The 115,343-nt window shown below is 60.9% G+C and carries 100 protein-coding genes and 1 pseudogene (2 of these 101 only partly in view); 25 read left to right on the top strand and 76 right to left on the bottom strand.

The annotated features are described in order from the left end of the window. From tatB to AC1DVV_RS18935, 37 genes are all read right to left on the bottom strand, one after another. Positions 1–419, bottom strand: the 5' portion of a protein-coding gene (gene tatB / locus AC1DVV_RS19115; protein ID WP_457279703.1) for a Sec-independent protein translocase protein TatB. The gene continues 49 nt to the left of window position 1, outside the view; 419 of the gene's 468 nt are visible here — the first part of the coding sequence; it begins with the start codon at positions 417–419; its stop codon lies beyond the left edge, outside the window. A 41-nt stretch (positions 420–460) separates the two neighbouring features. Next, the gene (tatA, locus tag AC1DVV_RS19110) at positions 461–700 is read right to left on the bottom strand and encodes a Sec-independent protein translocase subunit TatA (protein WP_122955331.1); all 240 of its coding nucleotides are present in this window, start codon (positions 698–700) and stop codon (positions 461–463) included. A gap of 175 nt (positions 701–875) precedes the next feature. After that, positions 876–1,235: a histidine triad nucleotide-binding protein gene (locus AC1DVV_RS19105; RefSeq protein ID WP_457279704.1), complete on the bottom strand. Its 360-nt coding sequence runs from the start codon at positions 1,233–1,235 to the stop codon at positions 876–878. 24 nt (positions 1,236–1,259) lie between these two features. Next, on the bottom strand, positions 1,260–1,607 hold the full coding sequence (locus AC1DVV_RS19100) for a DUF4870 family protein (RefSeq protein WP_457279705.1): 348 nt from the start codon (positions 1,605–1,607) through the stop codon (positions 1,260–1,262). Positions 1,608–1,682: 75 nt separating this feature from the next. Further along, positions 1,683–2,066 carry a phosphoribosyl-ATP diphosphatase gene (locus AC1DVV_RS19095; protein WP_457279706.1) on the bottom strand — a complete coding sequence of 128 codons (384 nt, stop codon included), beginning with the start codon at positions 2,064–2,066 and terminating at the stop codon, positions 1,683–1,685. Further along, positions 2,053–2,478: a phosphoribosyl-AMP cyclohydrolase gene (gene hisI, locus AC1DVV_RS19090; protein ID WP_457279707.1), complete on the bottom strand. Its 426-nt coding sequence runs from the start codon at positions 2,476–2,478 to the stop codon at positions 2,053–2,055. The genes AC1DVV_RS19095 and hisI overlap by 14 nt, the downstream gene beginning before the upstream one ends. Before the next feature lie 163 nt (positions 2,479–2,641). Then, positions 2,642–3,442 carry an imidazole glycerol phosphate synthase subunit HisF gene (gene hisF / locus AC1DVV_RS19085; protein WP_477690033.1) on the bottom strand — a complete coding sequence of 267 codons (801 nt, stop codon included), beginning with the start codon at positions 3,440–3,442 and terminating at the stop codon, positions 2,642–2,644. Between the two features lie 133 nt (positions 3,443–3,575). Further along, complete coding sequence (hisA, locus tag AC1DVV_RS19080; protein ID WP_332700223.1) at positions 3,576–4,316, bottom strand: 1-(5-phosphoribosyl)-5-[(5-phosphoribosylamino)methylideneamino]imidazole-4-carboxamide isomerase; 741 nt, start codon at positions 4,314–4,316, stop codon at positions 3,576–3,578. A gap of 94 nt (positions 4,317–4,410) precedes the next feature. Next, positions 4,411–5,100 (bottom strand): imidazole glycerol phosphate synthase subunit HisH, encoded by a 690-nt coding sequence (gene hisH / locus AC1DVV_RS19075; RefSeq protein WP_457279709.1) that lies wholly within the window; start codon positions 5,098–5,100, stop codon positions 4,411–4,413. Between the two features lie 124 nt (positions 5,101–5,224). After that, positions 5,225–5,833 carry an imidazoleglycerol-phosphate dehydratase HisB gene (gene hisB, locus AC1DVV_RS19070; RefSeq protein WP_457279710.1) on the bottom strand — a complete coding sequence of 203 codons (609 nt, stop codon included), beginning with the start codon at positions 5,831–5,833 and terminating at the stop codon, positions 5,225–5,227. Beyond that, on the bottom strand, positions 5,830–6,933 hold the full coding sequence (gene hisC / locus AC1DVV_RS19065; RefSeq protein ID WP_477666057.1) for a histidinol-phosphate transaminase: 1,104 nt from the start codon (positions 6,931–6,933) through the stop codon (positions 5,830–5,832). Before hisC ends, hisB begins: the two co-directional genes overlap by 4 nt. 47 nt (positions 6,934–6,980) lie before the next feature. After that, complete coding sequence (locus tag AC1DVV_RS19060; RefSeq protein WP_477666056.1) at positions 6,981–7,427, bottom strand: hypothetical protein; 447 nt, start codon at positions 7,425–7,427, stop codon at positions 6,981–6,983. Positions 7,428–7,434: 7 nt separating this feature from the next. Then, the gene (hisD, locus tag AC1DVV_RS19055) at positions 7,435–8,811 is read right to left on the bottom strand and encodes a histidinol dehydrogenase (protein WP_477666055.1); all 1,377 of its coding nucleotides are present in this window, start codon (positions 8,809–8,811) and stop codon (positions 7,435–7,437) included. A 4-nt stretch (positions 8,812–8,815) separates the two neighbouring features. Then, positions 8,816–9,469 carry an ATP phosphoribosyltransferase gene (gene hisG, locus AC1DVV_RS19050; protein WP_457279713.1) on the bottom strand — a complete coding sequence of 218 codons (654 nt, stop codon included), beginning with the start codon at positions 9,467–9,469 and terminating at the stop codon, positions 8,816–8,818. Then, the gene (murA, locus tag AC1DVV_RS19045; protein WP_457279714.1) at positions 9,466–10,740 is read right to left on the bottom strand and encodes a UDP-N-acetylglucosamine 1-carboxyvinyltransferase; all 1,275 of its coding nucleotides are present in this window, start codon (positions 10,738–10,740) and stop codon (positions 9,466–9,468) included. The genes hisG and murA overlap by 4 nt, the downstream gene beginning before the upstream one ends. A 4-nt stretch (positions 10,741–10,744) precedes the next feature. Then, positions 10,745–10,990: a BolA family protein gene (locus tag AC1DVV_RS19040; protein WP_457279715.1), complete on the bottom strand. Its 246-nt coding sequence runs from the start codon at positions 10,988–10,990 to the stop codon at positions 10,745–10,747. Positions 10,991–11,125: 135 nt separating this feature from the next. After that, positions 11,126–11,881, bottom strand: a complete 756-nt coding sequence (locus AC1DVV_RS19035) for an ABC transporter permease (RefSeq protein WP_457279716.1) — start codon at positions 11,879–11,881, stop codon at positions 11,126–11,128. Positions 11,882–12,074: 193 nt separating this feature from the next. Beyond that, on the bottom strand, positions 12,075–13,034 hold the full coding sequence (locus AC1DVV_RS19030; protein ID WP_457279717.1) for an ABC transporter ATP-binding protein: 960 nt from the start codon (positions 13,032–13,034) through the stop codon (positions 12,075–12,077). A gap of 86 nt (positions 13,035–13,120) precedes the next feature. After that, positions 13,121–13,390 (bottom strand): STAS domain-containing protein, encoded by a 270-nt coding sequence (locus AC1DVV_RS19025; protein WP_457279718.1) that lies wholly within the window; start codon positions 13,388–13,390, stop codon positions 13,121–13,123. A 14-nt stretch (positions 13,391–13,404) separates the two neighbouring features. Beyond that, positions 13,405–14,046 (bottom strand): MlaC/ttg2D family ABC transporter substrate-binding protein, encoded by a 642-nt coding sequence (locus tag AC1DVV_RS19020; protein ID WP_457279719.1) that lies wholly within the window; start codon positions 14,044–14,046, stop codon positions 13,405–13,407. A 193-nt stretch (positions 14,047–14,239) separates the two neighbouring features. Beyond that, positions 14,240–15,016 carry an MlaA family lipoprotein gene (locus tag AC1DVV_RS19015; RefSeq protein ID WP_457279720.1) on the bottom strand — a complete coding sequence of 259 codons (777 nt, stop codon included), beginning with the start codon at positions 15,014–15,016 and terminating at the stop codon, positions 14,240–14,242. Then, on the bottom strand, positions 15,013–15,519 hold the full coding sequence (gene mlaD / locus AC1DVV_RS19010; RefSeq protein WP_457279721.1) for an outer membrane lipid asymmetry maintenance protein MlaD: 507 nt from the start codon (positions 15,517–15,519) through the stop codon (positions 15,013–15,015). Before mlaD ends, AC1DVV_RS19015 begins: the two co-directional genes overlap by 4 nt. Before the next feature lie 131 nt (positions 15,520–15,650). Beyond that, complete coding sequence (gene mlaE / locus AC1DVV_RS19005; protein ID WP_457279722.1) at positions 15,651–16,445, bottom strand: lipid asymmetry maintenance ABC transporter permease subunit MlaE; 795 nt, start codon at positions 16,443–16,445, stop codon at positions 15,651–15,653. Further along, positions 16,442–17,287, bottom strand: a complete 846-nt coding sequence (locus AC1DVV_RS19000) for an ABC transporter ATP-binding protein (protein WP_457279723.1) — start codon at positions 17,285–17,287, stop codon at positions 16,442–16,444. Before AC1DVV_RS19000 ends, mlaE begins: the two co-directional genes overlap by 4 nt. A gap of 806 nt (positions 17,288–18,093) precedes the next feature. Then, positions 18,094–19,572 (bottom strand): glutamate synthase subunit beta, encoded by a 1,479-nt coding sequence (locus AC1DVV_RS18995; protein WP_477666051.1) that lies wholly within the window; start codon positions 19,570–19,572, stop codon positions 18,094–18,096. A 114-nt stretch (positions 19,573–19,686) separates the two neighbouring features. Then, complete coding sequence (locus AC1DVV_RS18990) at positions 19,687–24,432, bottom strand: glutamate synthase-related protein (RefSeq protein WP_457279725.1); 4,746 nt, start codon at positions 24,430–24,432, stop codon at positions 19,687–19,689. A gap of 238 nt (positions 24,433–24,670) precedes the next feature. Beyond that, complete coding sequence (locus AC1DVV_RS18985; RefSeq protein WP_477666050.1) at positions 24,671–25,381, bottom strand: transposase; 711 nt, start codon at positions 25,379–25,381, stop codon at positions 24,671–24,673. 110 nt (positions 25,382–25,491) lie between these two features. Next, a complete protein-coding gene (locus AC1DVV_RS18980; protein ID WP_457279727.1) occupies positions 25,492–26,640 on the bottom strand; it encodes an ABC transporter substrate-binding protein in 1,149 nt (382 codons plus the stop codon). 192 nt (positions 26,641–26,832) lie between these two features. Next, entirely contained in the window at positions 26,833–28,077 is a 1,245-nt protein-coding gene (locus AC1DVV_RS18975; protein WP_457279728.1) for an MFS transporter, read from the bottom strand. 33 nt (positions 28,078–28,110) lie between these two features. Beyond that, positions 28,111–29,307 carry a deoxyguanosinetriphosphate triphosphohydrolase gene (locus AC1DVV_RS18970; RefSeq protein WP_457279729.1) on the bottom strand — a complete coding sequence of 399 codons (1,197 nt, stop codon included), beginning with the start codon at positions 29,305–29,307 and terminating at the stop codon, positions 28,111–28,113. Positions 29,308–29,406: 99 nt separating this feature from the next. Further along, the gene (gene aroB, locus AC1DVV_RS18965) at positions 29,407–30,522 is read right to left on the bottom strand and encodes a 3-dehydroquinate synthase (RefSeq protein WP_477666049.1); all 1,116 of its coding nucleotides are present in this window, start codon (positions 30,520–30,522) and stop codon (positions 29,407–29,409) included. Between the two features lie 45 nt (positions 30,523–30,567). Further along, complete coding sequence (locus tag AC1DVV_RS18960; protein WP_457279811.1) at positions 30,568–31,104, bottom strand: shikimate kinase; 537 nt, start codon at positions 31,102–31,104, stop codon at positions 30,568–30,570. Between the two features lie 157 nt (positions 31,105–31,261). Beyond that, entirely contained in the window at positions 31,262–33,370 is a 2,109-nt protein-coding gene (locus AC1DVV_RS18955; protein ID WP_457279731.1) for a type IV pilus secretin PilQ, read from the bottom strand. Next, positions 33,367–33,921, bottom strand: coding sequence for a pilus assembly protein PilP (locus AC1DVV_RS18950; RefSeq protein WP_457279732.1), 555 nt, complete (start codon positions 33,919–33,921; stop codon positions 33,367–33,369). Before AC1DVV_RS18950 ends, AC1DVV_RS18955 begins: the two co-directional genes overlap by 4 nt. Continuing rightward, a complete protein-coding gene (locus tag AC1DVV_RS18945) occupies positions 33,918–34,586 on the bottom strand; it encodes a type IV pilus inner membrane component PilO (protein ID WP_457279733.1) in 669 nt (222 codons plus the stop codon). The genes AC1DVV_RS18950 and AC1DVV_RS18945 overlap by 4 nt, the downstream gene beginning before the upstream one ends. 22 nt (positions 34,587–34,608) lie before the next feature. After that, positions 34,609–35,277 (bottom strand): PilN domain-containing protein, encoded by a 669-nt coding sequence (locus tag AC1DVV_RS18940; RefSeq protein ID WP_457279734.1) that lies wholly within the window; start codon positions 35,275–35,277, stop codon positions 34,609–34,611. Continuing rightward, complete coding sequence (locus AC1DVV_RS18935) at positions 35,274–36,353, bottom strand: pilus assembly protein PilM (RefSeq protein ID WP_457279735.1); 1,080 nt, start codon at positions 36,351–36,353, stop codon at positions 35,274–35,276. Before AC1DVV_RS18935 ends, AC1DVV_RS18940 begins: the two co-directional genes overlap by 4 nt. Before the next feature lie 268 nt (positions 36,354–36,621). Between AC1DVV_RS18935 and AC1DVV_RS18930 the strand changes: the two genes are divergently transcribed. After that, positions 36,622–39,033, top strand: coding sequence for a penicillin-binding protein 1A (locus AC1DVV_RS18930; protein ID WP_477666047.1), 2,412 nt, complete (start codon positions 36,622–36,624; stop codon positions 39,031–39,033). An 81-nt stretch (positions 39,034–39,114) separates the two neighbouring features. On the opposite strand, the gene cyaY is transcribed toward AC1DVV_RS18930, so the two are convergent. Continuing rightward, positions 39,115–39,465, bottom strand: coding sequence for an iron donor protein CyaY (gene cyaY / locus AC1DVV_RS18925; protein ID WP_457279737.1), 351 nt, complete (start codon positions 39,463–39,465; stop codon positions 39,115–39,117). A gap of 12 nt (positions 39,466–39,477) precedes the next feature. Here cyaY and lptM point away from each other — a divergent pair, with 12 nt between their 5' ends. Then, the gene (lptM, locus tag AC1DVV_RS18920) at positions 39,478–39,684 is read left to right on the top strand and encodes an LPS translocon maturation chaperone LptM (protein WP_477666046.1); all 207 of its coding nucleotides are present in this window, start codon (positions 39,478–39,480) and stop codon (positions 39,682–39,684) included. Between the two features lie 162 nt (positions 39,685–39,846). Next, complete coding sequence (gene lysA / locus AC1DVV_RS18915) at positions 39,847–41,127, top strand: diaminopimelate decarboxylase (RefSeq protein WP_477702723.1); 1,281 nt, start codon at positions 39,847–39,849, stop codon at positions 41,125–41,127. Between the two features lie 67 nt (positions 41,128–41,194). Here lysA and AC1DVV_RS18910 read toward each other — a convergent pair whose 3' ends face one another. The 5 genes from AC1DVV_RS18910 to AC1DVV_RS18890 form a co-directional block, all read right to left on the bottom strand. After that, complete coding sequence (locus AC1DVV_RS18910; RefSeq protein ID WP_457279740.1) at positions 41,195–41,842, bottom strand: protein-methionine-sulfoxide reductase heme-binding subunit MsrQ; 648 nt, start codon at positions 41,840–41,842, stop codon at positions 41,195–41,197. A 160-nt stretch (positions 41,843–42,002) separates the two neighbouring features. Next, complete coding sequence (msrP, locus tag AC1DVV_RS18905; protein WP_457279741.1) at positions 42,003–43,001, bottom strand: protein-methionine-sulfoxide reductase catalytic subunit MsrP; 999 nt, start codon at positions 42,999–43,001, stop codon at positions 42,003–42,005. A gap of 109 nt (positions 43,002–43,110) precedes the next feature. Next, the gene (gene ccsB / locus AC1DVV_RS18900; RefSeq protein WP_457279742.1) at positions 43,111–44,511 is read right to left on the bottom strand and encodes a c-type cytochrome biogenesis protein CcsB; all 1,401 of its coding nucleotides are present in this window, start codon (positions 44,509–44,511) and stop codon (positions 43,111–43,113) included. Continuing rightward, positions 44,508–46,727 carry a cytochrome c biogenesis protein ResB gene (locus tag AC1DVV_RS18895; protein ID WP_457279743.1) on the bottom strand — a complete coding sequence of 740 codons (2,220 nt, stop codon included), beginning with the start codon at positions 46,725–46,727 and terminating at the stop codon, positions 44,508–44,510. Before AC1DVV_RS18895 ends, ccsB begins: the two co-directional genes overlap by 4 nt. Positions 46,728–46,926: 199 nt before the next feature. Continuing rightward, positions 46,927–47,598, bottom strand: a complete 672-nt coding sequence (locus AC1DVV_RS18890) for a c-type cytochrome (protein ID WP_457279744.1) — start codon at positions 47,596–47,598, stop codon at positions 46,927–46,929. 209 nt (positions 47,599–47,807) lie between these two features. On the opposite strand from AC1DVV_RS18890, the gene yihA reads away from it, so the two are divergent. Both yihA and AC1DVV_RS18880 read left to right on the top strand, forming a co-directional pair. Then, entirely contained in the window at positions 47,808–48,548 is a 741-nt protein-coding gene (gene yihA / locus AC1DVV_RS18885) for a ribosome biogenesis GTP-binding protein YihA/YsxC (protein ID WP_457279745.1), read from the top strand. 87 nt (positions 48,549–48,635) lie between these two features. Continuing rightward, positions 48,636–49,547: an alpha/beta fold hydrolase gene (locus tag AC1DVV_RS18880; RefSeq protein WP_477690042.1), complete on the top strand. Its 912-nt coding sequence runs from the start codon at positions 48,636–48,638 to the stop codon at positions 49,545–49,547. A gap of 87 nt (positions 49,548–49,634) precedes the next feature. Here the strand turns inward: AC1DVV_RS18880 and AC1DVV_RS18875 are convergent, their stop codons facing one another. Beyond that, the gene (locus AC1DVV_RS18875; RefSeq protein ID WP_457279747.1) at positions 49,635–50,531 is read right to left on the bottom strand and encodes a lysophospholipid acyltransferase family protein; all 897 of its coding nucleotides are present in this window, start codon (positions 50,529–50,531) and stop codon (positions 49,635–49,637) included. After that, the gene (locus AC1DVV_RS18870; RefSeq protein ID WP_457279748.1) at positions 50,528–51,388 is read right to left on the bottom strand and encodes a lysophospholipid acyltransferase family protein; all 861 of its coding nucleotides are present in this window, start codon (positions 51,386–51,388) and stop codon (positions 50,528–50,530) included. The genes AC1DVV_RS18875 and AC1DVV_RS18870 overlap by 4 nt, the downstream gene beginning before the upstream one ends. A 176-nt stretch (positions 51,389–51,564) precedes the next feature. On the opposite strand from AC1DVV_RS18870, the gene metK reads away from it, so the two are divergent. Further along, positions 51,565–52,746, top strand: coding sequence for a methionine adenosyltransferase (metK, locus tag AC1DVV_RS18865; protein WP_457279749.1), 1,182 nt, complete (start codon positions 51,565–51,567; stop codon positions 52,744–52,746). A 233-nt stretch (positions 52,747–52,979) separates the two neighbouring features. Here the strand turns inward: metK and AC1DVV_RS18860 are convergent, their stop codons facing one another. The 10 genes and pseudogenes from AC1DVV_RS18860 to AC1DVV_RS18815 all read right to left on the bottom strand — a co-directional run bounded on the left by AC1DVV_RS18860 (position 52,980) and on the right by AC1DVV_RS18815 (position 64,120). Then, the gene (locus AC1DVV_RS18860) at positions 52,980–53,183 is read right to left on the bottom strand and encodes a hypothetical protein (protein ID WP_457279750.1); all 204 of its coding nucleotides are present in this window, start codon (positions 53,181–53,183) and stop codon (positions 52,980–52,982) included. Between the two features lie 25 nt (positions 53,184–53,208). Further along, positions 53,209–53,490: a hypothetical protein gene (locus AC1DVV_RS18855; protein WP_457279751.1), complete on the bottom strand. Its 282-nt coding sequence runs from the start codon at positions 53,488–53,490 to the stop codon at positions 53,209–53,211. A 108-nt stretch (positions 53,491–53,598) separates the two neighbouring features. Further along, positions 53,599–55,092 (bottom strand): hybrid sensor histidine kinase/response regulator, encoded by a 1,494-nt coding sequence (locus tag AC1DVV_RS18850; protein WP_477707236.1) that lies wholly within the window; start codon positions 55,090–55,092, stop codon positions 53,599–53,601. Beyond that, positions 55,093–56,595, bottom strand: coding sequence for an ATPase domain-containing protein (locus tag AC1DVV_RS18845; protein WP_457279753.1), 1,503 nt, complete (start codon positions 56,593–56,595; stop codon positions 55,093–55,095). 61 nt (positions 56,596–56,656) lie between these two features. After that, entirely contained in the window at positions 56,657–57,160 is a 504-nt protein-coding gene (locus AC1DVV_RS18840; protein WP_477690046.1) for a hemagglutinin repeat-containing protein, read from the bottom strand. A gap of 366 nt (positions 57,161–57,526) precedes the next feature. After that, positions 57,527–57,793 carry a hypothetical protein gene (locus AC1DVV_RS18835; protein ID WP_477702832.1) on the bottom strand — a complete coding sequence of 89 codons (267 nt, stop codon included), beginning with the start codon at positions 57,791–57,793 and terminating at the stop codon, positions 57,527–57,529. Continuing rightward, complete coding sequence (locus AC1DVV_RS18830) at positions 57,793–60,714, bottom strand: hemagglutinin repeat-containing protein (RefSeq protein ID WP_477702833.1); 2,922 nt, start codon at positions 60,712–60,714, stop codon at positions 57,793–57,795. The genes AC1DVV_RS18835 and AC1DVV_RS18830 overlap by 1 nt, the downstream gene beginning before the upstream one ends. Before the next feature lie 186 nt (positions 60,715–60,900). Beyond that, positions 60,901–61,053 (bottom strand): annotated as a pseudogene (locus AC1DVV_RS18825) (hemagglutinin repeat-containing protein); the annotation flags it as partial. A gap of 125 nt (positions 61,054–61,178) precedes the next feature. Continuing rightward, a complete protein-coding gene (locus tag AC1DVV_RS18820; protein WP_457279757.1) occupies positions 61,179–61,580 on the bottom strand; it encodes a hypothetical protein in 402 nt (133 codons plus the stop codon). Beyond that, on the bottom strand, positions 61,577–64,120 hold the full coding sequence (locus AC1DVV_RS18815) for a hemagglutinin repeat-containing protein (protein ID WP_477707235.1): 2,544 nt from the start codon (positions 64,118–64,120) through the stop codon (positions 61,577–61,579). Before AC1DVV_RS18815 ends, AC1DVV_RS18820 begins: the two co-directional genes overlap by 4 nt. Before the next feature lie 106 nt (positions 64,121–64,226). On the opposite strand from AC1DVV_RS18815, the gene AC1DVV_RS18810 reads away from it, so the two are divergent. Next, entirely contained in the window at positions 64,227–64,781 is a 555-nt protein-coding gene (locus tag AC1DVV_RS18810; RefSeq protein WP_457282616.1) for an RNA 2'-phosphotransferase, read from the top strand. Between the two features lie 381 nt (positions 64,782–65,162). Here the strand turns inward: AC1DVV_RS18810 and AC1DVV_RS18805 are convergent, their stop codons facing one another. Both AC1DVV_RS18805 and AC1DVV_RS18800 read right to left on the bottom strand, forming a co-directional pair. After that, positions 65,163–72,656, bottom strand: coding sequence for a two-partner secretion domain-containing protein (locus AC1DVV_RS18805; RefSeq protein WP_477707234.1), 7,494 nt, complete (start codon positions 72,654–72,656; stop codon positions 65,163–65,165). Positions 72,657–72,693: 37 nt separating this feature from the next. Next, the gene (locus tag AC1DVV_RS18800) at positions 72,694–74,298 is read right to left on the bottom strand and encodes a ShlB/FhaC/HecB family hemolysin secretion/activation protein (protein WP_457282614.1); all 1,605 of its coding nucleotides are present in this window, start codon (positions 74,296–74,298) and stop codon (positions 72,694–72,696) included. A 572-nt stretch (positions 74,299–74,870) separates the two neighbouring features. Here AC1DVV_RS18800 and AC1DVV_RS18795 point away from each other — a divergent pair. The 3 genes from AC1DVV_RS18795 (at position 74,871) to AC1DVV_RS18785 (ending at position 77,878) form a co-directional block, all read left to right on the top strand. After that, complete coding sequence (locus AC1DVV_RS18795) at positions 74,871–75,161, top strand: co-chaperone GroES (protein ID WP_007872916.1); 291 nt, start codon at positions 74,871–74,873, stop codon at positions 75,159–75,161. A 92-nt stretch (positions 75,162–75,253) separates the two neighbouring features. Beyond that, positions 75,254–76,906: a chaperonin GroEL gene (groL, locus tag AC1DVV_RS18790; RefSeq protein WP_411877453.1), complete on the top strand. Its 1,653-nt coding sequence runs from the start codon at positions 75,254–75,256 to the stop codon at positions 76,904–76,906. 291 nt (positions 76,907–77,197) lie between these two features. After that, on the top strand, positions 77,198–77,878 hold the full coding sequence (locus AC1DVV_RS18785) for an OmpW/AlkL family protein (RefSeq protein ID WP_477667358.1): 681 nt from the start codon (positions 77,198–77,200) through the stop codon (positions 77,876–77,878). An 18-nt stretch (positions 77,879–77,896) separates the two neighbouring features. On the opposite strand, the gene AC1DVV_RS18780 is transcribed toward AC1DVV_RS18785, so the two are convergent. The 12 genes from AC1DVV_RS18780 to tal all read right to left on the bottom strand — a co-directional run bounded on the left by AC1DVV_RS18780 (position 77,897) and on the right by tal (position 90,715). Further along, a complete protein-coding gene (locus tag AC1DVV_RS18780; protein WP_457282612.1) occupies positions 77,897–78,844 on the bottom strand; it encodes an AraC family transcriptional regulator in 948 nt (315 codons plus the stop codon). A gap of 11 nt (positions 78,845–78,855) precedes the next feature. Beyond that, the gene (locus tag AC1DVV_RS18775; protein ID WP_477702550.1) at positions 78,856–79,824 is read right to left on the bottom strand and encodes a carbohydrate kinase family protein; all 969 of its coding nucleotides are present in this window, start codon (positions 79,822–79,824) and stop codon (positions 78,856–78,858) included. Positions 79,825–79,844: 20 nt separating this feature from the next. Continuing rightward, complete coding sequence (locus tag AC1DVV_RS18770) at positions 79,845–80,516, bottom strand: transaldolase family protein (RefSeq protein WP_457282610.1); 672 nt, start codon at positions 80,514–80,516, stop codon at positions 79,845–79,847. A gap of 16 nt (positions 80,517–80,532) precedes the next feature. Next, positions 80,533–81,321: an L-iditol 2-dehydrogenase gene (locus tag AC1DVV_RS18765; protein WP_457282609.1), complete on the bottom strand. Its 789-nt coding sequence runs from the start codon at positions 81,319–81,321 to the stop codon at positions 80,533–80,535. Next, positions 81,318–82,721, bottom strand: coding sequence for a D-arabinitol 4-dehydrogenase (gene dalD / locus AC1DVV_RS18760; protein ID WP_457282623.1), 1,404 nt, complete (start codon positions 82,719–82,721; stop codon positions 81,318–81,320). The genes AC1DVV_RS18765 and dalD overlap by 4 nt, the downstream gene beginning before the upstream one ends. 86 nt (positions 82,722–82,807) lie before the next feature. Next, entirely contained in the window at positions 82,808–83,845 is a 1,038-nt protein-coding gene (locus AC1DVV_RS18755; protein WP_457282608.1) for an ABC transporter ATP-binding protein, read from the bottom strand. Positions 83,846–83,858: 13 nt separating this feature from the next. Continuing rightward, complete coding sequence (locus AC1DVV_RS18750; protein WP_477702551.1) at positions 83,859–84,683, bottom strand: carbohydrate ABC transporter permease; 825 nt, start codon at positions 84,681–84,683, stop codon at positions 83,859–83,861. A 10-nt stretch (positions 84,684–84,693) separates the two neighbouring features. Then, positions 84,694–85,551: a carbohydrate ABC transporter permease gene (locus AC1DVV_RS18745; RefSeq protein ID WP_477702552.1), complete on the bottom strand. Its 858-nt coding sequence runs from the start codon at positions 85,549–85,551 to the stop codon at positions 84,694–84,696. 82 nt (positions 85,552–85,633) lie between these two features. Next, positions 85,634–86,941: an ABC transporter substrate-binding protein gene (locus AC1DVV_RS18740; RefSeq protein WP_477702553.1), complete on the bottom strand. Its 1,308-nt coding sequence runs from the start codon at positions 86,939–86,941 to the stop codon at positions 85,634–85,636. 277 nt (positions 86,942–87,218) lie between these two features. Then, the gene (locus tag AC1DVV_RS18735; protein WP_457282604.1) at positions 87,219–88,079 is read right to left on the bottom strand and encodes a DUF3047 domain-containing protein; all 861 of its coding nucleotides are present in this window, start codon (positions 88,077–88,079) and stop codon (positions 87,219–87,221) included. 90 nt (positions 88,080–88,169) lie between these two features. Continuing rightward, positions 88,170–89,747 carry a glucose-6-phosphate isomerase gene (pgi, locus tag AC1DVV_RS18730; protein ID WP_477702554.1) on the bottom strand — a complete coding sequence of 526 codons (1,578 nt, stop codon included), beginning with the start codon at positions 89,745–89,747 and terminating at the stop codon, positions 88,170–88,172. Between the two features lie 20 nt (positions 89,748–89,767). After that, a complete protein-coding gene (gene tal / locus AC1DVV_RS18725) occupies positions 89,768–90,715 on the bottom strand; it encodes a transaldolase (RefSeq protein WP_457282602.1) in 948 nt (315 codons plus the stop codon). A 141-nt stretch (positions 90,716–90,856) separates the two neighbouring features. Between tal and zwf the strand changes: the two genes are divergently transcribed. Continuing rightward, positions 90,857–92,329, top strand: coding sequence for a glucose-6-phosphate dehydrogenase (gene zwf / locus AC1DVV_RS18720; RefSeq protein ID WP_457282601.1), 1,473 nt, complete (start codon positions 90,857–90,859; stop codon positions 92,327–92,329). A gap of 128 nt (positions 92,330–92,457) precedes the next feature. Next, positions 92,458–93,303, top strand: coding sequence for a MurR/RpiR family transcriptional regulator (locus AC1DVV_RS18715; protein ID WP_457282600.1), 846 nt, complete (start codon positions 92,458–92,460; stop codon positions 93,301–93,303). A 135-nt stretch (positions 93,304–93,438) separates the two neighbouring features. On the opposite strand, the gene AC1DVV_RS18710 is transcribed toward AC1DVV_RS18715, so the two are convergent. From AC1DVV_RS18710 to AC1DVV_RS18695, 4 genes are all read right to left on the bottom strand, one after another. After that, positions 93,439–94,776, bottom strand: a complete 1,338-nt coding sequence (locus AC1DVV_RS18710; RefSeq protein ID WP_457282599.1) for a M20 aminoacylase family protein — start codon at positions 94,774–94,776, stop codon at positions 93,439–93,441. A gap of 33 nt (positions 94,777–94,809) precedes the next feature. Continuing rightward, positions 94,810–95,670, bottom strand: a complete 861-nt coding sequence (locus tag AC1DVV_RS18705) for a DUF3047 domain-containing protein (RefSeq protein ID WP_457282598.1) — start codon at positions 95,668–95,670, stop codon at positions 94,810–94,812. 218 nt (positions 95,671–95,888) lie between these two features. Continuing rightward, positions 95,889–96,989, bottom strand: a complete 1,101-nt coding sequence (locus AC1DVV_RS18700) for a porin (RefSeq protein ID WP_477667368.1) — start codon at positions 96,987–96,989, stop codon at positions 95,889–95,891. A gap of 355 nt (positions 96,990–97,344) precedes the next feature. Further along, positions 97,345–98,406, bottom strand: coding sequence for a porin (locus tag AC1DVV_RS18695; RefSeq protein ID WP_477707233.1), 1,062 nt, complete (start codon positions 98,404–98,406; stop codon positions 97,345–97,347). Positions 98,407–99,167: 761 nt separating this feature from the next. On the opposite strand from AC1DVV_RS18695, the gene AC1DVV_RS18690 reads away from it, so the two are divergent. Further along, positions 99,168–100,457, top strand: a complete 1,290-nt coding sequence (locus AC1DVV_RS18690; protein WP_477707232.1) for a porin — start codon at positions 99,168–99,170, stop codon at positions 100,455–100,457. A gap of 151 nt (positions 100,458–100,608) precedes the next feature. Continuing rightward, on the top strand, positions 100,609–101,238 hold the full coding sequence (coq7, locus tag AC1DVV_RS18685; RefSeq protein WP_457282594.1) for a 2-polyprenyl-3-methyl-6-methoxy-1,4-benzoquinone monooxygenase: 630 nt from the start codon (positions 100,609–100,611) through the stop codon (positions 101,236–101,238). Positions 101,239–101,334: 96 nt separating this feature from the next. Here the strand turns inward: coq7 and AC1DVV_RS18680 are convergent, their stop codons facing one another. Next, positions 101,335–101,793, bottom strand: a complete 459-nt coding sequence (locus tag AC1DVV_RS18680) for an OsmC family protein (protein ID WP_457282593.1) — start codon at positions 101,791–101,793, stop codon at positions 101,335–101,337. Positions 101,794–102,045: 252 nt separating this feature from the next. On the opposite strand from AC1DVV_RS18680, the gene ilvA reads away from it, so the two are divergent. The 8 genes from ilvA (at position 102,046) to AC1DVV_RS18640 (ending at position 111,117) form a co-directional block, all read left to right on the top strand. Then, positions 102,046–103,689, top strand: a complete 1,644-nt coding sequence (ilvA, locus tag AC1DVV_RS18675; RefSeq protein ID WP_477667370.1) for a threonine ammonia-lyase, biosynthetic — start codon at positions 102,046–102,048, stop codon at positions 103,687–103,689. Between the two features lie 38 nt (positions 103,690–103,727). Further along, the gene (locus tag AC1DVV_RS18670; RefSeq protein ID WP_457282591.1) at positions 103,728–103,991 is read left to right on the top strand and encodes a cysteine-rich CWC family protein; all 264 of its coding nucleotides are present in this window, start codon (positions 103,728–103,730) and stop codon (positions 103,989–103,991) included. Further along, positions 103,948–105,009: a nicotinate-nucleotide--dimethylbenzimidazole phosphoribosyltransferase gene (gene cobT / locus AC1DVV_RS18665; protein WP_477689930.1), complete on the top strand. Its 1,062-nt coding sequence runs from the start codon at positions 103,948–103,950 to the stop codon at positions 105,007–105,009. Before AC1DVV_RS18670 ends, cobT begins: the two co-directional genes overlap by 44 nt. A 17-nt stretch (positions 105,010–105,026) precedes the next feature. Next, positions 105,027–105,881 carry an adenosylcobinamide-GDP ribazoletransferase gene (locus AC1DVV_RS18660; protein ID WP_457282589.1) on the top strand — a complete coding sequence of 285 codons (855 nt, stop codon included), beginning with the start codon at positions 105,027–105,029 and terminating at the stop codon, positions 105,879–105,881. A 130-nt stretch (positions 105,882–106,011) separates the two neighbouring features. Then, a complete protein-coding gene (locus AC1DVV_RS18655; protein WP_477689929.1) occupies positions 106,012–106,560 on the top strand; it encodes a histidine phosphatase family protein in 549 nt (182 codons plus the stop codon). Between the two features lie 172 nt (positions 106,561–106,732). Next, positions 106,733–107,701 carry a 5'-nucleotidase gene (locus tag AC1DVV_RS18650; protein ID WP_457282584.1) on the top strand — a complete coding sequence of 323 codons (969 nt, stop codon included), beginning with the start codon at positions 106,733–106,735 and terminating at the stop codon, positions 107,699–107,701. 17 nt (positions 107,702–107,718) lie between these two features. Further along, complete coding sequence (locus tag AC1DVV_RS18645) at positions 107,719–109,509, top strand: ABC transporter ATP-binding protein/permease (protein WP_477667373.1); 1,791 nt, start codon at positions 107,719–107,721, stop codon at positions 109,507–109,509. Then, on the top strand, positions 109,510–111,117 hold the full coding sequence (locus AC1DVV_RS18640; protein ID WP_457282582.1) for an MFS transporter: 1,608 nt from the start codon (positions 109,510–109,512) through the stop codon (positions 111,115–111,117). It begins immediately after the preceding gene. A 180-nt stretch (positions 111,118–111,297) separates the two neighbouring features. Here AC1DVV_RS18640 and queC read toward each other — a convergent pair whose 3' ends face one another. Together queC and AC1DVV_RS18630 are read right to left on the bottom strand one after the other, a co-directional pair. Continuing rightward, positions 111,298–112,038, bottom strand: coding sequence for a 7-cyano-7-deazaguanine synthase QueC (gene queC, locus AC1DVV_RS18635; RefSeq protein ID WP_477667374.1), 741 nt, complete (start codon positions 112,036–112,038; stop codon positions 111,298–111,300). A gap of 15 nt (positions 112,039–112,053) precedes the next feature. Next, positions 112,054–113,232 (bottom strand): fumarylacetoacetate hydrolase family protein, encoded by a 1,179-nt coding sequence (locus tag AC1DVV_RS18630; protein ID WP_477707231.1) that lies wholly within the window; start codon positions 113,230–113,232, stop codon positions 112,054–112,056. Positions 113,233–113,465: 233 nt separating this feature from the next. Between AC1DVV_RS18630 and AC1DVV_RS18625 the strand changes: the two genes are divergently transcribed. The 3 genes from AC1DVV_RS18625 to AC1DVV_RS18615 all read left to right on the top strand — a co-directional run. Further along, a complete protein-coding gene (locus tag AC1DVV_RS18625) occupies positions 113,466–114,233 on the top strand; it encodes a 2-keto-4-pentenoate hydratase (RefSeq protein ID WP_477701645.1) in 768 nt (255 codons plus the stop codon). A gap of 109 nt (positions 114,234–114,342) precedes the next feature. Further along, positions 114,343–115,149 carry an isocitrate lyase/PEP mutase family protein gene (locus AC1DVV_RS18620; RefSeq protein ID WP_477667377.1) on the top strand — a complete coding sequence of 269 codons (807 nt, stop codon included), beginning with the start codon at positions 114,343–114,345 and terminating at the stop codon, positions 115,147–115,149. Positions 115,150–115,320: 171 nt separating this feature from the next. Further along, a protein-coding gene (locus tag AC1DVV_RS18615; protein WP_457282577.1) for a carboxymuconolactone decarboxylase family protein crosses the window boundary here: on the top strand, positions 115,321–115,343 show its beginning. The gene runs 430 nt beyond the window's last position; the window shows 23 of its 453 coding nt (coding positions 1–23); the start codon lies at positions 115,321–115,323; its stop codon lies off the right edge, out of view.

Raw genomic sequence — 115,343 nt, 5'->3', positions numbered from 1 at the left:
CCGGACTGGGCCTTGGTGCGTACGCCCGAACGGGCCTTGTACCACTGGGGCGTCGCGCCCTGCTTGAGCCGCCACTTCTTTTTCGGGTGCCTGTACTCGGGGAAGATTTCCATGCCCGGCAAAGCGCCGGAGGACGACTCTCCCGTGGCCTCGGCCCAGGATTTTTCGAAATCGCTGGCGTTGGTCTGGATGGAGTTCTCGACGTCACGGGCGGCGCCCTCAACGGTTTCCTTCATCTTCTTGAGCTCGTCCAGCTCCATGGAGCGGTTGACCTCGTTTTTGACGTCGGCCACATAACGCTGGGCCTTACCCAGCAACGTACCCACGGTACGCGCCACGCGCGGCAGCTTCTCCGGGCCGATAACGATCAGCGCCACGGCGCCGATGAGCGCCATTTTGGAGATGCCTAGATCAATCACTGCAGAAGGTGTCGCTGGAAGGTTGCGTCAGATGATTGCGCTCAAGACTTCTGCTTGGCTTCAACGTCGATTGTCGTTTTGTCAGCGGCCTGGGCGTTGGTCACGCTGGCGGGCGGCACGGGCACGTCGGCGGGCGTCTGGCTGCCGTCCTTCATGCCGTCTTTAAAACCCTTGACGGCGCCGCCGAGATCGCTGCCCATGTTTTTGAGCTTTTTGGTGCCGAACACCATCACCACGATCAACAGCACGATCAGCCAGTGCCAAATGGAAAATGAACCCATGATTTGCTCCTAATCTGTAAATACAGGTGTAAATGCAACATTGCCGGTTTGGGGCGGTTTGCACGCAATTGCGTTGATTCTAAAGGCCCTGCCTGCCGGAAAACCGATTACACACATTGGCCTACCGGTTTAGTGTGGTTGTGCGCACCAGGGTTCCCTTTGGCTTGTAACCCTTCTAGCCCTTCAGCCATGGACGAGGGCCGCCGATCACGTGAAAGTGCAGGTGATGCACCTCTTGGCCACCCTCGGCGCCGGTATTGGTCACGATCCGGTAGCCGCCCTCCGGATAGGGGTTACAGCCCTGCTCCATCGCCAGTTTGGGGGCCAGCACCATCATGCGCCCCAGCAGGGCGGCGTGTTCGGGGCCGACCTGGGCCATGGACGGAATATGGTCCTTGGGAATGATCAGGAAATGCACGGGCGCCCACGGGTTGATGTCGTGAAAAGCGTACAGCTCGTCGTCTTCGTACACCTTCCGGCTTGGAATGGTGCCCGCAGCGATCTTGCAAAAAATGCAGGTGTCGGAATGGTTCATGGCTTGGGTCGTGGCTGAAAGGGCTTATGTGGGGCGATGGCTGTTAAAACGCATCCAGCCGCGCACGCAGCGGTACAGGTACCAGAGGCAGACAATGCCATAGGCCACCCACCCCGGCACAATCAACAGCCACAGCGGCGACAGAAGCACCAGCCAGGCCAGCGTCCACCAGAAGGTGCGGATCATGTAGTTGTGGTGGTCGATGTAGAGCGCATCGGTTTCATCCGCGCGGCGAATGTAGTTGATGATGACGGCGATCACCGCAAACACACCGCCGCTGAACCAGGCCAGCGTGTGCAGGCCGTACAGCACATGCATGACGGCGCGGTCGTTGGGATTCTTGCCTTCGAATTCGGCCAGGTCGGTTTCCATGCGTTCAGGTTCCAGTCAAAGCGATATCAGGGAGAAGAAAAATCAGCCACGGTGTGGGGCCAGGAAACGCCCGTCTCAGGGCTTTTCGGCCGCATCACGGTGCTGGGCCTTGCGCAAGGCTTTTTCCTCGATGCCGCTGGTGCCTTCGCGGCGCTCCAGCTCGGCAATCACGTCCAGCGGGCTGAGGCCGTAATGCGCCAGCGCAATCAGGCTGTGAAACCACAGATCGGCCACTTCGCCAACCAGCTTGCCCTTGAGCTCTGCCGTGGGCCCGCCGCGGTCGATGTCTTTGGCCGCCATCACGGTTTCCGTGGCTTCTTCGCCGATTTTTTTCAGGAAAGCGTCGGGGCCTTTATGCAGCAGGCGCGCCACATAGCTGGTGTCCGGGTCACCGCCGTTGGCCGCCTTGCGGCTTTCGATGATCTGCGCCAGGCGCTGGAGGGAGTCATTCGTGGTCATGTTTGCCGGAGTCTGTTGATGCTTTTTTATACATGGTTGTCGGGTCTTTCAGGACCGGCTCGGTCACCACCCATTGACCGTCTTTATACACACTGAAAAAGCAGCTGTGGCGGCCCGTGTGGCAAGCTATGCCCGGCGTGTGGCCCAGCTGCGTCACCTTGAGCAGGATCACGTCGTTGTCGCAGTCCAGGCGGATCTCATGCACCGTTTGCTGGTTGCCGGATTCCTCACCCTTGTGCCAGAGCCGCCCGCGCGAGCGGCTGAAATACACCGCCTGACCAAGCTCGGCAGTTTTTTGCAGCGCCTCCCGGTTCATCCAGGCGAACATGAGCACATCGCCGCTGGAGGCTTCTTGTGCAATGACGGGGATCAGGCCCTTGTCGTCCCAGCTGACTTCATCTAACCAGTTCATGGTGTGTATTGTCCAAGATTGCGTTGAACAGCTGTATTACAAGCCGCCAAACCACGGGGGCTCTGTGCTGACGCCAGTTTCGCCGGAAAATGATTCGCTATCAAATCAGGAGCTGCTTGCGCCTGTATTCATTGGGCTACAGGCCAAAACCGCTTAAGAAATGCTACAGACGGACAGGGATGCCGCGTGCCGCCATGTGAGCTTTCGCCTGCTGCACCGTGTATTCACCGTAATGAAAAATGCTGGCGGCCAGCACCGCGTCGGCGCCGCCGGTCTGTATGCCGTCGGCCAGATGCTCCAGGTTGCCGACGCCGCCCGAGGCGATCACCGGCACGCTGATGGCGTCACTCACCGCGCGGGTCAGGGCCAGGTCAAAGCCCGACTTGGTGCCGTCGCGGTCCATGCTGGTCAGCAAAATTTCGCCGGCACCGCGGCGCGCCATCTCGGTGGCCCAGGCCACGGCGTCCAGGCCGGTGTTCTTGCGCCCGCCATGGCTGTAGACGTCCCAGCCCGGGCCGACCGGTTCGCCGGCGGGTGTGAGGCGCTTTTCGTCTTCCGCGCCGCGGCGCTTGGCGTCGATCGCCACCACGATGCACTGCGAGCCGTATTTGGCAGAAGCGTCAGCGATCACCTGCGGGTTGGCGATGGCGGCCGAGTTGAAACTGGTCTTGTCGGCCCCGGAATTGAGAAGGCGACGCACGTCTTCAACGGTGCGCACACCGCCGCCCACGGTGAGTGGAATAAACACCTGCGAAGCCACCGCTTCGATGATCGGCAGGATCAGGTCGCGCCCGTCGCTGGTGGCCGTGATGTCGAGGAAGGTGAGCTCATCCGCGCCCTGCTCGTTGTAGCGCGCGGCGATTTCCACCGGGTCGCCTGCGTCACGCAGCTGGGTGAAGTTGACGCCCTTCACGACACGGCCGCCGGTGACGTCGAGGCAGGGAATGATTCTTTTAGCTAACATGTGGCCCCCACGGTCGCCCACTGCGTGTGGCTTCCTGCCCCCCGAGGGGGCCGCTGCGCCTGCGGCCCGGCAGAGCCGGTTCCGCGGCCCCTGCTTGCTTGGGGCGCAGCGCCGCTATTTATTGCAGCAGTGGTCATCCGTTTAGTTCGTCGGCTCTCGCCTGAGCTTTCTCAAAATCGAGATCACCGCTGTAAATCGAGCGCCCGCAGATCACACCTTCCACGCCCTCTTCCTCGACCTCGCAGAGCTTTTCGATGTCGGCCATGTTCGAAAGGCCGCCGGAGGCGATCACGGGAATCGTCAGCGCCTGGGCGAGCTTGACGGTGGCGTCGATGTTGATGCCGGTCAGCATGCCGTCGCGGCCGATGTCGGTGTAGATGATGGATTCGACGCCGTAGTCCTGGAATTTCTTGCCGAGGTCGATGACCTCATGGCCGGTCATCTTGCTCCAGCCGTCGGTGGCGACCTTGCCGTCCTTGGCGTCCAGGCCGACGATGATGTGGCCGCCGAAGGCCGTGCAGGCGTCTTGCAGAAAACCGGGGTTCTTGACGGCTGCGGTGCCGATGATGACGTAGCGCAGGCCGGCGTCAAGGTAGCGCTCGATGGTGTCCAGGTCACGGATGCCGCCGCCCAGCTGCACGTCGATTTCGCTGCCGACCTCGGCCAGTATCTGCTTGATGGCAGCCTCATTCTTGGGCTTGCCTGCAAAGGCGCCATTCAAATCCACCAGGTGCAGGCGGCGCGCGCCCTTGTCGACCCAGCTGCGCGCCATGGCGGCCGGGTCTTCGCTGAAGATGGTGGATTGATCCATGTCGCCCTGTTTGAGGCGGACGCAGTGACCGTCTTTCAGGTCAATCGCGGGGATAAGTAGCATGTGCGGTTAAAGACGGTAAAACGGTAAAGGACAAAACGGACGCTCAGGGTAACAAAAAGCCGGACGCCCCGGTACCGGGTCTGACCCAAGGTATTCAGGGATTCCAGTGCAGGAAATTGCGGTACAGGGCCAGCCCGTGGTCGGCACTCTTTTCGGGGTGGAACTGGGTGGCAAAAATATTATCGCGTGCAATCGCCGCCGTAAAGCGCGCGCCGTAGTCGGCCTCCCCCGCGATGTGGCGTGCATCCGACGGCCGGGCATAAAAGCTGTGTACAAAATAAAAGTACGCGCCGTCGGGAACTCCAGCCCAGACCGGGTGGGCCCTGGCCGTGCCCGCACCATTTTGGTAAACCTGGTTCCAGCCCATCTGCGGCACCTTGTAACGGCTGCCGTCGGGCTGGATTTTGCCGGCCAGCTCGAATTTGGTGACCTCCCCAGGGATTAATCCGAGGCCGGTGGTACCCACGCCGCCGTCGCCGGGCTGGCCTTCGTCGCTGTGGCTCAGCAGCATCTGCATGCCAACACAAACACCGAACAGCGGCTTGTTGGCCGCAGCGTGCAGCACCGACTCCAGCATGCCGGAATCTGCGAGCTCGCGCATGCAGTCGGCAATGGCGCCCTGGCCAGGCAGCACGATGCGTTCGGCCGACATCACATCTTCGGCCCGGGAGGTGACCAGCACGTCAAAGCCGCTGCCGCCCGCCACATGGCGAACAGCCTGTGACACGGAGTGCAGGTTGCCCATGCCGTAGTCGACCACGGCGACTGTTTTGGGTTTTGCCATTGAAAGTCGAAAGGTAGTTTGCTACGAATTTAATAGCTGCTTGCGCCCGTCACCATTGGTCTGGAGGCAAAAACAGGCATTAAAACAAGGATTGGACGTGTTCCCGGCGTTGAGTGCGAAGGGGTTACAGCGAACCCTTGGTCGATGGAATCACGCCTGCGGCGCGCGGATCGATCTCCAGCGCCATGCGCAGCGCGCGGGCAAATGCCTTGAACACGGTTTCGGCCTGGTGGTGGGCGTTCTCGCCCTTGAGGTTGTCGATGTGCAAGGTCACAAAGGCGTGGTTCACAAAGCCCTGGAAGAATTCGTAGGCGAGCTGGCTGTCGAAGGTGCCGATCATGCCGCTCTTGAAAGGAACATGCATCTCGAGGCCCGGACGGCCCGAAAAATCGACCACCACGCGCGACAGCGCCTCGTCGAGCGGCACATAGGCGTGGCCGTAGCGGCGCAGGCCTTTTTTGTCTCCCACAGCCTTGGCCACGGCCTGGCCCAGCGTGATGCCCACGTCTTCCACCGTGTGGTGGCCGTCAATGTGCAAATCGCCCTTGGCCTGGATGTCGAGGTCGATCAGGCCGTGGCGGGCGATCTGGTCCAGCATGTGGTCGAAAAAGCCTATGCCCGTGGAAAGGCTGGCTTTACCGGTGCCGTCCAGGTTGAGCTTGACGATGATCTGGGTTTCGGCGGTGTTGCGTGAAACCTCGGCAATGCGGGGAGCGTGGGTAGGGGTGGTCATAGGGATTTTTCAAGCGCCGCCAGCATTTGCACGTTCTCGTCCGCGGTGCCGACCGTCAGGCGCAAACAATTGGCCAGCAATGGGTGCATTTTAGAAACGTTTTTGACCAGGACCTTGCGCGATTTCATGCCTTCAAAGGTTTTGGCCGCATCAGGCACCCGCACCAGGATCATGTTGGCGTCGCTTTTCCAGGCTTTGACGCCCCTGGCCGCCATGCCGGCCAGGGCCTGCAGCAACACAGCACGTTGAGCCACCAGCTCCGCGGCCTGGGCGGCGAATTCACCCTGGTGCTCCAGCGCGAACAGCGCGCATTCGTAGTTGAGCACACTGATGTTGTAGGGCGGGCGCACCTTGTCGATCTCGGCAATCAGCGCTTTCGGGCCCATCATGTAGCCGATGCGCACGCCGGCCAGGCCGAACTTGCTCAGGGTGCGCATCAGCAGCACATGGCTGTGCCTGGCGATGCGGTCGATGTAGCTTTTGCTGGAAAACGGCTGGTAGGCCTCGTCCATCACGACCAGGCCACCTTGTTCGCCCACGGCTTCGATGATCTTTTCAATCACCGTGTCGTCCCACAGGTTGGCCGTCGGGTTGTTCGGGTAGGCCAGGTAAATGATGGACGGCTGGTGTTCGGCAATAGCGGCCAGCATGGCGGCTTGGTCGAGCTCAAAGTCGGCCGTCAGCGGCACGCCGATGAATTTGAGGCCCTGCAGCTGCGCGCTCATGGCGTACATCACAAAGCCCGGCAGCGGCGCCAATATGGAGCCCCCTTCCACATCGCAGGCCATGGCCAGCAGCGAGATCAACTCGTCCGAACCGTTGCCCAGCATGATGTCGAAGCCCTCGGGCATCTGCGCATAGTCGGCCAGGGCCTTGCGCAGATCATTCACGCGGCCATCCGGATAGCGGTTCAATGCCAGCGCACCCAGACGCTGGCCCAGATGGGCCTGCAGCGATGCCGGCAGGCGGTGCGGGTTCTCCATGGCATCAAGCTTGACCATGCCGGCCGAGTCCTGGATGGCGTAGGCATGCATGGACTGCACGTCCTGGCGAATCAGTTTTTTGAGCTCGGAGGCCAGTACGGTATCTGACTGTTTCATGATGGGTGAATTGATTCTGTCTGGCGGTATTGTGATTGCCGACTCGCTCAGCAACTGCTTTTCTGCACGAAAGCGGAGCCCGTGGGCATGCTCATGTTGGCCACGTCTTTGCGGTTCAGCAGCTCCCTGAACATGGGATCTACAAAAAGCTTCACGCATTCGCCGGAACGGAAAGTGCCACTCACAGGAAGCGTCAGCGACAAGATGTTTGAAACGGTCACCACAATGGAGCTGACGTCGCGATTGCCCTGCTGCGCACCAATGGCGTTGGCCAGCATAACGCCAGCAGAGCCCCCAGCAAGCGTCGCGCTACTTTGCTGAACCGAACTCAAACCATAGTAGGGCGAGGCAGATACTTCGGAGACCACTCCTGAAAGCTCAATCGCATTGGGAGGTTTCTCTGAGGGTTGCACCACGGACGCGCAGCCCTGCAACCCTGCCAGCGCAATGCAAGCAGCAACGACAAGATTCAGCGATCTGAAAATGCGGGTCATTTACGATTCAATCGGGTTTGGAAAGCCGCATTTCGGCCGCGCGAGCATGCGCCTGCAGGCCCTCGCCATAAGCAAGTTCTGCGGCGATCTTGCCGAGGACTTGCGCACCGGCTTCGCTGACTTCGATCAGGCTGGAGCGCTTCTGGAAGTCGTAGACACCCAGTGGCGAACTGAAGCGCGCCGTGCCGCTGGTGGGCAGCACGTGGTTGGGGCCGGCGCAGTAGTCGCCCAGCGATTCGCTGGTGTAGGCGCCCAGGAAGATCGCGCCGGCGTGTTTGAGCAGAGGCTCCCACTTGTGCGGGTCGTGGCTGGAGACTTCGAGGTGTTCGGGGGCAATGCGATTGCTGATCTCGCAGGCCTCTTCCATGCTGCGGGTGTGGATCAGCGCGCCGCGGCCGGTGAGGGACTTGGCGATGATCTCGGCGCGCGGCATTTCGGGCAGCAGCCGGTCAATCGCAGCCTGCACGGCATCGATATAGGCGGCGTCGGGGCACAGCAGGATGCTTTGGGCCAGCTCATCATGCTCGGCCTGGCTGAACAAGTCCATGGCCACCCAGTCGGCGGGCGTGCTGCCATCGGCCAGCACCAGAATTTCAGACGGGCCGGCAATCATGTCGATGCCCACCGTGCCGAAAACGCGCTTTTTGGCACTGGCCACGTAAGCATTGCCGGGGCCGGTGATCTTGTCGACCTTGGGCACGGTTTGCGTGCCGTAGGCCAGCGCGGCCACGGCCTGCGCGCCGCCGATGGTGAAGGCGCGGGTGACCCCGGCCACATAGGCGGCGGCCAGCACGAGCTCATTGCGCTCGCCTTTGCTCGACGCCGCCTGGTCGCCTGAGCCGCCCGTGGCTACGCTGCCGCGCACAGGCGTTGGCACCACCATAATGATCTCTTGCACACCAGCCACGTGGGCGGGGATGGCGTTCATGAGCAAGCTGGAAGGGTAGGCAGCCTTGCCGCCCGGAACGTAAATGCCCACCCGGTCCAGCGGCGTGACCTTCTGGCCCAGCAGCGTGCCGTCTTCGTCGCGATAACTCCAGCTCTCTCCCGATGCCTTCTTCTGTGCCTCGTGGTACTTGCGCACCCGGGCGGCTGCGGCCTGCAGGGCCTCGCGCTGGGCAGCGGGAATGGCATCAAATGCGGCCTTGAAATCCGCCTGCGTCAGTTCCAGCCCAGCCATCGACGCAGCTGACAGGCCATCAAAGCGCGCCGTGTATTCCAGCACCGCCGCATCGCCGCGCTGCTGCACATCGGCCAGGATGTCGGCCACGCGTTGCTCAATGGCCGCATCGGTGTCGGCAGACCAATGCAGGCGCGCCTTGAATTCAGCCTCAAAATCAGCTGAAACCGTTGACAGACGAGCGGGAGCAGCTATTAATTTCATAGCATCAAGATTTAAGGGAAGGTGCAGAGGTGGCGGCAGAAAAAGCGTTTATCAGCTTGCGGATGGGCTCTTGCTTGAGCTTGAGCGCAGTCTGGTTCACAACGAGGTGCGAGCTGATGTCCATGATGCGTTCGACCTCGACCAGGTGGTTGGCCTTGAGCGTGCTGCCGGTGGAGACGAGGTCGACGATGGCGTCGGCCAGGCCTGTGAGCGGCGCCAACTCCATGCTGCCGTAGAGCTTGATCAGGTCGACGTGCACGCCCTTGGTGGCGAAAAACTCCCGGGCAATCGCCACGTACTTGGTGGCCACTTTCAGGCGCGAGCCCTGGCGCACGGCGGCGGCGTAGTCAAAGCCCTCGCGCACGGCCACACTGATGCGGCATTTGGCGATTTGCAAATCGAGCGGCTGGTACAGGCCCTGGCTGCCGGATTCGATCAGCGTGTCTTTGCCGACCACGCCGAGATCGGCACCGCCGTACTGTACATAGGTGGGCACGTCGGTGGCGCGCACCAGCACCACGCGCAGGCCAGGCTGGTTGGTGTCCAGGATCAGCTTGCGGGATTTTTCCGGGTCGTCCAGCACCTCGATGCCGGCGCTTTTAAGCAGCGGCAGGATGTCGTCGAAGATGCGGCCCTTGGATAAAGCAAGCGTGATCATGCTTTGACTCGCTCTATGTCGGCACCGATTCCGCGCAGCTTGGCTTCCATCTGGTCGTAGCCGCGGTCCAGGTGGTAGATGCGGTCCACCATGGTTTCGCCTTCGGCCACCAGGCCGGCAATCACCAGGCTGGCGGAGGCGCGCAAATCAGTGGCCATCACGGTGGCACCCGACAGCTTTTCAACGCCCTCCATGACCGCGACCTTGCCTTCGATCTGAATCTTCGCGCCCAGGCGCACCATCTCGTTGACGTGCATGAAGCGGTTTTCAAAAATCGTCTCGGTCACCGTACTGCTGCCCTGTGCGATGGCGTTCAGCGCCATGAACTGCGCCTGCATGTCGGTCGGGAAGCCGGGGTATTCAGTCGTGCGGAAGGATTGCGCCTTCATTCGGCCGCTGGCCTGGATGCGGATAAAGCCTTCGCCCGCCGTTACCACGGCGCCGGCTTCGCGCAGCTTGTCGATCACCGCGTCGAGGTGGTCGGCTCGGCCATGCTTCAAAACCACGTCACCACCGGCAGCGGCCACCGCGCACAAAAAGGTGCCGGTTTCAATGCGATCGGCCACCACCTGGTGGGTGCAGCCATGCAGGCGCTCGACACCCTGAATGCGGATGCGGCGCGTGCCGTGGCCTTCAATCTTTGCGCCCATCTTGATGAGCATTTCAGCCAGGTCGCCAATCTCGGGCTCCTGCGCGGCGTTCTCCAGGATGGTTTCGCCTTCTGCCAGGCTGGCCGCCATCAGGAAGTTTTCAGTGCCGGTGACCGTCACCATGTCGGTGGTAATGCTGGTGCCCTTGAGCCGCTTCTGACCAGCCGGCAGCTTGGCGATCATGTAGCCGTGCTCCACGGCAATTTCAGCGCCCATGGCCTGCATACCCTTGATGTGCTGGTCGACCGGCCGCGAACCAATGGCGCAGCCGCCGGGCAGCGACACGGTCGCCTCGCCAAAGCGCGCCAGCAGCGGGCCGAGGGCCAGCACGGAAGCGCGCATGGTTTTGACGAGCTCATAAGGGGCTTCGGGTGAGCTCAGGCCGCCAGCATTGAGCACCACGGTGCTGGGCACGTCCTGGCTGCGTTCGGCCTGCACACCCATGTTGCGCACCAGCTTGAGCATGGTGGCCACATCCTGCAGGCGCGGCACATTCTGCAGCGTCACCGTGTCGGCTGTCAGCAGGGCTGCACACAGTTCCGGGAGCGCGGCATTCTTGGCACCGGAAATTTCGACCGTGCCGGCGAGTGATTTGCCGCCCCTGATGAGTAATTTGTCCATGTTCTTATTGCGTGTTGTTGTTGGCCCATTCGGTGGGCGTATACGTTTTCATCGACAGCGCATGCACTTCGTCGGTCTGCATGCGGCCACCCAGCGTGGCGTACACCTTCTGGTGGCGCTGGATCAAGCGCAGGCCCTCAAAGGCGCTGGAGATGATTGTCGCGTACCAATGGCGGCCGTCGCCCGACAGTTCGATATGTTCGCACGGCAGGCCTGCGGTGATGATGGATTGAAGTTCTTCGCTGGTCATAAGTTTTCTATTGAGGCATGAGACGAGTGTCTTCGCAAGCAGGGGCCGCGGAACTGGCTTTGCCAGGCCGCAGGCGCAGCGCCCCCTCGGGGGGCAGAGAGCGACACGAAGTGCGCGAACGTGGGGGCCATATCTCTAGTGTCTGATTTTGTAGCCTGTGCGCAGCATGTTGACCGCGACACCACTTACGACCAGCAGCGCGGTGGTCACGATACCCAGGCTCAGCCAGGGCGAAACATCGCTGACGCCGAAAAATCCGTAACGGAACCCGTCAATCATGTAGAAAAACGGATTCAGGTGGCTGACCTTTTGCCAGAAAGGCGGCAGCGAGTGAATCGAATAAAACACGCCGCTCAGGAAGGTCATGGGCATGATGACGAAATTCTGGAAGGCCGCCATCTGGTCGAACTTTTCAGACCACAGCCCGGCGATGACGCCCAGCGCGCCCAGCATGGCAGCGCCCAGTACCGCAAACAGCACAATCCACAGCGGCGCCACAAAGGCGGGTTGGCCGAAAAATACGGTGACGGCAAACACGCCGGTACCCACCAGCAGGCCACGCGCGACGGACGAGCCGACGTACGCAAAAAACCAGTGCCAATGCGACAGCGGCGTGAGCAGCACAAACACCAGGCTGCCCATGATCTTGCTCTGGATCAGCGAGGAAGAGCTGTTGGCAAATGCGTTCTGCAACACGCTCATCATCACGAGTCCGGGCACCAGGAAGGCGGTGTAGCTGACCTGGTCGTAAACCTTGACCTGGTCCTGCAGCACGTGGCCAAAGATCAGCATGTAGAGCACGGCGGTCAACACCGGGGCTCCGACCGTCTGGAAACCCACTTTCCAGAAGCGCAGGGTTTCCTTGTAGAGCAGTGTTTGCCAGCCAGTCATTCAAAAGCCCCCACGCTTGTCGCTTCGCGTACTACGCGAGGCCTTGCAGGCCGCGGCTCGCGAGACGCTTCGCCTCTGTCGCCTGTCCAAAGCTGCTCAAGCAGCTTTGGAGCCGCAGGCTCCAGCCCCTCGGGGGCTGTGCTTGCTTGGGGCGGCCCGGCGCGGCGCACGGCCCTTCCCCGGATGAACGCGATCATGTTGCCACTCCCATTAAATTCAGTTCGGTGGCTTCTCCGGCCGGCTTTTTGTTCATTACGTCCAGGAACACATCTTCCAGGTCGGCCTTGCGGATTTCAACGTCTTCCGCGACCAGCCCCGCCTCACGGATGGCCGCGAGGTATTGTTCGATTTCATTGGCGTTGTGCGCCGGGAACTGCACGATGCGCCCGGTGATACGGGCCTGCGCGGCCAGGTGCACCGGCAATTCGCTGTCGATCTTGAAGCGCAACACGTTCGACGAAGCTGCCTTGAGCAGCTCGGAAGTCTGAGCCAGCGCCACCACCCGCCCCTGCTTGAGCATGGCGATGCGGCTGCACAAAGCCTCGGCTTCTTCGAGGTAGTGCGTGGTGAGCAGCACCGTGCTGCCCTGCTTGTTGAGTTTGGCGATGAACTGCCACAGCGTCTGGCGCAGTTCCACATCAACGCCGGCGGTGGGTTCGTCGAGCACGATGACCTGCGGCTTGTGCACCAGCGCCTGCGCCACCAGCACGCGGCGTTTCATGCCGCCGGAGAGCTGGCGCATGTTGGCATTGGCTTTGTCGGCCAGCCCCAGGCTGACCAGCAGTTCGTCGATCCAGTCGTCGTTGCGTTTGATGCCGAAATAGCCGGACTGGATGCGCAGCGCCTCGCGCACGGAGAAAAAGGGGTCGAACACCAGTTCCTGGGGTACGACGCCGAGCTTTCGCCTTGCATTGGCATAGTCGGTGAGCACGTCGCTGCCATGCACCAGGACCCGGCCGCTGCTGGCACGCGAAAGGCCGGCGAGTATGCTGATGAGAGAGGTTTTGCCGGCGCCGTTGGGACCGAGCAGCCCAAAAAACTCACCCTGCCGGATGTCAAAACTGACGTCGTCAAGCGCCCGGACAATGGGGCCTGTTTGGCTTCGCGCAGAGGAATAGGTTTTGGAGACGGACTGAAATGAGATCGCTGGCATTAGCCCATCATTTTAAGGGCTGGCGCCGTTTTATCCCGGCAGGTACCTGAATGCCCTGGGGGCGGCCGGTGCCGCAGCGGTACGGCTCAGGCCGTGGCAGGCACCAGCTCCGCCACGCCATAAAGGCCTGCCAGCTGGCGCAAGCGGACAGGCAAGCCGGTGACCGTGAACCCCTTGCCGGCGGCCAGCGCCTCACGGCGGCATTCAAGCAGGACGGCCAGAGCGGAAGAATCAAACTCGGTGAGTGCGCTCGCATCCACCACCACCCCGCCCGGCTGCGACAACACGGCCTGCTTCAGGCCGTGAGAAAAACCGGCAGCCACCGCATGGGTCAAGGCGGAAGGGAGTGTCAGCATGGCGCAGTTGCCGCTCAGGATTTCTTGGCGCCTGCGCCGGTATTGGACTGGTTGCGCTGAACCAGAGACGCGATCAGGCCATCAACGCCCTTGGCGCTGATTTCCTGGGCGAACTGGGTGCGGTAGGTTTCCACCAGCCAGACGCCCAACACATTGAGGTCATAGATCTTCCAGCCCGTGGCGGTTTTTTCCATGCGGTAGTCCAGCTGGATTGGGTCGCCCCGGCCCAGAACTTCGGTGCGGACGACGACTTCAGTGTCTTCCGGAGCCGCGCGCAGCGGCTTGACATTGACACTCTGGTCGCTGACCTGTGCCAGTGCGCCGGAATAGGTGCGGATCAGCAGGACCTTGAACTCGTCCTGAAGCTTCTTTTGCTGCTCAGGCGTGGCCTGGCGCCAGTTGCGGCCGACGGCAGAGGCCGTCATGCGCGTGAAGTTCACATTGGGCATGATCTTGCTGTCGACGAGCGCGAGCACCCGGGTGAGGTCACCGGCTTTTACAGCCTTGTCCGTCTTGATGTTGTCCAGCACATCGGCCGAAACGCGCTTGATCAGGGCATCGGGTGCCTCATCGGCTGCGCGAACGAACGGTGCGGACCCCATCAGGGCCAGGCTGAGGGCGGCGGTAAATAAATGGCCAAGTGTTCTACGTTTCATGATTTTCCTTCTATGACGAAGCATGCGGTTGCGGAAATTGCTGTACCTCTACGGATACGTCACTGTTGCAACCGATGGTTCGATGGTTATTCTGCGGGATGGTTTCCGGGCTGTGAATGAAGTTTTACGGCAGTCTTGTAAATATTGTTTGCAATCAACAGCCTTTTGACCCCTGTTCACACCCGGCAGGACGCTATTTGGCGGCGGAGGCTGGTGCCGCTGGGGCGGCCGATGTGCCTTCCGGCAAATCGTAACGTTCCTCTTTTTCCACCGAAGTCCCGCCTATCAGGCTACGGCGGCGCTGCAGGTAGATTTCGCGGGTGAAGCTGTATTTGTCGAGTGCGGCCTGGTCCAGGACATCACCGGCCCCGAGCACGTTGGCCCTGGCATTCACCAGGCGCAAAGTCGTCAGGGAATTGCGGGCACGGACATTGTCGATCCGGCTTACCAGGTCGCCCTGGTAATCAACCAGCGAACCTACCGAATCACGCGCGGAAGAAGGGCCCAGCAAAGGCAGCACGAGGTAGGGGCCCGAGCCCACACCCCAAACGCCGAGCGTCTGGCCAAAATCTTCCGAGTGCTTGGGAATCTTCAGATCGCTGGCAACGTCAAAAATGCCGCCCACGCCCCAGATGGTATTGGTCGTGACGCGGAAAAAACTTTCGACAGAAGCCTGGCCTTTACCCTGGAGCAGGTTGTTGACGGTGGACCACACGTCGGAAATGTTGCCGAAGAAATTGGTGACACCGGTGCGCACAGGCGCAGGCGTGATATCCCGGTACGCGGTTGCCACGGGTTTGACGACGGCGCGGTCCACACCATCATTGAAATTGAACATGGTCCGGTTGAACGGCTCCAGCGGATCGGACGGGCTCGCATTGGGGCCGGTTGCACATCCCTGGAGAAGTGCCAGTGCAAGCACTGCCGCAGCCCAGCCGGCCGGTTTTTTCATCGTGATTTCTGCTGTCATTTTTTTTCTGGCGTCCCTGATGGCGGCGCAGACCCTGATCCGGAACTGCTGTCTGCCGCCTTGCTATATAAAAACTGGCTGATCAGATTCTCAAGCACCACGGCAGACTGCGTGTTTTTGACCACGTCCCCTGCGGCAAGATTTTTCTCGTCCCCACCGGCCTCCACGCCGATGTACTGCTCGCCCAGCAATCCGCTGGTCAAAATCTTCAGCGAGCTGTCTTTCGGGAATACGTAACGGCTTTCCATGGCCAGATTGACGCTGGCCTGGTAGGACTTGTCGTCGAAAGTGATATTTTCAACCCGGCCCACTACCACGCCAGCGCTTTTGACCGCGGCTCGCGGCTTGAGGCCACCAATGTTGTCGAATTTCGCCGTCACCTTGTAGGAGGTATCGAAATTCAGGCTGAGCAGATTCGCGGACTTGAGCGCCAGAAACAGGATGGCGGCGCCGCCAATCAACACGAACAAACCCACCCACAGATCATTTTTGGAACGTTGCATCGTTTTCTTTCAGTGGCCTGGTCCGGCGTCTTCGCCATTCCGGGCTGTTTTGTCCTTGCGGGGTTCACCCAAGGCAAACACTGGGAAGCAGGATTTTCTCATGGGGGAATTAAAAATGTATGAAGACGGTTTTAAAGGCTGAACATCGAGGCGGTCAGCAGGAAATCCAGCCCCAGCACGGCCAGCGATGCAACCACCACGGTCCGCGTGGTCGCGCGCGACACGCCCTCAGGCGTCGGCTGGGCCTCGAAACCCTGGTGCAAGGCCACAAAAGTGACGGTGACGCCAAACACAAAACTCTTGATGATGCCGTTACCTACGTCGCGCCAGACATCGACACCGGACTGCATCTGGCTCCAGAAGGAGCCCGCATCAATACCAATCATGACCACGCCCACCAGCCAGCCACCCATGATGCCCACGGCGCTGAACACGGCAGCCAGCAGGGGCATGGCGATGATGCCGCCCCAGAAACGGGGCGCCAGGATGCGCCGCACCGGGTCCACCGCCATCATTTCCATGGCTGAGAGCTGTTCGCCGGCTTTCATCAGGCCGATTTCGGCCGTCAACGCCGTGCCGGCGCGGCCGGCAAACAGCAAAGCAGTGACCACAGGCCCGAGTTCGCGCACGAGGCTGAGCGCCACCAGCAAGCCCAGCGCTTCTGCCGAGCCATAGCGCTGCAGCGTGTAGTAGCCCTGCAGGCCCAGCACAAAACCGACAAACAGGCCCGACACGGCAATGATGGCCAGCGAGTAGTTGCCCAAAAAGAAAATCTGGTCGCGCACCAGGCCAAAGCGGGCCAGGGCGGGGCCGGTGAGGGCCACCAGCCGGGACATCAACCGCGCGGCGTAGCCCAGTTCGGCCAGCTGGCTGCGCACGGAAAAACCGAGGCCGGAAATCAGGGCGACAGGGCTATAGCGGCTCATGCGCGCTTCCCTGATTTGGCCGCCGGGTTGCCGAAATCGGCATCCACAGTGGGGCCCGGATAGTGGAATTTCACGGGGCCTTCGCTTTCCGCATTGACGAACTGGTGCACCAGCGGATCGGTGGAGCGACGCACCTCGTCAGGTGTGCCCTGCGCCGCAATGCCGCCATTGGCCAGGATGATGACCTTGTCGGCAATGCGGAAGGTTTCTTCCAGATCATGCGACACCACCACGCTGGTAATGCCCAGCGTATCGTTGAGCTGGCGTATGAGCTGCGCGGCGGTACCGAGCGAGATCGGATCGAGCCCCGAGAACGGTTCGTCGTACATGATGAGTTCCGGGTCCAGCACAATGGCCCGCGCCAGCGCGACCCGCCGGGCCATGCCGCCCGAAATTTCGCTGGGCAGCAGGTCCCGCGCGCCGCGCAGGCCCACCGCATTGAGTTTCATCAGCACGATATCGCGGATCAGGGCCTCACCCAATTCGGTGTGCTCGCGCAAGGGAAACGCCACATTGTCGAAAACACTCAGATCGGTGAACAACGCACCGAACTGGAACAGCATGCCCATGCGGCGGCGAGCGGCATAGAGTTCCGCCTGGGCCAGCTTGCCGACGTCCTTGCCGTCGAACAGCACAGCGCCGCTGACAGCCTTTTGCTGCCCGCCGATGAGGCGCAGGACGGTGGTTTTGCCGCCTCCTGAAGCGCCCATCAGCGCGGTAACCTTGCCGCGAGGCACGGACAGCGTGACCTTGTCCAGGATGACGCGATCACCGGCAGAGCCGGGATAGGAAAACGTCACATCCTTGAACTCAACCAATGATGATGCGGAAATGTCGGGCATTGAAGGAGAAAAGACAGGCCAGCAGGCGTGTTGGCTTGGGTAAGTAATACCGAATGATACGGGGTTTGCCCTTATACAGTCCCTGAACGGAAACCAAAAACCTTGGGCTGTGCGGCCTAAAGCAGCGCGGGTAGCCCAAAAAGGCTGCCGCTTTATCGGGCAGATAGTGGCCGCAAGCCGCGACTATCCAGCGCAAGCAGCTATTTTTTTGATAGCGTCCGGGTTTTTCGGTGTTATTTGCCAACCAGGCAGATGTGCGCAAAGCGCAACGGACCGTCACGCCAATTGGGTGATTTCTGGAGGTTTGGCACCATTTCACGCAATCCGGGCACCAGCTTGGGCCTCTCAATCGCCCCTTTTTGGCGATTTATAAACGCCGGGCGCGGCGCTTAGCGACGCAGGTCGCTGAAGCCCATCAGGAACTCGTCGACCGCGCGCGCGGCCTGGCGGGGCCTACGCACCCCAAGCACGAGCTTGGGGTTTATTTAACCGCCCCTTGGGGCGATTTGTGAAGGCCGGGCGCAGCGCTTAGCGGGGTAAGTCGCTAAAGCCCATCAGGAACTCGTCCACCGCACGCGCGGCCTGGCGGCCTACGCGCACCCCAAGCGCGAGCTTGGGGTTTATTTAACCGCCCCTTGGGGCGATTTGCGAAGGCCGCGTGCGGCGATTAACGCGGCAAGTCGCTAAAGCCCATCAGGAACTCGTCGACCGCACGCGCGGCCTGGCGGCCTACGCGCACCCCAAGCGCGAGCTTGGGGTTTACTTAACCGCCCCTTGGGGCGATTTGCGAAGGCCGGGCGCGGCGATTAACGCGGCAAGTCGCTAAAGCCCATCAGGAACTCGTCGACCGCGCGCGCGGCCTGACGGCCTTCGCGAATCGCCCATACCACCAGGCTCTGGCCACGGCGGATGTCGCCGGCGGCAAACACCTTGGGCACATTCGTGGCATAGCCGCCGGTGAAGTCGGTATGGGCCTTGGCATTGCCACGGTTGTCTTTTTCGATGCCGAACGCATCCAGAACCGACGCCACCGGCGAGATAAAGCCCATGGCCAGCAGCACCAGGTCGGCCTTGAGGGTTTGCTCGGAGCCTGGCACTTCCACCATCTTGCCGTCTTTCCATTCGACACGAACGGTCTTCAGGCCCGTGACTTTGCCTTTTTCGCCGATCAGTTCCTTGGTGGAGATGGCGAACTCGCGCTCGCAGCCTTCTTCGTGGCTGGAAGATGTACGCAGCTTGATCGGCCAGTAAGGCCAGGTCATGGGGCGGTTTTCTTCCTCGGGCGGCTGGGGCATCAGTTCAAACTGGGTGACGCTGACCGCGCCGTGGCGGTTGCTGGTGCCCACGCAGTCGGAACCGGTGTCGCCGCCGCCAATCACGATGACGTGCTTGCCGTCGGCGCGCAGCTGGCCTTTGACCTTGTCACCGGCGTTGATCTTGTTTTGCTGGGGCAAAAATTCCATCGCGAAATGAACGCCGTCGAGGTCGCGGCCGGGCACGGGCAGGTCGCGCGACTGCTCGGCGCCGCCCGTGAGGATCACGGCATCGAAGTCTTTTTGCAGCTGCTCGGGGGTGATGCTTTCTTTGGCCCAGTTGGTGACTTTGGAATCCTTGCCCAACGGGTCTTTGATGCTGCCCACCATCACGCCGGTGCGGAAGTTCACGCCTTCGGCCTTCATTTGCTCGACGCGGCGATCGATATGGACCTTTTCCATCTTGAAGTCAGGGATGCCGTAGCGCAGCAGGCCACCGATACGGTCGTTCTTCTCGAACAGCGTCACCTCATGGCCGGCGCGCGCCAACTGCTGCGCGGCGGCCATGCCGGCGGGACCGGAGCCGACCACGGCAACCTTCTTGCCGGTCTTGTGCTTGGGCATCACAGGCTTGACCCAGCCTTCGGACCAGGCGCGGTCGATGATGGCGTGCTCGATGGACTTGATGCCGACGGCGTCGTCATTCACGTTCAGCGTGCAGGCGGCTTCGCAGGGTGCCGGGCAGATGCGACCGGTGAACTCGGGGAAGTTGTTGGTGCTGTGCAGCGTGTCGATGGCGTTTTTCCAGTCGGCGCGAAACACCATGTCGTTGAAGTCTGGAATGATGTTGTTGACGGGGCAGCCGCTGTTGCAAAACGGCGTGCCGCAGTCCATACAGCGCGCGGCCTGCTTGTTGGCCTGCGCGTCGTCCAGCCCGATGACAAATTCCTTGTAGTTCTTCAGGCGCTCCGGCACGGGCTTGTAGCCCTCTTCGATGCGCTCGTATTCCATGAAGCCGGTGATTTTTCCCATGATGCGTCCTGTGCAATTCTTTTAAGCGTTTTAGGCCGCCAGCCCTTTAAGGATGAGCGCAAGCAGCTATAAATTTAATAGCAAACGTAAGGTGGCGTGAGAGCTTCAGCAGCCTTACTTGGCCGCCACCGCTTCCTGGTTGGTGGCGACCTGGACCCGTGTGGTTTCGGTCGCGGCTTCCAGGCGGCGTTCCTTGCGCTCAATCAGCGCCTTCTTGTATTCGTTCGGGAAGACCTTCACAAACTTCAGGCGTGACTCGCTCCAGTTGTCGAGCAACTCGCGCGCGCGCTTGCTGCCGGTCCAGCGGTTGTGGTCTTGCAAGAGGCGCTTGAGCAATTCCTCATCGCTTTGTTCGGCATGCCAGTCGGCCTTGTCATGGGTGTGCTGCTCGGCCGTGGTGACGATGCGGTCCATCGACACCATGGAAGTGTTGCAACGCGTGGCGAACAAACCATCTTCGTCATACACATAAGCCACGCCGCCGCTCATGCCGGCGGCGAAGTTGCGGCCGGTCTTGCCCAGCACCGCGACGGTGCCGCCCGTCATGTATTCGCAACCGTGGTCACCCGTGCCTTCAACAACCGCCGTGGCGCCCGAGAGCCGCACGGCAAAACGTTCACCGGCCACGCCGCTGAAGAAGGCTTCGCCGGTGGTCGCGCCGTACAGCACGGTGTTGCCGACGATGGTGTTCTTCACCGCGTCGCCGCGGAAGTCGATACTCGGGCGCACGACGATACGGCCGCCCGACAGGCCCTTGCCGGTGTAGTCGTTGGCGTCGCCGATCAGGTACATGGTGATGCCCTTGGCCAGGAAGGCGCCAAAGGACTGGCCGCCCGTGCCTTCGAGCTGGATGCGCAGCGTGTCGTCGGGCAGGCCTTGCGGATGGTGGCGTGTCAGCTCGCCCGACAGCATGGCGCCGACGGTGCGGTTGACGTTGCGCGCCACTTCGATGAATTGGACTTTTTCGCCCTTTTCAATTGCGGCTTTGGATTTTTCGATCAGACGCACGTCCAGCGCTTTTTCGAGCGCGTGGTCTTGTTCCATCACGTGCATGCGTGGCACGTCGGCCGGCACATTCGGCTGGTAGAACAGACGGGCGAAATCAAGACCGCTGGCCTTCCAGTGCTCAATGCCTTTTTGCGTGTCGAGCAGGTCGGCGCGGCCGATCAGGTCATCAAACTTGCGCACGCCGAGTTGCGCCATCAGCTGGCGTGCTTCTTCGGCGACGAAGAAGAAGTAATTGACCACATGCTCGGGCTTGCCGCTGAATTTCTGGCGCAGCACAGGGTCTTGCGTAGCCACGCCGACCGGGCAGGTGTTGAGGTGGCACTTGCGCATCATGATGCAACCCTCAACCACCAGCGGCGCGGTGGCAAAACCGAATTCGTCAGCGCCCAGCAACGCGCCGATGATGACGTCGCGGCCGGTTTTCATCTGGCCGTCGGCCTGCACACGGATGCGGCCGCGCAGGCGGTTGAGCACCAGGGTCTGCTGCGTTTCGGCCAGGCCAATTTCCCAGGGCGAGCCGGCATGCTTGATGGACGACCAGGGCGAAGCACCCGTGCCGCCGTCGTGGCCGGCAATCACCACGTGGTCGGACTTGGCCTTGGCCACGCCCGCTGCAATGGTTCCTACGCCGACCTCACTCACCAGCTTGACGCTGATGCTGGCGCGCGGGTTCACGTTCTTCAAATCGTGGATCAGCTGGGCCAGGTCTTCGATCGAGTAGATGTCGTGGTGCGGCGGTGGCGAGATCAAACCGACACCCGGCACCGAGTAACGCAGCGAACCGATGTATTCGCTGACTTTTCCGCCGGGCAGCTGGCCACCTTCGCCGGGCTTGGCGCCCTGCGCCATCTTGATCTGGATCTGGTCGGCCGACACCAGGTATTCGGCCGTGACGCCAAATCGGCCGGACGCCACCTGCTTGATGCGCGAGCGCAGCGAGTCGCCGTCTTGCAGCGGCAAATCTACCTCAACCTGCTTAGGGCCGATCACGCTTTTCAGCGTCTCGCCCTTCTTGATCGGGATGCCTTTGAGCTCTTGCCGGTAACGGTTCGGGTCTTCACCGCCCTCGCCCGTGTTGCTCTTGCCGCCGATGCGGTTCATGGCCACAGCCAGCGTGGCATGGGCTTCGGTGCTGATGGAGCCCAGCGACATGGCGCCGGTGGCAAAGCGCTTGACGATCTCTTTGGCCGGCTCGACTTCATCAATCGGGATGGCTTTGGAAGGGTCAATCTTGAACTCGAACAGGCCGCGCAGCGTCATATGACGGCGGTTCTGGTCGTTGATCAGCTGGGCGTATTCCTTGTAGGTGTTCCAGTTGTTGGAACGCGTGGAATGCTGCAGCTTGGCAATCGCGTCGGGCGTCCACATGTGGTCTTCGCCGCGCACGCGCCAGGCGTATTCGCCGCCGGCGTCCAGCATGTTGGCCAGCACCGGGTCGTCGCTGAAGGCCGCGCGGTGCATGCGCAGCGCTTCTTCGGCGATCTCGAACACGCCCATGCCTTCAACCTGGCTGGCCGTGCCGGTGAAGAACTTGGCCACGGTGTCACGGTTCAGGCCGATGGCCTCGAACAGTTGCGCGCCGCAGTAGCTCATGTAGGTCGACACGCCCATCTTGGACATGATCTTGGACAGGCCCTTGCCGATGGCCTTGGTGTAGTTGTAGACGGCCTTGTCGGTGCTGAGGTCGCCCGGCAGTCCTTTGGACAGCTCGGCCAGCGTTTCCATGGCGAGGTAGGGGTGCACGGCTTCGGCGCCGTAGCCGGCCAGCACGGCAAAGTGGTGCACTTCGCGGGCGGAGCCGGTTTCGACCACCAGGCCGGCCGTGGTGCGCAGGCCTTCTTTCACCAGGTGCTGGTGAATGGCGGAAAGAGCCAGCAAGGCCGGAATGGCAACCTGCGTGGCGCTGATGCCGCGGTCGCTGATGATCAGGATGTTCTTGCCGTCCTTGATCGCGTCGACCGCCTCGGCGCACAGCGAAGCCAGCTTGGCCTCGACACCTTCATGGCCCCAGGCCAGCGGATAGGTGATGTCCAGGGTGTAGCTCTTGAACTTGCCCTGGGTGTGCGACTCGATATCGCGCAGCTTTTGCATGTCGGCCACGTTGAGCACCGGCTGGCTGACTTCCAGCCGCATCGGCGGATTGACCTGGTTGATGTCCAGCAGGTTGGGCTTGGGGCCGATGAACGACACCAGCGACATCACGATGGCTTCGCGGATCGGGTCGATGGGCGGGTTGGTCACCTGTGCAAACAACTGCTTGAAGTAGTTGTAGAGCGGCTTGTTCTTGTTGGACAGCACGGCCAGCGGGCTGTCGTTGCCCATGGAACCGGTGGCTTCTTCGCCGTTGGCGGCCATCGGGGACATCAGGAATTTGATGTCTTCCTGCGTGTAGCCAAAGGCCTGCTGGCGATCAAGCAGGGCAAGGTTCGAAGCCGCGGGCACAGTGACCGGAGAGGTCTTGGCGGCCTTGCCGGCCACGTCGTCCAGCTTGATGCGCAGATTTTCAATCCACTGCTTGTAGGGCTTGCTGTGGGCCAGCGTGGCCTTGATTTCCTCGTCGTCGACCATGCGGCCCTGTTCGAGGTCGATCAGGAACATCTTGCCGGGCTGAAGGCGCCATTTGCGCACGATCTTGTGCTCAGGAATCGGCAGCACGCCGGATTCGGAGGCCATGATGACGAGGTCATCGTCGGTCACGCAATAGCGCGAAGGACGAAGGCCGTTGCGGTCCAGCGTGGCGCCGATCTGGCGGCCGTCGGTGAAGACGATGGAGGCCGGGCCGTCCCAGGGCTCGAGCATGGCGGCGTGGTATTCATAGAAGGCCTTGCGGCGCTCGTCCATGGTGGTGTGTTGCTCCCAGGGCTCGGGGATCATCATCATCACGGCCTGGCTGATGGGATAGCCGGCCATGGTCAGCAACTCGAGGCAGTTGTCGAAGGTCGCGGTGTCGGACTGGCTGGCAAAGCTGATCGGATAGAGCTTTTGCAGGTCGGCGCCGAGCACTGGCGAGGACATCACGCCTTCACGCGCCTTCATCCAGTTGTAGTTGCCCTTGACGGTGTTGATCTCGCCGTTGTGGGCCACATAGCGGTAGGGATGGGCCAGTGGCCACTCGGGGAAGGTGTTGGTGGAAAAGCGCTGATGCACCAGGCCAAGCGCCGAGACGCAACGTGGGTCGGTCAGGTCGCGGTAGTAGGTGCCCACTTGATCGGCCAGCAGCAGGCCTTTGTAGACCACCGTGCGGCTGGACATGCTGGGCACGTAATATTCTTTGCTGTGCGTCAGGCGCAGGTTCTGGATGGCGGCGCTGGCGGTTTTGCGGATCACGTACAGCTTGCGCTCCAGCGCGTCCTGCACGATCACATCGTTGCCGCGACCGATGAAGATCTGGCGCAGGATGGGCTCTTTTTCGCGCACGGTGGGCGACATGGGCATGTCGCGGTTGACCGGCACGTCGCGCCAGCCCAGCAGCACCTGGCCCTCAGCCTTGACGGCGCGCTCCAGCGCCTGCTCGCACGCCAGGCGGGATGCGTGCTCTTTGGGCAGAAACACCATGCCGACGCCGTACTCACCGGGCGGCGGCAGCTGCACGCCCTGGCTGGCCATTTCTTCGCGATACAGCGCGTCGGGCAGCTGAATCAAAATGCCGGCGCCGTCACCCATCAATTTGTCAGCGCCCACTGCACCCCGATGGTCGAGATTTTCGAGGATTTTCAGGCCTTGCTGGACGATGGCGTGGCTTTTGTGCCCTTTGATGTGCGCCACGAAGCCGACGCCGCAGGCGTCATGTTCGTTTGCACCGGAGTACAAACCGTTTTCTTCAAAATGTTTGATTTCAGCAGCCGTGGTCATGGCAATTCCTCGTCAGTTGGGGATGACGGCGGTGCCGCGCGGCCTTAGAAAAGGCATGGCAACGCTTCCATCCGCAAGGTTCATAATTTTTCGCAGGGAATGGGAGCATATTGCATTGCAACAACAATGCCAAGCGGTTTAAATGGGGTCAGATTCCAATTAAATGTCGATTAATTTAATCAACAATAAATTGGGGACATATTATAGTCAAGCGCGTCAAGCCTTGATAAATATGAAGTTATTCATCATCCGGGCCCTCAGCCACGCGCAGGGGTGGGCGTCCCGCCTGGTTCCTGGTGACACGGCGCTCTGTGCGCTTTTGCAACTCCGCCAAAAAGCCATCTCCACCCAGGGCCCAGCCACTCAGGGCGGATCGGGTCAGCTGGTCTTGCTGCTCCAGCGTGATGCCGGCGCGCACCAGTCCGGCGTAGGCCACTTCACGGGCGAACGGCGTGTTGCCCAATGCCCAGACCATCGGGTGTGGCGTGAGCAGGCCGTCGACCCGCAGGCCTGCGTAATGGCCGTAGCTGGACCACGGATAGTCTTTGACCTCGGCCACCAGTCCCGCGCGGACTGGATTGAGGTCCATATAGGCCATGCACGCCAGCAGGTAGCGCTCGGCCTCGATCACGGTGGCCCGGTAACGCCCTTCCCACAAGGTGCCGGAGCGGCCCTGGCTGTCGTTGAAGTAACGCACATAGCGCCGCCCGGCAGCTTGCATCATCTGCGGCAGGCTGTCCGCTGTGGAAGGCGTCGCCAGTAAATGGAAATGGTTGTCCATCAGCACGTACGCATGCAGGGCAACGCCGAACTTGCGGGCGCTTTCTTCGAGCAACGCCAAAAACACCTGGTGGTCGGCGGCCGAAGAAAAGACAGCTTGCCGGTTATTTCCCCGCTGAATGATGTGGTGCGGGTAACCGGGGAGCGTCAGACGGGGAAGGCGGGCCATGGAATGCAATACCGAGAGTTTGCATCATGATAAAAGGAATCTGACCCCGATTTTTTCCGCCTGCTGCGAGTCCATCGAAGCGCTGTTAGAACGCCCCGGAACAAGGGCGCTTAACGAACGACTTTGCCGTCAGGCGTGATGGTGACGAGATCAATCGCCCGCACCGATTCGTATTTCTTCGGGCGCAGGTTGACGCGAAAGCCCCCCACGTCGTAGTCGGTCATGGTTTCAAACGCCTTTTGCAGGCCTGCCCGGTCGGGCTTGCCGCTGCCGGCCGCGCTGCGGCGCACGCCTTCGGCAAACGTTTTGGCCGCAATATAGCCCTCAACACTTTCATAGCTGGGCGTCTGGTCGGTCTGGTTCAGCACATCCAGGTATTCCTTGATGATGGGCGTGCCGGTGCTGCGCGGCGAAGGCACCACTTGCGAGATAACAACCCCGCCGATCTCTTTGCCCAGCGCGCTGAACAGCGGGTCAATCCCCACCACGGAGAAATTGAGGAACTGACCGCCAAACCCGGCCTGGCGCATCTTGCGGATGAAAGCCGCCGAGGAATTGAACAGGCTGACCTGAATAACGGCTTGGGGTTGCGCCTTCATCAGCTGCGCCACGGCAGCATCGACCTTGTCGCTGTTGACCGGCGACAGGGCGCTGCCAACGATGGCTGGGCGCTTCAGGTCGATCAGGGCCTGGTTCACCGCGGCAAGGCCGCCCCGCCCCATGGCGTCATCTTCGGCAAATACACCGATACGGTCCTGGTTGAGGGTGGCGCAGTGGCGTGCAATTTTGTAGGCCTCGTCAGCCAGCGCCGGGCGCACATGAAAGATGTTTGCCAGCGCAGGATCATGCAACGCATCCGATGCTGCAAAAGGTGCGAAAAAGAGCGCCCCGGATGCCTTGGAAGCGGCAAACGCGGCGTCGCAGCTGGCTGTTCCGGCAAAGCCGAACAGCGCGTCGACGCCTTCGTCGATCAACTGCTTGGCATTGGCGGCAGCCTTGGCCGGGTTGTAGCCGTCGTCGAGTGTCTTGACTTCGATCTTGTGACCGCCGGCACCGCCCTTTGCATTGATGGCGTCGAAATAAATCTTTGCCCCATTCAGATACGCCAGGCCGATCTGGTCGGCTGCACCTGTCAAGGGCACCGATTGGCCAAGAACGATTTTGCGGCTGGTTTTGCTTTGAGCCCAGAGCGCAGGGCTTGCTACCGCAGCGCCCGCGGAAACCCCGCGCAGAATTAGTTGACGTCGATTGAAACCCATGAGAACACCTTTTGAGAGACGAAATAGCCAAAGCAGGTTTGATGCCCGTACCTCAGCATGCGCTCAATATTCCGAAGAAATGTCACAAATTGTGCGCAAGCCCTCAGCGTAATCTGTGCAACCTCCAAAAACCACCGTGGAAATGCCAACACGTCATAAGCCTATGCGCATGGGACGCCAACATACGCCCGTTCAAGTGCGTTGGCGGGCAGATCCAGGCAGACGATGAAGCAAGATCGCCAACACGAGGGCGATGGCGCAGCCGGCCGTCGCAAGCCAACCCGTCCATTGCCATCCTCCCGCAGTGCTGGCCACCCAGGCAACCAGCGGAGGACCGGCAAATTGCCCCAGCGCCGACCACTGCTGGACCCAGCCAACGGTGGTCGACACGGCATCACGGCGGGGCGCAAGCTGGATGGCCAGGTTAAACAGCGTTGCGGGGATCAGGCCGCCCACCATCGAAAAGACCAGTATGGCCACATACTGTATTTCCGGGGACAGTTGCACGGCAAATGCGAGCTGGGCACCTCCAGCCATCGACAGGAAGCCTGCGCCAAGCAGAACCACCGGTCGTACACCACGCTCCAGCAGCCTGCCTGCCGCGACGTTGCCGATGATATTGACGGCAGCAGCAAGCGCCGTAAGCCATGCCACCCACACACCGCTCACGCCAGCCTGGGTGTAGATGGACGGCAGGAAACCGACCACAGCAAGCCACTGTCCCGAGTACATCGCAAAAGCAACAGCCATGTACCAGGCTGCGCGCGACCGCAGCGTCGCGCGGACAATATCTCCGCCACGGAAATGAGGAGCCGGCGATTGCCGGGGGGACATGCCATCATGCAGATGCCCCTGTGCAGGAACTTGCCACGCGACCAGCAAAGCCAGCACTGCGGCCAGCGCGGCCAGAAGCCACCACAAGATTCGCCAACCCCAGTCAGGTGCGGCCAGGCCGATGATCATGGGGCCTCCCAGCAATGCCAGAGAGGCGCCCAGCGGCATGTAGGCGCCCCAGACTCCCAGCATGCCGTTGAGTCGCTCTTGTGGCACCAGCTGGCGGATCAGGGCTGGGGCCGGTAACACCACCCAGAGGAATCCCAGCCCTTCGAATACACGTGCGGTCAGCAGCCAATGCACATCGGGAGACACGCCGCCCAACAGGCCGGCACCGGACAACACCAGCAGCCCGGCCACCATGCTGCGCTTGAGGCCGGCACGCTGCACAACAAGCCCGATGAGCAGCCCGAGCACCATACCCGCCAGCTGCACCAGCGACAGCAGAAATCCGGCCTGCAGCAATGTCACGCCCAATACCTTTCCCAGCACAGGCAGCGCAGGCGGCAGCTTGCCCACGTAAAGGGCGGCCACCACACCGGCAGCCATCACGTACCAGGCCGCGTTCGGGCTCGGGGTTGTTGTTGGCCGGGGCTCAGTCACGTTGTTTGCTGCGATGGGCGGCCACAACTCCACTTAGACCGGAAAGGCTGCGCGCCCCTTAAGACGTTCATGCTCTTTGGCGGCGAAGCGGTCTGTCATGCCGGCAATGTAGTCGGCGACCACCCTCTCGGGTTTTGCGCCCGCCGCATGGGGGGCATCAATGCCGTCAAACCGGTCGATGTGAGCCTGCGGCATCTGGGCCGGGTCGGCCATATAGGCTTCGAACAGATCACGAACTACCTGCTTGGCAGCCTGCGTGGTTTCCACCACTTTCGGGTGGCGGTACAGGTTTCGCAGCAAAAAACGTTTGAGGGATGCAGACTGCGTCGCCATTTCTTCGGTAAAACACACCAGCGCCGGATGCCTGCGAACTTCGTCCACGCTGGCAGGGGCAACCTTGTAAATCGCAAGCGATGTCGCATCCATCACGTTATAGACCTGCGCACTGAGCATGCGCCGTATGGTCTCGAACAGCAGCCGCCGGCCTTTCAACGCCCGGTGCGCCAGTTGCGTTTCCCGGCAGTGTTGCGCGAACAGCTCGACACCCTCCAGTTGCTCCAGGCTTAACAGGCCGGAGCGCACGCCGTCGTCAATATCGTGTGCGTTGTAGGCTATTTCGTCCGCAAGATTGGCCAGTTGTGCTTCCAGACCGGGTTGCTGCCAGCGCGGCCCGTCAGCGGGCTCTACGAACCGGCGGGCAACACCGTCCGGCTCGCGGGCTTCAATATGGCGTGCATTGCGCCTGGAACAATGCTTCAGGATTCCTTCTCGCGTCTCAAAGGTCAGGTTCAGCCCGTTGTACGCCGGATAGCGCTCCTCAAGGGAGTCCACCACGCGCAGGCTTTGCAGGTTGTGCTCAAAGCCTGCGCTGTCTGGGTTACAGGCTTTCAGACATGCGTTCAAGGCATCCTGGCCCGCATGGCCGAACGGCGTATGGCCCAAGTCATGCGCCAGCGCAATGGCTTCCACGAGATCTTCATTGAGCTGAAGCGTGCGGGCGATGGACCTTCCCAGCTGGGCGACCTCCAGCGAATGAGTCAGCCGGGTGCGAAACAAATCACCTTCGTGATTCAGAAACACCTGGGTTTTGTACACCAGGCGCCGAAAAGCGGTGGAGTGCACGATACGGTCGCGGTCGCGCTGAAACTCGGACCGGGTTGGCGCAGCAGGCTCGGCAAAGCGGCGGCCGCGCGAACGCGAAGGGTCACAGGCGTAGGGTTGGAGATTCATGAATTAAACATAAAAATGACCGGAATCCCATACCCCACAAGCGCAAGAAGCTCCTGAATTGATAGCAATTTCAGGTACCTCTTCCATATTTTCCGCCGCTTATTCACAGCACATATCTATGACACTGCGCACCATGGCATCCGGCGCACTGCGAACGGCTGCCTTCCCGGGGCCGTCGATCACAACAAACCTTATCTCACCCGCTTCGGATTTTTTGTCGATGCGCATCAGTTCGAGATAGCGGCCGGCATTGTCGGTGGTTGACAGCACAGGTCCTCGCACCGGCAGGCCGCATCGTCGGACAAGATTGGTCAGGCGTTCCGTAAAAGGCTTGTCAACCAGGCCCAGACGCTCTGACAGATGCGCGGCCATCACCATGCCGCAGCCCACACCCTCGCCATGCAGCCATTCCCCATAGCCCAGACCGGATTCAATCGCGTGGCCGAAGGTGTGACCGAAATTCAGGATGGCCCGCAAGCCCGACTCCCGCTCGTCCTGGCTTACAACCCATGCCTTGATCTCACAACTGCGCTGGATGGCGTGGGCCATGGCCACGGGCTCCCTGGCGAGCAGATCTTCCAGGTTAGTCTCGATCCATTCAAGGAATGCCATGTCGGCAATGGGGCCGTATTTAATGATCTCGGCCAGGCCCGCACTCAGTTCGCGAGAGGGCAGCGTCGCCAGAACATCCAGGTCGCACACCACCTGCAAGGGCTGGTAGAACGCACCGATCATGTTTTTGCCCAGTGGGTGGTTGATCGCCGTCTTGCCGCCAACCGAGGAATCCACCTGGGCCAGCAATGTCGTGGGCACCTGCACAAATGGTACGCCGCGCATGTAGCTGGCCGCGGCAAAGCCGGTCATGTCGCCGACCACGCCACCGCCCAAGGCAAACAGCACCGTCTTTCGGTCGCAGCCGTTTTCCAGCAGCGCATCAAAAATCAATTGCAGGGTTGGCCAGTCCTTGTGGGCTTCACCATCCGGCAAGGTGACCAGCAGCACCTTGTCATAGCGTTGTTGCAATGCCCGGGTGAGTTGCGCGGCATACAGCGGTGCCACGGTGGTGTTTGACACCACCAGCGCCGTCGCGGCTTTGGGCACGTCCTGATAGGTATTGCTGGTTCCCAGAAGCCCGCTGCCAATGACGATCGGATAGCTGCGTTCGGCCAGATCAATCCGGATTGTCGCAACGGCGGAAGAGGAATTTTCTTGCATGGAAGAAGTGTAGAGGCTTCCACCCCTTCCAAGGCTTGCCAATGGTTATGGCCGGTCGGGAGGCGGAGCCATCACGCCTGCCAGCTCCAGCTGCATCAGGATCATGTTGACCAGCGTAGAGACTGAAGGGCGGCCTGTTTCAATGACATAGTGTGCCGTTTCCCGATAGAGGGCGTCACGGGCGGCGTAAAGATCCCTGAGCCGCGCCAGCGGATCGGCCACCTGAAGCAAGGGGCGGTTCTGGTCATGCCGCAAACGGCGAAAAACCTCTTCGGGGATGGAATGCAGGTAAACCACCTGCGCCCGCTCCCGAAGATGTTGCCGGTTGGCGGGGCGCAGCACAGCCCCGCCGCCGCTGGAGAGTACGCAAACCTCACCCTGAGTCAACTCATCGATGACCAGTTGCTCGATGTCGCGAAATGCGTCTTCACCTTCGCGCTCAAAAAACTCACGGATAGAGCAACCGATACGTTGTTCTATCACCTGATCCGAGTCAATGAACCGCAACCCCATTCTTCGGGCAAGGTGCCTGCCGACGGTGGATTTCCCCGACCCAGGCAAGCCCACGCAGGCGATTCTCAACGGATGTGCATTCAATTGATATGGAGGAAAGGTTGCCCAGAAGCATGCCAAGCAACTACGCAGAGGACTGGCAGTCCCACGCGCAGTCCTTCAGCACGACGCCTTCTTTACCTACCGCCCTCGAACTCGCCCAAGGCGATCAGACGGGTGGTCGGAATTAACGCAGGGCAGATCCGTTAGTCAGCATTTTGGGCGTGATGAACACCAGCAATTCAGACTTCGTGGCAGATCGCGTTCTTTGTTTGAACAAATTGCCAACACCGGGGATGTCGCCCAAAAGCGGGACTTTGGTTTCATTGTCACGATCATTTTGCTCAAAAATGCCGCCAATGACCACGGTTCCACCATTTTCCACCAGTACCTGCGTTTGAATATGCTTGGTATCAATCGCGAATCCGTTCGCTGTTTCACGTCCCACGCTATCTTTGTTCACGTCCACTTGAAGGATGATGTTCCCCTCCGGCGTTATTTGCGGAGTGACTTCGAGCTTCAAGTTTGCCTTTCGAAAGGCAATAGCGGTGGCACCGCTGGAAGTCGCCTGTTGATAGGGAAGCTCTGTACCCTGTTCAATCAGAGCCTTCACCTGATCAGCAGTCACGACACGTGGACTGGAAACAATTTTCGTCTTGCCATCTGCTTCAGATGCAGAAATCTCAAGATTAAGGAATCGTGTCTTTGCGGCATTGAACAAAGAAATGGCAAACGTACTTGCGTTGAATCCGTTTTGGCCCACACCAGGCAGGCTCACGAATTCACCTGCAGTAGTTCCTGCAACTGTCGGGCTATACGACCCGCCAAAAGCGGTGTTATTACCCTGGGTGAAAGGTCGACCCCCTAACCGCACGCCCAGAGATTTACCGAAGGAATCCGACGCTTCAACGATACGAGCTTCAATCAACACTTGACGGACTGCGACGTCTAATTTCGCGATCAGCGCCTGCACCTGTTCAAGTCGCGATGGTATGTCGGTAACGAACAATTGATTGGTGCGCGCCTCCGATATCACGCTGCCTCGCGCAGACAGTATCTTTGTAGCACCGGCACCGGAGCCCAACAGCCCTGCCGCAATATCTGCAGCTTTTGCATAGTTAAGCTTGAAATCCTGGGTCCGGAGCGTTTCCAGACTTTGAATCGCATTCTTTGACTCCAGTTCCAGCTTGTCTTTGGCTGCAAGTTCGTCTTTGGGTGCGATCAACAAGACGTTGCCTGTTTTGCGCATGCCCAGTCCCTTGGCCTGAAGAATAATGTCCAGTGCCTGATCCCAGGGAACATCTTTCAGACGCAACGTTACCGCACCGGTAACCGAGTCCGACGTCACGATATTGAAGTTCGTAAAGTCTGCAATCACCTGCAGAAGGGAGCGAATTTCAATGTTCTGAAAATTCAGGGATAGCTTCTCACCGTTATACCCAGGTCCTTGCGTCAGCTTGCTTGGGTCAATTTTTTGCTGGCGCACTTCCAGGACAAACTGGTTATCACTTTGATACGCACTGTGTTCCCAGGCGCCCTTGGGCTCGACCACCATACGGACCTTATCCCCCGTTTGAAATGTGGTGACGGTTTGCACTGGTGTTCCGAAATCGCCCACATCCAGACGACGGCGAAGTCCTTCTGGCAATGCGGTTTTCAGGAACTCAACCACCAAAGTCTGGCCTTGTTGGCGTATATCCACGCCAACCTGGTTATTGGGCAGGTCCACAACGATACGGCCAGAACCCTCAACGCCACGACGGAAGTCGATGTCCTTCAAGGGCAATGTGTCGGTGTTGCGATTTTCAGCAAACACTGGCGGTGTAGTAGCGGAGGGCGCAGCCACCGCCACTGAATCGAGGGTAATCAACAACGATTTCCCTTGAATCTCAGCCTTATACGCCGTTGGCACCTTTAGATTCAGTACTACACGGGTTCTTTCACCCGCCTGCACGACGTTCGCCGAGCGCAGATTTCCCAAGTTGAGGTCTACTGCAGATCGTCCCATGGAGTTACCAACCCCGGGAAAATCAAGTGCTATACGCGCTGGCGTCTGGATACTAAAACCCGTCGGTACCGCAGCCAGAGGTTCTGCCAAATCGATTCGAATAACCTCTGCACCACCCTGAACTGATCCGGAAACAGCCTGGATGGCATTCTGTGCCTGCGCCAGCAAGGGAGCGGCAGTTACAGAAAATGCCAGACTGAGCGAAGCACAACGCAACACACGCCCAAACAAAAGCTGCAGGCGGCCCTTTTTTTCCTGCGTCTCTAGTGCCGGTGTCTGCTTGTTCATTTTGATCCCTCTAATAACTGTAAAGTCGCGGTCCGCTCTATCCACTCACCCGCGGCGTCTTGCACTATCTCGCGTAAGGCGAGATCTGTTTCAGTGACCTTGGTGATCCGGCCGTAGTTTTGGCCCAGGTAATTCCCTACGCGGGCTTGATAAATCAGGTTGTCCACTCGTACCAGCGCAACTGGCTGGCCAACCTTGATCAGGCTACCCACCATGGCAATAGCATCCAGGGGATATGCCTCCAATGGTTCTTTTCGTCGGCTCAGTTCAGGTGCGATCAGGGCGGCGTTGGCCGTCGCCTGATTGGATTCACGTTTCAGTGCCTGTGTCAGTTTTTGAATGCTAAAAGGCTCTATGGAACCTTCCTGGCCATACAACTGAGGTGAAAATTTAGTGGGCTCCGGCAGCGGATCTACCTTAGGCTTGGTAGCGTTCCGTTGCTGCGTCATCCATTCCTGCAACTCCTCCTGTTCAGAGGAACCACAGCCGGACAGGCCCAATAAAATCCCTGCCAAACCGCAAAAAATTACCGCGTATTTTCCTGCACTCATTTTTTGGCTCCAGGAGCGCTCTTGCGCTGCAAGGCTACTTCATCATTGTCCAGATAGCGGAACGTTTTGGCCGTGGTATCCATCACCAAGGTGCTATCTTTGCCGGGCGATATGGTCAGATTATTCAGAGTGACAATGCGGGAAAGATTGGCAATATCAGCCGCAAAAGCACCCATATCGTGATACCTGCCTGTGACTCGAACAGCGATCGGCAATTCCGCGTAATACTCCTTCACGCTAACCTGACCTGGGCGAAACAATTCGAACTGCAGACTACGCCCCAAACCCGCCTGATTAATATCAGAAAGCAGTGCGTCCATTTCGGCCTTGCTCGGTAGCTGCTTTTCAAGCTGGGTTACATATTGTTGAACCTGTTCGCGCTGCTTCTTCAGCGCATCCAGATTGACAGCCTGCGCAAGCTTTGCCGTGTAGTCTTCCTTAAGCTTGACTTCCTTGGCTTTCTCTGCGGTCAACTCCTCATCGGATGCGCTGAGCCATACAAACCAAAGAGCCACGACAACAAAAATCGTCACGGCCACGCACAGGAGGTAACGTGGAAGTGCTGGCCATGAAGGTGGATCATTGGGATCCAGGCCCGTAAACTGGGACTTCAGACTACTTTGAATTGCTCCAAAGTCGATGGAATTTTTAGAGATTTTTGCCATAGTCAAACTCGTTCATTCCGCCTCATACCTTGGCCGGCACCGAAGCGGCAGAAGCTGGCTTGGCAGCCGCCCCCGACACCACCGGTACTGTCCCTGAGCTTGCCGGTGTGGCGCCAACAGTTTTCGGATCGCTGGCCCGCTTCAAACCAATCTTCATTGAAAAATTGGATACCCTGCGCTGGTCACGCGCACTCAGTGAGACTGTGCTGGCGGTGATTTCTACAAGTTCCGGCCGGGTTAACCACGCACTGTTGTTAGCAAGGTTGCGCAACAATTCCGAAACACGTTCGTTTGACTGTGCGACGCCAGTGATAAACACGGCCTGATTGTCTTGTTTCATGCTGGTGATATACACCCCATCGGGCAACTGCTTGACCAGTTCGCTCAGCAAATACACCGGCAGATTGCGGTTTCCCTGCAGGTCTTCCACGGCATTCTGGCGAGCCCTGAGTGCGGAAATTTCCGCCTGCAACGTGGCAATATCCTTGATCTGTCCTTCCAACCGGGTAATTTCCGTTTTCAGAAAATTGTTCTTTCCCCGCTGGCCCTCAATTTGGGCAAGGTACCAGGAATAAACAGCGCCGCAAATAAGACCGCCGATCAAGGCCGCCATACCCAGCGTGGCAAAAAATACTTCGCGCCTGCGCTTGCGCGCAGCTTCGCGATGGGGAAGCAGATTGACGAGAATCACTGCAGAAACCTCCGCAAAGCCAGACCGCAAGAGGTCAGGTAGGATGCCGCTTCGCGCCGCATCTTCTTTTCACGTACGCCTTCCCCGAGCTCCATTCCCTCAAAAGGGTTTGCCAGCACGCAGGCAAATGAAGTCTGCTGGGTGACGGAGTCGGTCAGGCCTGGCAAGGCGGACGAGCCGCCGGCCAACATCACATAGTCAACTTTGTTGTGCGGTGTGCTGGTAAAGAAGAACTGCAAGGCCCGTCCGATTTCCTGCGCCATGCTCTCGACAAAAGGCTTCAGCACGCCGGATTCGTAGTCTTCCGGCAAATCGCCACTGCGTTTTTTGCTTTCTGCTTCTTCAGGGGAAAAACCGTACTGCCGAATGATGAGTTGCGTCAGTTGTGCTCCACCGAAGGCCTGATCACGCTCATAAAGTACTTCATCGTTTTTGATGACCTGCATACTGGTCGTCAATGCACCCACTTCAAACAGGGCTACCATGGTGTCCACGCCCTTGTTGGGAAGGCTCTCAATCAAGCGGGCGGTGGCCAGGCGGGAGGCATACGACTCCACATCTATAACAATAGGCTTGAGCCCGGCGGCTTCCGCAAGACCCTGCCTGTCCTGCACTTTTTCCTTGCGCGAAGCAGCAATCAGCACTTCAACGTCGCCACTGGAGGTAGCACTCGGGCCTACCACGCAGAAATCGAGGCTGACTTCATCCAGCGAGAACGGAATGTATTGATTGGCTTCGGATTCGACCTGAATTTCGAGCTCTGCGTCGCTGAGGCCGCCCGGGAGAATGATTTTTTTGGTAATGACCGCCGAAGCCGGCAGGGCCATCGCCACATTCTTGGTGCGGGTTCCGCTTTTCTTGACGAGCCGGCGCACCGCGTCGGCCACTTCGTCAAACTTTTCGACGTTACCATCGGTAATCCAGCCTCGTTCCAGCGGTTCGATCGCACAGCGATCCAACACCAGATTACCGGCCTTGTCACGGCTCAACTCCACCAGCTTGACACTGGATGAGCTGATATCTAAACCCAGCAAAGCGGGTTGTTGGCGGTTGAATAACGATCCCAGAGAGATCAAGGCGGTCCCCAAATGACGGCTAATATGTAGCCCTGCATACTTAAGAAATCACTTGAATAGTAGCAGTAAGCTCTTTGTGCAGTAAGGATTTTTCCTGTTTTGGACATCTGGAACGTTGTCAAAAGCAGACGGTCGTACCGGGCCAGGAGTTTGCAAGGTTCCCTAAAACGTTGTCTGCAAACGTAAAAGTATGGCCCTTGCCCTGACACCCCGCACAACCCGCTTCCAGGGATTTTTATAATGGTGACGCGACTTTACGATTGTCTACATGCCCTCCACACCCACGTCTTCTGATTCAAACTCTGCCCCGGTCAAGCAAGGTCGCGCAAAGTCCCTCGTCCCCCGCTGGCTGGTCATGCTCTTTTTGTGGAGTGGCGGCCTGCTGCTGGCTGGTGTTGCCGCCGTCTTGCTGTTTGTGGCTGTAGCGCTGTCGGTTGCCTACCCCAACCTGCCGGATATCTCAGACCTGTCAGACTACCGGCCAAAGTTGCCGTTGCGGGTTTACTCCGCCGATGGGGTGGTTATTGGCGAATTCGGGGAAGAACGCCGCAGCCTCACCCCGATCAAGGACATCCCGCAGGTCATGAAGGACGCGGTTCTGGCCATCGAAGATGCCCGCTTTTTCTCGCATGGCGGCGTGGACTACCTGGGCGTGATCCGGGCCGGCTTTGCCAATGTGGGCCGGGCCAAGAGCCAGGGCGCCTCCACCATCACCATGCAGGTGGCCCGTAATGTCTATCTGTCGGCCGAAAAAAGCTATACCCGCAAGATCTATGAAATCCTGCTGACCTTCAAGCTGGAGCACCTGCTGACCAAGGACCAGATCCTTGAGATCTATATGAACCAGATTTTTCTGGGAAACCGGGCTTATGGCTTTGCCGCGGCCTCAGAGGCCTATTTCGGCAAGCCCCTGAAAAACATCTCCATCTCCGAGGCAGCCATGCTGGCAGGCCTGCCCAAGGCGCCTTCGGCCTACAACCCCATCATCAATCCCAAGCGGGCCCGGGCCCGCCAGCTCTACATCATCGAGCGGATGGAAGAAAACGGCTTCATCACCGCCGAACAGGCCAAGGCCGCCAAAGAAGAAGAGCTCAAGGTCAGGACCGGGCCTGACGCGGGCCGGGTGCACGCAGAATATGTCGCTGAAACGGTCCGCCAGCTGGTTTACAACCAGTACGGGGACGAAACCTACACCCGCGGTCTGAATGTCTATACCACCCTGCGTGCCACCGACCAGACGGTCGCGTACAAGGCCTTGCGCAAGGGCATCATGGATTATGAGCGCCGGCAAATTTACCGGGGCCCCGAGAAGTTCATCGATCTTCCGGCCAATGCGCAGGAAACGGAAGATGCGATTGACGACGCACTGACCGACAACCCCGACAACGGAGATGTGATGTCGGCCATCGTGCTGGAAGCCAATCCCAAACGGATTCTGGCCATGCGCCAGAACAGCGAGACAGTTGAAATTACCGGCGACGGCCTGAAACCCGCCCAATCCGGACTGGCTGACAAGGCAGGGCCCAACATCAAGATTCGCCGCGGCGCCTTAATCCGCGTGGCGAAAACACCGAAAAACACCTGGGAAATCACCCAGCTGCCTGAAGTGGAAGGCGCTTTTGTGGCCCTTGATCCGCGCGACGGTTCCATCCGGGCGCTGGTGGGCGGGTTTGATTTTGAGAAAAACAAGTTCAACCATGTGACCCAGGCATGGCGCCAGCCGGGTTCCAGCTTCAAGCCCTTTATTTACTCCGCTGCCCTCGAGAAGGGCTTTACCCCAGCGACCGTGGTGAATGACGCCCCGCTGTTTTTTGACGCCGGCGTCACTGGCGGCCAGCCTTGGGAGCCCAAAAACTACGACGGCACTTTCGACGGTCCCATGAGTCTGCGGACCGGCCTGAAGAAATCCAAGAACATGATTTCCATCCGCATACTGCAGGCTATCGGCGCCCCGTATGCGCAGGACTGGATCACCCACTTCGGCTTTGAGGCCGAAAAACATCCCGCCTACCTGACGATGGCGCTGGGCGCCGGATCGGTCACCCCGATACAAATGGCCACCGCCTATTCGGTATTTGCCAACGGCGGTTACCGCGTCAATCCCTACCTGGTCACCAAAATCACCGACCAGCGCGGCAAAGTCCTGCTGGAAAGCAAGCCACCCGTGCTGGACGAATCGGCCCGGGCCATCGATGCGCGCAATGCGTTCATCATGGACAGCCTGCTGCAGGAAGTCGCACGCTCGGGTACGGCGGCCAAAGCGCAAGCCACGCTCAAGCGCCCCGACCTTTTCGGCAAGACCGGTACCACCAATGACTCGATCGACACCTGGTTCGTGGGTTTCCAGCCTACTCTGACGGCGGCGGTGTGGATGGGTTACGACACGCCGAAAAAACTCGGCGACCGGGAAACCGGCGGAGGCCTGAGCCTGCCGATCTGGATCAACTTCATGGAATACGCCCTCAAGGGCGTGCCGGTGACCGAATACCCGGCGCCCGAAGGTGTCGTCAACGTTGGCGGAGAGTGGTATTACAGCGAATATGCCAAAGGCTCGGGGGTCAGCACGGTGGGCATACAACAAGACCCGGCAGCTGCCGCCACGCCGGCAGTGCCAGGCGCGATCCAGGTGCTACCACCCTCGGACGAGAAAAAGCGCATTCTGGACTTGTTCAAGAACTGAGATGAAACGCATCAAAAAAGGGCTCCACGGAGCCCTTTTTTGTTTCAACGCCAATCACGGCACACCTGCAAGCTTCTGCTGCTACGCTTTATTTGCTTCCACGGGGGCCGCGAACAGCAATGTCTGGCCGGCCTGCTCACTGGCATAGCGAGACAAATTGGCAAAAAACTCGCTCGAGTCCTTGGTGTCAGCCCATTGCCCGCCACTGAATTTGTAGTGGAATCCGCCGGCCTTGGCCGCCATCCATATTTCCTGCAAGGGTTTTTGCAGGTTGATGATGATCTGGCTGCGGTTGGAGAAAGTCAGCGTGACCATGCCACCGGTGCGCTGGTTATCAATGTCCGCGTCGGTCTCATCATTGATACGGTCACAGGCGGTTTCAACGGCCCTGAGTGCACTCTCGGCCAGATCCTGGTATTCAAGGTCCGTCATTACAATCCCATCATGGTTTCTTCAGCTCAAATTTTAGGCCGCATCTGCCCTTCGGCCTCCCGCTATGGCCTTGCTGCAATTGTGGTCGGCGCGGCCTTGCTGGCCGGTTGCGGACAAAAAGGCGCACTTTACCTGCCGGTTCCCCCGAAGGTGCCGGCCACAGCCACTACAGCGCCGCCGGCTGCCGCGCCTGCAACGCCGGCGTCAGCCGCTCGCTGACCAGCAACCTGGCCGATTCATTGAAGATTCAGGCCATCCGGTGGCTGGGCCTTCAATCTAAAGGCGCCCGACCGTTCATGCCGTCAATCGATCATGGCGCGCAAGCCCGGCGCTCCTTAAGATAGTTGCCAATAACTCCAACCGCTTCAAAGCCCATTCTTCATGACCCGCCAACCTCTCCCCGGCCACCCCCATTTCGCTTACCGCGATACCGAGCTGTTTGTTGAAAATGTCCGGCTTGGCGATCTGGCCGCGGCACACGGCACACCGCTGTTTGTCTACTCCAAGGCGGCCATGCTTTCGGCGCTGGCGGCTTACCAGCGCGGCTTTGCAGGGCGCAACGCGCAAATTTACTATGCCATGAAGGCCAATTCGTCCCTCGGCATCCTGCAGGCGTTTGCCCGGGCGGGTTGCGGCTTCGACATCGTTTCGGGCGGAGAACTCAACCGCGTACTGGCCGCTGGTGGCGAGGCCCGGAAGATCATTTTTTCAGGCGTAGGCAAAACCCGCAGCGAAATGCGCCAGGCCCTGAGCGCCGGCATCGGCTGCTTCAATGTCGAAAGCGAAGCCGAGCTGGATGTGCTGTCCGGGGTGGCTCTCGCCATGGACATGCGTGCGCCCGTCAGCATTCGCGTCAATCCCGATGTGGATCCCAAGACGCACCCTTATATTTCCACGGGCCTTAAAGACAACAAGTTCGGTGTGGCACACGAAGACGCGCTGCGCATCTACCGGCACGCGGCTTCGCTGAAAGGCTTGCAGGTCGTCGGCATCGACTGCCACATCGGCTCGCAAATCACCGACACCACACCGTACCTTGACGCCATGGACCGGGTGCTCGACCTGGTGGCAGCCATTGAAGCTGCGGGTATCCCGCTCGAACATATCGATTTCGGCGGCGGCCTGGGCATCAACTACAACAACGACACCCCGCCCGAAGCCGACGCGCTCTGGCAGCAGCTGCTCGCGAAGATCGACGCACGCGGCTACGGCAGCAAAAAGCTGATGATCGAGCCGGGCCGCTCGCTGGTCGGCAATGCCGGGGTTTGCCTGACGGAAGTACTCTATGTCAAACCGGGCGAGCACAAGAACTTCTGCATCGTCGATGCGGCGATGAACGACCTGCCGCGTCCCGCGATGTACCAGGCTTTCCACGCCATCGCACCCCTGCGGGAAGGCACGGCCGCCGAGGCGACATATGACGTCGTGGGCCCGGTCTGCGAAAGCGGCGACTGGATAGGCCGCGACCGCGTGCTGTCTGTCGCAGCGGGTGACCAGTTGGCCGTGATGTCGGCAGGTGCGTACTGCATGAGCATGGCCAGCAACTACAACACGCGTGGCCGGGCCGCTGAACTGCTGGTTGACGGTGGCGAAGTGCACCTCATACGCCGGCGGGAAAGCGCTGAAGACCAGATGCGGCAGGAACAGCTGATAGCGGGCTAATCCGGAACCACGCCCGGGCAAGCACGTGCCTCATCGGATCAGCGTCGATCAGCGCATACCGCTATCATTATGATAGCTGGTTGCGCACGTCGTATATGGGTTTTGGCCTCTTTTTCCTCAAGAACTGCTGCACACGCCAGCCGAGCAGCAGGGCGATGATCGCGGCGTAAACGAACACTTCGGCAAAATTGTTCTTGCCGGCGCGCATCCAGAAAAAATGCAGCAGCCCCAAGCCGGCAATCAGGTAGACCAGCTTGTGCAGCCACTGCCAGCGTTTGGCACCCATGGCTTTGATGGCCGCATTGAAGGACGTAGCCGCCAGGGGCGTCAGCAACACAAAGGCCGAAAACCCCACAAGGATGAAAGGCCGCTTGGCGATGTCTTTGGCAATATCGGCAAAGTCAAAGCCCATGTCGAACCAGCTGTAGCTCAGCAGGTGAATGACGACGTAGAAATACGCGAACAGCCCCAGCATGCGCCGAAAGCGCGCCAGTGCAGGCGTGCTGGTGATGACCCGAAGCGGCGTGACCGTCAGGACGATACAGATAAAGCGCAATGTCCAGTCGCCGGTGGCGCGTATCAACGCCTCGGCCGGATTGGCGCCCAGCTGGTTAGTGAAAGCGCCATAGAAGAGCCACGCAAAGGGCAGCAGGCAAACGGCGAAGAGCATTGGTTTAGCAGCAGGATGCAGCAACCATTTTTGCGAGCTTGCCATCACAGCCATCCGCTATCGGAGCGACTCTCGTCGAGATGCAACGCCCCATGCCCCTCACACCAGCAGGGGCCGCGGAACCGGCTTTGCCGGGCCGCAGGCGCAGCGGCCCCCCCGGGGGGCAGCGCAGTACGCGAAGCGACAAGCGTGGGGGCCATATTGTTCAGAAATTCTTCTTGAGGTCCATGCCCGCGTAAAGCTGGCCAACCTGCGCTTCGTAACCATTGAACATCAGCGTCTTGCGCTTCTTGGCAAAGAGGCCGTCTTCACCGATACGGCGTTCGGTGGCCTGGCTCCAGCGCGGGTGGTCGACGTCCGGGTTCACATTGGAATAAAAGCCGTATTCCTGCGCAGCGGCCTTGTTCCAGGCGGTGCGCGGCTCCTTGTCGGTAAAGCGGATCTTGACGATGCTCTTGCCGCTCTTGAAGCCGTACTTCCAGGGCAGCACCATACGCACCGGCGCGCCGTTCTGGTTGGGCAGCACTTCGCCATACATGCCGAAGGCCAGCAGCGCCAGCGGGTGCATGGCTTCGTCCATGCGCAGGGCTTCCACATACGGCCAGTCGAGCACGCGGGAACCCACAAACGGCATGGTCTTGGGATCGGCCAGGGTGACGAATTCAACGTATTTGGCGTTGCCCAGCGGCTCGACCTTCTTGATGAGCTCCGACAGCGAATACCCCACCCACGGGATCACCATGGACCAGCCCTCGACGCAGCGCAGGCGGTAAATGCGCTCTTCCTGCGGTGCCAGCTTGATCAGGTCTTCGAGCGTGAAAGTCTTGGGCTGCTTGACCAGGCCTTCGACGGCCACCGACCAGGGCTTGGTCACCAGGGTGTGGGCGTTCTTGGCGGGGTCGGCCTTGTCGGTGCCGAACTCATAGTAATTGTTGTAGGTAGAGGCGTCTTTGTAGTCGGTGATCTTTTCCATGGTCACCGCACCGGCCACCGCCGATTTGCCACCGGCCAGCGCCGCCAGTTTGCCGGGTTTTTGTACCGTTTGCGCCATCGCCTGGCGCCCGGCCCATCCGGCCATGGCAGCACCTGCGGCGCCAGTGGCCATCAGTTTGATGAGGTCGCGCCGGCCGTGATAAATGCCCTGCGGCGTGATCTCGCTGGGAACGGGGTGGTCGAAGCCGCTGGCGTGGGTCCTGATGAGCATGTGAGGTCCTTGAAATCCGTTTAAGGGTTAGTCTGAATACGCAGCAACTTCTTACAGGGATTCAACCCGGCCGGCGAATTAACCCGACCTTACAAGGACTTGCTGCCGGCTACAAGGTTCCGTAGCTGTGCAGGCCCGAGAGGAACATGTTGACGCCCAGGAAGGCAAAGGAAGTCACGACCAGCCCCACCAGCGCCCACCAGGCAGCGACCGTGCCGCGCAGCCCTTTCATCAGCCGCATGTGCAGCCAGGCGGCGTAGTTGAGCCAGACAATCAATGCCCAGGTTTCTTTGGGGTCCCAGCTCCAGTAGCCGCCCCAGGCCTCGGCGGCCCACAAGGCACCCAGCACCGTGGCGATGGTGAAGAAGGCAAAGCCTACAGCGATGGCCTTGTACATCAGGTCGTCCATAACGACGGCATCCGGTGTGTGCGCATTAATCGCCTTGCGCGCCCAAATGACGGCCACAAAGAAGATGACGGTGGGAACGACCATGCGCAGAGCCTTACCCATGGCGGGAGCCATTTCAGCCGATCCGAAAAACATCACGGCCGTCAAAGGCAAGACAACAAGGACGGTCGGCAAGGCAACCAGGCCAATCCACAGAGATTTGCTGGTCGCGGTTTTCAGCAACATGGTCAGCGCAACCATCGCGGAGAGTGCGAAAGTCCCGTAGCCGATAAAGTTGGCCGGCACATGCAATTTCATCCACCAGCTTTTGAGCGCAGGCACTAGCGGCTGGATCTCATGCGCTTCCCGCACAACGGTGTACCAAAGCAGAAAACCGACGGCTGCGCTGACCACCAACATGACAAACGCCCCTAAAGTGCGCGTGTTGTACTGCGCTTCGAAATAGAGATAAAAGGTGGTGGTCAGCCAGCAGAAAAGCACGAACACTTCATACAGGTTGCTGACCGGAATGTGTCCCACATCTGCGCCTATCAGGTAACTTTCGTACCAGCGCACCAGCGTACCGATCAACGCCATGCTGACGGCGGCCCAGGCAATTTTTGAACCTACCGACTCGAGCACGGCGCTATGGCTGCTATGGCCCTGCGCATTGGTCGCGCCGCTTGCGAACATGCCCAGCCAATAAAAAATCGTGCTCATGAAGAACAGCACGCTCATCCACAAAATGGCCGACTGGCTGGAGAGGAAATACTTGAGCCAGAACACCTGTTCGGCGCGCGCCAGATCTCCCTGGTAGGACGCGATGCCCAGCAGCGCGAAGGCGCTGACCACCATCATCAGCACCCGCAACGGCCGCCAGAACCAGCCCATGGCGATAGCCGCCGGAATGGCCGCGAACAGGATGCCTTTTTCATAGACATCCATGAAATCACTGTAGCGGGCGAAGGCATACAGCAAGCCGCCGGTGACCAGCGCAGCAAACACCCAGTCCAATACATTGCGCCGGGCGAAATAGCCCTCGTTCAGGCTCAGCGTGCTGTCGCCGCCGGCCTTCAGCGTGGTGGTGTTCACCGCGGTGTGGTTGATCGTGGAGGTATTCATAAAGGCGCCTGCAACAGTTTCGTTTTCAACATCTCAAACTCCTTGTCACCGTCCATGGTCTTGCGGTTGGTCGACAAGGCCATGGTGGCCTGACTGTGGCCTTCGGCCGATTCTGGCATTGAACCCGCAACATTGCCATCTTCTGCCTGACCGCCCCCTGCGCCGCGCGGTGCCAGCCAGACCCAGACGCGGCGTTCGCGCACATAAAGCATGGCGAACACGCCCAGGATCAGGAAGGCGCAACCCAGGTAGACGATGGTCTTGCCCGGTGCACGCGCCACCTGGAACACACTGGCCTGGACCTGGGTGAAGTCTTTCAGCTCAAACGCCATGGGCGCGGGATAGAAATTGGCGTCCGACAGGCTCAGCACCATTTGCGACATAAAGGCCCGCGTCTTTTCATCCTGGCCCAGCGGCTTGAGCCCGGCCTGCTCGCGGGTCATCTGCGTCAGCTCAAACAACGCGCCGTTGAGGATACGGATCAGCACCTCGCCGGCGCGGTTGCGCTCGGCCTCGGGCACGTTGGCCTCCATGAAATCAGAGATGGCCTGCAGGCCTGCAGCGGTTTTGGGCTTGCCCGTCGAGCCTTGCGCTGCGCCCGCTGCGTCTGCAACGTCACCGGCAAAAAGGGCCAGTGCCCGCGACGTCGACGCAGCAAGCTGCTGCGTCAGCTCCGGCCGCTCCCGGCCAATGGCCTGGCTTGCGTAGCGCCTGACCGCCAGCTCACGCTGCGCCGGATTGGCGAGCGCCGCGCGCAGCCGCAAAAAGGTCTCCATGCCGCCTTCAGCATCCACCGGGATCCGGAGGTACTGGAAAGGCGCGGACGGTGTTTCGCGCACGCCCATCAGGTAGACCGCCGGGCTGTCTTCCGCCGGATCCGTCTTGACCGGCAGCATGTAGTTGTGAAATTCACGGGCCTGCCCGGATGCATCGCGCAGCTTGTAGCTCACGCTGGGGCCTACGTTGCGCAGCTCTTTTTGCGTCACGGTCTTGTTCGCCGCGCCAAGCCGTGTGTCAATCGCCTGGTGCAGGTCGACCTTGCGCACATCGGCCCCGGAACCCATGCTCCCGCCCGACGCGAAATTTTCCACGTTGATGACCCGCAGCGCGGTGTATTCCAGCGTCAGCTTTTCGGCGCCATCGCCCTGCCCGTTGGTCAGGCCGCTGGAGCCGCCGATCGTGCCCTGAATTTCAAACGGCTTGCTGGCCGCGGCCATCGGAATGGCCTTGAGCGTCACGCTGGAGCCGCCGTCGTCGAAGCTCGACTGGTAAATCTCGATCCCGCGGTGGTTGGCCGGGTGATTGACCTCCACCCGCGCCGGGATCTTTTCGCCGGTTTCCTTGTCGTGGATGATGATGTCGCTGGCAAAGAGCTTGGGCATGCCGGTCGAGTAATACTCAACGATGAACTTCTTGAGCTCAATGGAAAACGGCAGTTCCTGCAGCAATACGCCGCCCGGCTGGTTCAGGATGGCGGTGCTGGACTGAGTGCCTTCGGCCACCAGCAGGTTGGCGCGAAACGTCGGGTTTTTGTCGCTGAGCCGGTGCTGGGCAGGCACATCGGCAATCAGGCCGCCGCCGGCATAAATCGACTTGCCGTTCAGCCACATCTGCGCGCGCACGATCATGTCGCCGTCGAGCAGGCCGCCCACGCAGACCAGCACGATGGCGCTGTGCGCTGCGATGTAGCCCAGTTTGTTGGCCGCGCCTTTTTTGGCCGCCACCATCCAGCCGTTGCCGGCGCGCTGCTGCAGTTTCACCTTCCAGCCGCTTTGCACCAGCGTCTGGCCAATGCGGCGCGCAGCCGTTTCGGGTGACTCTGCCAATGCAGCCTCGGCACGGTGGCCAAAGGCCTTGAGGCTTTGCTCCCGGACGTTTTCCTTGAGCTGGTTCAGGTCCGCGAAGATCTTGGGGGCGTTGCGCGCAATGCACAAAGAAGTAGAGACCACCAGAAAAGCCAGGATCAACAGGAACCACCAGGCGCTATACACGGTGTTGAGGCTGAGCAGGCTGAACACCTGCGCCCAAAACGGACCGAACTGGTTCACGTAGTTGCCCAGCGGCTCCGCCTGCTTGAGCACCGTGCCGATGATCGATGCGATGCAGATCACCGTCAGCAGCGAAATGGAAAACCGCATGGACGACAGCAGCTCCACCGCCGCCCGCCAGCTGCGGGAGCCCCAATTGACCTTCATACCCTCGGTGGAAACTGTCATGCTTGAAATGGAACCTGCGGTTGGCTCAGGAAAGCCTGCGAACCAGAAAAAGAAGGGAAAAAGAAAAAAGGCGGGCTTTCATCAGAAAGACCCGCCTTGGTGTGATTGGTTTTGGAGGCTTGGGTTCAATACTGCAGGCAGCCTGCGGGTACTTTCAGCAAAAAAAACGCTCGCCTGCCAGTCCTTTGCTGTACTTTGCTTAACGCAGGCCGGCAATGTAGTCGGCCAGCGCGCGGATTTCACGGTCGTTCAGCTTGGCAGCCACCTGGCTCATGGGCAGGCTGTTGCCTCGGCCGCCGTCACGGAAAGCCGTCAACTGCGTCACTGTGTAGTCAGCATGCTGGCCGCTCAGGCGGGGATATTGGGAAGGAATGCCGGCGCCCGTGGGGCTGTGGCAGCCCGCGCAGGCTGCGATCTGGCGGTCCTGCACGCCGCCGCGGTAGATCCGCTCGCCGAGAGCAACCAGTTCCTTGTCTTTGGCAAAGCCGGTTTTGGCTTTCTTGGACGTCGCCCAGTAGGCGATGTTTTTCATGTCGTCTTCAGACAGTGCCGCCGCAAAGCCTTGCATGATCGGGTTCTTGCGCTTGCCGGCCTTGAACTCCTGCAGCTGCTTGACCAGGTATTCGGGGTGCTGCTGCGCCAGCTTGGGGTTGGCAGGGGTACCGGAATTTCCGTCGGCGCCGTGGCAGCTGGCGCAAACTGCGGTGAAGCTGGCCTCGCCCTTGACCAGATCAGGCTTGGCAACCTTGGCCGGGGCTGCTGCGGGAGCCGAAGCGGCGCCGTGTGCAGGTGCGGCTTCGCCGGCAGCATAAGACGACACGGCAGGCACGGCCAGCAAGGCGGCCAGGAGAGAAGTAACGAACAGCTTCATATCGGGGGTTTTAATTGGTTGGCGCACAAAACTTATAACTTTCTGATTTTACAATGGCTTCAGGGCACCCCCGATTATTCGGGTCTTGCCGCGGCAACGGGCCAGCAGCTCCGCACCGCCTCAGCGCTTCCCGGGTTCCGTCCCCGAAGCCATTGCTCCCTCCAACGCATGCCGGTAGCGTGCAACCGATCTCCAGGGACCGCCCGATCATGACCTCACCCTCTCCGTCCAAACAACCTGTAGCCGCAACCGGCGCGCCCGACCCCAAAATCGCGATGGGCTGGCTGCACACAGCCAAATTCCTGACCACAGCGCCCGAGCTCAAGCACCTGCCCCGTGTCGACGTGCCTGAAATCGCCTTTGTCGGCCGCTCCAACGCCGGCAAATCCACCTGCATCAACACGCTGACGCAGCAACACCGGCTGGCATTTGCCTCCAAGACGCCGGGCCGCACCCAAAGCATCAACCTCTTCAGCCTGGGCAAACAGGGCGTGACGGACGCCGTGCTGGCCGACCTGCCGGGCTACGGCTATGCGGCCGTGCCCAAGGAAGCCAAGTACCGCTGGCAGCAGGTGATGGGCAACTATCTGCAGACGCGCGACAACCTCAAGGCCGTGGTGCTGCTGTGCGACCCGCGCCTGGGCCTGACCGAGCTCGACGAGATCCTGCTGGACGTGATCCGGCCACGGGTGGAAGACGGCCTCAAGTTCCTGGTGCTGCTGACCAAGTCCGACAAACTCAACAAGACCGAAGCAGCCAAGGCGCTGTCCATTGTGCGACTGCAGGCCGGCGGCGGAGACGTCAAACTCTTCTCTTCGCTGAAGCGCCGCGGTGTCGAAGAAGTGGCCCAGCATTTGTGGGACTGGGCCCATCCGGCAGAGAAATCGGTCGAAAAACCGGCAAAGCCTGCCAAAGCGGCGCCTGAAGAGCTGCCCGAGATCAATGACTGAGACAGCTCTCCAGCGCTGAGGTTTCAGATAAATACCGGCTCCAGCCCAACAGGGACGAGCGCAAGCAGCTATAAAAATAGTAGCAACATGATAGCCACCCGCTTGTATGCATTGCCCCACGGCATCACCTTGTCCTGCCGGACTGCAGGTGAAAAAGGCCGCCCTGTCCTGATGTTCCTGCACGGCTTTCCGGAAGCCGCTTTTGTCTGGGACGGCTTGCTGGAGCATTTTGCGCGGCCCGAAAACGGCGGTTTTCGGTGTGTGGCACCCAACCTGCGCGGATTTGAACATTCCAGCGCACCACTGGACGTGGCAGCCTACCGGCCCAAACACCTGGTGCAGGACATCGCAGCGCTGATTGCGCTGGAGGGTGGCCAACTAGCTTGCCTTGTGGCCCACGACTGGGGCGGCGCGGTGGCCTGGAACCTGGCCGCGGGCCACCCCGCGCTGATGAAAAAGCTGGCCATCATCAACTCGCCGCATCCCGGCACCTTTTTGCGCGAACTGCAGCATTCACCGGCACAGCAAGCCGCCAGTGCCTACATGAACTTCCTGATCCGCCCGGATGCTGAAGCATTGCTGGCTGAAGACGATTTTCGGCGGCTCTGGGATTTTTTTACCAAGATGGGCGCAGCCGATGGGCCGCACGCCTGGCTGACCGAAGCCGTCAAGGACCAATACCGCGAAATCTGGCGCCAGGGCCTGACAGGCCCCTGCAATTACTACCGTGCTTCGCCCTTGCGACCGCCGCGGCCCGGGCCGCCGCACAACGACCCGGCCGCCGCGGCAGTGAGCATTCCACGGGACATGCTGGAAGTTCACCTGCCGACGCTGGTGCTCTGGGCCCTGGACGATACAGCCTTGCCGCCCGCGCTACTGGAAGGCCTGGGCGACTACGTGCCGCAGATGGATTTACGCCGCATCGAAGGTGCAACCCACTGGATCGTGCACGAGCAGCCCGCATTGGTGGCGGCCCACTTGGAGGATTTTTTGCGCTAAATTGCTATTGATTTAATAGCTGTTCGCGCTGATTTCGCCTGGCCCGGAAGACTATTCCCCTAAAATTTCGGCCCAACCCGCCCGCCGTCAATACAGGGATGGCTCGCCTTCGGGCCGGGTTTTAAAGCGCTTGTGCACCCAGTAGTACTGGGCGGGCATGGTGTTGATGTAGTCCTGCAGTTGCGCATTCATGCGCGCGGTGTCGGCCACCGGGTCATCGCTGGGGAAGTCCGGCCAGGCAGGCAGCACCTCCACCTCATAGCCCGTCGGAGTGATCCGGGGCAACAGGGGCAGCACCTTGGCGCGGCCCAGGCGTGCAAATCGCGAGAGAGACGGGACCGTTGCGGTGGGTATGCCGTAAAAAGGCACGAACACTGAATCGTCGGGGCCGAAGTCCATGTCGGGCAACAGGTAAAGCGGCTGCCCTTCCCGAAGCGCGGCCACAATGGGCTTGACGCCGTCACCCCGCCCAAAAAGCCGCAGGTTGCCAAAACGCCGCCGGCCCCGCAGTATCCAGCGGTCCACCAGCTTGTTCGACTGGTCGGTGTAAATGGTGGTCGAGGGCCGCGGCATCTGCAGCGCCACACCGGCCCATGCCGCATCCAGGCCGACGAAATGCGGCAGGAATATCACCGTGGGCTCATTGCCCTCCAGTTCCTGCACGGCACCCGTCACCTGAACACGCCGCTGCACCCAGGCCTGGGGCGCATGCCAGAGCCAGGCGCGGTCCAGCCAGGCCTGGGCAAAAAAGACGAATGTCAGCACCGTGAGGCGGCGCCGTTCTGCGGCCGGATAACCGGGGAAACACAGCGCGAAATTGGTGGCCACCACGCGCCGGCGCGAGCCTACCACCGCATACAACATCCAGCCGAGCAGCACGCCCAGGCCACGCGTCCAGGAAAGCGGCAGCAGCGCCAGCACCCGCATAAAGAAAATGCCGCCGCGGGTCACGACTCGGCTGGCCAACTGACGGGGAGTCTTCAAAGGGGAGTTTCCTTGCGTGGTGTTTTGTAGCGTGCGTAGCCCCACAAATACTGGCCCGGCTGGCTCAGCACAATGGCTTCGATCGCCCGGTTGATCTGTGTCACCCCATGCAACAGGTCGGCGCGCGCGCCGGAATCAGAGGCGTCCATCCCCTGCACCGGTGGCCATATCTTGAGGAAATACCCTTTGCCGCGGGCCAGGCGCTCGCAACTGACGGGCAGCAGCACCGCACCGCTTTGCAACGCCAGCCGCGCGGCCAGCGTCATCGTGTAGGCCGGCTTGCCAAAAAAAGGCGCCCACACGCCCAGGCCCTCTGGCGGCACTTGGTCCGTCAACAAGGCTACGGCCTGGTTGGCCTTGAGGGTTTTGTGCATGAGGCGGATGCCGCTTAAGGAGGCGGGCACGACAGTGAGGTTAGCCCGGTCACGCGCCAGGCGTTCCAGACGGGCCAGCCAGGCCTTGCGTGCGGGCCGGTAAATTGCGGTAATGGGCCCATACAGCTCAGCCAATGCTTGCGGGCCCAGCTCAAAGCTGCCGCAATGGGGGCCGAAAAAAATCACACCACGACCTTCGGCAAAAGCCTGCTCCGCGTGCACCTGGCCTTCAACACGGACATTGCCCAGGCAGGATTCAGTGGCGGGCCGCATCCACAGTTTCGGCAGCTCGGCGATAAAACGTCCTGCCTCGGCAATCGCCGGCCGGGCCAGCGAAAAAGGGAGGCCGGCCTGGGCCACATGTGCCCTGAACTGCGCGCGATAGCGCGGACTCAAGCCCCACACCAGCCAGCCCAGCATGCCGCCCAGCGCATGCAGGGCGGCCAGCGGCCAGAGGGAAAAGAAGCGGAACAACCAGGGCATGAATCAGGTGAAAGGGGTATCGAAAGGTTACGCCGGCCAAAAAACAGCCGTCATATAATGCAAGCTGTCGCCGAGTTACTGAACTACTTGCAGGGCGACATTAAACCAAACTGCTAAAGCGTTCGCCGAGGCATTCCAGCCGGCAACGCGCCGACAAACTTCATGGAGTGTACGCAATGGCGAACGATTTTCTCTTTACATCCGAATCCGTCTCTGAAGGCCATCCCGACAAGGTCGCCGACCAGATTTCCGACGCAATCCTCGACGCGATCTTCAAGCAGGACCCGCGCAGCCGCGTTGCCGCCGAAACCCTGACCAACACCGGCCTCGTCGTGCTGGCCGGCGAGATCACCACCAACGCGCATGTCGACTACATCCAGGTCGCCCGCGACACCATCAAGCGCATCGGCTACGACAACACCGAATACGGCATCGATTACAAGGGCTGCGCAGTCATGGTCTGCTACGACAAGCAGTCCAATGACATCGCCCAGGGCGTAGACCATGCCAGTGACGACCACCTGAACATCGGCGCCGGCGATCAGGGCCTTATGTTCGGCTATGCCTGCGACGAAACCCCGGACCTGATGCCTGCGCCGATTTACTACGCACACCGCCTGGTCGAGCGCCAGGCCCAGCTGCGCAAGGACGGACGCCTGCCTTTCCTGCGCCCCGACGCCAAGAGCCAGGTGACCATGCGCTATGTGGACGGCAAACCGCACAGCATCGACACTGTGGTGCTGTCAACCCAGCACAGCCCTGACCAGAGCGAAACCGCGCACAAAATGAAGGCCTCGTTCACCGAAGCCATCATTGAAGAGATCATCAAGCCGGTACTGCCCAAAGAGTGGCTCAAGGACACCAAGTACCTGATCAATCCGACCGGCCGCTTCGTTATCGGCGGCCCGCAGGGCGACTGCGGCCTGACCGGCCGCAAGATCATCGTCGACACCTACGGCGGCGCCTGCCCGCACGGCGGCGGCGCGTTCAGCGGCAAAGACCCTAGCAAGGTAGACCGCTCAGCCGCCTACGCAGCCCGTTATGTAGCCAAAAATATTGTGGCCGCGGGCCTGGCACGCCAGTGCCAGATCCAGGTGGCTTACGCCATCGGCGTAGCCCGCCCCATGAACGTCACGGTCTACACCGAAGGCACCGGCGTGATTTCCGACGAAAAACTCTCGGCTCTCGTCAATGAACACTTTGACCTGCGCCCCAAGGGCATCATCCAGATGCTGGACCTGCTGCGCCCCATCTACGAAAAGACGGCAGCCTACGGCCACTTCGGCCGCGACGAGCCAGAATTTACGTGGGAGCGTACCGATAAAGCTGCGGCCCTTCGGGCGGCAGCCGGCCTGTAAGGCCGCCGCGCGTAGCGCGGTATCGGTATGCGGGCGAAGTTCATATTCGCATCGCGAATGTGAACGCAGACCAAAAGACGGACAAAGCAGCTACGCTTCGCGCGGCTGCAGGCCTGTAAGGCCCCGAACGAAGCGAGCTTGTGCGGCTTTCAGCGCAGGCTTGCTTCGCGCTGCAAAGTTAAGGACCCAAGAGGTCCCTCCCCCTCGCTAATCCAGAAGATCAACCCCGCGGTTCAACCCCGCGTGTAGGGGCTTTTCCCGACATGCGGGGTATTGCCCAACTCTTCGGACGGCGCGTTGTCGGCTTTGGGCTGCGCGATGGTCTTGTTGGTGCCCTCTCTGCCGTATTCGTCGGCAGATATGGCGTCAGGCCGTGCGGCTGACCCGTTCTTGCGGTCACGATCACTCTTTGGATCGGTACGTTTTTTCAGGCCCATCTTGTGTCCTTCGTGTCGCTGAACGTCAGGTAACAAAGCTGCCGGGATCCGTGGCGGGAAATACGGATGCCGACATTGAGGGCATTCCGCCCCGGGAATCACGGGCAGCGTGCGACACACCAAAACCGTTGCCGGTAACGATGAACGGCCAGGCACTGCGGGATTTCCCCGTTTCCATGGCGACTTCGCGCACAGGCCGGGTTGCCCGGATTTCTGGTTCATGCAGGGGAAAGCTGTCTAGAAACATGGCGGCGCCAATGAAGGCTTTGAGTGGCTGGGTTTTGACTGTAGGTTCACGCTTGGCCACGATGCGTCAGCGGGATAGGAAATGCGTGTAGGACAAGCTCGAATCAGGCGCCACTTCCCTGGTTTGAGCTTTAATTCCCGGCATTCCGGCCGCTGCTTTTTACCCACATCAGGCAACGAGGCAGGACATCAGGCTTTCGTAATCCACCGGTTTGACCAGGTGATGGTTAAACCCGGCCAAACTGGCAAGGGCTTTGTCTGTTGTCTGTCCCCAACCAGTAAGTGCAATAAGGACCATGGTTTCAGCGGCAGGCTGCTGGCGGATCAAGCGTGCTGCGTCGTACCCGTTCATGCCGGGCATTCCGATGTCCATGACGATAACGTCCGGCCTGTGGGCCTTGGCTGCGGCAACGGCGGCCACACCGTCATACGCCGTTGTCACCGCAAACCCGTCCATGCCAAGCAAAGCGCCCAAGGTATTGGCCGCATCCACGTTGTCGTCCACCACCAGGATTTTTTTGGCACTTCCGGACCGGGCGGAGCCCGCCATTTGCACAGGCGATGCAGGCTGCCCGCCCTCCAGAACCACCGGCAGCGCCAGGACGAACTCACTGCCATGACCCAGGCCTTCACTGTTGGCGTGCAGAGTGCCGCCGTGCATCTCGGCAAACTGCCTGGCCAGGCTCAGACCGATCCCCAGGCCGGTCGGCGCTTCGCCAGGCACGGGCGTCTGGGCAAACAGGTCAAAGATCTTTGCCAGAGAAGACGCCTCAAGCCCGATCCCGTTGTCGGCGACCCGGAAAGTCACCACAGGCCCCTCGACTTCCGCGCGCAGCACGATATGCCCGCCTGGATGCGTGAACTTGGCGGCGTTGACCAGAAGGTTGGCGACGCTTTGCACCAGGCGTGCGTGATCGGCATCCAGCAGATACGGTGCGTCCGGCTCCTGCACGTCCAGCCGGTGCTGCTTGCTTTCCATGGCGGTAGCGGAAATCTCCACCGCATGGTTGATCACTGATTGCAGTGTGATCTGCCCCCTTTTCAGGGTGACCTTGCCGCTGGTGATGCGGGCCACGTCCAACAGGTCATCCACCAATCGCGTCAGGTGAGCAACCTGGCGGTCCACGACATTGCGCAGCTGCGTGATCTGGCCCGAATCCGGGTAAAGATGCTTGAGGATGCCCATGGACGTGCGGATCGGCGCCAGCGGATTGCGCAGTTCATGCGCGAGCGTAGCCAGGAACTCGTCCTTGCGCTTGTCGGCATCGCGCACCTGGTATTGCCTTTCGCGTGCCCGCACGGCCGAGCGGGTGGCGGTAATCAGGGCAATGGTGCGCACGGGTCGTTCCACCAGCGTCACATTACCCAGATGCTCGACCGCCCGCTGCACATCCAGCGAATCGGCGCCGCTACGCGTCAAAAGCAGGATGGGGATGTCCGACCAGGTGGGCTGTGAGGCCACGTATTCGGCCAGTGGCCGCATGGCCACACCGCTGACAACTTCTTCCACCAGCAACAAGGCACCGGCGCCCAGCGGCAATTGCGTCATCAACTCGTCGGTATTCGCGCACACAATGCTGTGGATGCCCACTGACCGGAGCACTTTGGCAGTCAGCGCCGCGTCCCGCCCTGTAGGCGCACAAATGACGATTCGCCGCTCCACCTATCTCGCTCCGCGGGCGCCACCCACTTCAGGATCGTTACCGACATAAACCGGCACCCCCGTCAGGATGCCGCGGAAGCCGCGCAGAGGCGCACCTACGTGGATACCCTTGCGGGACATGGAGAATTCGCGGATGGTGCGCTCGTGGAGGCTGCCTCGCTTTTTGAACACCGATACGGCCTGCTTGACCTCGCCGTCATGCTCGAAATAGCGCAGCATGAGCACGTTGTCGGCCAGATAGCTGGCGTCCACCGCGGTGGACATCTGGCCGCCCAGCATGCCCTGCTGCACGCCGACCAGGATGGTCACCACACCACGCTGGCCCAGGTACGTCAGCAGTTCGTGCAAATGCGTGGTCAGGAAGCGTTCATCCGGCATGGCGTTGAGGTAGCCGTTGATGCTGTCGATGACGACAACTTTGCAGCCGCGGTCGGCAGCCTGGCACACCACCGACGCGAACTCCCCGGGGGACAGTTCGGCCGGGTCGATCTGCTGAATGCTCAGCACACCCGCTTCATAGGGCTCGCGGATTTCCATCCCCAAGCCATCCGCGCGATTGAGTAAATTGTTGGCTGCTTCTTCAAACAGGAACATGGCGCTGGTCTGCCCGCGCTGCGCCGCGGCAGTGACAAACTGGGCCGCCAGCGACGACTTGCCGGTACCGGGAGGCCCGGCGATGAGGGTGCTCGTGCCCTCTTCCAGGCCGCCGCCAAGGAGGGTGTCGAGCTCGGTGAGGCCGCTTTTGAGCTGCTCGCGTCTGCCCATCACGCGCGACTCGGCCGCCACCAGGCGCGGGTACACGCACAGGCCGCCGTACTGGATGTCGTAGTCATGCATTCCGCCGCGAAAGGCGATGCCGCGGTACTTCACCACGCGCACGCGGCGCCGTTCGGCCCCGTAGTCCTTCACGGACTGGTCCAGCGTGATCACGCCATGGGCAATGGAGCGCACCTGAAGGTCAATGCCGGCGGCGGTGCGATCGTCGAGCAGCATCACGGTGCAGGAACGGCTGGCAAAAAACTGCTTCAGTGCCAGCACCTGGCGGCGATAGCGCAGCGGCGTATCGGCCAGCAATTGCAATTCGGAGAGGGAATCAATCACCACCCGGGTCGGTTTTCGTTCCTCGATCACAGACAGGATCATTTGGGTGGTGGTGCCCATCTCGACCTCGGAGGGGTGGAACATGGTGTATTCGGCCTCCGGCGTCAGCAGGTTTTCGGAAGGAAGGACCTCATGAATGTGGATGCCCTCCATGTCCCAGCCATGGGATTCGGCAACACCACCCAGTTCTGCGGCCGTTTCGGCCAGCGTGATGTAGACAACCGACTCACCGCGCCGGGCGCCTTCGACCAGAAACTGCAGCCCGGTGGTGGTCTTGCCGGTGCCAGGTTCACCTTCGATCAGGTAAATGCGGTCTTTGATGAGGCCGCCGCCCAGAATATTGTCCAGGCCGGCTATACCGGTGGAAAGAAAATGGAGCTCGGTTGGGTTCTTTGAAGTCATGGTTGCAGGAAAAGCGGTTTGTGAGCCGACTTGGCAATGAAAGAACAATCCGCAACACTCGTTAAAGAACACAGCGGCTTGTAACACCTGGATAAATGGTAGTCAGCCAGCTTAAAAATGCCCGGTTTACCGCATCTGCGTTATGCGTAGGACAAGACGCCGTCCCACAATAGGCCACAGTGGCAATACGCCCTTTCCGGTCGACGCCAAAAGATGGACCCTGGGCATTGGCAGTGTTGCCCGCCACGCTGACCTGGAAGCCGCCGCTTCCGGCCTTGATGCCGCTTTGTTCGGCAACGCTCTGGAAGTTGGAGTTGATATTGCTGCTGGAAGCGCTGATGCTGCCGCTGATCTTGCCGACGCCCACACTCAGTGAGCCGCCCAGGCTTTGCTGGCTGCTGGTGTAGGTGCTGCTGTCCTGCAATGAGGCGATGTTGAGGTTGCCGCCAATGTCGGCCTTGACCTGCTCGGCCCGGATCACGGCACCCTGCAGGGTGGCGTCTCCGCCCGTGGTCAGGCTGACTTTTTCACCAGCCTTGACTTGGGTGTTGGTGTAGCTGGTGATGCCATTGAATTTATAGCAGCTGGCGCACGCCCCATCTAGGCTAGAGGCCTATTTGATTGTTGAGTTGCGCCGCTAGTTGACCCAGTCTTTCCATCAAATCTTGATCCATGCGCTTTGAGGAACAAAGGGTCATCAAAAGGTGAACTCCTTTCCGAGTTCCACCTCTTTTTGAACGGCGAAGCCAGACCCAAGCGGGTCAAGGCCGACTGAAAATTACCTGTCTAAGTGGTTTAAGTTGTGATGGAAATCAACACCCCTCAGCGGAGGAACAGGTTTTGGCTCTACTGGCTTCGACGGAAGAAACAAAATCGGTCACTTTTGGCGGAGCGGACAATGCTGTTTAACTGGTCGACCCAAAGGAAACAGTCAAGTTTCCCAACCGCGTAGCAACAGACTAAAGCGGGAAAAAGCTAACTCAACTGAGTTAAATTTCGGAATATCTGTCTCGTACATCCAATAGCGCATCCCTGGTATCTCTTCAGGTTCAGAAATGTCTTCGGCCTTGGCTCTTCTAATAGCGCTTACCAGAGGCTCGTACTCAGAAAACGCAGCCACATCGGCTGATTGATCTAACACTGCGCTCAATTCCTGTTCCAGCACGATAGCTCGACGTTTTAGTTCTTCCTTGTTCATCAGTTATTTCCAGAAATTGTTCCGATTTTTACGGGGTTAGTCCAGGTCGTACGATTAAGCACGAGTACTTGCTGTGCACCACCTGTTGCCGCGTAGCTACCTTGCTGAACTGGCGCAACTTCACTCACAAACACCTTCGGCATAGTATCAAGCCTGGGTGTCATGGCGTATACATCGAAGCCAAGTTGCGTACCACGAACGCTCTGCTCTGCGGGTAGACCAAGGCGTTGCGCGATCTGAGCTGCAGATAACCGAGATAAATTGTCAAATTCTTGTCGAGTTACGAAGAAAGGAGAGTAAGGAGAAACCACATCGCCACCGGTAGTAGTTTTAGGAACGACCTTAATAAGCTCAAATCCTTGGCCAACAGTGGCAGGTATTGGCAGTGCCGCTCCTGTTTGAATCAACTCTCCCGCACGCCTCAATGCGATATCTTCCGCCATACCCGCTGCCATGTACTCACGTACTAAGGCCTGCGCTTGCGGCGTCTGCATCACCAGCGGTGTAACGCTCACACCCTGCGCACCAAATTTTGCAATCGGCTCATATGAGGCCCTCGCAGCCGCATAGGCTGCTGCCTGTGCATTGACGGTCCGATTCAGCAGTACGCCTTCCACCGCAGCCGGCGAAAGGCCCAGTGCTGCATAAGTCAGCGCAGCAGCTTGCGGGCTCAGGCCCATGCCTTGCAGAACTTGCTCTCCCATCGTAAGCGTGGGTTGGCCTGTTGCAGCGGTATTGCTACCTGTTACGACCTGATCCCACCCAAAGGTCGCACCCGCACCGCCCAGGAAGCAGCCGAACCCGGTCGTACAAGCACCTGTGCCCGCGACTATCATCCCGGCCCCGCCCAGCGCCTGCAGCAGTCCCATGGTACGAATGCCGCCGTTGCTGCTGGTAAACGCATCCACCGCGCTGTCCGAGGCGTTGTAGTCGTTGAACAGCTTCAGCGGTGACGTCTGATTACTTGGGTTGGTGCCGACTCTATAGGTTTGTTGGGCCAAGGTGCTGCGCTCTGCAGCATATTCGTCGGTGGCGCCAGCCGCTTGCATATCCGACAGCAAGCGGTAATTGGCATCGGTGGGCGGCACGCCATCTGCGCACCGGCGAATCGCACAGGCGGCTATCGTCAGGCGTGCCACAGCCGCATTGCTGCCATTGGCCAGCTGCTGGATGCGGCTGATCTGGTTGGGGTTGAGCTGCCTGTTGTTGGTGTCTTCGTTAAACGCAGCAGCTGCCCCTGTCAAACCACCGGCCGCTGCGCCAATACTGGCGGCAATGCCCGCGCCCACAAGGTTTTTAAGGACCGGGGGCAGGTCCTCTGTGAGCTTGTTAATCTCGTCTGCTGCAAGTGCCGCGGCGCCGGCGCCTGCAGCGCCGCCTACGCCGCCACCCAATCCGCCGATCAGGATATGGCCGGCAACCCGGCAGGCGCCCCCTTCAGCCCAACAGGCGGCGGATTTGGCATCCGGTGCGCCAGCTTGTTGCTGATTCGCGTAGTCGCCCCAAGCCGTGCTGGCAGACCGCCCAAACGCCGCAGTAATAGCGATCTGCGCATCAATATTCGCCCTGACCTTGTCCCTATCAAAGATCGGCTTGAGGCTGGTTTCAGCGTCACCGGTTCGGGCGCCCGTGTTGCCTGCAATGCCGCTGATCCCTGCCGTGGTGGTGCTGCTGGCGTCGCCGCTGGTCTGCCCATAACCGGCGCCTCCGCCCGGGCGGGTTACGGTGTGGCTGGCCCGTTCGATTTGTGCATCGGTCATGCCGCGGTCACGCATGTCAGCTATCGCCCCTGGGCTGCTTTGGTCGCCGAGGGTTCCGCTCAGCCCCGCTCCCAGTTGGTAGCCGCTGCCTTCATAACTGGCAACGTTCTGGATGTCGGTGAGCGTCAACACACCGCCGGCCTGGAAACTGTTCTTGCCGTCGTCCACAGCCTTTTGGGTGCTGGTGATCTGCCCGCCAGCCAGGGTCGTGTTACCGCCCACGGCAACGTTAAAGCCGCCATCGCCCGCGCGAATCGCGCTTTGCTCGCCAACGCTTTGGTAGTTGCTGTCGATGTTGCTTTTGCCTCCGCTTACGCTACCGCTGCTGGAGCCATAGCAGAAGGGCGGTATGCACAGGCTCACCCCAGCACCGGCGCTGCTTTGCGTTTCTTTGTAGACGGACTGGTCTTGCAGGCTCTGGATGATGAGGTCGCCGCCGGTTTGCACGGTGACCTGTTTGGCAGCTGCGACCGCGCCTATGAGGTTGGTGTCGCCGCCCGAGGCGATCACCAGCGTGTTGCCGGCCTGCACCTGGGTGTTGGTGTAGCGGATCTCGTCGCCGTTGCCTTCGCCCTTGCCGCTGGAGACGCTGGCGTTCAGGCTGAAGCCGCTTTTGGCGCCCACGCTGAAGCCGATGCCCAGGCTGGCGCCCGAGTTGCTGTTGCTGTTGCGCTCGCTGGCGGTGTTGATGGCGGCGAGCAGGTTGACCTGGTTGTCTGCCATGAGGCTGGCGCTACCGCCGGCGTTGATGCGGCTGCCTTGCACCGTGAGGTTGCTGTCCAAGCCTGCACCAGTGGCCGCGATGGTGATGTCGCCGCCAGCGGCAACATTGGAGCCCACGGCCGTGTTGCTGGTGTTCTCTGTGTTGCTCTGGCTCTTGCTGGAGCCGATGCTCAGGTTTACGCCGATGCTGGCTGCTGCGGCCGGGTCCTTCACCAGGGCTGCGACCTGGTTGTAGGTGTTGTACGCCGTGAGTGCCGTGCTGGCTGCGGCCAGTGCCTGTATGCGCGAGTCCTTGACCTTGCTGGCGTTGCTGATGGCCTGGGCGCTTTGCTGCACGCTTTCGATGGCCGACAGCACGGGGTTGCTGAAGGTGACGCCAAAGCCGCTTTGGGAGGTTTTATCTTCCGTGGTGCTGCGGCTGGTTTCGCGGGCTTCCACGATGTCCACCTTGGCGGCGCTGATGGTGATATTGCCTTGCGGTGAGATCACGTCGCTGCCGACCTGGCGGTAGTTGTTGTTGGCGACGGCGACCACGTTGCCTTGCAGTGCGCCCACGGTGCTGGCCGCTGCGGTTGTGTTGCGGCCCTGCCTGTCGTTGGACTGCTCGCTGGCGTTGTAAGACAGGCCTTCCTGGAAGAAACCCGACTCCTTCTTCTCAAAGAAAGACGTGCTTCTGCTGGTGTTGGTGGCCGCTTCGATGGCGATGTTGCGGCCGGCGGCCAGGGTGGTGCCGGTGTCGCCAATCACGCTGGAGCCCTGGACCTTGATGTCTTGGCCGGAGGCGAGGGTGAATTCCTATCCGAGTCCCGCATTTTCTTGACCCTCAAAGTTGATACAAGCTGATCAAGGGCGGCTGGAAAATTACCTGTCTAAATGGTTTAAGTCGCTATGGGAATCAATCATCAAACGCGTAGCTTGGCTTGCAACGCGGCCTCAAGCTCAGCAAGGGTGAACTCTTTTCCGGCCTCAAGGTAACCAGCATTGTCATCAACAGAATCGCCAAATTCTTTGCACAGCGAATAAGTCACCAGAGCAGCAAATAAATCATCTCCTCGGGTACTCACCGATCCCATGTATTTCTTGGCGTCGGGAATTCTTTCATCAATAGGCTGCTCAGAAATTGAAACCCAGCACCATTCATTTTCAGCCGCGCCCTTTACATAAGGATCTCGGTGAATTGGCCCAACCAGTTCCATCGTCAAGGTTGGCGTCTTTTGTTTGAAACGGGAGAAGCCATTTTTTATGGCGCTCGTTAATTCGTCCTGTGTTGGATTGGCATCCATCTGGACAAAAGAACTTTTCATGGCGTGCCCTTAGTCGTCAGCGTAGAACGAGTCAATGTTATCCATCCATTTATGGTTTTAATATTGATGTTGCCCACGGTACCTTCGTTCAGGATGTTGGAGACAGGTGACCCCGGTTTGACCCAGCTTGTGACGTCTTGAACTGATATGCCAGTCTTGGTGGCATCTACGTACATATCGCCAATTTGCTTTGCGTTAACCATTTGCTTAGTTCCATCAACGATATTTCGCTGCACTGCTGTCATGCCATTTCCTGTTACTTCCTTTAGGCTAACAGGGACACCATTTAACCAGCCATCAATTCCCGGGGTATTGTGGCTCAGCTGTCCCACAAATCTTCCGCCCTTGTATGCAACGATATCGGCTGCCTGAGAAATTTCTTCCGCACTCATTGCATTTGGAATCACTTCACCCGGTTTTGGGGCCGGCAGTGCTAGTGGTTTTGTTGTTGCGACAACTTCACCAACAATGCTCCCCCCCGGACTTGCGCTTATTCCTTCGGCCTTGGCTAGTGCCTTTGGAATATATTTTCCTCCCAGATACGCGAGCCCGAACTTGGCGGCATCAATTCCAAGGAGCATGAGCGGATCACGCTCGCCAGGATATGTTTCCAGGTTGAAAGAGTCCAGAACACGCTGACCTTCGTTTGAGCGGTAGGCACCAAAGGCTGCCGCATTCCCTTGCTGCATCTGGAGGTTGGACGCCCCAGCGATGCCAATCCCGATGGGGACGGCTACACAGCCAAGTCCCAAAGTTTCAATGCATGATGCTGCACCACCCGCTGCAATCACACCGCCGCCAACTGTGCCGATGGCGCCAGCGCCGAGGTTAACCGCGCCTCCCACGCGTGTAACCACTTCGCCATTTCGTGTCAGCCCATCTCTTATTCCGTCAAGATTGGTGTAAATAAACTCCCCTGTTTTTTGGAGAATCGCTTTTTCCGCCGCGTATGTTTCACCCACTCGCTGCATGTCGTTGAGCTTGATCCAGTTTGGGTCACTATCAGGAATGCCGTCGGCACACCGGGTAAGTGCGCACGCTGCGGCGTCCAGTCGGCGTTTCTCCTCTGTGGTTTTTCCTCTTTTTGCTGCATCTAGCTTTTGGGTCTCGGTATAGTGCAACTGCCGATTGTTGGCATCCACAGTCCAGGCAGTGGCCGCCCCTTGAGTTCCGCCCACAGCAGCGCCAATGCCTGCGGCCGTCAGCCCGGCAACGACTTGAGCAATGCTCTTGGAGACGCCGTCACCCAAGCCTGCCGTTTGCAGGCCTAACTGCAGGTTGTCCTGGAACGCGTTCATCAGGTTGGCTGAACTGGCGCTGGTAGCCGCGCCCAAGGCGCCGTCCATGCCGCCGCCCAACGCGCCTACTGCCGTGTGAAGGGCGATCCGGTAGATGCCGCCTTCTCCCCACTTCTCGGCTTCCTGAATCAGGGCCGTCTTTTCTGACGGCGTCATGGTTTCCTTGATCTGATCTCGCAGGCTCTTGGCCTGGCTGTCGGCAAAGCTGGCAGCCGCTTTGGGCGCTTCGCGTGTAAACGCCTGCGTAATTTGCACCTGCGCATTGATCTCGGCCTGTACCCGGGCTGCGTCAAAGATGGGTTTAAGGCCGGTCTCGGCATCCGTGCTCCTGACGGCGGTATTGCCGGCAATACCGCTGATACCTGCGCTGCTGGTACTGCTGGCATCGCCCTTGTCTGAGCCGATGCCTATGCCCAGGCCGTTGATGCCGGCAGTCTTGGCAGTGGCGCCGCCGCCAAAGCTGATGCCGATTGACTCGCCCTTGTAGCTGGCGGTGTTCTGGATGTCGCTGATGCTTAGGGTGCCGCCGGTCTTGAAGCTGTTCTTCTGGGCATTGACGGCCTGGGTGTCGCTGGCAATGACGCTGCCCAGCAAGGCAGTGTTACCCGCCACGCTGACCTGGAAGCCTCCGCTGCCGGCCTTGATGCCGCTTTGTTCGGCAACGCTCTGGAAGTTGGAGTTGATGTTGCTGCTGGAAGCGCTGAGGCTGCCGCTGATCTTGCCGACGCCCACGCTCAGTGAGCCGCCCAGGCTTTGCTGGCTGCTGGTGTAGGTGCTGCTGTCCTGCAATGAGGCGATGTTGAGGTTGCCGCCGATGTCGGCCTTGACCTGCTCGGCCCGGATCACGGCGCCCTGCAGGGTGGCGTCGCCGCCTGTGGTCAGGCTGACTTTTTCACCGGCCTTGATCTGGCTGTTGGTGTAGCTGGTGTCGTCGCCGTTGGTGCGGCCCTTGCCTTTGCTGGCGCTGACATTGACGAGGAAGCCGTCGGTGCCAAAGCTCACGCCGACGCTGCCCGAGCTGCTGCTGTTGGTGCTGCGTTCGCTGGCCAGGTTTTGCGCGGCCAGAAGCCGGGCTTCGTTTTCGGCGATGAGTTGCACGGCCTTGCCGGCTTCGACGGTGCTGCCCTGTATGGTCAGGTTGCTGGCTTGCCCGCCGCCGGTGGCGGCAATGGTGATGTTGTTGCCGGCCGTGATGTTGTCCTCACCGACAGTCCTGCCTTTGCCAGGGTCGGCAATCTTCAAGCACCAGAGAAGAAATTGCGTTTACTTCCACCTGCCGCATCACTGATAAATCGACTACCTTCGAGCTAAGATTAAAACTAGTTCAATAAACAGCAAGAGTAGTTACATGTCTTCCGCAGCTATCAGTAAATTTCTAAGTTATGTCCTACGGCATAAGCCTGAAGACATTGGATTAGTGCTAGACAGTGAAGGCTGGGCGGAAATAGAGAAGCTACTGGTCTGCTCCAACCAGGCCGGCCAACCTCTCGACTCAATGACTCTGCGAAATATAGTTCGCGAAAGTGACAAGAAGCGATTCACTATTTCTGATGACGGTCTGAAAATTCGCGCGGCACAAGGCCACTCAACCAAAACAGTAACAATTACCCATACAGAAAAAGCGCCGCCGTCGACGTTGTTCCATGGAACTGCGACACGTTTCTTGGAATCGATTCTCAAAGCAGGCTTAGTCCCCGGAGACCGTCATTTTGTACATCTGTCACACGACAACAAAACTGCTGCGTCAGTGGGTATGCGGCACGGTGATATTGTCATATTGAGAATCGCAGCGAGTGAGATGCATGCGCAGGGGCATATATTTTATCAAGCAGACAATGATGTTTGGTTAATTCGGCACGTTCCCGCAGAGTTTCTTTGCCCCATTCCACCACCAACTATCTAATGAAAAAATCTCCTGCAAATATCTCCAGTCGGGAATTTTCGCTTTGAAACCGAATCGAGTAGTGTTTAACTGTTCGCCGTCCTTGAAAGTGCTCTGCCCAGGCTACTGCGGCCTCTGATTCAACGTATTCAACCAACGACCCTATGGGCACGTCACTCGCGCCGTGATGTTCAATGTTTAGGAGATTTACCCCAGGCGATGAGGCTCTGTAAAACGCACAAACACTCTTGAACAAAAGCTCCTTCTGAGCAACGCCGCTTGGGCTGTCATATGAAATCGTAACGGCCAAGTCTCCATCCTTGGCAGACAGCGCAATGTCACTTTCTCCATGCCCCGGCAACCACTCATAAGGGTTGTGGACTTCAACTGGGTGTCCTGCTTTCATTTTTTGCTCCCCGGCATATTGGGTGTTCCTGTACTCGGTAACTGGTTGTTGGCAAGCTGTTGTGCCGCCAACTTGTCAAAGGTAATACCTGCTTGCTCTCCCGGTACCTGCATCCCAGTTTTATTCGAACCATACCATTGCGATTGTGAAATTCCAGCACGATCCAATGCAACGGAGGTTCGAGTATTCAAAATCAACTTAGTTCCATCTGAGGTTGTCACGTAATCCACAGGAACTTGGCTTGGTCGGATCAAGCCTTTACTAAGCGCCGAAGCCAAATCATCTACCGTGTTAATCGGCCCTGCACCTAGAAGGCTGTATTTCTCACGGCCATCCACACTGAATTTCTCATCACTACGAATGGAAGTTTGAGCAAAATTTGCGTCTGTTACCGAGCCCAACTTTGGCCTATCAACCGCGAACCTCCCAGCGCCCACCTTCATCAAATCCACAGCTTTTGACAATCCGGCGATAACACGGCCAACGTTAACGGTTCCCTCATCAGGCGAAGCAAACTGAGGCAGAACAACACGCAATGCTTCGGCCATTTCTTGCGCCATGAGTGATTTCGCCGGTTGCGCGAGCAACATTCGCTGCGCTTGCATGTACTCGTCAGCGGTTACGTTGTTAAATTCCGGGCGGATGTCTCCGTTAGCATCGAAATAGTCACCTAGCACCATTAGGCTAGCCTGATAAAGCTTTTCTTCTGTGGTTCCTAATTTTGCAGCTTCCTCCTTCGCCAGTGCCCTGACTTGGTCTTTGCTAACTAAATGCAACTGCCGATTATTGGCATCCACCGTCGCAGCAGTAACCGCCCCTTGCGCACCACCCACAGCAGCACCCACACCCGCTGCAGTCAGCGTCGCTACGGTTTGCGCCAGCGCCTTGGCGGCGCCATCGCTCAGGCCTGCAGCCACCAGGCCCTGCTGAATGCCGTCTTGCAAGGCGTTCATCAGGTTTGCGGAACTCGCACTGGCTGCTGCTCCTACTGCACCATCAAAGCCGCCGCCCAGAGCCCCCACCGCTGTGTGAAGCGCGATCCGGTAAATGCCGCCCTCATCCCACTTTTTGGCTTCGTCCTCGTTCTTCTGAATCCGCAGTGCTGCCGCCTGGTTGGCCGCAAAGCTCGCAACCGCCTTCGGTGCTTCCCTTGTAAACGCCTGCGTGATCTGCACCTGCGCATTGATCTCGGCCTGCACTTTGGCCGCATCAAAGATGGGTTTAAGGCCGGTCTCCGCATCAGTGCTTCTGACGGCGGTGTTGCCAGCAATGCCGCTTATGCCTGCGCTGCTGGTGCTGCTGGCATCGCCCTTGTCTGAGCCGATGCCTATGCCCAGGCCGTTGATGCCGGCAGTCTTGGCAGTGGCGCCGCCGCCAAAGCTGATGCCGATTGACTCGCCCTTGTAGCTGGCGGTGTTCTGGATGTCGCTGATGCTTAGGGTGCCGCCGGTCTTGAAGCTGTTCTTCTGGGCATTGACAGCCTGGGTGTCGCTGGCGATGACGCTGCCCAGCAGGGCTGTGTTGCCCGCCACGCTGACCTGGAAGCCGCCGCTGCCGGCCTTGATGCCGCTTTGTTCGGCAACGCTCTGGAAGTTGGAGTTGATGTTGCTGCTGGAAGCGCTGATGCTGCCGCTGATCTTGCCGACGCCCACGCTCAGTGAGCCGCCCATGCTTTGTTGGCTGCTGGTGTAGGTGCTGCTGTCCTGCAAGGAGGCGATGTTGAGGTTGCCGCCGATGTCGGCCTTGACCTGCTCGGCCCGGATCACGGCGCCTTGCAGGGTGGCGTCGCCGCCCGTGGTCAGGCTGACTTTTTCACCGGCCTTGATCTGGCTGTTGGTGTAGCTGGTGTCGTCGCCGTTGGTGCGGCCCTTGCCTTTGCTGGCGCTGACATTGACGAGGAAGCCGTCGGTGCCAAAGCTCACGCCGAGGCTGCCCGAGCTGCTGCTGTTGGTGCTGCGTTCGCTAGCCAGGTTTTGCGCCGCCAGAAGCCGGGCTTCGTTTTCGGCGATGAGTTGCACGGCCTTGCCGGCTTCGACGGTGCTGCCCTGGATGGTCAGGTTGCTGGCTTGTCCGCCGCCGGTGGCGGCAATGGTGATGTTGTTGCCGGCCGTGATGTTGCTGCCGCGCGCGGTGTTGCTTTCGCTCAGGGAGTTGCTCTGGCTCTTGCTGCTGCCGATGCTGATGGCCAGGTTGATACCACCCGCCTGCTCGGCCGCGCTGTGTTCTGTTGCTGCACTGGGGTTGTTGCCCGTTGTGTTCTGGCCAGCCTGGATGGCGTTGTAAGCATTGTTGGCAGCAAAGGCCATGTTGGCGCCGGCCAGGGCCTGCATGCGGCTGTCCTTGGTCTGGCTGGCCGCTTCGCTCATCTTGTCGATGGTCTGCAGCGCGCTGATGACGGGGGATGTGACTTCCAGCGTCAGGCCGCTTTGCTTGAATTTCTGCTCGGTCTCGGTGCGGCTGGCTTCGCGGGCTTCCACGATCTCTACAGTTTTGGCGGCAATGGTGATATCGCCTTTAGGTGCGATCACGTCGCTGCCGACCTGTTTGTAGACGTCATTGGCCACCAGGGTCACATTGCCGCTGACGGCGCCAACGGTGGAGGCTGCGGCGGTGGCGCCTTTGTTTTTCTGGTCATTGGACTGCTCGCGCGTGCCGATGGTGATGCCTATACCGCCCCCGTCGAGCAGACCGGATTCCTTCTTCTCAAAGAAAGACGTGCTGCTGCTGGTGTTCTGCGCGGCCTCGATGGCGATGTTGCGGCCGGCAGCCAGGGTGGTGCCGGTGTCGCTGATGACGGCGCTGCCTTTGACATTGATGTCTTTGCCTGCCACCACGGTGACCGTTTTGCCGCCCAGGCTGGAGCCGACGGCGTTGTCCTGGTCGGTGGTGCGGCGCTCTTTGGTGCTGGTGCTGCTGAATAGGTCGCTCTCGGCGGTGGTCATGCCAAAGCCGAAGCTGTTGGTCTGCCGGCCTGCAGTGAGGTTGACGTTGTTGCCGGCGCTGGCGGTGAGGTCGCCAGTCGCCTGGACGTTGGCGGCGCGGGCGTTGAGGTCGTTGCCGGCGTTCAGGCTCAGGCTGCCTGCGGTCTGGATCTGGCTGCCGACCTCTTTGGTTTGCGCGTCGCGCACAAAGTCGTCGTCGCCGCGGCGCTGGTCGCTGCTGTTGGCGGTGGTGACGGTGGCCAGGTTGATGTTGTTGCCGGCAGCAAGCATGGTGCTGCCGCTGGTGTTGTTGTTGCCGATGACACCGGCGATGACGTTGAGGTCCCGGCCGGCGCTGGCGATCAGGGTACCTGCGGTGCCGGAGACATTGCCCGTGACATACAGGCCGGCCACGCGGTCTATGCCGGTCATGCTGAAGGTGTTGTTGCTGGAGGCATTGACGGCGGTGGCTGCGCCGTTGGTGCCCAGGCCGCCGGTGCGGTTGGTAGCGCTGCTGGTGGTGGTGACGATGTTGATGTCGCGCCCGGCCAGAGCCGTGAGGCTGTTGACGGCATCGATCTGCCCACCGGTGATGTTGATGTCGTTGCGGGCGGCCACGGTGACGGTGTCGCCGGTGATGCGGCCGCTGATGTTCTGTACGTTCTCTGCCGTGAGGCTGACGACGTTGCGGCCTGCGATGGTGCCGCTGTTGCTGAGGTCGCCGCTGAGGTTGATGTTGACCTCACGCCCGGCGAGCAGCACGCCCTTGCCGTTCAAATCGCCGGTGCGGGGCACGACGTAGACCACGGGCACCAGGGCCTTGACCTGCACGGTGCCGCCACGGCCGTCGGGCACGGTGACGTCCTGCTCGACCAGCCAGACGATGTCGCTGGTGAGCTGGGCCACCTGCGCGGCCGTCAGCGCGACGCCGGGGCGCAGCTGGAACTGCTGGGCAAAGGTGACGCCGGCGTCCATCAGGGCCTTGTACTGGACTTCTTCGCTGGTGTAGTTGGCCAGGAAGCGCTGGCCGGTGAGCTGGGCTACCTGCTCGTTCACCAGGCGCTGCTCGTAAAAGCCGTCGCCCAGGCGCTTCTGGGTGGTGGCCGGGTCCAGGCCCAGGGCATTGAGCATGTAGTCGCTGCCGAGCCAGTTGCGGTAGTTGGCAAAGCGCGGGTCGGTCTCGACGATGAAGTTGCCCACGGGGTTGGGCGTGACGCGGAACAGGCTGCTGCTGGGCACCGTCAGGCTGTTGCTGCTGGCCGGCAGCGCTGCCGCGCCGCCGGCCACCACGGCCGCCGCCAGCTGGGTGCCGCTGGCCAGGCCCTGGCTGGAAGGCGCCGTCATGCCCTGGCTGCGGTTGACGTCCAGTACAAAGGTCTTGGGCACGTCCTGCACGTAGGCAGAGTCGCGGTAGGCGTCGTAGTTGTAGTCGCAGCCGTCCCAGCCGCCGCAGCCTTCGTTGTAGTTGCTCCACGCAAAGGCGGTGCCGTTGCGCTGGGCGTTGACGGTGATGCTGCGGCCGCGGTTGTCCACGGCCCGGCCGGTGATGTTGAGGGCGCCGCCGGCAACGATCTGCGCCTGGTCGTTCAGGAGCGCATCGCGCGCGTTGAGCGTCATGGCGCCGCCGCTCAGGATGCGGCCGGGCGCGCTGCGGGTGATGGTGGCGCTGGGAACTGACTGGTTGTAGTCACGGAAGGCGTCAAAGGCGACGGCGTTGGCTGTGACTGTCATGCGCATCGCATCAATCTGCGCCTGCAGCGCGATCCATGGGGCAGCGGCGGCGTCCCAGGCGGCGAGGTCTTGCGAGTTGGATTCTGATGATGGGCGGGGACCGGGCGCAGCAGTGCTCGGGCGGGCCATCCCGAAAACCTGCCACACCGGGCTGTTGGCGTCGTAGCCAAAAAACGCCGCAACAGGGGTCGACACCAGCCCGTCGCGGGCGCCCGTCAGCAGGTAGTGGTCAGGAATGTAGGCGCTGGGGCCGAGAAAATACGGCGCGTACTTGGGGTCCGAGTAAGGTGCGCCCTTTAACAGTATGCGGCCCTTGCCGTTGAAGTGGCCGGTGTAAGGCAGTATGCCGTCTTCCGACGCCCAGCGCCCGGGGCCGCCATAGATCCGTTGTACACCCGTTATCCCGTCGCTGTATACGTAGCCGCCATGGGATGCCGCCTGGTAGTCCTCAGCTCCGACCACCCAACCCACATCGTCCTGCGAGTATGTGCCCTGGCCGGTAACGTATTCCTTGCCGTTGGTGCCGGGCGAAAACTGCACCGTGTAGGCAAAGTCAGGGTTGGTGTTGTTGATCTGCGCGGCGGCGATCGTGAGGCCGCCCAGCGATTCGATGGTGCCGCCGGCGTTGTTAACCGCCTGGGCCAGGCCCGTGGCCTGGCGCGATGCGTCCAGGCTGCCGCCGATGTTGAGTGCCGCTGCGCCCGTGCCGCCGCTGAAGATGAGCGCACCGATGCCGTTGTTGATGGTGCCCGCGCCGATGTCGAGCCGGTTGCGCGCGGCGATCACGCCGGCCTTGGTGACGCCGGCAATGGTTTCGGGCGTGTTGTTGAGGGTGGCGGTGGCGATGCTCAGGGTGTCGCCGTAGATGCGGCCGGTGCCGATGTTGGTGATGAGCTGCGCATCGAGCCGGGTGACCTGGCCATCGATGAGGCCGCGGTTGGTCAGGCTGTTGGTGGCCGTGAGCTGCGTGGTGGCGCCGGTGATTTCGCCGGTGGCCGCGTTGTCGATGTCGGTGGCTGACGCGGTCAACGTACTGCCGGCTTGCAGCTTGCCGGCGTTGGTGATGCCGGCCGCGTTGATGGTGAGGTTACCCCCCGCAACCAGCTGGCCACCAGCAGTGTTGTCGAGCACACCGGCGGTGGTGATGGCCAGGTCGGCGCTGCCGGTAGTTTGCACCGTGCCGCCCTGGTTGGCCAGGCTCTGCGCCTGAAGGGTGGTGTTGCCGTTGCTGGCCAGCGTGCCGCCGGTGTTGTTGATCTGGCCCTGCGCGTTGACGCTGCCGGCGGTGGTGCCGGTCTGGGTGATTTGCCCGCCGAGGTTGGACAGGCTGCCTGCCGCCAGGCCCAGCTGGCCTGCCACCACGGTGGCCGCGTCGGTGCGCAGGGTTTGCGCCGTGCTGGTGGCCAAGAGGCCGGTGGCATTGAGGTTGGCGCGGCTGGCGTCGATGTCGCCGGCCGTGGCCGTGAGCGACATGCCCTGGGCGCGCAAGGTGCTGTCGGCCAGGTTGAGCTGGCTGCCTGAGAGAGAGGCGTTGCCGCCGGCCAGGGCCTTGCCTGAGATGGTGACGGCACTGGCCGCGTTGATGGCCAGGTTACCGCTGGCGGCGAGGCTGCCGTCGCTGTTCAGGCCCGCGGCGATCACGGCGCCGGTGGCCGAGGTGACCTGCGCGCCCGCACCGTTGGCCTGCACCGTGGTGTTGCCCTGGGCCCCCAGTGTGGCGCTGCCGATATTGCTCACGCCGGCCTGTGCGGCCACCGCGGCGTTGCCATTGGCATACATCGTGCCGCTATTGGTGGTGACGCCGGTGGTGGCGGACTGCAGGTTGCCACTGGCCAGCAGGCTGCCAGTGTTGGTAAGCCAGCCGTTGGACTGCAGCACCAGGTCGCCGCCTGTTGCGTTTATGGCACCGGCGTTGCGCACACCCAGGCCTGTTTCGGTGCCGATCAGGAAAATCTTGCCGGCATACATGCCGCCGACCTGGGCCACGTCAATCGCATAGGTCGGTGCAGGGCCGGTGCCGGCTATCGGTGTGGCGCTGGTCTGTGTCGCATCAATCTGGTTGGCACCGGTCGTCACGCGGAGTTCTTTGGCCCAGATGCCCGCGTTGAGCTGCACGGCGCGGGCGAGGATACCGGTGTAGTCGGCTGTGCTGGTGTCCAGGCCTGCGCCGTTCACCGTGATGCTGCCGCCCTGCACGCGAAAACCGTCAAGCGCCCCGCTGTTGAGCACCGGGCTGCCGGTGGTGAGGGTGACACGGCTGGCATTGAGAAAGCCGCCGCCATTGACGTTGATACCCGCCGGGTTGGCGATGATGACCTCGGCACGCTGGCCGGCGACTTCGACATAGCCCCGGATCTGGCTGGGGTTCGACGAATTCACTTCATTGAGGATGACGCGGGCTGCGCCTGTGGCCAGCCAGGGGTTGGCCCCGACGAAACCGCCGAGCTGGGTCTGCACATTGCTGCGGCTGTTGTTGAGGATGACGCCGCTTTGCGGCACATCAAACTGGATATACGTGTTGCGGCTGACACCGCCGGCACTGGGTGACTGGATATTGACCTGCGGCAAGCCATTGGCGGTTTGCAGAACGGTGGGGCGCTGGTTGGCCGGGGCTGACGGGTCTGCAACGACCTGTGCCTGCACGGCCGGTTGCAGCCACAGCACAGCACCCAGCACGGCAAGGCGCAGGGGGTGCAGGCAGGCCAGAAGATCCACGGAAGCGGCCACGCCCGACGTTTCACCACCTGCCGCCTTGCCCTGGCTGCTGGCGGTGTCGGCCACCACCATGCGTTGGCCGCGCTTTGAATTGAAGATGATGCGGTGCAGGTTCTTGTTCATGGCGAAAGGTCAGCTGATATGACAGAAAGGGGAAGCGTTAGAACGAAGCGTTGAGGCTCACGCCCACTGTGCTGTTGGCGGTACGAAAGAATTCGGGTTTTTTGACGGGCGCGCCGATAAAGAAGTCGTATTGCAACTTCTTGAAGCTGCCGCGCAAACCGATCACGGCGCCGGTCAGCCGCTTGCCCGCCAGGAATTCACTGCTGGGCCCGGCCACCTCGCCGTGGTCCAGGCCGACGTAAACCTCCTGGCCGCTCTCGCCCAGCGCGGTGCTGAGTTCATTACGCAGCAGCCAGCCACGTTCGGCGCTCAGCGAAGATTCGCCGTCGAAACCGCGCACGGTGTAGCGCCCGCCGATGGCAAAGCGGTCTTGCGGGGTCAGGGGCGTGCGGTCGTGTTGCAGGCGCCATGTGGCGCTGTAACGCATGCCCTGGTCGGCAATCTTGAAGGGAACGGTCAGGTTGGCATCCGCATTGATCACGGCAAAGCGGGATGTCCCTTCACCAAACGCTTCTTCCGGTGCAGGTAGCGAGCCGAAGGCGCCGGTACCGCGCTTGTACGCCACATTGCCTTCGAGCGTAGCCTGGCCTATGAACTCCTTGTGGCCGGCGCCGAGCTCCCAGCCGCCGACGATGCGGCGCTGCACCTCGACTTCGGTGTCGTCAATGAAGTTGTTGGAGCGGCGCTGGAAAGCCTTCAGGCTGATGGAAGTCTTGCGGCTGGCGTCGCGGTAGACGAGGCGCGAGAGCTTGAGTTCGGCGTTGCTGCTGGTGCCGCGGTAAACGTAATCCTGGTTGAGGCCAGCGACGCTCTGAAAGTAGCGGTTATCGCTGACGGTGGCGCCCAGCGTCCAGTAGCCCAGAGGCAGCGAGTAATGCACGGTGCTGCCGCGCGTGCCGCGGCCACCCGGTTCACCGCCGCCCAGGTCGGTATTGAGCGATACATAGAACAGGTCGTTGAGCGTCAGCGCATTGTCGTAAGACAGGGTGATGCCACCCTGGTATTTACCGGTGGCTTTGGATCCGCTGTCATCGGCAAACACCGAGAGGCGAAACGGAAAGGCCTGCTTGTAGCTGATGACCAGGTCGCTCTGGCCCGGCTGGACCTCCGCGCCCTTGGCTTCCTCGATCTGGATGTCGGCTTCGGCCGTGGGCACACGCTTGAAGTTTTCCAAAGCCTGCTCGATGTCGCGCAGGTTCAGGATGTCACCCGGCCTGGCAGGCAGGGCCGTCCAGGCATTGCCACGTGCGTCACTGCCTTCGGAGAACCGGACGGCACGGATACGGCCGGGGATCAGCGTGAGCGCGAGGATGCCTGTTTTGAGGTCTTGCGGCTCGGCGAGCACACGCGTGGTGACGTAGCCGCGGGCAATCACGGCGTTTTGCACGCGCTTGATCACGATGCCGATGCTGCTTGTGCCCAGGCAGCGGCCTGTTGGCGAATCGCTCGCGTCCGGCCCGGCTGCGGCATCAAGCGCCCAGGCGAATTGGGTCGCCAGCGCGGCTGATTCGCCGGCAGCGGTGCGCAGCTTCAGGGTGTGGACCGGAAAGCACGGCGATTCGGCCGTAGGCAGCCTGGCAGCCTCTGCCTCAGGAACCTTGGGCGGCCGCACATCGGGCGTACGTTCCTGCTGCTCTCGCATCAGCCGGTCGCGCTCCTCTGCACGGCGCTGCTCCTGCTCGGCGCTGCTTTGCGGCGCGGGCTGGGCAAAAACGTTACAAACTATGACAGCCGTGGCAAGGCCGACGCACAGTTTGCGCAGGCTGGCTGTTGGTTTTGCAGATTTTGGGGTGCATGCTGGCACCGCCCCGAGTGATACACCCAAGTCATCGTGTGGCTTGGCCAATCACGCTCTCCCTGTTTCCGGTTTGTTGTTCTCGCCAGGTCATACACCTGGGTTAACCCGAAGTTTAAATTTTGCGGAGTGGAAATGTAAGGAATGTTACTTACAAGACCTTGGAAGTGTTGGTTTTTGGGGCGCGATGAGAGGAATCATTGGGGTCCATCTACGCGGACTGCGGTCTTGGCACCCGTTCAGCAAAAAGGCAGTTTTCGGCCCTTCACCTTGAAAACCGTCCGGAATGCCTCTATGATTAGCACTCGATAGTATTGAGTGCTAACAAAGCCCAGTCAATCCACCAAGTTAACAGGCACTCACTTTTACGTGGGTGCTTTTTGATTCCCAAAACCATTGTTCTCAAACAAGGAGCTCTCATGAAACTTCGTCCTTTGCACGACCGCGTGATCGTCAAACGCGTGGAAAACGAAACCAAAACCGCTTCCGGCATCGTCATTCCTGACAGCGCCGCTGAAAAGCCTGATCAGGGCGAAGTGCTGGCCGTTGGCCCAGGCAAGAAGAACGACAAGGGCGAACTGAGCCCCGTGGGCGTGAAAGTTGGTGACCGCGTGCTGTTCGGCAAATACAGCGGCCAGACCGTCAAGGTCGACGGCGACGAACTGCTCGTCATGAAAGAAGAAGACCTGTTTGCAGTGGTCGAGAAGTAATCTCTCTTCTGCTATTTATTTGATAGCTGCTGGCGCACGTCCTACTTGGGCTAGCAGGCGATTTCATCCATAAACTTTAAGGAATCTGCATCATGGCAGCAAAAGACGTAATTTTCGGCGGCGAAGCCCGCGCACGCATGGTCGAGGGTGTGAACATCCTGGCCAACGCCGTCAAGGTAACCCTGGGCCCCAAAGGCCGTAACGTGGTTCTGGAGCGCTCGTTCGGCGCCCCCACGGTGACCAAGGACGGCGTGTCCGTCGCCAAGGAAATCGAACTGAAAGACAAGCTGCAGAACATGGGCGCGCAGATGGTCAAGGAAGTTGCTTCCAAGACCTCCGACAACGCCGGCGACGGCACCACCACCGCCACCGTTCTGGCTCAAGCCATCGTCCGCGAAGGCATGAAGTACGTGGCCGCGGGCATGAACCCGATGGACCTGAAGCGCGGTATCGACAAGGCTGTGCTGGCCCTGACGGAAGAGCTGAAGAAGGCTTCCAAGCCCACCACCACCTCCAAGGAAATCGCCCAGGTCGGTTCGATCTCTGCCAACTCCGACGAATCCATCGGCAAGATCATTGCCGACGCAATGGACAAGGTTGGTAAAGAAGGCGTGATCACCGTGGAAGACGGCAAGTCCCTGCAAAACGAGCTCGACGTCGTCGAAGGCATGCAGTTCGACCGCGGCTACCTCTCCCCTTACTTCATCAACAACCCTGAAAAGCAGTCCGCACTGCTGGACAACCCCTTTGTTCTGCTCTACGACAAGAAGATCAGCAACATCCGTGACCTGCTGCCTACCCTGGAGCAAGTCGCCAAGGCCGGCCGTCCGCTGCTGATCATTGCCGAAGAAGTCGAGGGCGAAGCCCTGGCAACTCTGGTCGTGAACACCCTGCGCGGCATCCTGAAGGTTGTGGCTGTGAAAGCCCCTGGCTTCGGCGACCGCCGCAAAGCCATGCTGGAAGACATCGCCTGCCTGACCGGCGGCAAGGTCATCGCTGAAGAAGTCGGCATGTCGCTCGAAAAAGTGACGCTGGCTGACCTCGGCCAGGCCAAGCGCATCGAAGTGGGCAAGGAAAACACCATCATCATCGACGGCTCCGGCGCCGCTGCCGACATCGAAGCACGCGTCAAGCAAGTGCGCGTCCAGATCGAAGAAGCGACCAGCGACTACGACCGTGAAAAACTGCAAGAGCGCGTGGCCAAGCTGGCCGGCGGTGTTGCCGTGATCAAGGTTGGCGCTGCCACCGAAGTCGAAATGAAGGAAAAGAAGGCCCGCGTGGAAGACGCACTGCACGCTACCCGCGCTGCCGTGGAAGAAGGCATTGTGGCCGGCGGCGGCGTGGCCCTGCTGCGCGCCAAGCAAGCTGCTGGCAAGATCGCCGGCGACAACCCTGACCAGGACGCCGGTATCAAGCTGGTGCTGCGCGCCATTGAAGCCCCCCTGCGCGAAATCGTTTACAACGCAGGCGGCGAAGCCTCTGTGGTGGTGAACGCGGTTCTGGCCGGCAAGGGCAACTACGGCTTCAATGCAGCCAACGACACCTACGGCGACATGATCGAAATGGGTATCCTGGATCCCACGAAGGTCACCCGCACCGCACTGCAGAATGCAGCCTCCGTCGCATCCCTGATGCTGACGACCGAAGCCATGATCGCCGAAGCTCCGAAGGAAGAATCCGGCGCCGGCGGCGGCATGCCAGGCGGCATGGGTGGAATGGGCGGCATGGGCGACATGGGCATGTAATGCCTGCCTGAGCTTCTCGCTCCAGCAAAAAAAGGGCCGCTTTCGCGGCCCTTTTTTATTGCCCGCTCACTTTGTACGAAAAACGTTTTCACACAGCAAGGCCTTTCGTCGGCGGCGCCACAGTCTCTTCACAAAAACGGCGAGGAAGATGCTGCACGTTGGCGCCTGCCGCTACCATGATTTCTCATGAGCCACCGGATGACTTCCCTCGCCCGTGCGATGGCGCGAAAACCGCCGGCACAAACAATGACGCCATAGCAACCCGAACACATCCTCGCACTGCACTCGCCCATGAATCCCTCCCAGAAACTATTCATAGCGGCCGCCCTGGCGGTTTCTTCCGTATACGGCTTTGCACAACAGGCGGGCACATGGTCCGTGTCGGCCGGCGTCACGCGGATTGCGCCTTCCGTGAACAGCGGCAGCCTTTCGGCGCCGTCCGGAACTGGCGTAATTCAGGACGCGAAAGTCGACGTCAGCAGCAGTTCCAGGTTAACGGCCGCCGTGAACTACATGGTCACCGATCACATCAGCTTGCACCTGCCGCTCGGTTTGGGCTTCAGGCATGACGTCAGCGGCGCAGGTGTGCTCGCTGGCGTTGGCACGGTGGCCGACACCCGGGCCTTGCCCATCACGCTGATCGCGCAATACCGGTTTCTTGATGCCGACGCCCGGTTTCGTCCTTACCTGGGTGCAGGCCTCTCCTACGTGAAGTTCTACAAGGAACGCGGCACAGCCCTGCTGACCGCGTTGACCAACCCAGGCGGCCCCGCCACAAGCGTATCTTTCAAGTCGAAATTTGCCCCCGCGTTGCAACTGGGTGGTATTTTCAACCTCGACAAAAAATGGTTTGTGGAAGCCAGCTATACCAAGACTTTCCTGAAAACCCGCGGCACGCTCAGTACCAACCAGACCATCGATGTGGGCCTTGACCCGGATTGCTTCACCTTGCAACTGGGGTACAAGTTTTAATTTCACGCCACAGGACCATCAGGATAACCGGCCAAAACGGTCGTCTGTCTGCCGCCTGAACTCGGTAGGCGTCATGCCCTTGATCTCCAGGAAACGCCGATTGAAGTTTGCGACATTGTTGAAACCGACCTGATAGCAGATGTCGGTGACGTTGTGGTCGGTCTGCATCAGCAGGTGGCAGGCGCTGTTGATGCGCACACGGTTGACGAAGTCGGTAAAGCTGTTGCCGGTGGAGCGCTGGAAGAAGCGGCTGAAGCGGCTCTCGCTCATGCCGAGCTCGGCTGCCACGACTGACATCGAGATCGGCTCCGCCATGTTGGCGGTAATGCGGTTGACGATGCCGTTGATCTGGTCAACCTGTGCGTCGCCATCGGCGCCCTGCGTGCCTTGCATCTGTACGCTCGACAGCAGCCGGTAGTCCGTCCATTGCGCCAGGTCGGCCATGAACTCAAAAAAGTGGCCGAGGCGGCGCACGCCGCGCGCGGCCTTGATGTTGTCCCAGTGCGTCTGCGCCTGCCGCGACATGCCGAAGAACTCGATACCATGGCGTGCCCGTTCGAGCAGCTGCATCACTTCGCGCAATTCAGGAATCCCGGTTGCCGCGCGCTCGATGGGCTCGTGATGGAACTGGATCACCCGGTCGCGTCCCGCGGCGCCGCCTTCGGGCACGTCAAGCGAAATCCAGTTGTGCGGCAGGCGCGGGCCGCACAACACCAGATGACCGGGCTGAAACGGTCCGATCCAGTCGCCGACAAACGCCTTGCCCGAGGTCTCGGTGATCAGGTGCAGTTCATACTCTTCATGAAAATGCCAGCGTACCAGCGGGCTCGGAAAGCCATGTGCAAGACAGCGCACCAGACCGGTTTCAGGTGACTCGTAACCCAGTGATGGGGAGCGCGCAATATCGCGCTCCAGTTCGGGTTGGCGCTGACGGGGGATCGGGCGTTTGGATGTAGACGTTGTCATGGCAGTCTGGGTCAGGACCGTGAAGCAACGGCCTCATTGTCCTCTCGCACGAGCACGGCGTGAACGGCCTCCAGCGTGGGCGGATCGGCACCTTCGCGGGTGCAGTTCAGTGCGGCGGCCGTGGCGGCGAAGCGCATCACTGCGCGCCAGGCGTCGCCGCTCAGCTCGCCAAGCTGGGCCGGGTGTTCGACGCCATGCGCAAGCAGCGAGACTGAAAGCCCGGCCGTAAAAGTATCGCCCGCGCCGATGGTGTCGACCACCTCAACACGCGGTGCCGCCACAGTCAACGGCTCGTGCCCCGTGCGCCAAAGCGTGGCACCGCCAGCGCCATGCGTGACGATGACCGCTCGCGCACCGGCGTGCAGGCAATCCGCTGCCAGCGCATCGACAGGCCTGCCGGGCGCCAGCAGTCCGGCATCTTCGTCGCTGAGCTTGACCAGATCGGCCATCGCAAACCAGCTCACGACACGCGCACGGTAGGCTGCCATGTCGGAAATCAGGCTGGGCCGCACGTTGGGATCGAACACAATCACACGGCGCCCGGCATTTGCGGTCATCAGCCCGGTGATGCACGTGGCAGCAGGTTCCTGCAGGAGCGCGATTGAGCCGAAATGCAGGAAGCGGCATTCCGCCGGCAACTGCGGCAGCGGCTCTGGCGCCCAGGTCGCATCGGCGCTGCCGTGCGTGTAGAAGGCATAGCGGTTGGTCTGTGGTGTGCGCTCAACGAAGGCCAGGGTCGACGGCGCGTGGCTACGCAGGATGAAACGGGTGTCCACGCCGTTGCGTTCGAGAAAACGCATCAAGCGTTCGCCGAACAGGTCGGTCGACAGTTGCGTGAGGAACCCGGTGGGCTGTCCGAGGCGCGCGCAGGCGACAGCCGTGTTGAGCGGCGAGCCGCCCTCGTGGCCCAGGAACGCCAGCGTGCCTGCCTCGCTGGCAGTGAAATCGATCAGGGCTTCGCCCGTGAGTGCAATGCGCATGGTTTCCGGATTGTCCTCTGTCAGGGCAAGGCGCGGGCGTCGGCCAGGAATCCGCGCTCGGCATCCAGCGTGGCGGGATGATCGAGCAATTCTGCAAAGAGACGCGGCGCAATCGTGATGGCGCCCACACCTAATCGAAGCAAGGAAAGATAGGCCTCGCGGGAGCGTATGCTGGCCACCAGAAGTCGGGTGCCGGACGAAGGCCGCTGCGCTACCAGCGCCTGCATCTGCGCGACCAGCGCCAGCCCGTCGACACCAGCATCCTCCAGCCGTCCCAGGTAGGGTGCCGCATAAGCCGCACCCAGTAGGGCGGCAAAGTGCGCCTGCTCGGGTGCGTAGACAGCCGTCCACGTGACCGGCACACCTTGCGCGACAAGCCGGGCGCCGGCATCGAAGCCCTGGCGCGTGGCGGGAATCTTCACGACCAGCTGGCCCTGGTCGAAGTGCCGCAACAGGTCCCGCGCATCTTCGAGCATGCCATCGACTTCGCTCGAATACACCTGCGCCTGCACCTGCCGCGCACCCAGTTCGATACAGCGCGCCAGGAGGCCGGGCACCGCGGCGCGCCAGACGCCCGCTCGCTGCAGCAGCGTGGGGTTGGTGGTTACGCCGTGCACCACCGGATGCGGCAGGCAGGCCTTCAGTTCGGCCAGATCGGCGCTGTCGAGGTACAGGTGGAAATCGTCGTTCATGCTCGCAAACGGAAAATCAGCTCATCACGTTGCCGCCATCGACATTCAGGGTCTGCGCCGTGATGTAACGCGCTTCGTCGCTTGCCAGAAATACCGCCGCTCCCGCGATGTCTGCCGGTACACCCATGCGGCCGAGCGGCACTTCGAGGCCCACGCGCCGCTTCTTTTCTCCCGGTGGCAACCCTTCTGCCCTGGCAAACAGGCTGTCGACATGGTCCCACATCGGCGTATCGACCACACCGGGTGCGATGCCGTTGATGCGAATGCCATGCGGCGCCATGGCCAATGCGGCACTCTGGGTGTAGCTGATGACCGCGGCCTTGGTGGCGCAGTAGTGCGACACCAGCGCTTCGCCGCGCCGCCCGGCCTGCGAGGCCATGTTGATGACCGACGCACCCTGCGTGCCAGCTTCGACCATGTGGCGAAGCACGGCCTGCATGACAAAGAACATGCCTTTCACATTGACGGCAAAGAGCTTGTCGAAAGATGCCTCGTCGCTGTCAAGCAAAGGCGCGAGGTCGAACACGGCCGCGTTGTTGAACAGGGTATGAATGGGGCCAAAAGCGGCCTGTGCCTGCGCCAGCAGGCGCGCAATCGCCTGCGCGTCCGTCACGTCCGCCGCGATGTAGGCCAGGCAGCCGGGATGACGTTTCTGCAGTGCCTGCACGGCTTCAGGCGTCGCCACTGCCCGGTCGACCACGCTGCAGTGCGCGCCCTCGGCGATGCAGGCTTCAGCCACCGCCAGACCGATGCCGCCACCGGCACCCGTCAGAAGCACATGATGGTTCTTCAGACGTTCGTTCATGTTTTTTTTACCCCTGAATTGACAAAACCGGCTACCCGCCCGATCGCTCCGCGCACGGCATCCGTCAGCCGCGTATCGCCTGCGGCACTCCCCCATAGCCCCGCGTCGGAGCACAGCGCGCGCACAGGATCGACAGCGTCGCAGATCGCGCGGGCCACGGCCTCGTCCATACCCTGGTCCTGATAGGCATAGGGCAGCGCTCCCCGGTGCCAGCGCCGCAGAAAAACAAGGAACAGCGCAGGCAGCATTGCGACGCTGTCGATGGGCTGTCCCGCGGCGAGCCGCTCCCGTACCGTGGGCGCGATAAACCCTGGAATCTTCGAGAAACCGTCCGCCGCCACGCGTTGGTTGGTGTCGCGGATCGCAGGGTTGCCAAAGCGCTCGAGCACCACATCGCGGTACGCCGCGAGGTCGATCGGCCCGGGAGTGTCGGGAGAACTCAGGCAGGGAATCACGTCGTCCGTCACATAGTCGTAGGCCATCTTCCGGATTGCCGCGTGGTGTGTTCCTTCGTGGATGAAATCCAGCCCGACCAATGTGCCGGCCCAGGCAATGCAGCTGTGCGTGGCGTTGAGGATGCGGATCTTGGCCTCCTCGTAAGGCTGCACCGATTCGACCAGTTCCACGCCCACACGGCCCCAGTCGGGTCGCCCGGCCGCGAAATTGTCTTCGATCACCCACTGGATGAAACTCTCGCCAGTGATCGCGGCCGCATCATCCCTCCCCGTGGCGGCCTTGACGCGAGCGCGCAGCTCGGGTGGCGGACGCGGCGTGATGCGGTCGACCATCGTGTTGGGACAGCGGGTGTTCCCCGCGACCCACGAAAGCAGCCCGGTATCGCCTGTGAGTTCAATGAATTCGCGCAACCCGGCATAGAAGCGGTCGCCGTTGTGGCGCAGGTTGTCGCAGTTGAGCAGGGTCACCGGGCCGGCCAGCGCCGCCTTGCGCGCGCGCAGGATCGCGCAGACGGCGCCGTAGATGGTCACGCCCTCCCCGCCCGCCTCGCCGCGGCGTGCACGCTCAAGGTCTGCTTCGAGATCATTGAAAGACAAGTCCAGCTTGCCTTTCGTGTCGAGGTAGTAGCCTGCCTCGGTCACGGTGAATGAAACGATGCGGGTGGACGGCGCCGCGCCGCGAGAGATCACCGCAGCCAGCGAGGCTTCCCAGGGAAGCACTTCGCGGATGGCCTCAACCTGTTCATAGCGGTACTCGCCGGCCGGCGATACGGTTTCCAGCGTGTAACGCCCGCCCTGTGCCTGCAAGGCCGCGACGACCTCGGCCATGTCGGGCCGGATGTTGGCGCCCACGATGGACCAACGGGTGTCGCCCGCATCGATAAGCCGCTGAAGATAAACGGCCTGGTGGGCTCGATGAAATGAACCCAGTCCAAGGTGAAGCACCGTGAATTCCGAAGGCGCCGGTGGCGTTTGCACAAGAAGCGCTGTTGCGAGAGTCAAGGGAATGTCCGAAAGGAAGAAGGAAGAAATCAGGCCGGAACCGCACGGCCTTCACGGTTGAACAGATGAAGCACCGAGGAGTCGAGCTCGACCGCCACATCGTCACCCGCATGAAGCGGTGTCCGCTCGTTCTGGCGCGCTATCAACGGTACGCCGCCGACGTCGACGTGAATCAGGGTATCGGCACCGAGTGCCTCGATCAGCTCCACGCGGCCTTGCACACCCAAAGCAGCGGCCTGCTTCGGATGCACGCGCAAGCCTTCCGGCCGGACGCCCAGGAAACCATCGCTCGGCAGGCGCCCGCCGGTGGCCGCCGAGAAGCTCGGAATGGCGCTCGCCGCCACCATGTTCATCGACGGCATACCGATGAACTGCGCGACAAACCGGTTCGCCGGGTGGTCGTAGAGTTCCAGCGGCGTGCCGACCTGCTCGATCAGTCCGTCCCTGAGCACCACTACGCGGTCGGCCAGCGTCATCGCCTCGACCTGGTCGTGCGTGACGTAAATGGTCGTCGCGCCGAGCGCGCGGTGCAGCTTGTGGATTTCGACGCGCGTGTTGCCGCGCAACGCGGCATCCAGGTTGGACAAGGGCTCGTCGAACAGGAACACCTTGGGTGCACGCACGATGGCGCGGCCAATCGCCACCCGCTGCCGCTGTCCGCCCGACAGGTCTTTCGGTGTGCGGCCCAGGTACTGGGTGAGGTTGAGCGTTTTGGCCGCGTACTCGACCTTGGCCTGGATCTCGTCCTTCGGCACGCCCGCAAGCTTGAGCGCAAAGGACATGTTGTCGTACACACTCATGTGCGGGTAGAGCGCGTAGCTCTGGAACACCATCGCCAGGTCACGCTTGCCCGAAGGCGTCCAGGTGATGTCTTTGCCGTCCAGCAGCAAGTTGCCTTTGGTGATGGGCTCAAGCCCCGCGATGAGGCGCAGCAGTGTCGATTTTCCGCAACCTGAGGGTCCGACGAAGACGATGAACTCGCCCTTGTTGATTTCAAGATCAACACCGCGGATGATTTGGGTTTCCCCGAAGCTTTTCTCGATGTTCTTGAGTTCCAGATAAGCCATAAGTCAATTCCTTTCACTTCACCGCACCGAATGTGAGGCCTTGCACCAGCTGTTTCTGGCTGAACCAGCCGAACACGACGATGGGTGCGATCGCCATCAGCGAGGCGGCTGACAATTTGGCCCAGAACAGACCTTCAGGGCTGGAGTACGATGCGATCAATGTCGCCAGCGTGCCGGCCTTGGCCGAACTGAGGTTGAGCGCCCAGAAGGCCTCGTTCCAGCTCAGCACCAGGCACAGCAGGCCGGTCGAAGCGAGACCGCCCACCGACAGCGGCAGCACCACATGGCGGAATTCGGTCCAGAGGCTCGCACCGTCCATGCGTGCGGCTTCCAGGATTTCGTTGGGAATGTCCTTGTAGGCGCTGTAGAGCATCCACACCATGATCGGCAGGTTCGCCAGCGTGAACACGATGGTCAGCGCGGTGAGCGAATCCAGCAGGCCCGCGGTCTGCGCAAGAACATAGATCGGCACCAGCGCACCCACCGCCGGCATCATCTTGGTGGAAAGCATCCACATCAGGATGTCGCGTGTTCTCTTCGTACGGAAGAAGGCCATCGAGTATGCGGCGGGTGCCGCGATCAACAGGCCGATGATGGTTGAACCCAGACTGGTGATGAGCGAGTTGCGCGCATACAGCAAATAGTCACTGCGGCGCTGCACTTCGCTGAAGTTGTCGAGCGTGGGCTCGAAAATAAAGAGCGGCGGCACATGAATCGCCTGCAGCTCGGTCTTGAAGGCCGTGAGAAACAGCCAGCCGAGCGGGAAAAACAGCAGCAGCGCCACGGCCCAGGCACCCACAGTGCGCAGCAGTAGCGGAAGAAAATTACTGGGTTGCACAATCGTTCCTTCAGTCGAGGTTCTTGCCGACGATGCGGATGAGGAACACCGCAACGATGTTGGCCACCACCACCGCAAACAAAGCACCTGCCGATGCCACGCCCACGTCAAAGTTCATCAGCGACTGCTTGAAGATCATGTAGGTGAGATTGGTGCTCTCGTTGCCCGGACCGCCATTGGTGGTGATGGCGATCTCGGCGAACACGCTGAGCAGAAAGATCATTTCGATCATGATCACCACCGCCATCGGCCGGCCGAGATGCGGAATGATGAGATAGAAGAACCGCTGGAACGAACTTGCACCGTCCATGCGCGCCGCTTCCATCTGCTCGCGGTCGAGCGACTGCAGCGAGGTAATGAAGATCAGGCAGGCAAAGGGCAGCCACTGCCAGGCCACCATGATGATCACCGACAACAGCGGCACATCGGTGAGCCAGTCGACCGGTTGCGCGCCGAAAAAACGCCAGAGGTCGGCAAGCACGCCGTAAATCGGATTCATCATCATGTGCTTCCACAGCAGCGCGTTCACTGCGGGCATGACGAAGAACGGCGAGATAAGCAGCACGCGCACAATGCCTCGCCCCGGAAAGGGCTCGTTCACCAGCAGCGCGAGCAGCACACCGAACACCACCGTGATGATGATCACGCTGCCGATAAGCAGGAGCGTGTTCCAGGTCGCAGGCCAGAAGTCCGGATCGGTGATGAAGTACTGGAAGTTCTCGATGCCGATGAACGGATGCTCGCCGGGCTGCATGAGGTTGTAGCTCACGAACGAGAAATACAGGGTCATCACGAGCGGCACGATCATCCAGAGGAAGAGCGTGAGCACTGCGGGCGCCATGAGCGCGCGAGGCAGGAGGCGGTTCATGTTGTGGGTCCCGGGGCGTCAGGTCAGAACTGCCGCGGATCCGGCTTCACCAGTCCGCGGGCAGTGCATGCAGCCTGAGGGTTTACTTGTAATACCCGGCCTTCTTCATCTCGCGCTCGGCCGCCGTCTGTGATGTCTTCAGGGCCTGGTCCACCGTGACCTTGCCCGACAGCGCCGCACTCATCTGCTGGCCCACCGCCACGCCGATGGCCTGGAACTCGGGAATCGCCGCGTACTGCACGCCGACGTAGGGCGACTTGGGCAGCGTGCTGTCGCTGAGGTTGGCACTGTCGATGGCCTTCTTCTCGGCGGCAGCAAACTTCGCAACCTTCTGGAACTCGGGGTTGGCGTAGGTCGACTTGCGCGTGCCGGTGGGTACCGTCCCCCAGCCATGTTCCCTGGCGACCAAGTTGATGTACTCCTTGGAAGTAGCCCACTTCACGAAGGTCTGGGCAGCTGCGCCCTTGGTCGAGCTGGCCGGAATGGCCAGGTTCCAGGTCCACAGCCAGTTGGCGCCCTTGGGCGTGACGGCAACAGGGGCCTGGGCAAAGGCCACCTTGTCGGCCACCTTCGACTGCTTCGGATCGCTGATGAACGAGGCGGCGATGGTTGCATCCACCCACATGCCGCACTTGCCTTCGTTGAAGAGTGCGAGGTTTTCGTTGAAGCTGTTGGCCGAGGCGCCGGGCGGGCCGTAGGCTTTCATCAGGTCCACGTAAAAGCCGATCGCGTCCTTCCAGGGCTTGGTGTCGATTTGCGGCTTCCATTGCATGTCAAACCACTGGCCGCCGTTGGTATTGACCAGCGTGGTCAGGAAGGCCATGTTGTCGCCCCAGCCCGGCTTGCCGCGCAGGCACATGCCGTACACCCCGGCTTTCGGATCGTGGATCTTGCCAGCCAGTTCCTTCACCTGTGTCCAGGTGGGCTGCTCGGGCATCTTGAAGCCGACCTTGTCGGCGAGGTCCTTGCGGTACATGAGCATCGAGCTCTCGCCATAGAACGGCGCGGCGTAAAGCTTGCCTTCGTGCGACAGGCCGGCACGGATGGCGGGCAACAGGTCGTCGACGTCATAGGCGGCATCGGTGGCAATGGGCTGCAGCCAGCCCTTCTTCGACCAGATCGGCGCTTCGTACAGGCCGATGGTCATCACGTCGAACTGCCCGCCCTTGGTGGCGATGTCGGTGGTGACGCGCTGGCGCAACGTACCTTCTTCGAGCGTGACCCATTTGAGCTTGATGTCGGGATGGGCCTTCTCGAAAACCGGCGTGAGCTTCTGCATTTCGATCATGTGGCCGTTGTTCACCGTCGCCACCACGAGTTCGGTCACGGCATGGGCCATGCCGGCGCCTGAGAGTGCAAGCACCAGGCCTGCCTGGATAAAACGCTTCATAGGGTGTCTCCTTCGTTATGTCAGTCGAAACGGCCGCTTTGCCGTTCACTGCATTTTGAAGAAAGGTCCTTGCGGGTTTGATACCAGATCAGGGAACTTCAATACTTTGTTGCATTAAAGGAGTGGTAATTTCCCTAAATTCCGCATCATTAGATGCAACAAATTGTCAAGACCGACGTGACGCGCTCCTCCAATCCAAGCCGTCAGCCTGGGTCGTTTGCACCAACGGACAGAGAAATCAGATCGGGCGGCATCAACACGCCGACCGGTCGCGGCGCTATTTGCGCGCGACAGCCGATGCCGGCACCAGCTTGAGTGGCCCGTAGAAGGCCTGCAGCTGACCCTCGTTCTTTTCGCCTTCGGTGAAGACGGCGAAGCTCAGCAAGGCGCCCGGATCTTCGCCAAAGGCCTTGCGGTAGTCGGCGCGGATGTCACGCTCGTAGCTGCGCCATTCGTTGTAGCCGTGGTCGCCCGAATCGACAATGATCTTGCGGATACGGTCGGTGCGGTCGTTGACGACGACTTCGCCCGGCCGGTTGACGCGCGACCACGAATAAACCAGCGTCGCGAACGGCATTTCTTCGCCGGTCAGCAGCCGGCTCAACTCGGACAGCAGGGAATTTTTCATCGACAGCCGCGAGCGGTCACCTTCGAACGCGAGCACCACCCGCACCGGCACATCCTCGAGTTGCGGCAGCGCGAGGTTGGCACCCGCACCGGCGTACGGCACGTTCCAGGAAAAGCGCACGAGCCCTAGCTGGTCGGGCTCGATGCGGTGGCGATGGCGCAGGATGCTGCCGGACGCCTCGACCTTTGCGAGCACCGCGTCGCGACCTTCATGACGCACATAGCTGTAGCTGGCCGGCTGCTTGCCGGGCACGCGGAAGATTTCCCACTTGAGGTCGTCCGGTTTGAGCTCGCCAGCCTTGGGCGGGGCCGACATCTCGGCCCAGGCGGTACCCGTGACCCCCTCCGCCGGGCCCAGCGTGCCGCCGCGGCTGACCGGCTCATCGACATCAGTGTCCTCGTCAGGAGCTGAGCGTGTCGCGCAGCCGGAGACCAGAGCCAGCGTGAGAAACGCTGCGGCGAACATCGAAAAACGGGGGGAAAGGCGGCGAAGCGGAAGGGAAAAAGACATGATGCGAAGCCATCGAAAAATCGGCGATGTGGCAAGTTGACCACGGAAGCGCGCGCTCCCGCAATGGAAAAACGCACACTTTTGCGGTATTCAGCCGGCAATTTTGCGCAGCAGGCCGGCGGTCGAGCCATCAAGGCCGGATATGTCCCCGCTGCGCAGGCGTGGCTCGATGTCTTTGGCCAGCACCTTGCCGAGCTCGACGCCCCACTGGTCAAAACTGTTGATGCCCCAGATCGCACCGCTGACAAACACACGGTGCTCCTGCAGGGCAATCAGCGCGCCCAGGCTGGCTGGTGTAAGCCGCTCAAGCAACAGGAAAGTACTGGGACGGTTGCCAGGGAAATGCCTGTGGCCGCCGGCCTCTTCTTTTCCAGTCATCAAGGCTTGCGTCTGGGCCAGGACGTTGGCCAGCAATTTGGCGTGATGCCCCGGCAAGTCATGCGGCGCGTGCGCGGCTGTCTTGACCGCCACAAACTCGACCGGCACCACCGACGTCCCCTGGTGCAGCATCTGGAAGTAAGCGTGCTGGCCGTTGGTGCCCGGTTCGCCCCACAGCACCGGCGACGTTTCAAACGGCAAGGCCTTGCCATCCGCATCCACACGCTTGCCGTTGCTCTCCATCTCGAGCTGCTGCAGGTAGGCCGGCAGGCGGCGCAGGGCGCTGCTGTAGGGCGCGATGCTGCGGCTGGTGAACCCGTGAAAATTGCGGTACCAGACATCGAGCAGCCCCAGGCGCACCGGCAGGTTGCGCTCCAGCAGTGCGGTGCGAAAGTGCTCATCCATGGCGTGCGCGCCGGCCAGCAGCTCGCGAAAGCCGGCTGCGCCAATGGCGATGGCCACCGGCAAGCCGATGGCCGACCACAGCGAATAACGCCCGCCCACCCAGTCCCAGAAACCAAAGGTGGTGCTGATGCCGAATTCGTTGGCTGCCGCGACATTGGTCGTCAGTGCGGCGAAATGCCGGCTGATGTCGCGTCCGCCCTGTGCCTCAAACCAGCGCCGGGCCGAATGCGCATTGGTCATGGTCTCGGTGGTGGTGAAGGTTTTGGACGCGATCAGGAACAGCGTGCTTTGCGGCTTGAGCCCCTTGAGCACGGTAGCCAGCTCGTCCCCATCCACATTGGAGACAAAGTGAACGCGCTTGCCCGTGGCGGCAAATTCGCCGAGCGCCAGCACCGCCATTTGGGGCCCCAGGTCGGAGCCGCCTATGCCGATATTGACAACATCGGTGATGGCGGCATCCGCGCGCACCTGTTCGGCATAAGCGAGCATGGCGTCCAGCGTGGTGTGAACCTGGGTCAACTCGGTTGCTATATTTTTAATAGCTGCCGGCGCAACACCATCCTGGGCTACAGCCGGATTTCGCAGTAAAAAATGCATCACGGCGCGCTTTTCGGTGCCGTTGATCAGTTCCCCGGCGAACATGGCGTTGCGGTGCTGCTCCAGCCCGCACGCGCGCGCAAGGTCAAACAACAAAGCCTGGCTGCCGGTGTCGATCAGGTTTTTGGAAAGGTCCGCAAAAACGTGTGGTGCATCCTGGCTGAAGCTGGTGAAGCGATCCGGATCGGCAGCAAATGCAGCCTTCAGGTCGAAATCTTTGCCGGAAGCGGCATATAGCGCCTGCAGCGCAGGCCATGCGGAAGTCTGGTCGCAACGCAGTCGGTTCATGACGTGTCCTGTGCGGGAGGTTATGCGGCCAGCATCAGCTGCTCAAGTTTCACGGCATCGGCCGCGAAAGCGCGAATGCCTTCGGCCAGCTTCTCGGTGGCCATGGCGTCTTCGTTGAGCGCGTAACGGAATCCGGCTTCGTCAAAGTTCACTGGGGGCAAATCCAGCGCCGCTGCGGCTTTGGCATCGAGTGCGCGCGGCAGCGCGGTATCGCTGGCGGCAAGCTGGGCCAGCAGTTCCGGGCTGATGGTCAGGAGGTCGCAGCCGGCGAGTGCAGTGATCTGGCCCACGTTGCGAAAGCTCGCGCCCATCACCTCGGTGGCAATGCCGAAGTGCTTGTAATGGTTGTAGATCTCGCGCACCGACTTCACGCCGGGATCATTGGCGCCGGCCATGGCGGCTTCGTCCCAGGCGGCGCCGGCAGATTTTTTGTACCAGTCGTAGATACGGCCGACAAACGGCGAGATCAACTGAACCTTGGCCTGGCCGCAGGCGATGGCCTGGCAGAACGAAAACAGCAGCGTGAGGTTGGTGTGGATGCCGCGCTGTTCCAGCTTTTCGGCCGCCTGTATGCCTTCCCAGGTGGCAGCGACCTTGATCAGCACGCGGTCAATGTGAATGCCTTCAGCCTGGTAGAGCTCGATGATGCGCTCGCCGCGCGTATACGTTGCGTTGGCGTCAAAGCTCAGGCGGGCATCAACCTCCGTCGAGACTCGGCCCGGAATGATAGAAAGGATTTCGCAGCCAAAACGCACCAGCAGACGGTCCATGACTTCGTCAAGCGCCCGGCCCTTGAAGCGGCTCACGGTGTCCTTCAACAGCGGCTGGTAATCAGCCTTCTGCACCGCCTTGAGGATCAGCGACGGATTGGTGGTGGCGTCCTGCGGCTTGAACTGCCCCAGTTGCTTGAAGTCACCGGTGTCAGCGACTACGGTGGTGAACTGTTTCAGGGCGTCAAGTTGGGTCATGGCTGGGTGGCTGGTCAAAACGCGGAGTGGTCCGGATGAAACACCGCGCGGTGCCTGGGTGCAGGCATTTCACGGGTTCGATGTCGAGTTACCATTATGCCCATAGAATATGAAACTTTATTACCAAGACAATTTTTTACCATGAGTTTTGACCTCATCCTGTTTGGCGGCACCGGCGACCTGGTGTGGCGCAAGATCATGCCGGCCCTGTTCCAGGCCTTCCGCCACGGCTCATTACCAGAGGGCGGGCGCATTGTGGGCGTGGCACGCGACGATTTGTCGGACGACCAGTACCGCGCGCTGATCAAGTCCCGGTTTGACAATGTCGAGCTGGCCAAGCGGCCGAGCGAAGAGGAGTTCTCGCGCTTCGCGGCGATGTTGGGCTACCTGCGCATGGACTTGTCCAACCCGGCCGACTATGCCGCACTGGCTGCGAAACTGCAGCAGCGGCCCGCCGACGTGGTGGTGATGTACGTGGCCACCGCGCCCAGCCTCTTCACCACGGTCTGCGAGCAGATCGCCGCCGCGGGCCTGAACGGCCCGCAGACGCGCGTGGTGCTCGAAAAGCCGCTGGGCCACGACCTGGCCTCCAACCGCGCCATCAACAAGACGGTACGCAGTGTTTTGAGCGAGCAGCAGATCTTTCGCATCGACCACTACCTGGGCAAGCCCTCGGTGCAAAACCTGTTTGCGCTGCGCTTTGGCAATTCGCTGTTTGAACCGCTGTGGCGCCGCGAAACCATTGCCAACATCCAGATCACCATCGCCGAAGACCTGGGCGTGGAAAAGCGTGGTGCGTTTTACGACAGCACCGGCGCGCTGCGCGACATGGTGCAAAACCATGCGCTGCAGCTGCTGTGTGCCATCGGCATGGAGCCACCCATCAACTCGCACGCCGATGCCATCCGTGACGAAAAGCTCAAGGTACTGCGATCGCTGAAAGCCTGGACGCCTGAAACACTGAGCCAGCATGTGGTGCGCGGCCAATACGCGGCCGGCAACATCGACGGCGAGGCCGTGCCCGGCTACCGCGACGAAAAAGGCGTGCCCCCTGACAGCAGGACCGAAACCTTTGTGGCCCTGCGCACCGAGATCGCCAACTGGCGCTGGGCCGGTGTACCGTTTTACATCCGCACCGGCAAGCGTCTGGCTGGCCGGGACGCGCACATCGAGGTGAACTTTCGCCCCGCGCCGCACGCGATTTTCAAGTCGGCGCTGGCCGGCTCCAATGTGGCCAACCGGCTGGTGATCAACCTGCAACCCAAGGACGGCCTGGAGCTGCACCTGCTTGCGCAGGGTGCCGACCAGCGCACGGGGGGCCGCGGCACGCCTTCACTGGCGCCGGTGCAGCTGGACCTGGATTTCGACAAACGCTTCGGCTCCGAGCGCGTGGGCGCTTATGAACGGTTGCTGCTGGATGTGATCGACGGGCGCTTGAATCTTTTCGTGCGCAGCGACGAGCAGGAAGAAGCCTGGCGCTGGGTCGAACCCATCATGGACAGCTGGAGCAACCAGGCGAGTGCGCCACGGCCTTATGCCGCCGGCACCTGGGGGCCTAGCGCTGCGAGCGCGATGATTGCCAGAGACGGCTATTGCTGGTCAGAGGAATGTTAGCCCCCACGGTCACTCACTTCGTGTGTTCCCTGCCCCCCGAGGGGGCCGCCCGCCTGCGGCCCGGCAAAGCCGGTTCCGCGGCTCATGCTGGTTGGAGCAAACGCCACGCGCCACTGGAGACATAGCCAATGCTCGACCGAATCAAGGCGTCCCTTCCCTCTCTTGCACCCGCCGAGCAACGCGTGGGCCGGTTGGTGCTGGCCGACCCGCGGGCATTTGCCAATTTGCCGATCACGGAGCTGGCGAGCCGCTCGCATGTGAGCAAGCCGACAGTGGTGCGGTTTTGCCGCAGCATGGGCTATGACGGGCTGTCGGACTTCAAGCTCAAGCTGGCGGGCAGCGTGAGTGAGGGCGTACCTTTCATCCACCGCAGTGTGGACGCGGACGACAAGACCGGCGACGTGATGGTCAAGGTGATCGACAACACGGTAGCGGCGTTTTTGAAATACCGCAACGATGCGAGTTCCGTGGCCGTTGAGCGGGCCGCCGACGCGTTGCTGGCCACGTACAACACCGGCAAGCGGATTGAGTTCTTCGGCGTGGGCAACTCGGGCATCGTGGCGCAGGATGCGCAGCACAAGTTTTTCCGCCTGGGCATCACCAGCATCGCCTACAGCGACGGCCACATGCAGGTGATGAGCGCCTCGCTGCTGGGGCCGGGCGATTGCGTGGTGGTGATTTCCAACTCTGGCCGCACGCGCGATTTGATGGACGCCTGCGACATCGCCCGCAAGAACGGCGCGACCACGATCGTCATCACCGTCACCGGTTCGCCGTTGGCCGCAGCCGGCAACATCCACCTGGCAGCCGATCACCCCGAGGGCTACGACCGCTACAGCCCCATGGTGTCGCGCCTGATGCATCTGATGATCATCGACATCCTGGCAACCTGTGTGGCACTGCGCATCGGCAGCAAGCTGCAACCGTTGCTTAAGGAAATGAAAAACAACCTGCGTAACAAGCGTTATGCCTGAGACGGGCACAGACAGGTGAGGCGCAGACGTGGCCTGCGTCGTTCCGCCTGTGATAGCGGCCCCTTGGAGTATCAAGAAGAATTTGCCCGCAGCCCATAAGGGGTGTGCGCAAGCAGCTATTAAATTAATAGCAAATCAGCGCAGCGGCAGCGAGCGTTCGACAATTCCTGCAAACAGCGCCGAGCCCAGCGGCAGCACGCTGTCATTGAAGTCATAGCAGCTGTTGTGCAAAAAGCGGCTGCCCACGCCGCCCACGGTTCCGCCTTTGCCATCGGGCAACTGCTCGCCCTGGCCCAGGCGCAAGTAGGCACCCGGCTTGACCCTGAGCATGAAGGAAAAGTCTTCGGAGCCCATGCTGGGCTCAAGGTTGCGCACAACGTTCTCTGCACCCACGAGCTGTTCGGCGACGCTGGTGGCCAGCTCGTATTCGACCGGTGAGTTGATGGTGGCCGGGTAGATCCGTTCGTACTTGACGGTGGCCGTGGCGCCAAAGCCCTGTGCCACGGCGGCACACAACTCCTTGAGGCGCCGCTCGACCAGGTCCTGCACTTCCGGTTTGAAGGTGCGTACCGTGCCGACCAGTGTGGCATTGCCAGGCACCACACTCATCGCGCCCAGGTCGCCTGCCTGGACGGCGCAAATGCTGATCACGGCGTTGTCCATGGCCTTGACGTTGCGCGAGACGATGCCTTGCACCGCTGTGATGATGTGAGCGGCCACCAGCACCGGATCGACCGTGAGATAGGCGTGTGCCCCGTGGCCACCCTTGCCGGTAATCTCGATGGTGATGCGGTCGGCCGCGGCCATCATGGGGCCGGGATTGATCCCGATGGTGCCAGGCTGCATCGCGGGCCAGTTGTGCATGGCGTAAATGGCCTGCACGGGAAAACGCTCGAACAAGCCGTCCTTGATCATCGCATCGGCCCCGCCACGGCCTTCTTCCGCGGGCTGGAAAACCAGCACCGCATCGCCGGCAAAATTGCGGGTCTCTGCGAGGTAACGGGCGGCGCCTACCAGCATGGTGGTATGCCCGTCATGCCCGCAACCGTGCATCAACCCGGCCTTGGCGGACTTCCAGCCAAACTCGTTGTGCTCTGTCATGGGAAGCGCGTCCATGTCAGCGCGCAATCCGATCATGGGCTTAAAACCAGGTTGACCGGAAGCCTTGACTGGCTGCTGACCTCTGATGACAGCCACAACACCTGTTTTACCGACACCGGTGTGCACCTCGTCTACGCCACATAACTTGAGCGCATGCACTACCCGGCTGGAGGTGTAAACCTCTTCAAACCCGAGTTCCGGGTGGGCATGCAGGTCGCGCCGGAAGGCGGTCAGTTCGGGGTGGTACTGCGCTATTTGCGCAAAGGCCCGGCCGGAGGCGCGAAGCGGCGAGGGGCGGTCGGGGTTTGCAATATCTCCCGCTGCGGCGGGCTGAATGGATGAAGCACTTGGAAGGTTTGCCGGAGCGCGCATGTCAGTGGAGTCCCGAGTTCAGCAGGTTAAATACTAGTCCTGAAGGGACAGCGGTGCAAATCCAGGGGTTTGTGAAACCTGCAGCAATTCCGGGGCCAGTGCCGGCGTGGCCACGATGCTTGCGGTTTTGTTTTTGAGGCTGACGGGGCCATACCAGGCCTTGGTGATTTGGCGCGTGTTGTCGCTGTCAGTCATGATGGCGACACCGACCAAAGCGCCGGGCGGCTCGCCGAAGGCCTTTTGGTAGTCGGCACGAATGTCGCGCTGGTAGTCGAGCCAGCGATCAAGGCGGCCGGGACCGGATTCGATCACCACTTTGCGGATTCGGTCGGTCCGTGTATTGATGATCACGCTTTCTGGCGCGCTGTGAGAGCCCCAGACATACATGAGCGTCGCGTATGGTAGCGGCTCGCCTGTCAGTGCCAATGCAAGCTCTGAAAGCATGGCGTTCTTGGCCGAAAACTTCGACCTGTCACCTTCAAAGGCCAGGACCACACGCACGGGTGAATCATCGCTGTCGCGTTGCGTCATGTCCGCACCCACAATCATCTTCGGTACCTTCCAGGAAAAGCCCAGGGTTCCAAGTTCTGCAGACTCTACACGCAGGTTCTGCCGCAGCATGCTGGCGGCGCTGTCGGATTCACCAAGAACGGCATTGCGCCCGTCCAGGCGAATGGCACGGTAACGTGTCGACTTCTTGCCCGGGAAAGTGCAGTGCTGCCACTTAACGGTATCTGCATCAGTGCTTGTAGACGATGCAGAAGTCCAGTCGACATTCGTGCTGGCTATAGGGGCGGAAGTCCCGAACCCCGCGCAGCCAGCGGCAAGAAACAGGTAGCCGGCAGCCAGCAAGCGCAACGTGCGAACGAAGAAACGGTGATGTGTCAGTGGCATTGAACGTGGGGGAACAGCAATGAACCTGGTCAGTTGCGTCTTGTCTAAATATCAAGACCTTGGTATCTAACGCGGCAGATGCGAAAAAGTTTCACAAATTCCAACGACTCACAACATCAAGCGGCAGTTCGTACGTTTTTTCACGAAAAAAGCCGCCCCGGGTTACCCCGAGACGGCTTTTAGATTCTCATCAAAAACTGGCTTAAGCCAGCTTCAGATTAGAACGTGTGGCGAACACCAGTGGCCAGCAGCGAACGCTTGCTGGTGGTAGCGGCATTCACGCCAGACTCAACCTTGGTGTTGATGTAGCCAGCGTACAGGGTCGTGCGCTTGGACAGATCGTACGTACCGAGCAGGCTGTAGCCCTTACCCTTGTTGGTAGAACCGCCGCCTTCGCTCTTGGCGCGCTCGTAGCCAATGGCCACGGTTGCTGCACCGAAGGGAGCGCTCAGGCCGATTTGGTACTCTTTGTCTTTGAGCGTGTTGTTCTTGGCGGTGTTGTAGCTACCCACCAGCTTGACAACGCCGAAGTCGTAGGTTGCGCCGAGCAGGTTGTACTTGCGCGAGTCAGCAACCGCAATGCCAGGCGTTGCGCCAACAGCAGGTCCACCGGTAGCGCCGGAGAACATGGTGGAACCAATGGCTTCTTTTTCACGCTGATATGCGTAACCGACCAGCAGAGGGCCGTTAGCGTACTTCAGCTGGATGCTGGAGCTGTTGGAAGCAGAAGCGGTAGCCGTCTTGTCTTCGCCAAAACCATAAACCACCGAGCCGCTGAAGCCGCCGAAATCAGGCGAGTCGTAACGAACAGAGTTGTTGGTACGGTTACTGTAGTCTTGAATGCCGGTGCCCCACACGGTGCCGGTCTGGGCAAAGGTGTTGGAGTCATAGGTATTGTTGGTTGCACCGCGGAGCGAGTCATAAGCGGTGTACTGACGACCCAGACGAACTTCGCCGAAGGAGCCTTTCAGGCCAACAGTTGCAACGCGACCAAACAGGATCGAAGCGGTAGAGTTAGCGCTGCCGCCGTTGTTGGCCAGAGCGCCAGTGGAAATGTCAAAACCGCTTTCCAGCGTGAACACTGCAGCCAAACCGCCGCCCAGATCTTCGCTACCACGCAGGCCCCAACGCGAGCTGCTCAAGCCGCTGCCATTGATCTGGCCTTGGCTAACTTTGGTTTCGGTACCAGCGGTAGACACTTTGGTAACGTTTTGGCCGATGTAGGCATCAGCAACGCCGTACAGGGTCACGGAAGATTGGGCATGCGCGACGCCAGCGGTTGCAGCGAGTGCAGCCAGGGCGATAAGAGTCTTTTTCATTGAGAGTTTCTCCAAGGTTAAACATAGGGCTCCGGCACGGGGACCATTTCAGACTTACGCCTTCATGGCACCACCAGAGACCCGGGCCAACCCCCGTTTCGGGAAGTTGGGTCTATTGCACCAGACTGGGCTTCAATTCGCAAAGGAATGCCCGAAAAAACAGTCAAGCCGTTGTGCTCAAGCCACAAATAGGCGGTGACCCGTGGAAAAGAAACAACGCCAGCGAAAACCCAGGATTTCTGCTTGCCAGAATCGGGTTTTTAGCCTGATTTCAGTCGGCCCAAAGAAAAAAGCCGTTTCACTGAAACGGCTTTTGAGAGAACCCAGGCAAGCCCGGGTTTAGATCCAACCTGGATTAGAACGTGTGGCGAACGCCAACACCGTAGGTGCTGGTCTTGCGATCGGTCACACCGGCACCGGTTTCCTTGCCGCTCTGAACACCAGCGTACAGGTTCGTACGCTTGGAGAGCGCATACAGACCAGCCAGGCTATAGCCGGTACGCTTCAGCTCGGAAGCACCAGCTGGGCGGGTGCTCTTGGAGCGGGCATAACCGCCGGACAGGGTGAACGTGCTGTTGACTGGGAAGTCAAGGCCAATTTGATACTCTGTCGCTTTGTCCTGTGCCAAACCGGTCACAGGGGTGGTGCCGTTCTTCACAGTACCGTAAGCGCCGAGCAGCTTGACCACGCCGAAGTCATAGGAACCGTTCAACTGCGTGTACTTGATGGCAGTGCTGGCACCAGTGGCTTTTTCGGTCTGATAGGCCAAGGAAGCACCGATAGGGCCGTTTGCATAAGCAACGTTAAAGCTGGCGATCTTGCCGGCGCTGACAGTAGCGGTTTTGTTTTCGCCGAAGCTGTACATCGCAGCAGCAGAGAAACCAGCCAGATCTGGGGTCTGGTAGTACACGGAATTGCCTGGACGATCCTGGTAGCTGTTGCTGGCCCACACGCTGGTGGAAGGCGCGAACAGGAGCGAGTCGAAGCCAGCAGCGCCGGAGCCCTTGACCATGTCGTACGGGGTCCACATTTTGCCGAGCTTCAGCTCACCGAAGCCACCAGACAGACCAACCCAGGACTGACGGCCAAAGATTGCATTGGAGGTCGCGCCGGTGTAGGGATTGGTGTAGTTGTTTGCAGCACCGGTGCTGGGGTCAAAGCCGGCTTCCAGCAGGAAGTTGGCTTTCAGGCCGCCGCCGAGGTCCTCAGAACCCTTCAGGCCGAAACGGCTGGTCTGCAGACCACCACCGCTACCGGAAAAAGGATGGGCAACGTTCACGCCGGACTGGCTGACGCCGTTGTCCTTGACGGTACCAACCCAAGCGTCCACGAGTCCATAAACGGTCACGGTGGACTGGGCAGAAGCCATGCCGGAAACGGCCAGCACGGCCAAAGCAACTAGGCTTTTCTTCATCATTAGAAAATCTCCAAAAGGTGGAAAACAAACACTGCTACGAAACAAACATTTATAAGGGCTCAGTGACTACCCTTAGGCCAATTTAACCAAAGAGTCACAAATCACACAAAGCCTTATCTCTACTATTAGCAACGTTCATACCCGAATTGTTGGCCCCTAACAACGCATTGCATTTGCGCACGCTGGAGGTGCGCGCACGGATGCGCCGGCCGAACGAAGCCGTACGAGGGAAGTTTGCAGGTAGCCGGGGCAGACTGCCCCAAAGCAGGGCACCCGCCCCCAGATGCCCTGCCTTGGTGAAAAACACAAACCCAAGTCGTTTTCTATCTCCAGGAAGCGTTATGGCTAAAAAAAATCGAGCAAGAAGGGGGACAGGCTGGCGTAGTGCGGCATGAACCGTTGTAAACGCGAGTCACTCTGCTGCCGCCAACCCGCCAGTCGCCCCGGATTAGAGGTCAAACCCTAGCCACCGGTTGCGCATGGCTGCGTCGTTCTCCAGCCTCGCTTAAAACGATCTTCAGCATCAGAATTTGAGAGGGGAAACACAATTTCCTGGCAACCTCCCAAGGTTTGCCGCCAGCATCAGCCGGGGCAAGAAAACATCGGGTTTTCCCCTGTCGCAAAAGTGATACCCCCCGTATTGCCTCTCTTTACGGGCCGCCGCATCCCCACTAATCTTTGCTCCATCGAGTCAAGCCGGTGTGTGCATTTACGGCAATGACTGCGAAGGTTTTCCCTCAATTACAACTCTTGGAGACTCCATGAAAAAACTGACCCTCGTTGCAACTGCGATCATGGGACTTTTGTCCACTTCCGCCGCCATGGCACAAAGCACCGTAACCGTGTATGGCATTGTTGATGGCGGCGTCAACCATGTCACCGGCCTACGAAGCGGAGCGATCACCCACATTGCCAGCGGCATCATGGAAGGTTCACGCTTCGGCCTGCGCGGCACCGAAGACATCGGCGGCGGCTACAAGGCCATTTTTACGCTTGAGAACCGTTTTGAAGTCGACACGGGAGCCATGTCGAACTCAGCAGCCTCGGGGACTCAAATGCCCGATCGCATGTCTACCGCCGCAGGACTTGGCTTGAGCACGCTCCCTATTCCGGCGGCCTCGACGGCCGCGCTGATCAGTGCCGTGAATGCATCCATCGGAAGCACGATTGGTGTGAACCTGCCTGGCACCGGAACCAGCCGGCTGTTTGACCGCCAGGCATTCGTGGGCCTGATTACGCCGGTCGGCGCGTTCACATTTGGCCGCCAGTACACACCTGGATACCTGGTAGGCGCCACCTTTGACGCCTCCCAGACCCAGTCCAGCCTGGCAGCCGGCCAGATTGCCAGCTTCCCGCCGGCTTTCGACATTCGTCTGAGCAACACGCTGCAGTACGGCATCCAGACGGGTGGCCTCACCGCAGCGCTGATGTATGGCGCCGGTGAAGCGGCTACCGCAACCGTTGGCAACTCCGCCAGCCGTTTCTTCGGCGGCATGGTCATCTATAAAGGCACCGGATTCTCCGTCGGTTATGGCCACAACCAGCGCAACAACGAGCTCGGCCAAAAGTCGCTGGAAAACAATGTTCTGGGTGCGACGGTCGACGTGGGCCCCGGCACCCTGTACGGCCAGTACGCCACGATCAAGGATGAGAACCCGAGCGGTCTCTCCACCATCGGCGCAACCGTTACCACCGCTAGCGGCAGCGCGCTTGTAGGTGCAGCCTTTCAATCCGCCTACAACAATGCCTTCAGGCAGGACGCCAACCTGGCGCACATCGGTTACCGCATGACCAGCGGCCCACACACATGGGTTGTGGCGTACAACCGCCTTGATGACAAGCGCCCAGCAGATGCCGACACCAGCTCCTACGGCGTGACTTACACCTACGCGCTGTCCAAGCGCACCAACCTGAATGCCGTTCTGACCCGCTTCGACAACAAGGGTTCGGGCCAGGCAGCCCCCGGTGGCAACGGTTTCCTCGGCGGCGTGACGTCTTCTGCAGGCGTTGGCTCCACCAACATCGCCCTGGGTATTCGTCACACGTTCTAAAGATCAAGGTTGCGTCCGGATCTCGATCCGGCCTCCTTTTTCAAAAAGCCCCCGCATGGGGGCTTTTTTGTGGCCGTTTCCATTCCACCGGACGAGGGATAACATGGAACCATCCCGCCTCAAGAAATCGTCCCAAAAGAACCGAAGCACCATGACCACCGCACTCGATACCGCGCTCAATGCCGCCGACGGCGCCCTGCGCACGCTTTTTGCCGCCCCGCGCGCCAGCCGTACCTGTCCCACCGTGCCTGGTGAAAAAACCGAGCTTGCCGCGCAGGACAAGGTGCGTTCAGGCGCGCTGATGCGCGTCAACCATGTGGGTGAGGTCTGTGCGCAGGCCCTGTACGCCGCGCAGGCCCTGGGTACCCGCGACCCGGCCCTGCGAGAGCACTTCCTGCAGGCCAGCCGCGAAGAGGGTGACCATCTCGCCTGGACAAAAACCCGGCTCGACGAACTCGGCGCCCGGCCTTCCCTCCTCAATCCACTCTGGTACGCCGGCGCCTTCGGCCTGGGCCTGGTCGCCAGCCGGCTCGGTGACCGCCTGAGCCTGGGTTTTGTCGTGGAGACGGAGCGCCAGGTTGAGGCCCACCTGGCAAGCCACCTGGAGCGCCTGCCGGCCGGCGACCACGAGTCGCGCGCCATCGTGGCCCAAATGAAAGACGATGAAGCGCTGCATGCACGCGAGGCCGAGCAGGCCGGCGCGCTGCAATTGCCCGAGCCGGTCAAGGCCCTGATGCGCTCTGCGGCACGCGTCATGACGACAACGGCGCACTACATCTGAAAGATTCCGCTGAAGCGCAAGCTGATGCAGGTCCAGCAGCTATAAATTTGATAGCTACTTGCGCCCGACCACAAAGGGCTTGCGGCCAAAATCATCTCAAGCCTCTATGACCTCAAAGCTGGTCGTGATCTCTGCTGTTTTCGCCAGCATGATGGTGGCCGAGCAGTATTTGTCGTGGCTCATGGCGACCGCACGTTCCACTGCGCTGGTGGCCAGGCCACGCCCTGTGACGACAAAATGCATGTGGATTTTGGTGAATACCTTGGGGTCGACAGGCGCCCTTTCAGCACTCAATTTGACCGAGCAGCCCCGAACATCCTGGCGGCCACGCTTGAGGATCAGCACCACGTCGTAGGCTGTACAGCCACCGGTGCCGGCCAGCAAGGTTTCCATGGGCCGGGGTGCCAGGTTGGCGCCGCCGTTTTCCGGTTTGTCGGCATCGGGCGCGCCGTCCATCACCAGGGTATGGCCGCTGCCGGTCTCAGCCAGAAAGCTCATGCCGGAGCGCGATCCTGTGACCGCCGTCGGGCCCGTCCAACTCACCGTGCATTCCATGAATCTCTCTCCTCATGCATAAAATTTATGATTAAACCGTGAAAAATGTCGAATTTACGCCACAAGATATTGTGCAGCGCAACATCGGCCCGCTATACTGAAATCATCGCATCAAGATCAGTTGTCCGGCAACTCAGGGTCTTTTTGCACCGGTTGTCTCCTCCACCTCCTCTAAGGGTGGATTTACAGGCCCAGACTGCAAAGTCTGGGCCTTTTTTCTTGCCCACTATGATGTCAGGCTGCGAGAAAAACATGCCAACCCACACCAAACAAGCCACGCGCCCTGCTCCCAAAGTTGCCAAAGCCACCAAAGCTTCCGGGAAATCTTCCGGCAAAACGTCGAGGCCCGCACTGAAACCAGCCGACTACCTGAAAAAGATCTTGACGGCACGGGTCTATGACGTGGCGGTGGAATCCAATCTGGAGCCCGCGAAAAACCTGAGCCTGCGCCTGAAAAACACCGTGCTGCTCAAACGCGAAGACCAGCAGCCGGTGTTCAGCTTCAAGCTGCGCGGCGCCTACAACAAGATGGCTCACCTGAGCCCCGAGCAGCTCAAAAAAGGCGTGATTTGCGCCTCGGCCGGCAACCATGCGCAGGGTGTAGCCATGAGCGCGCAAAAGCTCGGCAGCCGCGCGGTGATCGTCATGCCGACAACCACGCCGCAAATCAAGATTGATGGCGTTCAAGGCTGGGGCGGCGAAGTGGTGCTGCACGGTGACAGCTATTCGGATGCCTACGCCCACTCGGTGAAGCTGCAAAAAGAGCAGGGCCTGACTTTCGTGCATCCGTTCGACGATCCGGACGTCATTGCCGGCCAGGGCACGATTGCAATGGAAATCCTGCGTCAGCTGCAAACCCTGGGCTCGCGTCGACTGGACGCCGTGTTCGTGTCGATTGGCGGCGGGAGCCTGATTTCTGGCGTGGCCAACTACATCAAGGCGGTGCGTCCCGAGATCAAGGTGATCGGCGTGCAGATGAACGACTCGGACGCGATGATTCAGTCGGTGGCGGCGAAAAAACGCGTCACGCTGACCGACGTGGGCCTGTTTTCGGACGGCACGGCAGTGAAGCTGGTGGGCGAGGAAACCTTTCGCATCAGCCGCGAGCTGGTTGATGAGTTCATCACTGTCGATACCGATGCGGTATGCGCCGCTGTCAAGGATGTATTTGTCGATACCCGTAGCATTGTCGAGCCTGCCGGCGCGCTGGCTGTGGCCGCCATCAAGCAGTATGTAGCCCAAAACAAGACCCGGGGTGAAACCTACGCCGCGATTTTGTCCGGCGCCAATATGAACTTCGATCGCCTGCGCTTTATTGCCGAGCGGGCCGAGGTCGGCGAGGAGCGCGAAGCGCTATTCGCCGTGACGATTCCCGAAGAGCGCGGCAGCTTCCGGCACTTTTGCGAACTGATCGGCGAGCTGCCCGGCGGGCCGCGCAGCGTGACCGAGTTCAACTACCGCATCAACGACGACGCCAAGGCCCATGTCTTCGTGGGCCTGACCACTTCGGCCAAGGGCGAGAGCAGCAAGATCGCCGCGAACTTCTCGCGCCACGGCTTCAAGACACTGGACCTTACGCACGACGAGCTCGCCAAGGAACACATCCGCCACATGGTGGGCGGGCACAGTGCGTTGTCCAAAGACGAGCGCCTGCTGCGCTTCATCTTCCCGGAGCGGCCGGGCGCGCTGATGAAGTTCCTCTCCAGCATGCGGCCGGGCTGGAACATCAGCCTCTTTCACTACCGCAACCAGGGCGCCGACTACGGCCGCATCCTGGTCGGCCTGCAGGTGCCCAAGGCCGACAACAAGGCCTTCAAGGATTTTCTGGACACGCTGGGCTACCCTCACGTCGAGGAAACCGCCAACCCTGTCTACCGGCTGTTCTTGCAGAGCTGACCGCAAAGCTGACCGTAGAGCCGACAAGCCCATCCGCCATGAGCCCACAGGCCGCACCCCCGCCAACACCCGCCCAGGCCGACACCTCGGTGTGCCCCCGCTGCGGCGCCGGCCTGCGCTGCGGCATGGCGGCAGGAGACGCTGAATGCTGGTGCGTGCAACTGCCGCACATCATGCCCGTGCCCTCTGAACGAACTCCCCAACCGGAAGGCAGTGCGCTGTCGTGCTTCTGCCCCGCCTGCCTTAAACAAATCACCGATGAACGCATCCGACTTTCCGCCCCTTCTCCTGCCCGCGATTGAGCCGACTGCCGACCTCACGCTGGAGGCCAGGCTACGGCACAAGATCGACCACAAAACCAAGCCACTGGGCGCGCTCGGCCTGCTCGAAAGTGTGGCACTGCAGCTGGGCCTGATCCAGCAAAGCGAGAACATCACGCTGCAAGCTCCCCAAATGGTGGTCTTCGCGGCCGACCACGGCATCGCCGCCGAAGGCGTTTCGGCTTTTCCACAAGCGGTTACGGTGCAAATGGTCGGCAACATGCTGGCCGGCGGCGCCGCCATCAACGTCTTCGCGCGCCAGCACGGCTTTGCCCTGCACGTGGTGGATGCCGGCGTGGCCGCGGACTTGCCCGCGCACCCGCAGCTGCTGCAGCGCAAGATCGCCCACGGCACCCAAAACATCTGCAGCGGGCCTGCAATGTCACACCTGCAAACCCTCGCCGCGCTCACGGCGGGCATGGACATCCTGCAAGCGCTACCCGGCAATGTGGTGGCGTTTGGCGAAATGGGCATTGCCAACACCTCGCCTGCCGCCCTGTTGCTGGCACGTCTTGCCGTCATCAGCATCGACGACGCCACGGGGCGCGGCACCGGCCTGGATGACCAGCAGCTGCAACGCAAACGCGCCGTGCTGGCGCGCGCGCTGGCCCGTCACCCCGACGCAACGCAGCCCCTGGATGCATTGGCCGCCCTGGGGGGCTTTGAAATCGCCATGATGGCCGGCGCCATGCTCCAGGCCGCCAGCGAGCGCCGCGTGGTACTGGTCGACGGCTTCATCGCAGGGGCGGCAGCACTGGTGGCCCGCTCGCTCGCTCCCGCGGTGCAGGGCTACATGGTGTTTTGCCACCGTTCCGACGAGCACGGCCATCGCCTGCTGTTGGCGCACCTGAAAGCCCAACCGCTGCTGGACCTGGGCCTGCGCCTCGGCGAAGGCACGGGCGCGCTGCTGGCCTGGCCGCTGGTGCAATCGGCGGCCGGCTTTCTCAATGAAATGGCGAGCTTTGACTCTGCCGGTGTGAGCGGGCGGGAAGACGCATAAACCACCATGGGCCTCGCATGACATCCATCACCCTGTTTGTCCGCGAGTTCCTGCTCGCCGTCCAGTTCTTCACGCGCATCCCTATCACAGGGCGGCTGGCCGCCTGGGTGGGCTACAGCCCCGAGTTGTTGCGCGCCAGTGCCGGCCACTTCCCTGGGGTCGGCATTCTGGTGGGCCTGTTTGCCGCCGCCGTGTACGCGCTGTTTCATGCGGTGTTACCCGACACCACGTTCTCGCCGCTGGTGGCCGCGGCGTTTTCCACTGCCGCCACCGCGCTGCTGACGGGCGGCTTCCACGAAGACGGCCTTGCCGATGTAGCCGACGGCCTGGGCGGCAGTCACGACAAAGGCCGTGCGCTCGAAATCATGAAAGACTCGCGCGTGGGTGCCTTTGGCGCCATGGCGCTGGTGCTCGCCCTGCTGAGCAAGGTCGCGCTGCTGGCCATCCTCGGCTCGGTCGAAGGCGCGCCCGCCGGCTGGGGTGACTGGGAGGAAGCCCCCTTTGGCAGCTGGTATGTCTGCGCCGCGCTGTGCACGGGCCACATCATGTCGCGCGGCCTGCCGCTGCTGCTGATTTACCTGCTGCCGCACGTGGGCGACACCGCCCAGTCCAAATCCAAGCCGCTGGCGGACCAGATCTCCCCCGGCAGCCTGCTGGTGGGTTTTTCCTGGTGCCTCGCCGCGCTGGCACTGGCCACCTTCGTGCTCGACGTCATGAACCTCATCGTCGCCTGCAGCTTTTCCGTGCTCGCACTGCTGTGGATGGGCCGCCTCTTCAAACGCCGGCTGCAGGGTTTTACCGGCGACTGCCTGGGCGCCACCCAGCAGGTTTGCGAAATCGCTTTTTACCTGGGCCTGGCCATCAGTCTATGAAATGGCCCCCACGCTTCCCCACTTCGTGTGGGTCGCTGCCCCCCGAGGGGGCCGCTGCGCCTGCGGCCCGGCAAAGCCGGTTCCGCGGCCCTGGCTGGTATTCGCAGCACAACCCCAGGCCGGTCTTTGAATGAAACTTTGGCTGGTCCGCCACGCAAAGCCCCTGATTGACGCCGGCGTTTGCTACGGCCGGCAGGATGTGGCGGCCGACGCCGACGCAACCGCCGAATGCGCCCGAACGCTGGCAGAGATGCTCCCTCTTGCCACCCGTGTCATCAGCTCCCCGCTACAAAGATGTGAGCACCTTGCGCTCGTCCTGAGCGGCTTGCGGGCCGATTTGACCTATAAAACCGACCCACGATTGCAGGAAATGGACTTCGGCAACTGGGAAGGCCGCAGCTGGCAGCACATTGCACCGGCCGAGCTGCAAGCCTGGACCGATGGCTTTGCCCAACATGCCGTGGGCGGCAGCGGCGAGAGCACTATGCAAGTCATGGCGCGTGTGGCCGCGGCCTTTGACGAGTTGCAGGGCGAGGTTGATACCTTGTGGGTCACGCATGCAGGCGTCATCCGCGCCGCGGAACTGATTGCACGTGGCCAGCGTCAGATCACAAGGGCAGACGAGTGGCCGATCAACGCACCCAGCTATGGACAATGGTGCAAACTGGAGCTTGTATGAACACCCCCGTCGGATGCTCGCTGCGCGTAGCACCTTCCCCCCTTGCAGGGGGCGATGCCTGTGGCCTGGCAAAGCCAGTTCCACGGCATCTGCTTGCATCGCGCCGTAGCTCGGCGATCAACGCCGGGAAGCCATCCCGAAAAACACACTGACAACAACAAGGCATCAAACAATGGCAGCAACTCTGGATGGTCAGCTCGTGGTGGCGATCTCGTCACGCGCGCTGTTTGACTTTGAAGAAGAAAACCAGGTTTTCGAAACCGGCATGACGGCCGAGCCCGTGCCCGGTGCAAAAAAAGACGCGGCTTACATGAAGCTGCAACTCGAGCGCCTGGATGTTCCGGCCAAGCCCGGCGTAGCATTTTCGCTGGTCAAAAAACTGCTGGCCTTCAACGAGGTACCCGAAAGCGCCGGGGAAGCGGCCAGTCCCACTGCACCCACCCAGCGCGTCGAAGTCGTGATCCTCTCGCGCAACGACCCCGTCTCCGGCATGCGGGTTTTTCGCTCGGCCCAACATTACGGCCTCAAGATAGAACGCGGCACCTTCAACCGCGGCGAGGCGCCCTGGCGCTACCTCAAGCCCCTGCACGCCAATCTTTTCCTGTCCGCCCATCTGAGCGATGTACGTGACGCCCTGCTGGCAGGCGTGCCGGCCGCGCAGGTGTATCCGCATTCGGTGCGCGCCAGCGATGCACACCCCAACGAAGTGCGCATCGCCTTCGACGGTGACGCGGTGCTGTTTTCGGACGAAGCCGAGCGCGTCTTCCAGGCACAGGGCCTGTCAGCCTTCCAGCAGCACGAACGCGACAAGGCCACACAGCCGCTGCTGGCCGGCCCGTTCAAGCCCCTGCTCGAAGCACTGCACCGCCTGCAGCAGGTCGGCACCTCGCACATGCGCATACGCACCGCCCTGGTCACCGCCCGCAGCGCGCCCGCGCATGAACGCGCCATCCGCACGCTGATGGACTGGAACATCGAGGTCGATGAAGCCATGTTCCTGGGGGGTCTCGCCAAAGGCGAATTCCTGCGCGAATTCGAGCCCGACTTTTTCTTCGACGACCAGACCGGTCACGTGCACTCCGCCTCGCAGCATGTGCCCTCGGGCCACGTGGCCAGCGGTGTTTCCAACCAGCTTTCCTGAGCCGCGAAAGGGCTTTCATGAATCCGTCCAGTCTTTTCGCAAAATTTGCCGCATTCAGTCTTTTTGCCAGGCGGATAGCCGCACTGGCCGCCCCTTACTTCCGGTCCGAAGAAAAATGGAAGGCACGCGGCCTTCTCGTGGCCATCGTGCTGCTCAACCTCGGCACGGTTTACATGGCAGTGCAGTTCAACGACTGGTACCGCGTGTTTTATGACGCACTTGAAAAACGCGACCAGATCGTCTTCTGGCAGCAGATGGGCCGATTCAGCTATCTGGCCTTTGGCGCGATCATCATCGCCGTCTACAAGTTCTACCTGACACAGTTGCTGCAAATGCGCTGGCGCGCGTGGATGACACGCGACTACCTGCGCCGCTGGCTGTCGCACCACGCCTTCTACAAGATGGAGCTCGCGCGTTATTCGGCGACAACCGACATCAACGCCAGCCCGGACAACCCGGACCAGCGGATTCAGGAAGACGTGCAGTCTTTCACCACCTCCACGATCACACTGAGCATGGGCCTGCTCAATGCGGTCGTGACGCTGGTCAGTTTTGTCGGCCTTCTCTGGGTTCAGTCGGGTCCGCTGGACTTCACCCTGGGCGGAAGCAGCTATTTCATCCCGGGTTACATGGTCTGGGCCGCGGTGGCCTATTGCCTGGTCGGCAGCGTGCTGGCGCATTACATCGGTCGGCCACTGATCAAACTCAACTTCTTGCAGCAGCGCTACGAAGCCAATTTTCGCCACCACATGGTACGGGCGCGTGAATACAGCGAATCCATTGCGCTGGACCATGGCGAGGCGGTGGAGCGCAGCCAGCTCGATGGTCGTTTCACGACGGTGCTGGCGAACTACCTGAACCTGATACGCGCCAACAAAAAACTCATCTGGTTCCAGAGCTTCTTCGGCCAGGCTGCCTTGATTTTTCCGTTCCTTGTTGCGGCACCTCGCTTCTTCGGCGGAGCAATCCAGCTTGGCCAGCTGATTCAGATTTCCTCGACCTTCGGCAAGGTTCAGGACTCACTCAGCTGGTTTGTGGATAACTACGACAATCTCGCCAGCTGGCGCGCGACAACAGATCGCCTGACAAGCTTCGAAGACAGCATGATTGCGCAGGCAAAAGACAACGTCGGCCTGGTCACCAGTGCGTCCACATCGCTCACGTCGAGCGACCTCAATCTGGCCCTGCCGACCGGAACCGTTCTCCTGACAGGCGTCGAACTGCATGCCGACGCCGGCGATCACATTCTGCTCAGAGGCCCTTCCGGCAGCGGAAAGTCCACCCTTTTTCGCGCTTTGGCAGGCATCTGGCCGTTTGCCACCGGCCGTATCGCCCGACCTGAAAACGCCATGTTCATCCCGCAGCGTCCGTATTTCCCGAACGGCTCCTTGCGCGATGCACTGGCTTACCCCGAACTGGCGGCAGGCTACACCGACGACACACTGAAGCAAGCCCTCAATGAAGCCCTGCTGCCCGACCTGGCCGCACGGCTGGACGAAGAAGACGCCTGGAGTCAAAAGCTTTCTGGCGGTGAGCAACAGCGCCTCTCCATCGCTCGGGTATTGCTGAAGAAACCCAAATGGATTTTTGCGGACGAAGCCACCAGCGCGCTCGATGAGGCAGCTGAAAAAACGCTGTATGAACGTTTGCTGGCGCTCGTCAAAACATCGGGAGGCGCGATCATCTCGATCGCCCACCGCCCCAACGTGGCAGCCTTTCACAACAAGACCTGGGCTTTCGAAAAGCTGCCCGAAGGCTCACCCGCGCTGTTCACGCTGAACCAGCGTGCCGCACAGGAAGCGCCCTGAATGCCCGAGGAAGCTTCAAGAACCCCCGAGCCGGTAACGGCTGAATCCCTCTCCGCCTGGGCGCCCATCAAGCGCCCGGTGTTCCGCATGCTGTGGAGCACCTGGCTGGTCGCCAACATCTGCATGTGGATGAACGATGTGGCGGCCGCATGGATGATGACCTCCATGACCACCTCGCCCCTCTGGGTGGCGCTGGTGCAGTCGGCTTCCACACTGCCGGTTTTCTTGCTCGGGCTGCCCAGCGGCGCACTGGCCGACATCCTGGACAGGCGCCGCTACTTCATCATGACGCAGTTCTGGGTGGCGGTGGTGGCCACGCTGCTGTGCATCGCCGTGATTTCCGATGTCATGACGCCGCCGCTGCTGCTGGCGCTGACCTTTGCCAACGGCGTGGGCCTGGCCATGCGCTGGCCGGTGTTTGCCGCCATCGTGCCCGAGCTGGTTCCCCGCGTGCAGTTGCCCGCCGCGCTGGCGCTCAACGGTGTTTCGATGAACGCGTCGCGCATCGTCGGCCCACTCGTTGCCGGCGCTTTGATTGCCGGCGCCGGCACCGAATACGTGTTCGTACTCAACGCCGTGCTGTCGGTCATTTCGGGCTTTGTCATCATGCGCTGGCGGCGCGACCACGCGCCCAGCCCGCTGGGGCGCGAGCGCCTGGTCAGCGCCATGCGCGTCGGCCTGCAGTTTGTGAGCCAGTCGGCGCGCCTGCGTGCGGTGCTGCTGCGCGTGGCCATTTTCTTTTTTCACTCCACCGCCCTGCTGGCTTTGCTGCCGCTGGTGGCGCGCGGCCTGCACGGCGGTGACGCCGGCACCTTCACGCTGCTGCTGGCCTCCATGGGCACAGGCGCCATCATCGCGGCGCTGAACCTGGCGCGGCTGCGCCAGATGATGCCGCGCGACGTGCTCGTAATGCGATCGACACTCCTGCAGACGGCATCCACCGCCGCCATGGCTTTCGCGCCCAATGTGTATGTGGCCGTTCCGGCCATGCTGCTCAACGGCATGGCCTGGATAACCTGCGCCAATTCGCTCAGCGTGTCGGCCCAGCTGTCATTGCCCGACTGGGTGCGCGCGCGCGGCATGTCGATGTACCAGATGGCCATCATGGGCGCCAGCGCAGCGGGTGCGGCGCTCTGGGGCCACGTGGCAGGCCTCACCAGCGTATCCACCGGCCTGCTGATGGCTGCCGCCAGCGGCTCGATCGTGATGATGGTGGCGCAGTACCTCGTGTCGGACCTCAGCATTGAAGAAGACCTGACGCCGTCGCGCCAGTTCAAGGCGCCAGTGGCTGAAGAGCCACCTGGTGCAGGCCGCGTGGTGGTGAGGATTCACTACCAGATAGACATGGCGCGCGCCGACGATTTTCGCGCGCTGATGCAGGAAAGCCGCCGCAGCCGCCTGCGCCAGGGCGCGCTGGAATGGGAACTGCTGCGCGACGTCAACAAACCCGGCCACTACATCGAGCAGATCATTGACGAGTCATGGACCGAGCACCTGCGCCGCTTTGACCGCGTGACGGCCAGCGACGTGGCGCTGCGCGAACGCAAACTCGGATTTCACCTGGGCGAAGAACCCCCGCTTGTCACCCGCAGCATCGTCGAGAGTTAGGCCCCCACGGTCGCTCACTTCGTGTAGCTCCCTGCCCCCCGAGAGGGCCGCCCGCCCGTGGCCCGGCAAAGCCGGTTCCACGGCTCATGCTGGCTTAAGAGTTCATTGGGCGCGACCAGTGGGGGCCGCGGAACCGGCTTTGCCGGACCGCAGGCGCCGCCCCCTCGAGGGGGGAACAGGCTACACGGAGTGAGCCTGGACGGGGGTGGTTTTATAGCCCGCATAGCCCCGCGCCCGCAATTCGCAGGCCGGGCACGTCCCGCACCCATAGCCCCAGGCATGCCGGTGCACGCGATCGCCGAGGTAGCAGGTGTGGGTGTGTTCCACGATCAGGTTGACCAGCGCTTCGCCGCCGTTGGGCTCGCCGGATTTTTCACCGATGTCATGCGCCAGCCGCCAGGTGTCGGCCTTGTCGATCCACATCAACGGCGTCTCGATCAGGAAGCGTTTGTCCATGCCCAGCGACAACGCCAGCTGCATGGCTTTCATGGTGTCGTCGCGGCAATCGGGGTAGCCCGAAAAGTCGGTTTCGCAAACGCCGGTGACCAGCACCTGCAAATCTCGCCGGTAGGCCAGCGCGGCCGCCAGCGTGAGGAACAGCAGGTTGCGCCCCGGCACAAAAGTGTTGGGCAGGCCCGAGCTTTCCATCTTGAAAGCGACGTCACGTGTCAATGAGGTGTCGCTGACCTGCCCGAGCACCGCGAGATCCAGCAGGTGGTCTTCACCAATCTTGTGGGCCCACTGTGGAAACTGCTGTTTGATTTCGCGCAGCACATTGAGCCGCGCCTCCAGCTCCACCTTGTGGCGCTGGCCGTAGTCAAACGCCACCGTCTCGACACGTTCGTATTTCGACAGCGCCTGCGCCAGGCAGGTGGTGGAATCCTGCCCGCCGGAAAACAGCACCAATGCAGAGGTATGCATCCGCCCTCTCCTTCTTTACAGCAGCTTGCGCTTGGCCAGGCTTTTCATCAACGCCGAAATGCCGAAGGTCCACGGCGCGGCCTCGTCGGAGGTGGTGACGCGGTTGACCAGGCTGCCCAGCTGCGGCGTGGCCACCGTCACCACATCACCCACCACGTGGGTAAAGCCCTGGCCGGGGCCATGGCGGTCTTGCGTGGGCGCAAACATGGTGCCCAGGAAGAGCATGAAACCGTCAGGGTACTGGTGGTTGGGGCCAATGGCCTGCGCCACCAGGTCCAGTGGGTCGCGGCTGATTTTCTTCAGCGAGCTACCGCCCTTCATCACAAAGCCCTCAGGTCCCGTCACGGTGATGCTCAGGTCGCTGCTGCGTACATGGTCGATGGTGAAGCGCTCGTCGAGCAGGCGGATGAAGGGGCCGATCGCGCACGAGGCGTTGTTGTCTTTGGCTTTGCCCAGCAGCAATGCGCTGCGGCCTTCGAAGTCGCGCAGGTTCACGTCGTTGCCCAGCGCCGCACCCACCGTCTCGCCACGCGAGTTCACGGCCAGCACGACTTCAGGCTCGGGGTTGTTCCAGTCGCTGCCCGGATGTATGCCCACTTCGGCGCCCGTGCCGACCGCGCTCATCGGCTGGCTCTTGGTAAAGATTTCCGCGTCGGGGCCAATGCCCACTTCCAGGTACTGCGACCACATGCCTTTTGCGATCAATACGTCTTTGAGTTGGGCGGCTTCGGGTGAGCCGGGCTTGATCTTGCCCAGGTTCTCGCCGATCACGGCGATCACCGCCTTGCGCGCCTCGTCAGCCTTGCTGGCGTCGCCGCCGGCCTGTTCTTCAATCACGCGCTCGAGCATCGATTCGACAAACGTCACGCCCGAGGCTTTCAGTGCCTGCAGGTCGCATGGCGCCAGCAGCCAGGGCAGCTTGGTGTCATGTGCATCCTCAGCGGAATTGGCCAGCACTTCGGCCGTGCCCGCCAGTCGCGGCAGCTTCGCCGCAGCGGCCCGCACAACCCTGGCGACACCCGGCAATTCCAGCAGCTGGCTGGCGGTTGGCGCAACGCTGGAAAGGTCGTACACACCGTCGGGTGTGACCAAGGCCAGCACCGGGCCAGTGCCTTCTATCCAGACACGCCCCACCAGCAAGGCATCAGCGGCGTCAACAGGCAGGGTGGAAGCAGGGCTCAGGGAGTTTTTCATGATGTTGGAAGGGAAGAACAGGAAGGGCAGCACACAAAAGCGTATGAAGCTGTCAATAGTACAAGGAAGTACGAAAAGCCCAGGCGCCCCGCTGAGGGTTGAGGAAAAGCGCACGCACACGTCTCGGCCCCAAGCGTGCGCCGCTACACTAAAACGCACCCGCTTGCGGAACACTGCCTTCATGCCACCCGGGAGGCAGCCAAACCTTCACACCCCTGATTTTTAAGCGAAATATGCCTCTATCCCCCGAAAAACTTGCGCAAGCAGCTATCGAATTAATAGCAAGGCGAACCACGGGAAAGGCGGGCCCACGCTTGCCCGACAGCTGCCGTCCTGTCGACCTGGAAGACGGCTGGCAGGTGCAGCAGGAAGTCACCCGCCGGCTGGGCCAGCCGGTGGCCGGCTGGAAGGCTTCACCGCCCAGCCCCGGCAAGCTGGTGGCCGCCCCCATCTACCAGCCCGCCCTCAACCGTGCCGCGATCTGCGCCGTCCCCTTTCCCTTGGGTGCCACCGCCGTAGTGGTTGAACCAGAGCTGGCTTTTGTGCTGGCCAAAGACCTGCCCCCGCGCGCACAGCCCTACACCGAGGCCGAGGTGGATGCAGCCATTGGTTCCGTCCATGCTGCACTGGAAATCTGCGCCAGCCGCTACACCGACCACAGCAGCCTGCCTTTTCCCGAACTGCTGGCCGACGGCATCGTCAACAACGGCCTGTGGCTGGGGCCAGAACTGTGCGGGCCCGATGTGGCGGCATTTGAATTGACCTGGCAAGTCGCCGGGGAGCCCGCGCAAACCGCCGAAGCGACACACCCGAACGGCGACCCACGCACGCCGCTGTACTGGCTGGCCAATTTCCTGCGCGAACGCGGCATCGGCCTGCTGGCGGGCCAGGCGGTGATCACCGGCTCCTATGCCGGTGTACTGACGTTGCCCCTCGGAAAGCGCACGCAGTTTGACTACGCGGGCCTGGCCCGGTTTGAGGTGGAATTTCGCGGCGCGTAACCTGAAGTAAATAGGTCAGAAAAGGGACGGAAATGGCCAGGCGCCTCAGCCCGGCTTGCTAAGCTGTGCGCCTCGATTCTCCAATCCCGCCAACAACGACGGAGCCGCCATGCAAGTCCTTCACCACCAACAATTCGCCCAACTCCACCAGGCGCCCCACGGCGTTTTGCTGCTGCCTAATGCCTGGGACGCTGCCAGTGCCAAAATCTTTGAAGCTTCCGGTGCCAAAGCCGTGGCCACCAGCAGCGCGTCTCTGGCCTGGGCCTGCGGCTATGCCGACGGCGGCGCCTTGCCGCCCGACGAGTTGCTCGATGCCGTCGCCCGCATCACCCGTGTCTTGAGCCTGCCGCTGACCGTCGACATGGAAGACGGCTACAGCGAGAGCCCCGCCGAGGTAGGCCGCCTGGCCGCCGAGCTGGTCGCCGTGGGTGCGGCGGGCATCAACCTCGAAGACGGCAGCGGCGCCCCAGCCCTGCTGGCCGACAAGATCAAGGCCATACGCAGCACACTCAAAGGCGCACCGCTGTTTATCAATGCCCGTACCGATGTTTACCTGCGCAAGCTGAAAGTCGAAGGCACACCGGCGCAGGCCAGCATCGCCCGCCTCAAGCTGTACCAGCAAGCCGGGGCGGACAGCGCCTTTGTACCCGGCCTCACGGCGTTGCCGGAGGTCAAGGAAATCTGCGCGGCTGTCAGCCTGCCGCTGAACCTGATGGCCATGCCCGGGCTGCCGGCCATTGCCGAGCTGCAAGCCGCCGGCGTGCGGCGCGTCAGCGTAGGGCCGGCGCCTTTCCAGGTGGCTTATGAACACGCCCGAACCAGCGTCGAGGCCTTGCTGAAACAGGACCTGTCTCCGCTGCTCGGCCCCAAGCTGGACTATTCGGCGATGAACACCTTGTTGAACACGCCACGCTAGAGCGCACAGGCGCTTGCCCGCTATCGCCTGTATTCCTTTGGGGATCAGGCGATTTTTCATTTATTTCATCTTTTTTTGAAGGCAGGCGTCACAACGCGTCACAAACGGCAAAGCTGAATCGTCAATACGGTGTGACACCCAACTTTTCAACTTGTTTTTAAAGGAAACACCATGACTGCCGCTACCGCTACCTC

The organism is Polaromonas sp. P3_B4, assembly GCF_056402835.1.
The sequence above is the reverse complement of the archived record's forward strand: the minus strand, read 5'-3'. Positions and strand labels throughout refer to the sequence as shown.

Coding starts and splice junctions, on each gene's coding strand:
- AC1DVV_RS19000 (WP_457279723.1), bottom strand. CDS start 17,287: ATGCCCGACATTTCCGCATCATCATTGGTTGAGTTCAAGGATGTGACG.
- zwf (WP_457282601.1), top strand. CDS start 90,857: ATGAGTTTTGACCTCATCCTGTTTGGCGGCACCGGCGACCTGGTGTGG.
- AC1DVV_RS18700 (WP_477667368.1), bottom strand. CDS start 96,989: ATGAAAAAGACTCTTATCGCCCTGGCTGCACTCGCTGCAACCGCTGGC.
- msrP (WP_457279741.1), bottom strand. CDS start 43,001: ATGCTCATCAGGACCCACGCCAGCGGCTTCGACCACCCCGTTCCCAGC.
- AC1DVV_RS18680 (WP_457282593.1), bottom strand. CDS start 101,793: ATGGAATGCACGGTGAGTTGGACGGGCCCGACGGCGGTCACAGGATCG.
- AC1DVV_RS18895 (WP_457279743.1), bottom strand. CDS start 46,727: ATGACAGTTTCCACCGAGGGTATGAAGGTCAATTGGGGCTCCCGCAGC.
- AC1DVV_RS18775 (WP_477702550.1), bottom strand. CDS start 79,824: ATGCGCATTGCACTCACGGGCGAAGCCCTGATCGATTTCACTGCCAGC.
- cobT (WP_477689930.1), top strand. CDS start 103,948: ATGAACGCATCCGACTTTCCGCCCCTTCTCCTGCCCGCGATTGAGCCG.
- queC (WP_477667374.1), bottom strand. CDS start 112,038: ATGCATACCTCTGCATTGGTGCTGTTTTCCGGCGGGCAGGATTCCACC.
- hisA (WP_332700223.1), bottom strand. CDS start 4,316: ATGCTACTTATCCCCGCGATTGACCTGAAAGACGGTCACTGCGTCCGC.
- AC1DVV_RS18955 (WP_457279731.1), bottom strand. CDS start 33,370: ATGAACAAGCAGACACCGGCACTAGAGACGCAGGAAAAAAAGGGCCGC.
- AC1DVV_RS18650 (WP_457282584.1), top strand. CDS start 106,733: ATGGCAGCAACTCTGGATGGTCAGCTCGTGGTGGCGATCTCGTCACGC.
- ilvA (WP_477667370.1), top strand. CDS start 102,046: ATGCCAACCCACACCAAACAAGCCACGCGCCCTGCTCCCAAAGTTGCC.
- AC1DVV_RS18810 (WP_457282616.1), top strand. CDS start 64,227: ATGTCTTCCGCAGCTATCAGTAAATTTCTAAGTTATGTCCTACGGCAT.
- hisB (WP_457279710.1), bottom strand. CDS start 5,833: ATGACCACCCCTACCCACGCTCCCCGCATTGCCGAGGTTTCACGCAAC.
- hisC (WP_477666057.1), bottom strand. CDS start 6,933: ATGAAACAGTCAGATACCGTACTGGCCTCCGAGCTCAAAAAACTGATT.
- mlaE (WP_457279722.1), bottom strand. CDS start 16,445: ATGAGCCGCTATAGCCCTGTCGCCCTGATTTCCGGCCTCGGTTTTTCC.
- AC1DVV_RS18970 (WP_457279729.1), bottom strand. CDS start 29,307: ATGAATCTCCAACCCTACGCCTGTGACCCTTCGCGTTCGCGCGGCCGC.
- AC1DVV_RS18710 (WP_457282599.1), bottom strand. CDS start 94,776: ATGCGCGCTCCGGCAAACCTTCCAAGTGCTTCATCCATTCAGCCCGCC.
- AC1DVV_RS18800 (WP_457282614.1), bottom strand. CDS start 74,298: ATGCGAGAGCAGCAGGAACGTACGCCCGATGTGCGGCCGCCCAAGGTT.
- AC1DVV_RS19040 (WP_457279715.1), bottom strand. CDS start 10,990: ATGACCAGCGAAGAACTTCAATCCATCATCACCGCAGGCCTGCCGTGC.
- AC1DVV_RS18745 (WP_477702552.1), bottom strand. CDS start 85,551: ATGAACCGCCTCCTGCCTCGCGCGCTCATGGCGCCCGCAGTGCTCACG.
- AC1DVV_RS19015 (WP_457279720.1), bottom strand. CDS start 15,016: ATGACAGCAGAAATCACGATGAAAAAACCGGCCGGCTGGGCTGCGGCA.
- yihA (WP_457279745.1), top strand. CDS start 47,808: ATGACCTCACCCTCTCCGTCCAAACAACCTGTAGCCGCAACCGGCGCG.
- ccsB (WP_457279742.1), bottom strand. CDS start 44,511: ATGAATACCTCCACGATCAACCACACCGCGGTGAACACCACCACGCTG.
- AC1DVV_RS18625 (WP_477701645.1), top strand. CDS start 113,466: ATGCCTCTATCCCCCGAAAAACTTGCGCAAGCAGCTATCGAATTAATA.
- AC1DVV_RS18805 (WP_477707234.1), bottom strand. CDS start 72,656: ATGAACAAGAACCTGCACCGCATCATCTTCAATTCAAAGCGCGGCCAA.
- AC1DVV_RS19025 (WP_457279718.1), bottom strand. CDS start 13,390: ATGCTGACACTCCCTTCCGCCTTGACCCATGCGGTGGCTGCCGGTTTT.
- groL (WP_411877453.1), top strand. CDS start 75,254: ATGGCAGCAAAAGACGTAATTTTCGGCGGCGAAGCCCGCGCACGCATG.
- AC1DVV_RS18835 (WP_477702832.1), bottom strand. CDS start 57,793: ATGAACAAGGAAGAACTAAAACGTCGAGCTATCGTGCTGGAACAGGAA.
- cyaY (WP_457279737.1), bottom strand. CDS start 39,465: ATGACGGACCTTGAATACCAGGATCTGGCCGAGAGTGCACTCAGGGCC.
- lysA (WP_477702723.1), top strand. CDS start 39,847: ATGACCCGCCAACCTCTCCCCGGCCACCCCCATTTCGCTTACCGCGAT.
- AC1DVV_RS19035 (WP_457279716.1), bottom strand. CDS start 11,881: ATGACTGGCTGGCAAACACTGCTCTACAAGGAAACCCTGCGCTTCTGG.
- murA (WP_457279714.1), bottom strand. CDS start 10,740: ATGGACAAATTACTCATCAGGGGCGGCAAATCACTCGCCGGCACGGTC.
- AC1DVV_RS18740 (WP_477702553.1), bottom strand. CDS start 86,941: ATGAAGCGTTTTATCCAGGCAGGCCTGGTGCTTGCACTCTCAGGCGCC.
- pgi (WP_477702554.1), bottom strand. CDS start 89,747: ATGAACCGACTGCGTTGCGACCAGACTTCCGCATGGCCTGCGCTGCAG.
- AC1DVV_RS18930 (WP_477666047.1), top strand. CDS start 36,622: ATGCCCTCCACACCCACGTCTTCTGATTCAAACTCTGCCCCGGTCAAG.
- AC1DVV_RS18715 (WP_457282600.1), top strand. CDS start 92,458: ATGCTCGACCGAATCAAGGCGTCCCTTCCCTCTCTTGCACCCGCCGAG.
- AC1DVV_RS18870 (WP_457279748.1), bottom strand. CDS start 51,388: ATGCCCTGGTTGTTCCGCTTCTTTTCCCTCTGGCCGCTGGCCGCCCTG.
- hisD (WP_477666055.1), bottom strand. CDS start 8,811: ATGAAATTAATAGCTGCTCCCGCTCGTCTGTCAACGGTTTCAGCTGAT.
- AC1DVV_RS18795 (WP_007872916.1), top strand. CDS start 74,871: ATGAAACTTCGTCCTTTGCACGACCGCGTGATCGTCAAACGCGTGGAA.
- AC1DVV_RS18660 (WP_457282589.1), top strand. CDS start 105,027: ATGACATCCATCACCCTGTTTGTCCGCGAGTTCCTGCTCGCCGTCCAG.
- AC1DVV_RS18890 (WP_457279744.1), bottom strand. CDS start 47,598: ATGAAGCTGTTCGTTACTTCTCTCCTGGCCGCCTTGCTGGCCGTGCCT.
- AC1DVV_RS18985 (WP_477666050.1), bottom strand. CDS start 25,381: ATGGCCCGCCTTCCCCGTCTGACGCTCCCCGGTTACCCGCACCACATC.
- aroB (WP_477666049.1), bottom strand. CDS start 30,522: ATGCAAGAAAATTCCTCTTCCGCCGTTGCGACAATCCGGATTGATCTG.
- hisH (WP_457279709.1), bottom strand. CDS start 5,100: ATGGCAAAACCCAAAACAGTCGCCGTGGTCGACTACGGCATGGGCAAC.
- AC1DVV_RS19100 (WP_457279705.1), bottom strand. CDS start 1,607: ATGGAAACCGACCTGGCCGAATTCGAAGGCAAGAATCCCAACGACCGC.
- AC1DVV_RS18670 (WP_457282591.1), top strand. CDS start 103,728: ATGAGCCCACAGGCCGCACCCCCGCCAACACCCGCCCAGGCCGACACC.
- hisF (WP_477690033.1), bottom strand. CDS start 3,442: ATGTTAGCTAAAAGAATCATTCCCTGCCTCGACGTCACCGGCGGCCGT.
- AC1DVV_RS19105 (WP_457279704.1), bottom strand. CDS start 1,235: ATGAACCATTCCGACACCTGCATTTTTTGCAAGATCGCTGCGGGCACC.
- AC1DVV_RS19020 (WP_457279719.1), bottom strand. CDS start 14,046: ATGAAACGTAGAACACTTGGCCATTTATTTACCGCCGCCCTCAGCCTG.
- AC1DVV_RS18640 (WP_457282582.1), top strand. CDS start 109,510: ATGCCCGAGGAAGCTTCAAGAACCCCCGAGCCGGTAACGGCTGAATCC.
- AC1DVV_RS18820 (WP_457279757.1), bottom strand. CDS start 61,580: ATGAAAAGTTCTTTTGTCCAGATGGATGCCAATCCAACACAGGACGAA.
- AC1DVV_RS18860 (WP_457279750.1), bottom strand. CDS start 53,183: ATGGGCCTGAAAAAACGTACCGATCCAAAGAGTGATCGTGACCGCAAG.
- AC1DVV_RS18765 (WP_457282609.1), bottom strand. CDS start 81,321: ATGAACGAACGTCTGAAGAACCATCATGTGCTTCTGACGGGTGCCGGT.
- AC1DVV_RS18845 (WP_457279753.1), bottom strand. CDS start 56,595: ATGACTTCAAAGAACCCAACCGAGCTCCATTTTCTTTCCACCGGTATA.
- tal (WP_457282602.1), bottom strand. CDS start 90,715: ATGACCCAACTTGACGCCCTGAAACAGTTCACCACCGTAGTCGCTGAC.
- coq7 (WP_457282594.1), top strand. CDS start 100,609: ATGACCACCGCACTCGATACCGCGCTCAATGCCGCCGACGGCGCCCTG.
- AC1DVV_RS18995 (WP_477666051.1), bottom strand. CDS start 19,572: ATGGGAAAAATCACCGGCTTCATGGAATACGAGCGCATCGAAGAGGGC.
- mlaD (WP_457279721.1), bottom strand. CDS start 15,519: ATGCAACGTTCCAAAAATGATCTGTGGGTGGGTTTGTTCGTGTTGATT.
- AC1DVV_RS18990 (WP_457279725.1), bottom strand. CDS start 24,432: ATGACCACGGCTGCTGAAATCAAACATTTTGAAGAAAACGGTTTGTAC.
- lptM (WP_477666046.1), top strand. CDS start 39,478: ATGGTTTCTTCAGCTCAAATTTTAGGCCGCATCTGCCCTTCGGCCTCC.
- AC1DVV_RS18910 (WP_457279740.1), bottom strand. CDS start 41,842: ATGGCAAGCTCGCAAAAATGGTTGCTGCATCCTGCTGCTAAACCAATG.
- AC1DVV_RS18780 (WP_457282612.1), bottom strand. CDS start 78,844: ATGACAACGTCTACATCCAAACGCCCGATCCCCCGTCAGCGCCAACCC.
- metK (WP_457279749.1), top strand. CDS start 51,565: ATGGCGAACGATTTTCTCTTTACATCCGAATCCGTCTCTGAAGGCCAT.
- AC1DVV_RS18785 (WP_477667358.1), top strand. CDS start 77,198: ATGAATCCCTCCCAGAAACTATTCATAGCGGCCGCCCTGGCGGTTTCT.
- AC1DVV_RS18950 (WP_457279732.1), bottom strand. CDS start 33,921: ATGAGTGCAGGAAAATACGCGGTAATTTTTTGCGGTTTGGCAGGGATT.
- AC1DVV_RS18705 (WP_457282598.1), bottom strand. CDS start 95,670: ATGCCACTGACACATCACCGTTTCTTCGTTCGCACGTTGCGCTTGCTG.
- AC1DVV_RS18630 (WP_477707231.1), bottom strand. CDS start 113,232: ATGAAAAACTCCCTGAGCCCTGCTTCCACCCTGCCTGTTGACGCCGCT.
- AC1DVV_RS18655 (WP_477689929.1), top strand. CDS start 106,012: ATGAAACTTTGGCTGGTCCGCCACGCAAAGCCCCTGATTGACGCCGGC.
- AC1DVV_RS18620 (WP_477667377.1), top strand. CDS start 114,343: ATGCAAGTCCTTCACCACCAACAATTCGCCCAACTCCACCAGGCGCCC.
- AC1DVV_RS18645 (WP_477667373.1), top strand. CDS start 107,719: ATGAATCCGTCCAGTCTTTTCGCAAAATTTGCCGCATTCAGTCTTTTT.
- AC1DVV_RS18945 (WP_457279733.1), bottom strand. CDS start 34,586: ATGGCAAAAATCTCTAAAAATTCCATCGACTTTGGAGCAATTCAAAGT.
- AC1DVV_RS18755 (WP_457282608.1), bottom strand. CDS start 83,845: ATGGCTTATCTGGAACTCAAGAACATCGAGAAAAGCTTCGGGGAAACC.
- tatA (WP_122955331.1), bottom strand. CDS start 700: ATGGGTTCATTTTCCATTTGGCACTGGCTGATCGTGCTGTTGATCGTG.
- AC1DVV_RS18770 (WP_457282610.1), bottom strand. CDS start 80,516: ATGAACGACGATTTCCACCTGTACCTCGACAGCGCCGATCTGGCCGAA.
- AC1DVV_RS18735 (WP_457282604.1), bottom strand. CDS start 88,079: ATGTCTTTTTCCCTTCCGCTTCGCCGCCTTTCCCCCCGTTTTTCGATG.
- hisI (WP_457279707.1), bottom strand. CDS start 2,478: ATGAACTGGTTAGATGAAGTCAGCTGGGACGACAAGGGCCTGATCCCC.
- AC1DVV_RS18695 (WP_477707233.1), bottom strand. CDS start 98,406: ATGATGAAGAAAAGCCTAGTTGCTTTGGCCGTGCTGGCCGTTTCCGGC.
- AC1DVV_RS18980 (WP_457279727.1), bottom strand. CDS start 26,640: ATGGGTTTCAATCGACGTCAACTAATTCTGCGCGGGGTTTCCGCGGGC.
- AC1DVV_RS18690 (WP_477707232.1), top strand. CDS start 99,168: ATGAAAAAACTGACCCTCGTTGCAACTGCGATCATGGGACTTTTGTCC.
- hisG (WP_457279713.1), bottom strand. CDS start 9,469: ATGATCACGCTTGCTTTATCCAAGGGCCGCATCTTCGACGACATCCTG.
- AC1DVV_RS18880 (WP_477690042.1), top strand. CDS start 48,636: ATGATAGCCACCCGCTTGTATGCATTGCCCCACGGCATCACCTTGTCC.
- AC1DVV_RS19095 (WP_457279706.1), bottom strand. CDS start 2,066: ATGACCACGAATGACTCCCTCCAGCGCCTGGCGCAGATCATCGAAAGC.
- AC1DVV_RS19060 (WP_477666056.1), bottom strand. CDS start 7,427: ATGACCCGCATTTTCAGATCGCTGAATCTTGTCGTTGCTGCTTGCATT.
- AC1DVV_RS19030 (WP_457279717.1), bottom strand. CDS start 13,034: ATGCCAGCGATCTCATTTCAGTCCGTCTCCAAAACCTATTCCTCTGCG.